Annotated in this window: 97 protein-coding genes and 6 tRNA genes (2 of these 103 running past the window's edge); 74 read left to right on the plus strand and 29 right to left on the minus strand. The window is 64.8% G+C overall.

Going from position 1 to position 115,343, the window contains the following annotated elements; all coding sequences use genetic code 11:
• Both QU663_RS03765 and QU663_RS03770 read right to left on the minus strand, forming a co-directional pair.
• Nucleotides 1-448, minus strand: the 5' portion of a protein-coding gene (locus QU663_RS03765) for a MarC family protein (RefSeq protein WP_021612057.1). Its footprint begins 173 nt before the window's first position; only the first 448 of its 621 coding nucleotides appear in the window; the start codon lies at nt 446-448; its stop codon lies off the left edge, out of view.
• Nucleotides 449-495: 47 nt separating this feature from the next.
• Entirely contained in the window at nt 496-1,194 is a 699-nt protein-coding gene (locus QU663_RS03770) for a YggS family pyridoxal phosphate-dependent enzyme (RefSeq protein ID WP_021612056.1), read from the minus strand.
• A gap of 115 nt (nt 1,195-1,309) precedes the next feature.
• Here QU663_RS03770 and QU663_RS03775 point away from each other — a divergent pair, with 115 nt between their 5' ends.
• The 4 genes from QU663_RS03775 (at nt 1,310) to QU663_RS03790 (ending at nt 3,814) form a co-directional block, all read left to right on the plus strand.
• Nucleotides 1,310-1,699 (plus strand): YccF domain-containing protein, encoded by a 390-nt coding sequence (locus QU663_RS03775; protein ID WP_021612055.1) that lies wholly within the window; start codon nt 1,310-1,312, stop codon nt 1,697-1,699.
• Nucleotides 1,700-1,718: 19 nt separating this feature from the next.
• A complete protein-coding gene (ybaK, locus tag QU663_RS03780) occupies nt 1,719-2,228 on the plus strand; it encodes a Cys-tRNA(Pro) deacylase (RefSeq protein WP_021612054.1) in 510 nt (169 codons plus the stop codon).
• Nucleotides 2,229-2,638: 410 nt separating this feature from the next.
• Complete coding sequence (locus QU663_RS03785; protein WP_034481506.1) at nt 2,639-3,322, plus strand: Pr6Pr family membrane protein; 684 nt, start codon at nt 2,639-2,641, stop codon at nt 3,320-3,322.
• Between the two features lie 27 nt (nt 3,323-3,349).
• A complete protein-coding gene (locus tag QU663_RS03790; RefSeq protein WP_021612051.1) occupies nt 3,350-3,814 on the plus strand; it encodes a VOC family protein in 465 nt (154 codons plus the stop codon).
• 99 nt (nt 3,815-3,913) lie between these two features.
• On the opposite strand, the gene QU663_RS03795 is transcribed toward QU663_RS03790, so the two are convergent.
• Both QU663_RS03795 and QU663_RS03800 read right to left on the minus strand, forming a co-directional pair.
• A complete protein-coding gene (locus QU663_RS03795; protein WP_009055749.1) occupies nt 3,914-4,285 on the minus strand; it encodes a PH domain-containing protein in 372 nt (123 codons plus the stop codon).
• Nucleotides 4,286-4,392: 107 nt separating this feature from the next.
• A complete protein-coding gene (locus QU663_RS03800; protein ID WP_304990685.1) occupies nt 4,393-7,143 on the minus strand; it encodes an RNA helicase in 2,751 nt (916 codons plus the stop codon).
• 250 nt (nt 7,144-7,393) lie between these two features.
• On the opposite strand from QU663_RS03800, the gene QU663_RS03805 reads away from it, so the two are divergent.
• The 4 genes from QU663_RS03805 to QU663_RS03820 all read left to right on the plus strand — a co-directional run bounded on the left by QU663_RS03805 (nt 7,394) and on the right by QU663_RS03820 (nt 12,105).
• The gene (locus tag QU663_RS03805; protein ID WP_021610982.1) at nt 7,394-8,878 is read left to right on the plus strand and encodes a sodium:alanine symporter family protein; all 1,485 of its coding nucleotides are present in this window, start codon (nt 7,394-7,396) and stop codon (nt 8,876-8,878) included.
• 116 nt (nt 8,879-8,994) lie between these two features.
• Nucleotides 8,995-9,762, plus strand: coding sequence for a fumarylacetoacetate hydrolase family protein (locus tag QU663_RS03810; RefSeq protein WP_021610983.1), 768 nt, complete (start codon nt 8,995-8,997; stop codon nt 9,760-9,762).
• A gap of 103 nt (nt 9,763-9,865) precedes the next feature.
• The gene (locus QU663_RS03815; RefSeq protein ID WP_021610984.1) at nt 9,866-11,311 is read left to right on the plus strand and encodes a cytosine permease; all 1,446 of its coding nucleotides are present in this window, start codon (nt 9,866-9,868) and stop codon (nt 11,309-11,311) included.
• On the plus strand, nt 11,308-12,105 hold the full coding sequence (locus QU663_RS03820; RefSeq protein ID WP_021610985.1) for a purine-nucleoside phosphorylase: 798 nt from the start codon (nt 11,308-11,310) through the stop codon (nt 12,103-12,105). The genes QU663_RS03815 and QU663_RS03820 overlap by 4 nt, the downstream gene beginning before the upstream one ends.
• Before the next feature lie 86 nt (nt 12,106-12,191).
• Here the strand turns inward: QU663_RS03820 and QU663_RS03825 are convergent, their stop codons facing one another.
• A complete protein-coding gene (locus QU663_RS03825; RefSeq protein WP_034480392.1) occupies nt 12,192-13,364 on the minus strand; it encodes a MalY/PatB family protein in 1,173 nt (390 codons plus the stop codon).
• 143 nt (nt 13,365-13,507) lie between these two features.
• Here QU663_RS03825 and gltX point away from each other — a divergent pair, with 143 nt between their 5' ends.
• From gltX to pulA, 5 genes are all read left to right on the plus strand, one after another.
• Nucleotides 13,508-15,013: a glutamate--tRNA ligase gene (gltX, locus tag QU663_RS03830; protein ID WP_034480384.1), complete on the plus strand. Its 1,506-nt coding sequence runs from the start codon at nt 13,508-13,510 to the stop codon at nt 15,011-15,013.
• A gap of 213 nt (nt 15,014-15,226) precedes the next feature.
• Nucleotides 15,227-15,298, plus strand: a tRNA-Gln gene (locus tag QU663_RS03835).
• 26 nt (nt 15,299-15,324) lie between these two features.
• A tRNA-Glu gene (locus tag QU663_RS03840) sits at nt 15,325-15,397 on the plus strand.
• Nucleotides 15,398-15,418: 21 nt separating this feature from the next.
• Nucleotides 15,419-15,494: transfer RNA gene (locus tag QU663_RS03845), tRNA-Glu, on the plus strand.
• Nucleotides 15,495-15,649: 155 nt separating this feature from the next.
• Nucleotides 15,650-19,726: a pullulanase-type alpha-1,6-glucosidase gene (gene pulA, locus QU663_RS03850; protein ID WP_034480386.1), complete on the plus strand. Its 4,077-nt coding sequence runs from the start codon at nt 15,650-15,652 to the stop codon at nt 19,724-19,726.
• 78 nt (nt 19,727-19,804) lie between these two features.
• On the opposite strand, the gene QU663_RS03855 is transcribed toward pulA, so the two are convergent.
• Nucleotides 19,805-20,542: an IclR family transcriptional regulator gene (locus tag QU663_RS03855; protein WP_009055722.1), complete on the minus strand. Its 738-nt coding sequence runs from the start codon at nt 20,540-20,542 to the stop codon at nt 19,805-19,807.
• A 171-nt stretch (nt 20,543-20,713) separates the two neighbouring features.
• Between QU663_RS03855 and leuC the strand changes: the two genes are divergently transcribed.
• From leuC to QU663_RS03880, 5 genes are all read left to right on the plus strand, one after another.
• Nucleotides 20,714-22,114, plus strand: coding sequence for a 3-isopropylmalate dehydratase large subunit (gene leuC / locus QU663_RS03860; protein WP_021610989.1), 1,401 nt, complete (start codon nt 20,714-20,716; stop codon nt 22,112-22,114).
• Between the two features lie 75 nt (nt 22,115-22,189).
• Nucleotides 22,190-22,822, plus strand: coding sequence for a 3-isopropylmalate dehydratase small subunit (gene leuD, locus QU663_RS03865; RefSeq protein ID WP_021610990.1), 633 nt, complete (start codon nt 22,190-22,192; stop codon nt 22,820-22,822).
• 67 nt (nt 22,823-22,889) lie between these two features.
• Nucleotides 22,890-24,215, plus strand: a complete 1,326-nt coding sequence (gene murA / locus QU663_RS03870) for a UDP-N-acetylglucosamine 1-carboxyvinyltransferase (RefSeq protein WP_021610991.1) — start codon at nt 22,890-22,892, stop codon at nt 24,213-24,215.
• A 4-nt stretch (nt 24,216-24,219) separates the two neighbouring features.
• The gene (locus tag QU663_RS03875) at nt 24,220-25,164 is read left to right on the plus strand and encodes a diacylglycerol kinase family protein (protein ID WP_034480389.1); all 945 of its coding nucleotides are present in this window, start codon (nt 24,220-24,222) and stop codon (nt 25,162-25,164) included.
• A gap of 103 nt (nt 25,165-25,267) precedes the next feature.
• On the plus strand, nt 25,268-26,041 hold the full coding sequence (locus tag QU663_RS03880; protein WP_021610993.1) for a 1-acyl-sn-glycerol-3-phosphate acyltransferase: 774 nt from the start codon (nt 25,268-25,270) through the stop codon (nt 26,039-26,041).
• On the opposite strand, the gene QU663_RS03885 is transcribed toward QU663_RS03880, so the two are convergent.
• Nucleotides 26,038-26,688, minus strand: a complete 651-nt coding sequence (locus QU663_RS03885) for a hypothetical protein (protein WP_304990686.1) — start codon at nt 26,686-26,688, stop codon at nt 26,038-26,040. The genes QU663_RS03880 and QU663_RS03885 overlap by 4 nt on opposite strands.
• Nucleotides 26,689-26,753: 65 nt before the next feature.
• Here QU663_RS03885 and QU663_RS03890 point away from each other — a divergent pair, with 65 nt between their 5' ends.
• The 5 genes from QU663_RS03890 (at nt 26,754) to QU663_RS03910 (ending at nt 31,280) form a co-directional block, all read left to right on the plus strand.
• Complete coding sequence (locus QU663_RS03890) at nt 26,754-27,773, plus strand: NAD(P)H-dependent glycerol-3-phosphate dehydrogenase (RefSeq protein WP_021610681.1); 1,020 nt, start codon at nt 26,754-26,756, stop codon at nt 27,771-27,773.
• A gap of 50 nt (nt 27,774-27,823) precedes the next feature.
• A complete protein-coding gene (locus QU663_RS03895) occupies nt 27,824-28,960 on the plus strand; it encodes a D-alanine--D-alanine ligase family protein (RefSeq protein ID WP_021610682.1) in 1,137 nt (378 codons plus the stop codon).
• Nucleotides 28,961-29,056: 96 nt separating this feature from the next.
• Complete coding sequence (locus tag QU663_RS03900; RefSeq protein WP_021610683.1) at nt 29,057-29,974, plus strand: RimK family alpha-L-glutamate ligase; 918 nt, start codon at nt 29,057-29,059, stop codon at nt 29,972-29,974.
• A 91-nt stretch (nt 29,975-30,065) separates the two neighbouring features.
• Nucleotides 30,066-30,141 (plus strand) — tRNA-His (locus QU663_RS03905).
• An 80-nt stretch (nt 30,142-30,221) separates the two neighbouring features.
• Complete coding sequence (locus QU663_RS03910) at nt 30,222-31,280, plus strand: NAD(P)-dependent alcohol dehydrogenase (RefSeq protein WP_021610684.1); 1,059 nt, start codon at nt 30,222-30,224, stop codon at nt 31,278-31,280.
• A gap of 315 nt (nt 31,281-31,595) precedes the next feature.
• Here the strand turns inward: QU663_RS03910 and QU663_RS03915 are convergent, their stop codons facing one another.
• Complete coding sequence (locus QU663_RS03915; RefSeq protein ID WP_050981214.1) at nt 31,596-32,105, minus strand: GNAT family N-acetyltransferase; 510 nt, start codon at nt 32,103-32,105, stop codon at nt 31,596-31,598.
• Nucleotides 32,106-32,292: 187 nt separating this feature from the next.
• Here QU663_RS03915 and QU663_RS03920 point away from each other — a divergent pair, with 187 nt between their 5' ends.
• A complete protein-coding gene (locus tag QU663_RS03920) occupies nt 32,293-32,454 on the plus strand; it encodes a hypothetical protein (RefSeq protein ID WP_155887116.1) in 162 nt (53 codons plus the stop codon).
• A 124-nt stretch (nt 32,455-32,578) separates the two neighbouring features.
• Here the strand turns inward: QU663_RS03920 and QU663_RS03925 are convergent, their stop codons facing one another.
• From QU663_RS03925 to QU663_RS03950, 6 genes are all read right to left on the minus strand, one after another.
• Nucleotides 32,579-34,132: a recombinase family protein gene (locus QU663_RS03925; RefSeq protein WP_021610686.1), complete on the minus strand. Its 1,554-nt coding sequence runs from the start codon at nt 34,130-34,132 to the stop codon at nt 32,579-32,581.
• A 4-nt stretch (nt 34,133-34,136) separates the two neighbouring features.
• On the minus strand, nt 34,137-35,375 hold the full coding sequence (locus tag QU663_RS03930) for a recombinase family protein (protein ID WP_084437372.1): 1,239 nt from the start codon (nt 35,373-35,375) through the stop codon (nt 34,137-34,139).
• 446 nt (nt 35,376-35,821) lie between these two features.
• A complete protein-coding gene (locus QU663_RS03935) occupies nt 35,822-36,547 on the minus strand; it encodes an IS3 family transposase (RefSeq protein ID WP_304990687.1) in 726 nt (241 codons plus the stop codon).
• Nucleotides 36,548-36,686: 139 nt separating this feature from the next.
• Nucleotides 36,687-36,998: a transposase gene (locus QU663_RS03940; RefSeq protein WP_304990649.1), complete on the minus strand. Its 312-nt coding sequence runs from the start codon at nt 36,996-36,998 to the stop codon at nt 36,687-36,689.
• 48 nt (nt 36,999-37,046) lie between these two features.
• Entirely contained in the window at nt 37,047-37,829 is a 783-nt protein-coding gene (locus QU663_RS03945) for an IS1249 family transposase (protein WP_198010218.1), read from the minus strand.
• A gap of 323 nt (nt 37,830-38,152) precedes the next feature.
• Nucleotides 38,153-38,226: transfer RNA gene (locus QU663_RS03950), tRNA-Gly, on the minus strand.
• A gap of 100 nt (nt 38,227-38,326) precedes the next feature.
• Here QU663_RS03950 and QU663_RS03955 point away from each other — a divergent pair.
• From QU663_RS03955 to QU663_RS03990, 8 genes are all read left to right on the plus strand, one after another.
• Nucleotides 38,327-38,403, plus strand: a tRNA-Pro gene (locus QU663_RS03955).
• Between the two features lie 47 nt (nt 38,404-38,450).
• A complete protein-coding gene (locus QU663_RS03960) occupies nt 38,451-38,732 on the plus strand; it encodes a hypothetical protein (RefSeq protein WP_034481059.1) in 282 nt (93 codons plus the stop codon).
• A 215-nt stretch (nt 38,733-38,947) separates the two neighbouring features.
• The gene (gene tig, locus QU663_RS03965; RefSeq protein WP_021611636.1) at nt 38,948-40,267 is read left to right on the plus strand and encodes a trigger factor; all 1,320 of its coding nucleotides are present in this window, start codon (nt 38,948-38,950) and stop codon (nt 40,265-40,267) included.
• Between the two features lie 214 nt (nt 40,268-40,481).
• Nucleotides 40,482-41,093, plus strand: coding sequence for an ATP-dependent Clp protease proteolytic subunit (locus QU663_RS03970; RefSeq protein WP_009059033.1), 612 nt, complete (start codon nt 40,482-40,484; stop codon nt 41,091-41,093).
• On the plus strand, nt 41,093-41,737 hold the full coding sequence (locus tag QU663_RS03975; RefSeq protein ID WP_009059029.1) for an ATP-dependent Clp protease proteolytic subunit: 645 nt from the start codon (nt 41,093-41,095) through the stop codon (nt 41,735-41,737). The genes QU663_RS03970 and QU663_RS03975 overlap by 1 nt, the downstream gene beginning before the upstream one ends.
• 245 nt (nt 41,738-41,982) lie before the next feature.
• Complete coding sequence (gene clpX / locus QU663_RS03980; RefSeq protein ID WP_009059023.1) at nt 41,983-43,242, plus strand: ATP-dependent Clp protease ATP-binding subunit ClpX; 1,260 nt, start codon at nt 41,983-41,985, stop codon at nt 43,240-43,242.
• A 47-nt stretch (nt 43,243-43,289) separates the two neighbouring features.
• On the plus strand, nt 43,290-43,646 hold the full coding sequence (locus QU663_RS03985; protein WP_021611637.1) for a chorismate mutase: 357 nt from the start codon (nt 43,290-43,292) through the stop codon (nt 43,644-43,646).
• 134 nt (nt 43,647-43,780) lie between these two features.
• Nucleotides 43,781-44,806 (plus strand): LacI family DNA-binding transcriptional regulator, encoded by a 1,026-nt coding sequence (locus QU663_RS03990; RefSeq protein ID WP_021611638.1) that lies wholly within the window; start codon nt 43,781-43,783, stop codon nt 44,804-44,806.
• A gap of 84 nt (nt 44,807-44,890) precedes the next feature.
• On the opposite strand, the gene QU663_RS03995 is transcribed toward QU663_RS03990, so the two are convergent.
• Nucleotides 44,891-47,929 carry a glycoside hydrolase family 2 TIM barrel-domain containing protein gene (locus QU663_RS03995; RefSeq protein ID WP_304990688.1) on the minus strand — a complete coding sequence of 1,013 codons (3,039 nt, stop codon included), beginning with the start codon at nt 47,927-47,929 and terminating at the stop codon, nt 44,891-44,893.
• A gap of 188 nt (nt 47,930-48,117) precedes the next feature.
• Here QU663_RS03995 and QU663_RS04000 point away from each other — a divergent pair, with 188 nt between their 5' ends.
• From QU663_RS04000 to QU663_RS04020, 5 genes are all read left to right on the plus strand, one after another.
• Entirely contained in the window at nt 48,118-49,560 is a 1,443-nt protein-coding gene (locus QU663_RS04000) for a glycoside-pentoside-hexuronide (GPH):cation symporter (RefSeq protein ID WP_021611640.1), read from the plus strand.
• Between the two features lie 307 nt (nt 49,561-49,867).
• Entirely contained in the window at nt 49,868-50,368 is a 501-nt protein-coding gene (locus tag QU663_RS04005) for a hypothetical protein (RefSeq protein ID WP_034481024.1), read from the plus strand.
• 38 nt (nt 50,369-50,406) lie between these two features.
• Nucleotides 50,407-51,441: a peptidoglycan-binding protein gene (locus tag QU663_RS04010; protein ID WP_021611643.1), complete on the plus strand. Its 1,035-nt coding sequence runs from the start codon at nt 50,407-50,409 to the stop codon at nt 51,439-51,441.
• Nucleotides 51,438-52,145 (plus strand): ABC transporter ATP-binding protein, encoded by a 708-nt coding sequence (locus QU663_RS04015; protein WP_021611644.1) that lies wholly within the window; start codon nt 51,438-51,440, stop codon nt 52,143-52,145. Before QU663_RS04010 ends, QU663_RS04015 begins: the two co-directional genes overlap by 4 nt.
• Nucleotides 52,135-53,343 carry an ABC transporter permease gene (locus tag QU663_RS04020; protein ID WP_009057607.1) on the plus strand — a complete coding sequence of 403 codons (1,209 nt, stop codon included), beginning with the start codon at nt 52,135-52,137 and terminating at the stop codon, nt 53,341-53,343. The genes QU663_RS04015 and QU663_RS04020 overlap by 11 nt, the downstream gene beginning before the upstream one ends.
• A 121-nt stretch (nt 53,344-53,464) precedes the next feature.
• Here QU663_RS04020 and QU663_RS04025 read toward each other — a convergent pair whose 3' ends face one another.
• The 5 genes from QU663_RS04025 to valS all read right to left on the minus strand — a co-directional run bounded on the left by QU663_RS04025 (nt 53,465) and on the right by valS (nt 62,123).
• Nucleotides 53,465-55,399: a long-chain fatty acid--CoA ligase gene (locus QU663_RS04025; protein WP_021611645.1), complete on the minus strand. Its 1,935-nt coding sequence runs from the start codon at nt 55,397-55,399 to the stop codon at nt 53,465-53,467.
• Nucleotides 55,400-55,561: 162 nt separating this feature from the next.
• Entirely contained in the window at nt 55,562-56,197 is a 636-nt protein-coding gene (locus QU663_RS04030; RefSeq protein ID WP_021611646.1) for an iron chaperone, read from the minus strand.
• 103 nt (nt 56,198-56,300) lie between these two features.
• Nucleotides 56,301-56,513: a hypothetical protein gene (locus QU663_RS04035; RefSeq protein ID WP_021611647.1), complete on the minus strand. Its 213-nt coding sequence runs from the start codon at nt 56,511-56,513 to the stop codon at nt 56,301-56,303.
• Nucleotides 56,514-56,833: 320 nt separating this feature from the next.
• Entirely contained in the window at nt 56,834-59,206 is a 2,373-nt protein-coding gene (locus QU663_RS04040) for an AAA family ATPase (RefSeq protein WP_084437409.1), read from the minus strand.
• A gap of 202 nt (nt 59,207-59,408) precedes the next feature.
• Nucleotides 59,409-62,123, minus strand: a complete 2,715-nt coding sequence (valS, locus tag QU663_RS04045) for a valine--tRNA ligase (RefSeq protein WP_021611649.1) — start codon at nt 62,121-62,123, stop codon at nt 59,409-59,411.
• A gap of 225 nt (nt 62,124-62,348) precedes the next feature.
• On the opposite strand from valS, the gene QU663_RS04050 reads away from it, so the two are divergent.
• Complete coding sequence (locus tag QU663_RS04050; RefSeq protein WP_021611650.1) at nt 62,349-63,701, plus strand: M20/M25/M40 family metallo-hydrolase; 1,353 nt, start codon at nt 62,349-62,351, stop codon at nt 63,699-63,701.
• 66 nt (nt 63,702-63,767) lie between these two features.
• Here QU663_RS04050 and QU663_RS04055 read toward each other — a convergent pair whose 3' ends face one another.
• The 3 genes from QU663_RS04055 to QU663_RS04065 form a co-directional block, all read right to left on the minus strand.
• Nucleotides 63,768-65,132, minus strand: a complete 1,365-nt coding sequence (locus tag QU663_RS04055) for a Na+/H+ antiporter family protein (RefSeq protein ID WP_021611651.1) — start codon at nt 65,130-65,132, stop codon at nt 63,768-63,770.
• Between the two features lie 75 nt (nt 65,133-65,207).
• Nucleotides 65,208-66,014, minus strand: coding sequence for a pyrroline-5-carboxylate reductase (gene proC, locus QU663_RS04060; RefSeq protein WP_021611652.1), 807 nt, complete (start codon nt 66,012-66,014; stop codon nt 65,208-65,210).
• Nucleotides 66,015-66,177: 163 nt separating this feature from the next.
• Complete coding sequence (locus QU663_RS04065; protein ID WP_021611653.1) at nt 66,178-68,022, minus strand: helicase HerA-like domain-containing protein; 1,845 nt, start codon at nt 68,020-68,022, stop codon at nt 66,178-66,180.
• Nucleotides 68,023-68,228: 206 nt separating this feature from the next.
• Between QU663_RS04065 and QU663_RS04070 the strand changes: the two genes are divergently transcribed.
• The 5 genes from QU663_RS04070 to QU663_RS04090 all read left to right on the plus strand — a co-directional run bounded on the left by QU663_RS04070 (nt 68,229) and on the right by QU663_RS04090 (nt 75,427).
• Nucleotides 68,229-68,966 (plus strand): ComEA family DNA-binding protein, encoded by a 738-nt coding sequence (locus QU663_RS04070; RefSeq protein WP_232210925.1) that lies wholly within the window; start codon nt 68,229-68,231, stop codon nt 68,964-68,966.
• On the plus strand, nt 68,963-70,513 hold the full coding sequence (locus QU663_RS04075; protein WP_021611655.1) for a ComEC/Rec2 family competence protein: 1,551 nt from the start codon (nt 68,963-68,965) through the stop codon (nt 70,511-70,513). The genes QU663_RS04070 and QU663_RS04075 overlap by 4 nt, the downstream gene beginning before the upstream one ends.
• A gap of 197 nt (nt 70,514-70,710) precedes the next feature.
• Nucleotides 70,711-71,688: a DNA polymerase III subunit delta gene (gene holA, locus QU663_RS04080; protein WP_034481029.1), complete on the plus strand. Its 978-nt coding sequence runs from the start codon at nt 70,711-70,713 to the stop codon at nt 71,686-71,688.
• 57 nt (nt 71,689-71,745) lie between these two features.
• Entirely contained in the window at nt 71,746-73,494 is a 1,749-nt protein-coding gene (locus tag QU663_RS04085) for an ABC transporter ATP-binding protein (protein ID WP_021611657.1), read from the plus strand.
• A 1-nt stretch (nt 73,495) separates the two neighbouring features.
• Nucleotides 73,496-75,427: an ABC transporter ATP-binding protein gene (locus QU663_RS04090; protein ID WP_021611658.1), complete on the plus strand. Its 1,932-nt coding sequence runs from the start codon at nt 73,496-73,498 to the stop codon at nt 75,425-75,427.
• Between the two features lie 192 nt (nt 75,428-75,619).
• Here the strand turns inward: QU663_RS04090 and rpsT are convergent, their stop codons facing one another.
• Entirely contained in the window at nt 75,620-75,886 is a 267-nt protein-coding gene (gene rpsT / locus QU663_RS04095) for a 30S ribosomal protein S20 (RefSeq protein WP_021611659.1), read from the minus strand.
• Nucleotides 75,887-76,147: 261 nt separating this feature from the next.
• The gene (locus QU663_RS04100; protein ID WP_021611660.1) at nt 76,148-76,804 is read right to left on the minus strand and encodes a type II toxin-antitoxin system PemK/MazF family toxin; all 657 of its coding nucleotides are present in this window, start codon (nt 76,802-76,804) and stop codon (nt 76,148-76,150) included.
• A gap of 154 nt (nt 76,805-76,958) precedes the next feature.
• Here QU663_RS04100 and QU663_RS04105 point away from each other — a divergent pair, with 154 nt between their 5' ends.
• The 10 genes from QU663_RS04105 (at nt 76,959) to QU663_RS04150 (ending at nt 87,976) form a co-directional block, all read left to right on the plus strand.
• Nucleotides 76,959-77,978 carry a hypothetical protein gene (locus QU663_RS04105; RefSeq protein WP_084437410.1) on the plus strand — a complete coding sequence of 340 codons (1,020 nt, stop codon included), beginning with the start codon at nt 76,959-76,961 and terminating at the stop codon, nt 77,976-77,978.
• A 104-nt stretch (nt 77,979-78,082) separates the two neighbouring features.
• Entirely contained in the window at nt 78,083-79,939 is a 1,857-nt protein-coding gene (gene lepA, locus QU663_RS04110) for a translation elongation factor 4 (protein WP_034481033.1), read from the plus strand.
• 11 nt (nt 79,940-79,950) lie between these two features.
• Entirely contained in the window at nt 79,951-80,775 is an 825-nt protein-coding gene (gene trmB, locus QU663_RS04115) for a tRNA (guanosine(46)-N7)-methyltransferase TrmB (RefSeq protein ID WP_084437412.1), read from the plus strand.
• Nucleotides 80,776-80,784: 9 nt separating this feature from the next.
• A complete protein-coding gene (hemW, locus tag QU663_RS04120) occupies nt 80,785-82,092 on the plus strand; it encodes a radical SAM family heme chaperone HemW (protein WP_021611664.1) in 1,308 nt (435 codons plus the stop codon).
• A 298-nt stretch (nt 82,093-82,390) separates the two neighbouring features.
• On the plus strand, nt 82,391-83,080 hold the full coding sequence (locus QU663_RS04125; protein WP_034481037.1) for a SatD family protein: 690 nt from the start codon (nt 82,391-82,393) through the stop codon (nt 83,078-83,080).
• Nucleotides 83,073-83,906 carry a hypothetical protein gene (locus QU663_RS04130; protein ID WP_021611666.1) on the plus strand — a complete coding sequence of 278 codons (834 nt, stop codon included), beginning with the start codon at nt 83,073-83,075 and terminating at the stop codon, nt 83,904-83,906. Before QU663_RS04125 ends, QU663_RS04130 begins: the two co-directional genes overlap by 8 nt.
• A gap of 25 nt (nt 83,907-83,931) precedes the next feature.
• Nucleotides 83,932-84,834: a DUF3097 family protein gene (locus tag QU663_RS04135; RefSeq protein WP_084437411.1), complete on the plus strand. Its 903-nt coding sequence runs from the start codon at nt 83,932-83,934 to the stop codon at nt 84,832-84,834.
• A gap of 126 nt (nt 84,835-84,960) precedes the next feature.
• Nucleotides 84,961-86,004, plus strand: coding sequence for a heat-inducible transcriptional repressor HrcA (gene hrcA, locus QU663_RS04140; RefSeq protein ID WP_021611669.1), 1,044 nt, complete (start codon nt 84,961-84,963; stop codon nt 86,002-86,004).
• Nucleotides 86,005-86,062: 58 nt separating this feature from the next.
• A complete protein-coding gene (gene dnaJ, locus QU663_RS04145) occupies nt 86,063-87,181 on the plus strand; it encodes a molecular chaperone DnaJ (RefSeq protein WP_021611670.1) in 1,119 nt (372 codons plus the stop codon).
• Between the two features lie 6 nt (nt 87,182-87,187).
• Complete coding sequence (locus QU663_RS04150; protein WP_021611671.1) at nt 87,188-87,976, plus strand: 16S rRNA (uracil(1498)-N(3))-methyltransferase; 789 nt, start codon at nt 87,188-87,190, stop codon at nt 87,974-87,976.
• On the opposite strand, the gene QU663_RS04155 is transcribed toward QU663_RS04150, so the two are convergent.
• Nucleotides 87,973-88,872: an aldose-1-epimerase gene (locus QU663_RS04155; RefSeq protein WP_021611672.1), complete on the minus strand. Its 900-nt coding sequence runs from the start codon at nt 88,870-88,872 to the stop codon at nt 87,973-87,975. The two genes, QU663_RS04150 and QU663_RS04155, sit on opposite strands and share 4 nt — an antisense overlap.
• Nucleotides 88,873-88,990: 118 nt before the next feature.
• On the opposite strand from QU663_RS04155, the gene QU663_RS04160 reads away from it, so the two are divergent.
• From QU663_RS04160 to QU663_RS04180, 5 genes are all read left to right on the plus strand, one after another.
• Nucleotides 88,991-90,322: an aminopeptidase C gene (locus tag QU663_RS04160; protein ID WP_021611673.1), complete on the plus strand. Its 1,332-nt coding sequence runs from the start codon at nt 88,991-88,993 to the stop codon at nt 90,320-90,322.
• Nucleotides 90,323-90,424: 102 nt separating this feature from the next.
• Entirely contained in the window at nt 90,425-91,441 is a 1,017-nt protein-coding gene (add, locus tag QU663_RS04165) for an adenosine deaminase (RefSeq protein ID WP_021611674.1), read from the plus strand.
• 164 nt (nt 91,442-91,605) lie between these two features.
• Complete coding sequence (locus QU663_RS04170; protein ID WP_034481043.1) at nt 91,606-92,382, plus strand: gamma-glutamyl-gamma-aminobutyrate hydrolase family protein; 777 nt, start codon at nt 91,606-91,608, stop codon at nt 92,380-92,382.
• Nucleotides 92,379-93,056, plus strand: a complete 678-nt coding sequence (locus QU663_RS04175; protein WP_021611676.1) for a sugar O-acetyltransferase — start codon at nt 92,379-92,381, stop codon at nt 93,054-93,056. Before QU663_RS04170 ends, QU663_RS04175 begins: the two co-directional genes overlap by 4 nt.
• Nucleotides 93,053-93,691 (plus strand): peptide deformylase, encoded by a 639-nt coding sequence (locus tag QU663_RS04180; protein ID WP_021611677.1) that lies wholly within the window; start codon nt 93,053-93,055, stop codon nt 93,689-93,691. The genes QU663_RS04175 and QU663_RS04180 overlap by 4 nt, the downstream gene beginning before the upstream one ends.
• A gap of 34 nt (nt 93,692-93,725) precedes the next feature.
• Here QU663_RS04180 and pflA read toward each other — a convergent pair whose 3' ends face one another.
• The 3 genes from pflA to pflB form a co-directional block, all read right to left on the minus strand.
• A complete protein-coding gene (pflA, locus tag QU663_RS04185) occupies nt 93,726-94,604 on the minus strand; it encodes a pyruvate formate-lyase-activating protein (RefSeq protein WP_021611678.1) in 879 nt (292 codons plus the stop codon).
• Nucleotides 94,605-94,738: 134 nt separating this feature from the next.
• Nucleotides 94,739-94,990: an autonomous glycyl radical cofactor GrcA2 gene (gene grcA2 / locus QU663_RS04190; protein ID WP_009056454.1), complete on the minus strand. Its 252-nt coding sequence runs from the start codon at nt 94,988-94,990 to the stop codon at nt 94,739-94,741.
• A gap of 123 nt (nt 94,991-95,113) precedes the next feature.
• Nucleotides 95,114-97,219, minus strand: coding sequence for a formate C-acetyltransferase (gene pflB, locus QU663_RS04195; protein WP_021611679.1), 2,106 nt, complete (start codon nt 97,217-97,219; stop codon nt 95,114-95,116).
• A gap of 275 nt (nt 97,220-97,494) precedes the next feature.
• On the opposite strand from pflB, the gene QU663_RS04200 reads away from it, so the two are divergent.
• The 16 genes from QU663_RS04200 to QU663_RS04275 form a co-directional block, all read left to right on the plus strand.
• A complete protein-coding gene (locus QU663_RS04200; protein ID WP_021611681.1) occupies nt 97,495-98,802 on the plus strand; it encodes a homoserine dehydrogenase in 1,308 nt (435 codons plus the stop codon).
• A 1-nt stretch (nt 98,803) separates the two neighbouring features.
• Nucleotides 98,804-99,754 carry a homoserine kinase gene (gene thrB / locus QU663_RS04205; protein WP_034481048.1) on the plus strand — a complete coding sequence of 317 codons (951 nt, stop codon included), beginning with the start codon at nt 98,804-98,806 and terminating at the stop codon, nt 99,752-99,754.
• A gap of 219 nt (nt 99,755-99,973) precedes the next feature.
• Nucleotides 99,974-101,659, plus strand: coding sequence for a transcription termination factor Rho (gene rho / locus QU663_RS04210; protein WP_304990689.1), 1,686 nt, complete (start codon nt 99,974-99,976; stop codon nt 101,657-101,659).
• A gap of 107 nt (nt 101,660-101,766) precedes the next feature.
• A complete protein-coding gene (locus QU663_RS04215) occupies nt 101,767-102,942 on the plus strand; it encodes a DUF5129 domain-containing protein (protein ID WP_021612628.1) in 1,176 nt (391 codons plus the stop codon).
• A gap of 91 nt (nt 102,943-103,033) precedes the next feature.
• Nucleotides 103,034-104,701: a DUF5129 domain-containing protein gene (locus tag QU663_RS04220; protein WP_021612627.1), complete on the plus strand. Its 1,668-nt coding sequence runs from the start codon at nt 103,034-103,036 to the stop codon at nt 104,699-104,701.
• Between the two features lie 51 nt (nt 104,702-104,752).
• Nucleotides 104,753-105,661 (plus strand): DUF5129 domain-containing protein, encoded by a 909-nt coding sequence (locus tag QU663_RS04225; RefSeq protein WP_021612626.1) that lies wholly within the window; start codon nt 104,753-104,755, stop codon nt 105,659-105,661.
• A 640-nt stretch (nt 105,662-106,301) separates the two neighbouring features.
• Entirely contained in the window at nt 106,302-108,221 is a 1,920-nt protein-coding gene (gene tet(W), locus QU663_RS04230; RefSeq protein WP_021612625.1) for a tetracycline resistance ribosomal protection protein Tet(W), read from the plus strand.
• 50 nt (nt 108,222-108,271) lie between these two features.
• The gene (locus tag QU663_RS04235; RefSeq protein ID WP_002586626.1) at nt 108,272-109,039 is read left to right on the plus strand and encodes a class I SAM-dependent methyltransferase; all 768 of its coding nucleotides are present in this window, start codon (nt 108,272-108,274) and stop codon (nt 109,037-109,039) included.
• Between the two features lie 171 nt (nt 109,040-109,210).
• Nucleotides 109,211-109,633, plus strand: a complete 423-nt coding sequence (locus QU663_RS04240) for a sigma-70 family RNA polymerase sigma factor (RefSeq protein WP_002586616.1) — start codon at nt 109,211-109,213, stop codon at nt 109,631-109,633.
• A complete protein-coding gene (locus QU663_RS04245) occupies nt 109,626-109,838 on the plus strand; it encodes a helix-turn-helix domain-containing protein (RefSeq protein ID WP_002586615.1) in 213 nt (70 codons plus the stop codon). The genes QU663_RS04240 and QU663_RS04245 overlap by 8 nt, the downstream gene beginning before the upstream one ends.
• Nucleotides 109,839-110,026: 188 nt before the next feature.
• Nucleotides 110,027-111,262 carry an IS256 family transposase gene (locus tag QU663_RS04250; RefSeq protein WP_101601742.1) on the plus strand — a complete coding sequence of 412 codons (1,236 nt, stop codon included), beginning with the start codon at nt 110,027-110,029 and terminating at the stop codon, nt 111,260-111,262.
• A gap of 579 nt (nt 111,263-111,841) precedes the next feature.
• Nucleotides 111,842-112,240 carry a plasmid mobilization relaxosome protein MobC gene (locus QU663_RS04255; RefSeq protein ID WP_034479871.1) on the plus strand — a complete coding sequence of 133 codons (399 nt, stop codon included), beginning with the start codon at nt 111,842-111,844 and terminating at the stop codon, nt 112,238-112,240.
• Nucleotides 112,212-113,834 (plus strand): relaxase/mobilization nuclease domain-containing protein, encoded by a 1,623-nt coding sequence (locus tag QU663_RS04260; RefSeq protein ID WP_034479909.1) that lies wholly within the window; start codon nt 112,212-112,214, stop codon nt 113,832-113,834. Before QU663_RS04255 ends, QU663_RS04260 begins: the two co-directional genes overlap by 29 nt.
• Before the next feature lie 184 nt (nt 113,835-114,018).
• A complete protein-coding gene (locus QU663_RS04265; protein WP_005927784.1) occupies nt 114,019-114,231 on the plus strand; it encodes a hypothetical protein in 213 nt (70 codons plus the stop codon).
• Nucleotides 114,221-114,970 carry a phage replisome organizer N-terminal domain-containing protein gene (locus QU663_RS04270; RefSeq protein WP_021610547.1) on the plus strand — a complete coding sequence of 250 codons (750 nt, stop codon included), beginning with the start codon at nt 114,221-114,223 and terminating at the stop codon, nt 114,968-114,970. Before QU663_RS04265 ends, QU663_RS04270 begins: the two co-directional genes overlap by 11 nt.
• A protein-coding gene (locus tag QU663_RS04275; protein ID WP_015513106.1) for an ATP-binding protein crosses the window boundary here: on the plus strand, nt 114,967-115,343 show its start. The gene runs 481 nt beyond the window's last position; 377 of the gene's 858 nt are visible here — the first part of the coding sequence; it begins with the start codon at nt 114,967-114,969; its stop codon lies off the right edge, out of view. The genes QU663_RS04270 and QU663_RS04275 overlap by 4 nt, the downstream gene beginning before the upstream one ends.

A 115,343-nucleotide genomic window follows, 5' to 3' on the forward strand; every position in this document is an offset into this window, starting at 1 on the left:
CGAGGACGATGCCGACGTGGAATCCGATGGCCGTGTTGCGGGCAGCCAACGCGATAACGACGCCGATTGAGCCCGGGCCCGCGATGAGAGGCAACGCCATGGGGGAGAAGGACACGTCCGGCTTGGTCGTCGCGTGCTGAGCCTCCTCGTGGGTGGCGCGGCGCTTGTTTTCCAGCATCGAGAAGCCCGAGTGTGCGACGACGAGGCCGCCCGCGATCTGCAGAGAGGGTAGGTCGAAGCCGAAAAAACGCATGATGAGCGAGCCGCTGACAGCGAACACGGTGAGGATGGCGAACACATAGATGCCGGTCTTCCACGCCTGCGAGCGCACAGCGGCCGGGGTGTTGCCGGCGGTGAGTCCTGCGAACGCCGCGAGACCACCGATCGGGTTGGTGATCGGGGCGAGTGCCAGGATCGACGCTGATAGTCCAGCAAGAACGCTCATCATGCTGTCGATCCTAACAGGTGTGATGCGGGCGTGGATGGGCGGTCTTGTCAGAGGCGGCGGGCGCCGAAAACAGCCGTTCCCAGGCGCACGATCGTCGCCCCCTCGGCGATCGCCCACTCCAGGTCGCGGCTCATGCCCATCGACAGCGCCAGGTCCGCCTCTTCGGCGCCCAGGCGCGCGGCGGCCTCGTCCCTGATGGCGCGCAGCTGCGCGTAGGCAGCGCGCACGTCGGCCTCGACGGGGGAGTTCAGGCCAACCGTCATGAAGCCCGCGAGCTGCAGGTGGACCGATGCCTCGACCGCGTCGATCAGTGCGGCGACGTCGGAGGGGGCGCAGCCGTGCTTCGTGGCCTCGCCCGAGACGTTCACCTCGACGAACACGGGGAGCGTGCCGGTTGCGCGCGCGTCGATTTTCGAGGCCAGGGCGGGGGAGTCCAGCGACTCGATCGTGTCCACGCAGGCCAGCGCCTGGTTGATCTTGTTGGACTGCAGGGGGCCGATCAGGTGGATGCGCGCGCCGGGCACCTCGCGGATCGCGTCCACCGTTGCGCGCGCCTCCTGGACGCGGTTGTGGCCCAGCAGGATCGGCAGGCCCGCCTCGCGCAGGGCAGCGGCGGCGGTGCGGCACTCCTCGGGCGTGCGTGTCTTGACCGCCAGCTCCAGGTGCACTGAATCCGTGCGGCCGCACGCGGACATCGCGCGGTCGATGCGGTCGCGGGCAGCGGCGATGGCCTCGGGAATGCTCATGGGTTCATGGTACGCGCGGAGATACTTTCAGGGGCCAATCAGGGGCCACTCAGGGGGATTCGAGACGCGCGGTGTGGCAGACTAGAATGTTCACAGATCAACGAAAGGACACGCAATGCGTACCCTGCTCAACATCATCTGGTTCTTCTTCGGAGGGCTCCCGCTCTTCCTGGGATACCTCCTCGCGGGACTCTTCTCCTGCATCTTCATCGTCACGATCCCCGCGGGCGTGGCCTGCTTCCGCATCGCCGGATACGTGCTGTGGCCCTTCGGTAAGCGCGTCGTCGACCAGCCCAGTGCGGGTGCCGGATCGGCCCTCATGAATATCGTGTGGTTCCTGGTTGCGGGCCTGTGGCTGGCCATCGGTCACGTGACCACCGCCGCCGCGCAGGCCGTCACGATCGTCGGCATCCCGCTGGCCATCGCGAACCTCAAGATGATCCCGATCACCTGCTTCCCCTTCGGCAAGGTTGTCGTCAACGACCCCGCGGCCTCGATCATCTGACGCGTCCTACACTGGGGTCATGGCTCGTAAACACAGCAAGGATCACGGCGGTGGTCCCACCCGCGCCATCGAGGCGCTCACAGCGGCCGGCGTTGCTTATACCGTCCACGAGTACGAGCACGACCCGGCCGCCCGGGCGTTCGGCGAGGAAACCGTCGAAAAGTTAGGCATCGACCCGACCCAAGCGTTTAAGACGCTCATGGTGCGCCTGGAGCCCACCGGCGAGTTCGTCGTCGGCTGCGTGCCCGCCCTGGCTCACCTGTCGATGAAGCTCATCGCCAAGGCCGCCGGGGCCAAGAGCGCCGCCATGGCCGACCCGGCCGTCGCACAGCGCCGCACCGGCTACGTCGTGGGCGGAATCAGTCCGCTCGGGCAGACGACCTCGCACCGGTTGTTCATCGACTCGGCGTGCCTGGACCACGAGACCATGATCGTCTCGGGCGGGCGCCGAGGCCTCAGCGTCGAGCTGAGCCCCCTCGACCTCGTCGAGCTGACGAACGCGGAGGTCACGGACCTCGCCCAGGTCTGACTGGCCTCGTTCCGTACACGTGCCGGTGCTCGAGTGGACGCCGGCCTACGCGGTGTGCATGTGCCCGCGCGGGCAGCCCCGGCCTCGCCCTGTTTCAGTCGTTGTCCCAGGCTCCTGCCTGGTCTTCGTTCCAGCCACCGATACTCCCGCGCCCCCAAAATTTCGCATGCAATTCCCCTGTCTCTCCTTCAGATTTTGAATGAGATCCCTTGAAATCATGCGGTTTCTGAGCTCTCAAGGCAGATCCGAATAATGAATTGCATGCGGAAATGAGGGGGCGTGTGTGCGGAGCCACCGGGTGGGGGAGGAATGCGGGGAGGCCCGTTGGGGCCGCATGACCGGGTCGTGGGATGCTTGCACCCTTACCGTGACTGAGTTTTCCCGCTGTGTCATCATCAAACACGATGACTATGACTGAACTAAGCCGCCGCGGGCGCGCCGCCTACTGGGGGGTTGCCGCCCTCGCCTGGGTGGGCGTCGCCGCCACCCTTATCATTACGGCCTTTGATGGCTACGCTGCGCCGACCTACGTCGAGGAGGGCCTCTTTGCGGGTGCCGCCCACGGTTGGGCGGGCGCGCCCGAGCGCCTCATCAATTGCCTGTCCTACTTCACCGAGCTGTCCAACATCATGGTTGCGATCATCTCGACCCTCGTCGCGCGCCGGGGCCGTGTGGGTGCGTGGGGGAGGGCTACGCACCTGTGCGCGCTCATGATGATCACGGTGACCGCGATCGTCTACGCGACGCTCATCGGCCCCTACGAGGTCCTCTCCGGCTACGCGCTCGTCACCAACCCGCTCCAGCACATTGTTGTCCCCGCCGCCTTCGTGGGCACGGCAGCGCTCGCGGGACCGCGCGGCGGCATCACGTGGGCGACGCTGGGGCGCGCCCTGCTGATCCCGGTCGCGTGGGTGGCGTACACGCTCGTGCGAGGCTCCTTCACGCACCAGTACCCCTACGGCTTCGTGAACGTGTGGCGCATCGGCTATACGCAGGTTGCGATCAACATCGTGGCGATCCTGATCGGCGCCCTGCTTTTCATGGCGCTCTTCGCGGGCGCCGATTGGCTGATCCGCAAGGCGTCCCGGCGCTGACGCATTGGGACGCACTAGAGTAATTCCATGACTACCAATCCCGATCTCGTTCCAGAACTTGCCGTCACCGATTACGAGGCATCGCGCCGTTTTTGGTGCGACCTCGTTGGCTTCTCTCTGAGATACGAGCGTCCCGAAGAAGGATTCGGATACCTCGTTATGGGCAGGGCGCACCTGATGCTCGACCAGATCGACCAGGGTAGGACGTGGGCGACAGGTCCCCTTGAGTTCCCCCTTGGTCGCGGTATCAACTTCGAGGTTCAGGTCGACAATCTGGACGGCACGTTGCAGCGCATCACAGAGGCAGGATGGCCGATCTTCGTCGAACCCGAAGAGAAGTGGTACCGGGCGGGCGATGTAGAGATCGGTGTCCGGCAGTTCCTCATCCAGGACCCCGACGGATACCTTGTGCGGCTCCAGCAGGGAATCGGCGAGAAGCCCACGTCGAAGACGCATGCGGATTGCACGCAGGATGTGCGCAGCAGCGACTGAGAGCGCTGTTTCGCCCTCCCGACGCTGAGAAACCCGCCCGCTCGTCGCAGCTGTGAGCTGTCGCGAAGCGGGCGGGTTCAATATTGAGGGTGACGACTCTCAGTGAGAGTTCAGGACGCAGTTTGCGATGAGCGTGTCGATGCGGCGCACGTCGATGTGTCGGCCCAGGCTGATCTTGATATGGCCTGCGCGGGTCCAGAGCTCGACCTCGGCAGTCATATCGATTGTGCCGGCGTTCTCGGTCGACCACATGTTGATGTTCTTGTAGGGCAGTGAGTAGATTTCGACCTTGCGGCCGGTGATTCCCTGCGCGTCGCGCACGATGAGGCGCTGCGACGTAAAGATTGCAGAGTCTCGCGTTGTTGCGAAAGCCGCGTAGGGCTGCTCGCCGGGAATCAGGATGTTGGAGACGTCCTGGGGAATCGGGACCTCGTTGAAAAATGCCCACTGGGCGACTGTTGCGGCTTCCATGCCATGTCCTTTCTCGATGGTGACATGGTAACCGTGGGTTAGTTGTCATGCAACTGTCCCCGCCCGTCGTGTAGGTGAGCCACTCTGTGACTAGCTGCGCGAGGGACTTACCTCGCCCCGACGGTGATCGTCGCCAGGGCAACCCTTCCAGCCTCGTCCGAGGCCGGCACGTCCACGAGGGCGACGATGCGCCAGTCCATGTCCTCCTCCGGGTCGAACAGGGTCTGCGTGGCCAGCCAGAAGGTGCCGGCCGCAGCCTCATCCACCGCGTCCGCGATCGCCTCGATGCGCGCCACCTGGCCGCGCTCGAAATCGGAAGAAGCCGTAGCGGGAGCCAGCTCCAGTACGTCCTCGCGGGTCGGGGTCTCGTTCAAGGAGCACAGTGACAGGGCGCGCGCCCGCTGGTCGATGCCGATCCACTCGTGCTCCGCCCAGTAGCGCTCGAGCACCGCGTCCCACTCGTCCTCGCCCCACGGTGCAACCAGCGGGGTGCGCGAGGCCTCGTCCAGGCGCGCCAAGGCCTCGACGTTGTCGCGGCTCATCGCCTCCACGCGCTCGAACAGGGCCGAGCGGATCGCCGTGCGGAACGCGTGACGGTTCGCGCTGAACGGAACGGTCCCGTCCTCCCGCGCGCCAAACGCCAGCTCCGTGCCCTCCGTGCCGTCGCCATCGGACGCGGGGAGGGCCTGACCCGTGGACATGGCCTCCCACTCGTCCAGCAGCGAGGAGTCGACCGCGCGGATCAGCGCCGACAGCCAGGCGATAATCGACCGCAGCTCGTCCGTCATCAGCTCGTCCGGCACGATCTGGCGCAGCGCTCGGTACGCGTCCGTCAGGTAGCGCAGCACGATGCCCTCGGAACGACCCACGTCGTAGCGGCCCACGATCCCCGTGAACGTCAGCGCGTTCTCGATCATCTCGCGCACGACCGACTTCGGGGAAATTTCCTGATCCTCGATCCACGGGTTCGCGTGCAGGTACACCGCGAACGCGTCCCCCAGCAGATCAGCCAGCGGGCGCGGCCACGTCACCTCCTCCAGGGCGGCCATGCGCTCGTCGTACTCCATGCCCTGCGCCTTCATCGCAGCCACGGCCTCGGCGCGCGCCGCCTTCTCCTGCGCGAACAGGAGCGGGCGCGGGTCCTCCAGGACCGACTCAATGACCGAGACGACGTCCAGGGCGAACGTCGGGGACTCGGGGTCCAGCAGCTCGAGCGCCGCCAGCGCGAAGGGAGAGAGCGGCTGGTTGAGTGCGAAGTCGTCCGGCAGGTCGGTGGCCGCACGCAGGCGAGGCTCACCCGAGGCCGAGGCCTGCGCTGAAGACACGTGCTCGACGACGCCCGCCTGCTTCATCGACGTGTAGATCTCACCCAGGCGGCGCAGGTGCGGGTTGCGATCCGTGGGCGGATCATCGTTGTTGCGCGCCAGCCACACGAGGTGCTCGCCCGGGTCGCGCCCGGCCGCAGGAGCCCCGGCCAGCACGTTGAGGACCATCGCGTGCGTCATCTCGAAGCGGCTGGTGAGCTGCTCGGGGGCTGCGTCGACGAGGCGCTCGAACGTCGAGCGCGTCCACGAGATCTCGCCCTCGCCCGGGCCCTTGCGCTTCTTCGCCGACTTCTTCGCGGCGCGCTTGGCCTCGCGCGCGTCGCGGGCCGCCTCCTGTGCGGCGCTCAGGCGTGCGCGCTCACGGGCGGCGTCCACCTCGTGCTCGGGGGCCAGGACGCGCACGAAACCGACCGTGTCGAAGCCGGCGCGGCCCGCGCGCCCCGCGATCTGGTGGAACTCGCGCGCGCTCACGTGGCGCATGCGCCGCCCGTCGTACTTCACGAGCGACGTCATCAGCACCGTGCGGATCGGCACGTTGATGCCCACGCCGAGAGTGTCCGTGCCGCACACGATCGGCAGCAGGCCCGCCTGCGTGAGGCGCTCGACGAGGCGCCGGTAGCGCGGCAGCATGCCCGCGTGGTGCACGCCGATGCCCTGCGTGAGCAGAGACTTCAGGGTCTGCCCGAATCCCTTCGTAAAAGACACGCCCGCCAGCTGCGCGGCGATCAACTTCTTCTGCTCGGGGGAAATCAGCGACGAACGGTCAAACGACTGCGCGGTCGCCACCGCGTCGCGCTGGGAGAAATGCACGATGTAGACGGGCCAACGGCCCTCGCCCAGCAGCCGCTCGACCGTATCGGGCAGGCGATCCACGACGTACTCGAACTCGAGGGGCACGGGACGCTCCGCATCGTCGATGAGGGAGACGTCGCGCCCGGTGCGCTCCTTCCACGCGCGCTCGAAACGCGTCGTGTCGCCCAGCGTCGCGCTCATTGCCACCACCTGCGGGGTCCTCAGCTCCAGGAGCGGCACCTGCCACGCCCAGCCGCGCTGACGGTCCCCGTAGAAGTGGAACTCGTCCATGACGATCATGTCCGTGTCCAGCGTCGGCCCCTCACGCAGCGACTGATTCGCCAGAATCTCGGCCGTGCAGCAGATGATGGGCGCGTCGGCGTTGAGAGACACGTCGCCGGTCACCATGCCGACGTTATCCGCGCCGAACAGGGACACCAGGTCAAAGAACTTCTCCGACACCAGGGCCTTGAGCGGCGCCGTGTAGTAGGAGCGGCCTCCGTGTGCCATCGACGTGAAGTGCGCGGCCAGCGCGATCATCGACTTGCCCGACCCCGTGGGGGTCGCCGCGATCACGTGGTTGCCCGCCAGGATCTCCACCAGGGCCTCCTCCTGGTGGGGGTAGAGCGGACGCCCAGTGCCCTGCGCCCAGGAGGTGAAGGCCTCGTACAGGGCGTCGTCATCCCTCAGCTGCCCCGCGTCCTCTAGGTCGTCCAGGATCTGGTTCAAAGTCGCGCTCATGCCCCCATTGTCCCAGAGTGCGCCCACGTCTGCGTCCCCGCACCGCCGCGGCCTTCCCGCCGCTCATGGACGAGGCCGGGGCCGGTCAGGCGCAGACGCGGCCGTGCGCGTGGCGAGACGTCGCCTGCCGGGCGCGCGGCCCTGTGGCAAGATGAACTGGTCCCATACAACGAGCGGGTGCGGCCCGCGACGCGCGCGAGACCCCGCGACCTATCCACGGCCTCGCCCATTGACACCCCGGGAGGTTCCTGTGGAACAGATAGCTGCGATCGAAAAGGACATCGCCGACTGGATCACGATGCACCTGACGATCGTTATCCTGATCGGCGTGGGCCTCTTCCTCACGGGGCGTTCCGTGTTCGTCCAGGTGCGCCTCTTCCCGGAGATGATCCGCACGGTCCTCGGCTCGCGCAAGGGCGCCGACGGCGGCATTTCCTCCTTCCAGGCCTTCGCGATCTCGCTGGCCGCCCGCGTCGGCATCGGCAACGTCTTCGGCGTGGCCGCGGCCCTCCTCATGGGCGGTCCCGGCGCGATCTTCTGGATGTGGGTCGTGGCCCTGGTCGGCATGGCGACCGCGTTCTTCGAGGCGACCCTCGCCCAAATCTTCAAAGTGCGTCACTCCGACGGCTCCTTCCGCGGCGGCCCCGCCTACTACATGAAGCGCGGCATGAAGAACCGCGTCCTGGCCAACGTGTTCGCCGTCATCACCGTCATCACCTGCGGCGTCGTCATCACCTCCGTGCAGTCCAACGCCATTGCGGGCACGCTCACCAGCGCCTTCGGTGAGGCCGCCAAGCAGCCTCTGCCCGGTGCGGGCGGTTTCTCGGCCGCGCAGCTCACCGTCGCAGGCCTGATCTTCGTTTTCTCCGCGATGGTCATCTTCGGCGGCATTCGTACCGTCGCACGCGTCACCGAGTGGATGGCCCCGATCATGGCGACCGTCTACGTCATCATGGTCGCCGTCGTGTGCCTCATGAACATCACGCAGTTCGGCACCGTGCTGGGCCAGATCTTCACCTCCGCCTTCTCTGCGAACGCCACCGTCGGCGGCCTGGGCGGCGGCATCATCGCAGCGATGATCAACGGCACCAAGCGCGGCCTCTTCTCCAACGAGGCCGGCCAGGGTACCGCTCCCAACGCCGCCGCGACCGCGACCGTGTCCCACCCCGTGCGCCAGGGCCTCATCCAGTCCCTCGGCGTCTTCATCGACACCATCGTCGTGTGCACGGCGACCGCCTTCGTCATCCTCATTGCGGGCGAGAAGGTGTGGGGCGGCGCGGACGTGAACCCCTCGAACCTGACGACCCTCGCCGTCGCCAACGAGCTGGGTGCCTGGACTATCGTGCCCATGGCCATCCTGATCTTCGTCCTGGCCTACTCCTCGATCATCGCGGCCTACGTTTACTCCGATACGAACATGTCCTTCGTGTTCGGGGATGCCCGCTGGGCGAGCTGGACCGTGCGCGTCGTCTGCGTGCTCTCTGCGACGATCGGTGCGCTGCTGACCCTGGACGTCGTGTGGAACGCCGTCGATATTGCGATGGCCGTCATGACGATCACGAACCTGGTGGCCCTCGTGTTCCTGTGGCGCTGGGTCATCGGCGCCCTGTTGGACTATCAGCTCCAGCGCAAGGCCGGGGTGGAGGATCCCGTCTTCGTTGGCCGCAACAACCCCCTCCTGCCGCGCGACGTCCCGGGCAACGTCTGGAAGCGCCCCAAGCAGAAGAAGAAGTAATACCTGCCGACCACCTCGCCGGGTGCGCCGGGCACATCTCGTGTCTCGTGCACCCGGCGTCGTGTGTGTCGGCGCTGCTCGGCGCGGCGCACGCGCAGCTGCGTTAGGCTACCGGCATGAGAATCGCACGTTTTTCCGATGGTACGAACCCGGTGTACGGCGCCCTGGAGGAGGGCTCGACGAGGATCGTGGGGCTCAAGGGTGATCCGCTGTTCTCGCCCGTGGAACCCTCCGGCCAAATCTACGAGCTGGACGAGGTGCGCCTGCTCTCCCCGGTGATCCCGCGGTCCAAGGTCGTGGGCATCGGTGACAACTACTCGGACACCCCGATCCCGGCGGATGAGCGCCCTGAGCCGCCGATCTTCCTCAAGGCCAATACCTCGGTCGTGGGTCCCGACGATCCGATCGCGATCCCCGCATGGTCGAACAAGGTTGCCTTCGAGGGCGAGCTCGCGGTCGTCATCAAGTCCCTGGCGAAGGACGTGAGCGTGGAGGACGCGCCGCAGGTGATCCTCGGCTACACGATCGCCAACGACGCGACCGCGCGCGACGCGATGACGGGCGGCCCCTGGTCGCGCGGCAAGTCTTTCGACTCGGCGTGCCCGCTGGGTCCGTGGATCACGGTTGATCCGACGCTTGACGTCACGAACCTGGCGATTCGCTCCTACCTGAACGGGGAGAAGGCTCAGGACAGCTCGACCGCGAACATGATCTGGAACCCGTTCGAGCTGGTCTCCTACGTGTCTCGCCAGATGACGCTGCTGCCCGGCGACGTGATCGCCACGGGTGCGCCCGCGGGCGCCGGCCTCGTCGATGTGGGGGATCGCGTGGAGATCGAGATTGAGGGGATCGGGCGCCTGACGAATCCCGTCGTGCGAGCCTAATCGTGTGACCTGTGTGATAGGATTACGTCGTTCTGACAATATCTCCGTCGCATAGGAGCACACCGTGAGCGAACCCCAGTCATCGGGCGCTCTGGCCGTCGAAATGGCCGGCCTGGACGTCATCCCCGAATCCGATCGCAAGGGGAAACCCTCTGACCTGTTCATGCCGTGGTTCGCGGCGAATATTTCAGTCCTGGGTATCTCGTGGGGCTCGTGGATCCTCGGATTCGGCCTCTCCCTCGCCCAGGCGATCGTCGTGTCCGTCGTGGGCGTGACCCTGTCCTTCCTGGTCTGCGGCCTCATCGCGATCGCCGGCAAGCGCGGCTCCGCCCCGACGCTGGTCCTGTCGCGCGCGGCCTTCGGCTTCAACGGCAACCGCGTGTCGGCGGCGATCTCGTGGATCCTGACGGTGGGCTGGGAGACCTTTCTAGCGATCATGGCCGTCCAGGCCACGGCCACCGTCATGGGGGCGCTCGGCTTCACGAACCACGTCGTCGCACAGATCATCGCGCTGATCCTCGTCGTCGTCCTGGCGGCGGGTTCGGGCATCCTCGGTTTCGAGGCGATCATGAAGGTGCAGACGTGGATCACCTGGGCCACCGCGGCTCTGACGATCGTCTACCTGGTGTTGGTCGCACCGACGATCGACTTCGCGGTCCTTTCCTCGCGTCCCTCGGCGCCCCTGACCGCGGTGCTCGGTGCGGGTTGCATGCTCCTCGTGGGCTTCGGCTTCGGCTGGATTAACGCGGCCGCCGACTACTCGCGCTACCTGCCGCGCGCCGCCTCGACGCGGGGCGTGGTCGGCTGGACGACGGTGGGCGCGGCGCTGCCCACGGTCATCCTCGTCTTCTTCGGTATCCTCCTGGTCGGCTCGGCCGATGAGTCCCTCTCCGAGGCGATCGGTAATGACCCGATCGGTGCGCTCACCACGCTGCTGCCCACCTGGTTCCTTATCCCCTTCGCGCTGGTTGCGATCCTGGGTCTCATCGGCGGCATCGTCATGGATATCTACTCCTCGGGCCTGTCGCTGCTGGCTACGGGCGTGCCCGTCTCGCGCCCGGTCGCCACCGCGATTGACGGCACGATCATGACGGTCGGCACGATTGTTGTCGTGTTTTTCGCGGACTCCTTCCTGACCCCCTTCACGGCGTTCCTCACGACCCTCGGCGTCGTCATCGCCGCGTGGGGTGGCGTCATGCTCGCGGACATCGCGCTGCGTCGCAAGGACTACGACGAGCCCTCCCTCTTTACCCCCTCGGGCCGCTACGGCTCGGTGAACTGGGGTGCGGTCGCCTCCCTGATCGTCGGCTCGCTGGTGGGCTGGGGCCTGGTCGTGAACGCGAATGCCTCGTGGCTGTCCTGGCAGGGTTACCTCCTCGGCCCCCTGGGGGGTCGCGAGGGTGACTGGGCGGGCGCCAACATCGGCATCCTCCTGGCGATGGTCGTCGGCTTCGTCGGCTACTGGGTGACCAGCGCGGGGCGCGTGCGCGCGCAGGAGAAGCTGGCTTCGCGTACGTACGCGCAGGGCGCGGACGAGGGCGAGCGGTGAGCGTCGACCCGCGCTTCCCCCAGGCTCTCCTCGACGACGAGGCCGTGGCCGGTGCCCGGGTCCTCACCTCTCTTGCGGGGCGCCCGGATGCGCTCGTCGTGCTTGGTTCGGGTCTGGCTGGCGCCCTTGACGAGGCCTGGGGCGCGCCTGTGGGCGCGGTTCCCCTGGGTGATATCCCCGGTGTTGTCGCGCCTGTCGCGGATGGTCACGGCCGCGAGCTACGCGCCTATGAGACGAACGGGGGAGTGGTCCTCGTGGCCACAGGCCGCACGCACCTCTACGAGGGGTTGGGTGCCCGCCCCGTGACGGCCCTGTCTCGCGCCGGCGTTGCCGCCGGGATCAGCCGTGCGGTTCTCACGAACGCGAACGGCTGCCTGAAGCCCTGGAACCTGGGCGACGTCATGGCGATCACCGACCACGTGAACCTCAGCGGCGCCTCGCCCTTCGATGGTCCGCTGTTCCTGGACGTGTCGGCCGTGTGGGATGCCCAGATGACGGGGGCTCTGCGCGGGGTCTGCCAGCGCGAGGGGACTTACGCGATCCTGCGCGGCCCCGAGTATCAGACGATGGCGGAGACCCGCATCCTCGCGGGCCTGGGCGTGGACTGCGTGGGAATGTCGACCGTCATGGAGGCGATCACCCTGCACGCGCTGGGCGTGCGCGTTGCCGGCATGTCGGTCGTCTCCGACCTGTCGTTCGCCGACGCCCCGACGGATCCGAGCGCCGTCGTCGAGGCGGCCTCGGCGGCTCGCCAGACCGTGGTCGCTGGCATCGAGGCGGCCCTGGGCACCTGAACGCAGAATCAGACGCACACGAGGCCGTGGCCGGGAGGTGGATGTCCACCGCTGCCGGCCACGGCCTCGTCTCGTGCGAGAAACGATCAGAGCAGGCCGAGCACCCCCTCCACGATCCGCGACGCCACGTCGGGTGCACACGCCAGGTTGATGCGCGCCCACGAGGCGTAGTCGGCGCCCAGGGTGCGGCCCTCGTTGGCGGCGATGCGAGCGCGCTCGCGCAGCGTCGCGGCGGGGGAGAGGGGGCCCAGGTCCACGCCCTCGAAGCCCCACCAGGTCAGGTACGTTCCCTCGGGGCGCACGAAGTCGATGGGAGTGTCGGCCAGGGCGCGCTCCACCAGGTCGACGTTCGAGCGGATCAGATCTTTGACCTCGCGCTGCCAGGCCTCGCCCCGCTCGTAGGCGGCGATCGCGCCGAGCGTGCCGATGACGTTGGCGTCGTGGCGCACGTCGGCGGCAAACACGTCCCAACGCTCGCGCAGAGCCTCGTCGGGCAGGATCACCTGCGCGGAGGGAAGCCCTGCGATGTTCCACCCCTTCGACGCCGCGGTCGCCGTCACCGTGTGGGAGGCAAACGAGGGGCCGAGGCTCGCGTAGGAGACGAACGGGACTTGCTCATCCAGCACCAGGGAGGAGTGGATTTCGTCGGAGAACACGAGGGCGTCGTAGTCGGAGACCACGTCGTGCAGGGCGCGCAGCTCGTCCTCACGCAGGACGCGGCCGACCGGGTTCCACGGGTTGCACAGGATGACCAGGCCCGCCCCGGCCTCGAGCCCTGCGCGAATCCCCTCCAGGTCGAGCGCCCACCCGCGCCCGAGCGCGCGCGTGCCGCGCAGGGAAGGAACCTCGATGACGGGATGATCGAACTTGCCCGGAATCGTCAGGAAAGGCATATAGGCGGGCGTCGGGACGATGATCGGGACACCCGGGCGCACCAGGTGATCGATCGTCGCCTCAAGCGCGGGCAACACCGACGCAACCAGGCGAACCTGCGAGGCGTCCACGTCCCAGCCGAAGCGACGCTTCTGGAACTCCGCGGTCGCGCCCGCGATGCGCGGCTCCAGCCAGGTCGGCTGGTAGCCGAGCAGGCCATCATCGATCGCGCCCTTCATCGCGTCGGCCACCTCTGGGGCCGTGGCGAAGTCCATTTCCGCCACCCACGCTCCGATCGTCGGCTCGCCGCTCGCGGTCGTGATGCCCGTCCATTTCAGGGAGCCGGTGCGGTAGAGGTGGGAGTCGGAAAAGAGTCGAACGGACACGGTGTCCTCCATCGAGTAGCGGCGGATGCGGCCAGGCCGATCCCTGTCATGCGTCCAGCGTATTCGCGTGCCCGGCGCGCGTCGCAGCGCGCCCACCCATCAAGCAAATGCAACAGCCACCCCTGGAGTAGGATGGGAGAATCATGAGTGAAACAACTGCCACCGGTGCCGACGTTCGCGTCCGCTTCTGCCCCTCGCCCACAGGAACCCCTCACGTCGGCATGGTCCGCACGTGCCTGTTCAACTGGGCCTACGCCCGCCACACGGGAGGAACCTTCGTCTTCCGCATCGAAGACACGGATGCCGCCCGCGACTCCCAGGAATCCTTCGACCAGATCATCGAGTCCCTGCAGTGGCTGGGCCTCGACTGGGACGAGGGCGTCGGTAAGGGCGGCCCGCACGGCCCCTACCGCCAGAGCGAGCGCATGGACATCTACCGCGACGTGGCCGCGCGCCTGCTAGAGGCCGGCTACGCCTACGAGTCCTACTCGACCCCCGAGGAAATCGAGGAGCGCCACCGCGCCAAGGGCGAGGACCCCAAGCTCGGCTACGACGGCTTCGACCGTGACCTGACGGAGGAGCAGATCGCCGCCTTCCGCGCCGAAGGCCGCCAGCCCGTCCTGCGCCTGCGTATGCCCGACGAGGACATCACCTTCACGGACCTGATCCGCGGCGAGATCACCTTCAAGGCCGGCTCCGTCCCGGATTACGTCATCGTGCGCGCCAACGGTCACCCGCTCTACACGCTGGTGAACCCGATCGACGACGCGCTCATGGAGATTACCCACGTCCTGCGCGGCGAGGACCTGCTCTCCTCGACGCCGCGCCAGATTGTCCTGTACCGCGCGCTTGAAGCGATCGGCGTTGCCAAGTTCATGCCGCGCTTCGGTCACCTGCCCTACGTCATGGGTGAGGGTAACAAGAAGCTCTCGAAGCGCGACCCCGAGTCGAACCTGCTGCTGCATAAGGCCGCCGGCATGATCCCCGAGGGCCTCAACAACTATCTGGCCCTCCTGGGCTGGTCGATCGCGCCGGACCGCGACATCTTCTCTATGGAGGAGATGGCGAGTGCTTTCGATATCTCGGACGTGAACCCGAACCCGGCGCGCTTCGACCAGAAGAAGGCCGTTGCCATTAACGCCGAGCACATTCGCCTGCTGGATGGCGAGGACTTCCGCGGCCGCCTGGTGCCCTTCCTGCACCGCGATGAGCTGGTGTCGGCCGACTCCTTCGAGGCGCTGACCGATCGCGAGCGTGAGATCCTCACCGAGGCCGCCCCGCTCGTCCAGACACGCATCCAGGTTCTCGGCGAGGCCTCGGGCATGCTCGGCTTCCTCTTTGTCTCCGACGACGCCCTGGAAACGGACGAGAAGGCCGTCTCCAAGCTCAAAGACAACGCCGTCGACGTCCTGGACGCCGCCATTGAGACCGTCGAGGGCCTCACCGAGTTCACGACCGCCTCCCTTGAGGAGTCGCTGCGAGCGCGCATCGTCGACGAGATGGGCGTCAAGCCCCGCCTGGCCTTCGGCCCGCTGCGCGTCGCGGTGACCGGCCGCCAGGTCTCGCCTCCGCTGTTCGAGTCCATGGAGATCCTGGGCCGCGAGTCCTCGCTGGCCCGCCTGCGCGCCCTGCGCGCTTCCCTGGCCTGATCGCCGCGCTCAGCCCCGGCCTCGTCGCCCTCATTCGGGCCGAGGTCGGGGCTTCGTCGTGGGAGCGCGCCTCAAGCGGTCGTTCGGGTGCGTCGGGAGCCCACTCTTCATACGTGATGGGTGCCACGGTCTTTCGATTTGGCAGGCGAGGCGCTCTCCGCTAAAGTTATCTCCTGTCGCCAGCGACGTGAGAACGAAGCGGGTGATACCCAATGGGGTATGGTGTAATTGGCAACACAGCTGATTCTGGTTCAGCCATTCTAGGTTCGAGTCCTGGTACCCCAGCGATCTGAGACGCGAGTTTCAGTCAGGCCCCCATCGTCTAGCGGCCTAGGACGACGCCCTCTCACGGCGTTAACACCGGTTCAAATCCGGTTGGGGGTACGGATTCATCAGTGAATCAAGGCCCCCATCGTCTAGCGGCCTAGGACGACGCCCTCTCACGGCGTTAACACCGGTTCAAATCCGGTTGGGGGTACCACAAACCTCGTCACCGATTTGGTGGTGAGGTTTTTTGTTTGCCTCAGCTCCGCGCTTTCGCTTGTCCTTTGCAGAAAACTTTCCTGACCCTTACACAGTGTCTAACCTATGAATCAGCCCCGATAAGAGGGGACCGTTTTGACGAGGGAGTCTTCCGTGACATACCGACACAACAGGACGCTACTGCGTCGCGCCCTGGGCGTGGGCACTGCGCTAGCGCTGATGGGGGGTGCGCTCCCAGCCGCCTGGGCGGAACCGGCCGAGGAGGCGACAAACCACGATGCGGGAGCGCAGGGAGCTGACGCCGCGGGCGCTGGAGCCGGCGACAACGTACTGGTGACAATCCCCGGTAACCATAATAAGGTCATGGGTTGCGACGCCGACTGGGCACCCGAGTGCGAGAAAGCCGCGCTGACTCGCGACGCCACCGGCGTCTACACCGCCACCTTCACCCTTCCCGCCGGCGATTACGAGTACAAGGTTGCCGAAGGCGGCTCGTGGGACACCTCCTACGGCCAGGGGGGAGCGCCTGGGGGAGCGAACATCGCCTACTCCCTGAAGCAAGAAACCGCCGTCACCTTCTACTACAACCGGGCGACGCACCGCGTGTGGAATACGGCCACCGACCAGATGGTGACCCTGCCCGGGTCGGAGCAACAGGCCCTGGGCTGCTCGGACAACTGGAAGCCCGACTGCCTAGCCCCGCTCATGGAGCCCACGGGCAACGGCACCTACACCTATCAGACGGCGGCCCTCCCGGAGGGCTCCTACGAGCTCAAGGTTGCCATCGGCGGATCCTGGGATGAGAATTACGGGCAGGACGGTGCCGCCGGTGGCGCCAACTACCAGTTTGCAACGAAAGCGAACAAGCTCGTGACCTTCACCTACGATTCTGCGACCCACAAGCTCGACATCGCGGCCGCCGACGCGCCCGTGGCGGGCTCGGGCGAGCAGCGCGCCTACTGGGTGAACGCGACGACGCTGGCGTGGCCGACCTCGCTTCTGCCACAGGGCGTCACCCGCGCACAGGTCATGGACGGATCCGCCGCCCTGTCCTACGAGCTCGTGACCGCCCCGGAGGGCGGCGCCGGCCTGACCGATGGAACGGTGAGTGGCGGCACCATCACGCCCCTGAGCGTCGCCGGTGACCTCCCCTCCGAGGTCACGCTGGCTCACCCGAACCTCAACGGCTACATCGCGCTGACGGCTCCCCTCGACCAGGCCGGGGCGCGTGAGGCCCTCACCGGCCAGGTCGCGGTCGCGCAGAAGTCGGGTGAGACGATCAACGCCTTCACCGGTGTCCAGATCGCCCCGGCCCTGGACGCCATCTACGCCGCCAAGGCAGCCCAGGCCTCGTACGGCGTGGGATGGAACGACGCCGGCAAGCCGACCTTCGCCCTGTGGGCCCCCACCGCCAAGGACGTCACCCTGCTCTCGTGGAACACTCGAACCCCGCGCGGTGCCGACAATGAGATCGCAGGCGACCCCGTGCGCACCCCCGCCACGCGCGGCGAGGACGGGCGCTGGAGCGTGGACAACGCGGCGGGCACCATCAACGAGGGTGCCCAGTACCTGTGGGAGGTGCGCGTCTACGTGCCCGCCACCGGAGCCGTCGAAACGAACCAGGTCACCGACCCCTACTCGGTGGGCCTGACCGTCAACTCCACGCGCTCCGTGGCCGTCAACATGGACAACCCCTCGATCGCGCCCTCTGTGTGGAAGAACACCAAGGCGCCCGTCATCGACGATGACGCCGAGCGCTCCATCTACGAGCTGCACGTGCGCGACTTCTCCGCCGCGGACAAGTCCGTGCCCGAGTACATGCGCGGCACCTACATGGCCTTCACGCAGTACCAGTCCAACGGCATGCGCCACCTGAGCGAGCTGGCAAGCGCCGGCATGAACACGGTGCACCTGCTGCCCACCTTCGACATCGCCACCATCCCCGAGAGGCGCTCCGAGCAGAAGACACCCGCCATCCCGGCCAACGCCGGACCGGCCTCCGAGGAACAGCAGGCGGCCGTGGCCGCCGTCGCCGACGAGGACGCCTACAACTGGGGCTACGACCCGCTGCACTGGATGGCCCCCGAAGGCTCCTACGCCACCGCCTCCCACCAAAACGGTGGCGCCCGCGTGCGCGAATTCCGCTCCATGGTGGGCGGCCTGCACCACATCGGCATGCAGGTCGTGCTCGACCAGGTCTACAACCACACGCCCGCCGCCGGCCAGGACGCCCACTCGGTCCTCGACCGTGTCGTGCCCGGCTACTACCAGCGCCTCAACGCCTCGGGAGGCGTGGAGACCTCGACGTGCTGCTCGAACGTGGCCACCGAGAACGCGATGAGCGAACGCCTCATGATCGACTCGATGATCCACTGGGCGAAGTACTACCACGTCGACGGCTTCCGCTTCGACCTGATGGGGCACCACCCCGCCGATGAGATGAAGCGCGCCAAGGAGGCCCTCTCGCAGCTCACCCTCGAGAAGGACGGCGTGGACGGCTCGCGCCTGTACATCTACGGCGAGGGCTGGAACTTCGGTGAGGTCGCCAACAACGCGCTGTTCACCCAGGCCACGCAGGGCCAGCTCGACGGCACCGGCATCGGCGCCTTCAACGACCGCCTGCGCGACGCGGTCCACGGCGGCGGCCCCTTCGACGATGACCACCGCGTCATGCAGGGCTTCGGCTCCGGCGCCTTCTCCGACTTCAACGGCCTCGACACCCGCTCAGAGACGGAGCGCCGCGCGGACTACCTGCATCGCGTGGACCTCGTGAAGCTAGGCCTGGCGGGCAACCTGAAGGATTACACGCTGACCACCTACGACGGACACACGCTGACGGGTGCGCAGCTGGACTACAACGGCCAGGGAGCGGGTTTTGCCTCCCAGCCCGCGGAGAACGTCAACTACGTGGACGCCCACGACAACGAGACGCTCTTCGACCTGGTGACCTACAAGATGCCGGCGAGCGCGCCGATGGACCACCGCGTGCGCATGTCGCTCATCAGCCAGGCCTCGGTGACCCTCGCGCAGTCGCCCGCGTTCTGGGCCTCGGGTACGGAGATGCTGCGCTCGAAGTCCCTGGACCGCGACTCCTTCAACTCGGGCGATCACTTCAACGCGATCGACTGGACGATGAAGGACAACGGCTTCGGTCGAGGCCTGCCCGTGAAGTCGAAGAACGGCGCGGCGTGGGATCACATGCGTCCGCTCCTGGAGAACCCCGATCTGAAGCCGACGCCGGAGCAGATCGACGCCTCCTCGGAGATCGCGATGGACTTCCTGCGCGTGCGTTCCTCCTCGCGCCTGTTCACGTTGGGCAGCGCGGACCTGATCCGCTCGAAGGTGAGCTTCCCGAACTCGGGTGAGGGGGCCGTCGATGGCACCATCATGATGCTCATCAACGACGAGGCCGGGGAAGGCACGGACGTCGACCCGCAGCTCGACGGGGCCCTCGTCGTGTTCAACGCGACGGATCAGCCGCTCAAGCAGCGTGTCGAGGGTCTGGCTGGCCGCGTGTTCATGCTGCACGAGGCGCAGGCAACGGGTGCTGACGCGGTCGTCAAGGATGCGTCCTTCGACGCCCAGACCGGCGTCGTCGAGGTTCCCGCCCGCACGGTCGCTGTCTTCACCCAGCGCGCTGGCGATCGCGTGACCCCGGGCCCGATCCCGAGCGACGGTACGTGGGTGCGCGCCGCCGATGGCCGCTGGTGGCTGCGATACCCGGACGGCACCTACCCGGCGAACGAGCGCATCGAGCTGGGAGGCGCGACCTACGCCTTCGACGCATCCGGCTGGATGAAGACCGGCTGGGACAACGAAGAGGGCGAGTGGCGCTACTACGCCCCCTCGGGCGCGATGGTGACCGGATGGCTCTCCACCGGCGGCTCCTGGTACTACCTGGATCCGCAGTCGGGAGTCATGGCGATCGGCTGGCTCGACGATAACGGCACCTGGTACTACCTCAGTGGCAGCGGCGCGATGGCTACCGGCTGGCAGCACCTGGGCTCGAACTGGTACTACCTGCACGCCAATGGCGCGATGGCCACCGGCTGGCTGAACCTGGGAGGCACCTGGTACTTCCTGACGGGCAGCGGCGAGATGGCTGTCGGCTGGGTCAAGGAGGGGCAGTCCTGGTACTTCTGCCACCCCTCGGGCGCGATGGCGACGGGCCGCATCACATTCGGTGGCACGACCTACAACTTCGATGCTTCCGGGCGCCTGATTCCCTGACGGGAGGGCGCGAAGACGGGGAGGGCCGGGACGAGTGATCGTCCCGGCCCTCCCCGTCTGGTATGTTTCGCGTGAGGCTCAGAGCTCTGCGGCGTCCTCAACGGTGGCCAGGAACTCAGAGAGGCGGTTGGCGGCGGCCATGACGGAGGGGCCGTGTTGGCGTCCGGGCTGACGGCCCATGCGCTCGATGGGGCCGGAGATCGACAGAGCGGCCAGGACGCGACCGGAGGGGCCGCGCACGGGCGCGGACACGGAGGCGACGCCGGGTTCGCGTTCGCCGACGGACTGGGCCCAGCCGCGGCGGCGGACCTCGGAGAGCATCGTCGCGTTGAAGGAAGCGCCGTACAGACCGCGGTGCAGGCGGTCGGGTTCCTCCCAGGCGAGCAGGACCTGGGCGGCGGAGCCGGCGCTCATGGAGAGCGTGGCGCCCACAGGGATGGAGTCGCGCAGACCCATCTCGCGTTCGGAGGCGGCGACGCACACGCGGTAGTCCCCCTGGCGGCGGAAGAGCTGGGAGGATTCCTTCGTGTGGTCGCGCAGGGCCTGGAGGACGGGCATGGAGGCTTGGAGCAGGCGGTCTTCGCCGGCCGCGGAGGAGAGCTCCTGCAGGCGGGGGCCCAGGATGAAACGTCCCTGCATGTCGCGCGCGACCATGCGGTGATATTCGAGGGCCACCGCGAGACGGTGGGCGGTCGGACGCGCGAGGCCGGTGCTGGTGACGAGTTGTGCGAGCGTGGCCGGTCCCGCCTCGAGAGCGCTGAGGACCAGCGCTGCCTTGTCGAGGACGCCAACGCCACTGGATGTTTGCTCTTCCATACAACTATTTAATATCTCAGCTTTTGAGATGGCAAACTGTCGGATAGTGAAACACATCAAAGGAGCGTCCGAGACGTGAGATCAGCAGGTCACTGTGAGATGAAGGCGTTTCCATTAAGTGACGAAACATGACGACACCGTGTCTCCACAGCGGGGACCAGAGGAGGATCAATGAGCGGAACGATGGCGGAAAAGGTGTGGCGCGACCACATCGTCTCCAAGGGTGAAAACGGTGCCCCCGACCTGCTGTACATCGACCTCCACCTGGTGCACGAGGTCACGAGCCCCCAGGCCTTCGAGGGCCTGCGCCTGGCCGGCCGCCAGGTGCGCCGCCCCGACCTGACGATCGCGACCGAGGACCACAACACGCCCACGGTCAACATTGACCAGCCGATCGCGGACATCACGAGCCGCACCCAGATCGACACCCTGCGCAAGAATGCCGAGGAGTTCGGTATTCGCTTGCACTCCTTGGGCGACGCCGACCAGGGCATCGTCCACGTCGTCGGCCCCCAGCTGGGCCTCACCCAGCCCGGCATGACCATCGTGTGCGGCGACTCCCACACCTCCACGCACGGTGCCTTCGGCGCGCTGGCCTTCGGCATCGGCACCAGCCAGGTCGAGCACGTCCTTGCCACCCAGACCCTGCCGATGGCGCCCTTCAAGACGATGGCGATCACCGTCAACGGCTCCCTGCCCCAGGGCTCGACCGCAAAGGACATCATCCTCGCCGTTATCGCCAAGATCGGCACCGGCGGCGGCCAGGGATACGTCCTCGAATACCGCGGCCAGGCGATCCGGGAGCTCTCCATGGAGGGACGCATGACGATCTGCAACATGTCGATCGAGGCGGGTGCCCGCGCCGGCATGATCGCCCCCGACCAGACCACTTTCGACTACATCAAGGGTCGCCCTCACGCCCCCGAGGGCGAGGACTGGGACCGCGCCGTCGAATACTGGTCCTCCCTGGCCTCCGACGAGGATGCCGTCTTCGACGCCGAGGTCGTCCTCGAGGCCGCCGACATCGAACCCTTCGTGACCTGGGGGACGAACCCCGGCCAGGGCGTGCCCCTGTCGGCCACCGTCCCCGACCCCGAGGACTTCACCGACGAGACCGCCCGCGCGGCCGCCGAGCGCGCCCTGGAGTACATGGACCTCAAGGCCGGCACCCCGATGCGCGAGATCGCCGTCAACACCGTCTTCATCGGTAGCTGCACGAACGGGCGTATCGAAGACCTGCGCGCCGCCGCTGCCGTCGTCAAGGGACGCCGCAAGGCCGAGGGAGTGCGCGTCATGGTCGTGCCCGGCTCCGCCCGCGTGCGCCTCCAGGCCGAGGCCGAAGGCCTCGACACGATCTTCACCGATTTCGGCGCCGAATGGCGCAACGCCGGCTGCTCCATGTGCCTGGGCATGAACCCCGACACGATGAACGCGGGGGACCGCTCCGCCTCCACCTCGAACCGCAACTTCGAAGGCCGCCAGGGCAAGGGCAGCCGCACGCACCTGGTGTCCCCGCTCGTCGCGGCCGCCACCGCCGTGCGAGGGACCCTGTCCTCCCCGGCCGACCTCTGAGGCCCGCCCTCCCGCCACCCGACAGCGGGGGAGGGCCACGGCCTCGTCCCCCACGGAAGAAAAGACTGACGCACCATGGAAAAGTTCATCACCCACACCGGCACCGGCGTCCCGCTGCGCCGCTCCAACGTCGACACCGACCAGATCATCCCCGCCGTCTACCTCAAGCGCGTGACACGCACCGGCTTCGAGGACGCCCTCTTCGCCGCCTGGCGTGGCGACCCCGACTTCGTCCTCAACCAGGAGGCCTACAAGAACGGCTCCGTCCTGGTCGCCGGCCCCGACTTTGGCACCGGCTCCTCGCGCGAGCACGCCGTGTGGGCCCTCAAGGACTACGGCTTCCGCGTCGTGCTGGCCCCCAAGTTCGCCGACATCTTCCGCGGAAACTCCGGCAAGCAAGGCCTGGTCACCGGCATCATCTCCCAGGAGGACTGCGAGTCCCTGTGGAAGCTCCTCGAGGCCGAGCCCGGCACCCAGGTCACCGTGTCCCTCGAAGACAAGACGTGGCGGGCCGGCGCCCTGTCCGGCACCTTCCAGATCGACGACTACGTGCGTTGGACCCTCATGGAGGGCCTCGACGACATCGCCCTGACCCTGCGCCACGAGGAGGAGATCGAGGCCTACGAGGCCGCGCGCCCGTCCTTCAAGCCGCGCACCCTCCCGGCGAAATTCCTCCCCAAAGAAGACGTCGTGTCCGCCCGCGACTGAACGACTTCGCACACTGGCCCCTACCTAGCTAGAGTAGGGGCCAGTTACGTCTTAGTGAGGAGCGCTCATGTCATCCATCCTGCAAGTCGAGGGCGGTCACCCGCTGCGCGGCGAGATCACCGTTCGCGGTGCCAAGAACTTCGTGCCCAAGGCCATGGTCGCCTCGCTGCTCGCCGATACCCCTTCGGAGCTGTACAACGTTCCGCTCATCCGCGACACCGATGTCGTCTCGGACCTGCTGAGCCTGCACGGCGTTCAGATCGACTTCGATCAGGACCGCGGCACGCTGCGCATGGACCCCTCCAACGTCAAGGTCGCCTCGCGCTCCGACATCGACACGCTCGCGGGCGCCTCGCGCATCCCGATCCTCTTCTGCGGCCCTCTCCTGCACCAGCTGGGCGAGGCCTTCATTCCCGAGCTTGGCGGCTGCGCGATTGGCGGGCGTCCCATCGACTTCCACCTGGAGACGTTGCGCAAGTTCGGCGCGATCGTCGATAAGCAGCCCGACGGCGTGCACATCAAGCGTCCCGACACGGGTCTGCACGGCGCGATCATCGAGCTGCCCTTCCCGTCGGTGGGCGCCACCGAGCAGACCCTGCTCACCGCCGTTCGCAACGAGGGCATCACGACCTTGAAGGGCGCGGCCATCGAGCCGGAGATCCTCGACCTCATCAACGTCTTGCAGAAGATGGGCGCGATCATTTCCGTGGACACGGACCGCACGATCCGCATCGAGGGCGTGGCGAAGCTGACCGGCTACCGCCACACGGCGCTGCCGGACCGCATCGAGGCAGCCTCCTGGGCGGCCGCCGCGCTGGCAACCCGCGGCGACATCTACGTGCGCGGCGCTCACCAGCCCGACATGACGACCTTCCTGAATACCTTCCGCAAGGTGGGCGGCGCCTTCGATATCGACGCCGACGGCATCCGTTTCTACCACCCGGGTGAGCCGCTGCACTCGATCGCCCTGGAGACGGCCGTGCACCCGGGCTTCATGACGGACTGGCAGCAGCCCCTCGTCGTGGCGCTCACCCAGGCCGAGGGCCTGTCCATCGTGCACGAGACCGTGTACGAGAATCGCTTCGGCTTCACCGAGGCGCTGCGCAAGATGGGTGCGAACATCCAGGTCTACCGCGAGTGCCTGGGCGGGACGCCCTGCCGCTTCGGCCAGAAGAACTACTACCATTCGGCGGTCATCTCGGGCCCGACCCCGCTGCACAGCGCCGATATCGAGGTCCCGGATCTGCGCGGTGGCTTCTCGCACCTGATCGCGGCGCTGGCCGCCACGGGTACCTCCACCGTGTCGGGCATCGACGTGATCTCGCGCGGTTACGAGCACTTCACGCGCAAGCTCCATCAGCTGGACGCGCGCGTGCGCTACCTGGACGCCTGACGTCATGGCCGCATCGGGTGCGCGACGGGCCATGCTGTTGCTGGTCTCGTCGATGTCGGCGGGCGGGCGCAGCGTGCGCCTGGGGCCGCGCATCGTGCGTATCCTGCGCGGGGGCGGCTGGGAGGTCGCCGTTCGCCTGACGACGCCGGGCGACGATCCGGCAGCGATCGCGGGTGGGGTCGCCGCCGGCTCGATCGTGGCGGCCCTGGGCGGGGACGGGTACCTGAGCGCCGTCGCGCGCGGCTGCCACGAGTCCGACGCCCTTTTCGTTCCCATGCCCGGCGGACGCGGCAACGACCTGTGCCGAGCGCTCGGGATGGGCACGGACCCGTTGGTACGCGCGCGGCGCCTGGCGCCCCTCGGTCTTTCTTCCGACGAGGCCGGGGCCTCGTCCTCGGATTCGCTGGCCTCTCGGGTGCGTCCCCTGGATGGCATGTGGGTACGTTCGCGTGACGGGGTTCGCCTGGCTCTCGGCATCGTGTCGATCGGCTTGGACGCGCGAGCTAATATCCTGGCCAACGAGTCCTCGCTGACGTCGGGTCCGTTGGCATACGGCTACGGCGCCTTCGCGGCCCTGGCTTCGCACGAGCCCGCCGAGATCGTGGCGACCGTGGACGGTCGCGAGCGCAACATGAGCGGGTGGATCGCGTCGGTGTCCAACTCCGGGCGTTTCGGCGGCGGCATCACCCTGGTGGAGTCCTCGGATATGAGCGACGGCGTCCTCGAGGTGTGTCACGTGGGCCCCCTGTCGGTTGCGCGAGCCCTCCCGGTGCTGGCCAAGGTGGTGGCCGGACGCGCCAAGAATCACCCGGCGATTGAGGTGGAGAGCGCCCGCGTCGTGTCCTTCGCTGCCCCCGCGGGGATGGTCGCGATGGCGGACGGGGATCGGATCGCCTCGATTCCTTTCACCGTGGATGTCGCCCCGGGCGTCGTCTCCGTGCTCGTCTGAGGCAGCGGGAGTCGGCGCACCGTGTGTGAGCTGCGCTCGGTTGCTCTGTAAGGTAGGGGTGGGGTTTTGCGCCGCGGGGGAGTGGTCCCCGTAGAATGGAGTCATGAGTGCTGTCTCCGGCTTTTACGCTTTCGCCAAGGGTGTCCTGACGCCCATCATGACCCCCTGGATTAAGTTCACCGTGAGCGGTGAAGAGAATCTCCCCGCCGAGGGCGGCTACCTCCTGGTGCCCAACCACCTCTCGAACGTCGACCCGCTGTGCCTGTGCTGGTACTTCATGAAGCGCGATACCGCTGTGCGTTTCCTGGCAAAGAAGTCGATGTTTTCCGTGCCGGTGTTCGGCTGGATCATCAAGGGCATGGGCCTGATCCCCGTCAACCGCGACTCCAACCCCTCGGCCGTCCTGGCACCCACCCGTGAGGCGCTGAAGGCCGGTGAGGTCGTCGGCATTTTCCCCGAAGGCACGCTCACGCGCGACCCCGACCAGTGGCCCATGGAGTTCAAGTCCGGTGCCGCCCGCCTGGCCCTCGACACGGGCGTGCCCGTGATCCCCGTGTCGCAGTGGGGCCCGCAGGAGATCATGGCCCCCTACAACGCCAAGGGAATGGACATGCGCCCTGGTCGACGCGTCTCCTACCACTTCGGCGAGCCCGTCGACCTGTCGGATCTGATGAGCCCGGCGGGCTCGCAGGACCACGACGCCGTCAACGAGGCGACGCGGCGCATCAGTGACGCCGTGCGCGCGGGCGTGGGTAAGCTGCGCGGGCTGCCCGTGCCGGAGAAGGTGTGGGATCCCGCCACGCAGGCAGGCCCCTGGTGGGAGGAAGAGCAGGCCAAGCGCGCCAAGAAGGCGAAGAAGGCCCGCAAGAAGGGCTAATTGCGGATATCGATGACCATGCGCGAGGGATTGGACAAGAATCCGATCTGGAACTGGCGCTCGGCGGGTGCCCCGATGACGACGTGCGTGTTGTCCTCGAAGGTCCCGTCCGAGACGATGTCGAGGTCGCCCGCGCGTGTGTGTTCCCCGGCCGGGTAGCTGCCCTTTGATGAGGTGGCGGTCATCGGCGTCCCGTCGAGGATGAGCTCCAGGACCGCCGCCCCCGCAACCTCGATGGGCAGGCCCCGTCCCTGCTCCAGCGCCTGGTCGCTCCACTGCGCCAGGCGGACGCCCGGGGAGCCCTCACCATCGAACTCCAGCACGACTCGGGTGAAGACTTCGTGCGAGGAGGCACGGATCGCGGTGAGGACCAGTGCCTTGTCCGGGTTGTCAGTGCGCGTAGGCGGCAGCATCGAGACCGAGGACATCCAGTTGTCCGCGTTGATCGGCCTCGTCGCATCCAGGCCCGGCTCGTCGTTTCTGGGCGTCCCCTGGCCCGACTGCGCGCCCTCGGCGGCGGGGGAGTGGCTTGCCTCCGACGAGGCCGGGGCGGGCTCGGTCGGCCCGGCCGTCGGAGCGGAGGGCGAGCAGGCGGCGAGCGCGAGGACGGCGAGGGCGGCGGCAGGCAGCGCGCGGTGGTGAGACAAAGCCCCTCCTTGGAGTGTGACGGTTTTCCCATCCTAGTAGACTGGGGGTTGACAGGGAGGTCTCGATGAGTATGACAACAGCAGCGGTCCTGGGAACGGGAGCGTGGGGAACGACGTTCGCTCAGGTGCTCGCCGACGCGGGCGTGGACGTGACGATGTGGGGGCGCAACACTGACACGATCGCGTTCATCAACGGGCATGAGAACCCGACGTACTTGCCGGGTATCACCCTCTCCGAGCGCATCGAGGCGACCACGGACATAGCCCGCGCCGTTTCTGGCAAGCAGCTGGTGGTCGTCGCCGTGCCGGTCAAGGCGGTGCGCGCCACCCTGGAGGCCGCCCGTGCCTCCTTCGCCCCGAACGCTGCTCTGCTGTCCCTGGCCAAGGGCCTGGAACTGGGCACCCTCAAGCGCGTGGATCAGATCATCGCCGACTCCTCGGGTGTGCCCGGCAGCCGCATCGCCGTCCTGTCCGGCCCCAATCTCTCCCGTGAGATCGCCGACCGTCAGCCCACGGCGACGGTCGTCGCCTCCTCGGATGTGGAGCTCGCCAAGGAGATCGCGAAGGCCTGCCACAATTCCTATTTCCGTCCCTATGTCTCCTCCGACGTCGTGGGCACCGAGATGGCGGGCGCCACCAAGAACGTCATCGCGGTCGCGATTGGCGCCGCCGAGGGAATGGGGTTGGGCATCAACACGCGTTCGACCCTCATCACACGCGGCCTGGCGGAAATGACGCGGCTGGGAACGGCGCTCGGCGCTGACCCCGCGACGTTCGCGGGTCTGTCGGGCATTGGTGACCTGGTCGCCACCTGCTCCTCGCGACTGTCGCGCAACTTCTCGCTGGGCCACCGCCTGGGTTCGGGCATGAGCCTGGCCGAGGCCATGGCGCTGTCCCCGGGCGTCGTCGAGGGCGTCGCCTCCGCCGCGCCCATCCTGCAGGTCGCCGCCTCCGTCGGCGTCGACATGCCGATCACGGGCGCCGTCGTCGAGGTCGTCGAGGGGCGCGCGAGCATCGAGGACATGGGTCGTATGCTGCTCGCCCGCCCGCAAAAGATGGACGGCTGGAAGATCGAGCTGGTTTAAACGCCGTGCAGGCGGGCGGGAAAAGCCTCCCGCGCGGTAGTCTTGAACCTATGACTGCTATTTCTCGTCCTCGCGTCCTCATCGTCTTTGGCGGGCGCTCCTCCGAGCATGAGATCTCGTGCTCGACGGCCGCCGGCATCCTGACCGCTATCGATCGCACGAAGTGGGACGTGATCCCGCTGGGAATCACGCGCGACGGCCAGTGGGTGCACGTCGCCGACGACCCCTCGGCGCTGGCATTCAAGGACGGAAAGGGACAGTCCGTCACCGCCGGATCGACTCGCGTCGCCCTGACCCCGGGCGAGGGCAACCTCGTCGAACTCACCTACGACGGCGACCCGGACGCCCCGGACTCGCGCGTCATCGGCGTGGAAGACCTCGGCCACGTCGACATCGTCTTCCCGCTCCTGCACGGCCCCTACGGCGAGGACGGCACCATCCAGGGCCTCTTCGAGATGGCTGGTGTGCGCTACGTCGGCTGCGGCGTGACCTCCTCGGCCGTGTCCATGGACAAGCACCTGACCAAGACCGTCCTGGCCGCCGCCGGCATCGACGTGGGACAGTGGGAACTGGTGACCGCCCGCCAGTGGGACGCCGACGCCGCCGCCTGCATGGACCGCATCGAACGACTCGGCTTCCCCGTCTTCGTCAAGCCCTGCCGCGCCGGATCCTCCGTCGGCATCTCGCGCGTCACCTGCCGCGAGGACCTGCCTGTGGCCATCAAGGAGGCCACGAACCACGACCCGCGCGTCATCGTCGAGGCCTCCATCTCGGGCCGCGAGGTCGAGTGTGGTGTGCTGGGTTCGCGCGCCGACTGGCGCAGTGGCACCGCGCCCCTGGGCGAGATCGTCGTCCCCGAGGGCGAGTTCTACGACTACGAGCACAAGTATGTGGACGACGTCGTCGGCCTGTCCTGCCCGGCCGACGTCACCCCCGAATACTCCGAGCGCATTCGCGAGACCGCCTGGCGCGCCTTCGACGCCCTCGAATGCGAGGGCCTGGCGCGCGTCGACTTCTTCCTCGACGAGGCCACCGACACCGTCATCATCAACGAAGTCAACACGATGCCCGGCTTCACCCCGATCTCGATGTACCCGCAGATGTGGGCGGCCGCGGGCCTGTCCTACCCGGACCTGCTCAGCGAGCTCCTCACCGAAGCGTCGCAGCGCCCCCTGGGCCTGCGCTAAAGGCGTGGCCGCGCCAGGGCACAACTGAGCGAGCGCCGCGGCCCAGCCCCGACCTCGTTACCTCCCACGACACCGATACGACACTCAAGGACACACATGACGACCCCACCCAAAGTCACCCTGGTGACCTGCTCGTCCATGCCCCACCTGTTTCCCGGCGAAGAGGGCCTGCTCGATGAGCTGGCGTCGCGCGGTTGCGACCCCCAGATCAAGGTGTGGAACGACCCCGACGTTGACTGGTCCGACGTCGGCATGGTCGTCGTTCGCTCCGTCTCCGACTACGCGCAGGAACGCCCGGCGTTCCTGGAATGGACCCGCCAGCTGCGGCGCGTCCAAAACTCCGCCGACGTTCTCGACTGGAACACGGACAAGCACTACCTGAGGGAGCTGGCCGCCCTGGGTATGCCGACGATTCCCACCAGCTGGCTGGAACCCGAGCAGAATCTGTCCAAGCATCAGATTCACACGCGCTTCCCGGCCTTCGGTGAGTTCGTCGTCAAGCCCGCCGTGTCCTCCGGCGTGCGCGATATCGGCCGCTACACGACTGTGGACATCCACCAGCGCCAAGCCGCCATGCGCCAGGTGCAGGGGCTGCTCGGCGATGGTCGTTCCGTCATGATCCAGCGCTACGTTGAGGAAATCGACCTGCACGGCGAGATTTCGCTCGTGTTTTTCAATGGCCTGGTCTCCCACGCCGTTGAGAAGCGCTCGGCCCTGCACCCCGCCTCCGTCACCAATCCGGAGATGCACGAGGCCGTGGTGACCGCCGAGGCCGCCGACTCCGTCGCGTGGCAGTGGGGCGAGGAAATCCGCCGAGTCCTGCACGACTACGTGCGAGCCCGCCTGGGCCACGACGAGCAGTTCCTGTTTAACCGCGTGGACCTGGTTCCCGACGGCAAGGGATCCTTCCTGGTCATGGAGGTCTCCCTCGTGGACGCCGACCTGTACCTGGGTGCCACCCCCGGCGCACTGGGTAACTTCGCGGACGCGATCTCCGCTCGCGCCCACTGGTGATGCACGCCACCGCCGTGAGGGCAGTGCTCGAGTTTCCAAGCTCGGGTGGGTAGTGCTAAGCTCTATCCGTTGCCTTCACGGCGACGCGATGGTGGCTGTAGTTCAGTTGGTAGAGCACCTGGTTGTGGTCCAGGACGTCGCGGGTTCGAGTCCCGTCAGCCACCCCACCGCCCCGGCGCTTGCGCGTCGGGGTTTTTTGTAAGAGTATGCTAGTGGCGGACCCGATTGACCGGACAAAGGAGTTCTCATGCCTAGCGTAATCGCCTACGGTTGCGACGACGCCGCCACCCAGTTCCACCCCCTCCAGATCGACATCCGCGAGCCCGGCGAGGGCGACATCTACTTCGACGTCGCCTACGCGGGCATTTGCCACTCCGACATCCACTCCGCCCGCGGCGAGTGGGGGCCCGTGTCCTACCCGCTCGTGCCCGGCCACGAGTTCGTCGGCACAGTCGCCAAGGTCGGCCCCGGTGTCACTAAGTTCAAGGTGGGGGACCGCGTGGGCGTGGGTTGCTTGGTCGGATCCTGCGGCTCCTGCGAGATGTGCGAGTCCGGCTACGAGCAGTGGTGCACCTCGACGCCGGGTACCCTGTGGACCTACCGCGCCGACGCCGAGGGCAACCCGACGACCGGCGGCTACTCGCGGGGCTTCACGGTGCGCGAGGACTTCGCCCTGCACATCCCGGAGGAGCTGGACTTCGCTGCCTGCGCACCCCTCCTGTGCGCCGGCATCACCACCTACTCCCCGCTCAAGCACTACAACGTGGGACCCGGCTCGCGCGTGGCTATCCTCGGCATGGGCGGCCTCGGACACGTGGGCGTGCAGATCGCCAAGGCCATGGGCGCGGACGTCTCCGTCATCTCCCACGGCCGCTCCAAGGAAGCCGACGCCCGCCGCTTCGGCGCCGACCACTTCTACGCCACCAGCGAGGAGGGGACTCTCGAATCCCTGCGTGCCTCCTTCGACCTGATCCTGTGCACCGTGTCCGCCGACGGCCTCGACTACGCCGGATACATGGCCGCCCTGCGCCCCTACGGCGTCTTCGTCGACGTGGGCCTGCCCACCGAGCCTGTCTCCCTGCCGCTGCGCGCCTTCGTCAACGGCGGCAAGTCCTTCGCCGGCTCCCAGATCGGCGGCATCGCCGAAACTCAGGAGATGCTGGACTTCTGCGCCGAGCACGGCGTCATCCCGCAGGTCGAGATGATCACCGGCGAGGAGATTACGCAGGCTTACGACAACGTCGTCGCCTCGCGCGTGCGCTACCGCTACGTCATCGACACCTCCACGTTCCCCGAGACCGCGTGAGCGTGAGCAGGTAACAGGAAAGCCCCGGGCCGAGCGGCCCGGGGCTTTCCTGGCAGTGGACCAAAGGGGATCACTGCGGATACAAAAGCTGTGGTGGGTGCATTTTGAGGCGCGGTGGGTGCAAGGTTGTACAGAGTGGGTGCATCCCTAGGCGCGGGTGGGTGCATGTCGTTGCGTGAAAACGATCAAGCCCCGGAGCGATCGCGAGCTTCGGCACCATCACGGGGGTCACGCCTTGTCCGAGGCGTCGTCGTCGGGAACGCCAGCACAGCGGGTGCCGCCAGAGAACGAGCCACCGGTGCGTGCTTCTTGGCGTCAGAGGTCCAGGAAGAGGTTGATGTCGCCCGGGTCCGGGGTGTCGTCCAAGTCGGGGGCGTGGGTGAAGCCCAAGCGTGTGGCCACTGCGATCGAGGGGGTGTTGTCCTGCTTGGTGAGGACCCGAATCCGGTGCCCTGACCAGCGTGGGCGCGCGGCCTCGATGAGTGCGCGGCAGGCTTCGGTAACCAGACCTGATCCCTGGAACTCAGGTCGGATGCGGTAGGCGAGGTTGAGGACGCGCTCGTCACGGAACGTGCGCGCGGCCAGCCCCACGTAGCCGACGTAGGCGTCCGATTCGAGCATACGGGCCGTGCAGTAGCCAATACCGTCCGTCTCCCAGTCGCGCAGCCAGTCCTCGAGCCGTTCACGCGCCTCGTCAATACTGCGGTCGGGACCAGAAGGGTTAAAGAGGTTGACCTCGGGCATACGGCTCAGTGCATACAGCTCCTCGAGGTCGGTGAGCTGCACGGGCCTCAGTGAGAGCCTCGAAGTGTTGACAGCGTCCATATCCACCTCCATGTCACTGTTGCTGCTGGGGCCACGTGGTGTCATGTTGCGGAGCAACCGATGGTGGCCCCCCACCATTCTCACACGTGTCTCCCCGGTGGTGCCTGCGTTAGGTTTTAATGATACATGAGCGACTGTTGTTCAGGGGCTCAACGAACCTTGCGTGACATCGGTGAAGCGAGGACTCATGAGCGATGAAGAATCCGGATTGCCGACTCCAAGTGAACCCAATGTTGAGGAATTCGCCATCAAGGACTATCGGACTGATGAGTATTCAGAGGTGCGAACACTCGAAGAAGCGATCGAACTACGGAGTGCCAAGGCATGCTTCCGAGATGTGACTGAGTGAGAATTCGCTGCCAACTCTCCGTCGGGTATGAAAGAAATCGGGGTTCCTGAGCTCTTGGTCGGGCCGACGTAGCTGTCGGATGGAGATGATCGCCAATAGCTTGTGGAGCCACTCACCACAGCGGTCAAATGCTCGTGCCGTCGTTGAACGTGATGGTGATTGTTCCGTCGGGGTGGATGGTGGCGTGGTCGACGAGGGCTCGCCAGGCCTCGGGGGTATAGGTGATTGCGGGGTTCTTGCTGCGGTACTGGTGGAATGCGGTGATGGCCGCGCGCTTGGCTTCAAGTTCGTGCAGCTGCCTTTCGAGGGACTCGATTGCGCTGAGGTGGACTTGGTAGTCGGCTTCGAGCCGAGCCTGTTGGGCCTCGAACGCGCCAGGGTCGAAGCCAGCGTGTGCTGCGGCTTGAATGAGCTGGTTGATACGGCCTGCCACGCTGTCACGTGCGGCGACCGCCTGTGCGAGCTTGTCCTCAAGATCACGCGAGTTACCAAGCTGAGCGAGAGCAGCCTCAAGTACCTCTGGGCTTGGAGATGGCGCGAATTGCCCTATTGCCTGCTCAAACGTGGTAATTATTTCATCGTCTGTGATGTGCCTGGAGGTGCAGGGGGTCTCATTTGTTTTGTCGTATCTCCGGTTACATCTCCACACTCGCTTTTCATACTTGCTTCCTGCGTGCCAAGTCTTAGACCCGTACCATCCCCCGCAGCACCCGCACTGGATTCGGGAAGCAAATGGATGCGCGAAAGATCGTGGCCGGGTTGAACGTAGCTCAATTTCTCGTTGGACTTGGTCCCATACGGCTGGGGCAATGATGGCCTCATGGTTACCGGTCACGTAGTACTGCGGGATCTCTCCTTCGTTGCGTTTAGTGGTTTTCGTCAGGAAGTCCACGGTGAAGGTTTTCTGCAGCAGCGCGTCGCCCTTGTATTTTTCATTGCGCAGGATCGAGTTGATGGTGGACACGTTCCAGGTCTTCTTCCCCAAGGGCGTAGGGATACCATCTTCGGTCAGGTGTGCGGCAATGGTTTTGGGTGAGTGCCCTGCCAGGTATTCCCGGTAGATGCGTCGCACGATCCTGGCCTGGTCTTCATCAACAGCCAGGCCCCCGTCGTCGCCTTTCTTGTAGCCCAGCAGGGAGGCGTAGGGCACCATGACCTTGCCTTCCGCAAAACGCCTGCGGTGTCCCCAGGTGACGTTCTCAGAGATGGAGCGGGATTCTTCCTGGGCAAGGCTACTCATGATGGTGATGAGTAGTTCGCCTTTCGAGTCCAGGGTCCAGATGTTTTCTTTCTCGAAGTAGACCTCCACTCCGGCTTCTTTGAGGGCCCGCACGCTGGTGAGCGAGTCGACGGTGTTGCGGGCAAACCTGGACACGCTCTTGGTCACGATCAGATCGATACGGCCAGCCAAAGCGTCGGTGATCATGGTTTGGAAGCCCTGCCGGTGCTTCGTTGAGGTTCCCGAAATCCCCTCATCGGCATACATGCCAACAAACTCCCAATCGGCCCGGCCTTGGATGTAGTCGGTGTAGTAGTCGATTTGTGCCTGGTAGGAGGATTGTTGTTCTTCCAGGTCCGTGGATACTCGCGCGTAGGCCGCGACCTTACGCCGGGAGCGCACCGTCGTAGGAGTGAGCGTCTTGGCGGGCCGTGCCGGGATGGTGGTGACGGTGGCCATGGGGTTACTCCTTTCCTGCCATCACGGGCTCAGCGGTGTGCGCGCCTCGTTTCATCACAGTGACTTTCCCGCTGGGGTAGACGGTGACCTGCTCGAGACGCTCAAGGACTTGCTGGTCATCCCACTCGCCTAATCCCAGGTGGGCGGTGATAGCGCTCTTGAGCTGGGCTTCCCTGATCTGAGGTGCCCGGCAAGGGTTGCCTTGCCCCCTCGTGGCGGTTTCGCACCACCAGTACTTGTAGGAGATGTGCTTGCGGGTTTTGGTGCGCCGGTGGAAACGCCGCCCGCACTGGCTGCACACCACCCGATGAGTGAGCGCACACGTCCCGCCACTAGGGGTCAGGGCTCTGCCACCGGATTGGCGTCTGCGGGCGAGCTCGTCTTGGACCCGCCTCCAGGTGGCCTCGTCGATGATGGGAGGGTTTGCTCCCTGAACCCAGTACTTGGGTAGTGCCCCGTCGTTGACGACGAGCTTTCCTCCAGGACCGTCGGTGTAGGTGGCTTGCAGCATTTCGTTTCCCACGTAGCGGGGGTTTTCCAGCCAGGTGCGGATCACCGAGCCGAGGAAGTTTCCTCCTTCTCGTGCGCGCAGCCCCTCAGCGTTGAGGCGGTCGGCAATAGCCTCGGGGCTCACCCCGGCCAGGTACTCGTCAAAGACGCGGCGCACAACCTGGGCCTCATCGTCGTTGATGTGCAGGCTCCCGCCTACCCAGGTGTATCCGTAGATGCGGTGGGAGTTGGTGACACCGGTCTTGTACCGGTTGCGGATCGCCCACTTCACGTTCTGTGACAGGGAGCGGGATTCTTCCTGGGCGAAAGAAGCTAACAGGGTGAGCATGAGCTCACCTTCCGCGCTGGAGGTGTCGATGTTTTCTCTCTCGAACCGCACCGCCACCCCCAGGGCTGCAAGCTCGCGCACGCATGAGAGCAGGTCGACGGTGTTGCGTGCCAGGCGGGAGATGGACTTGACCAGCAGGATCTGGAAGTCGCCGGCTCTGGCGTGGTCCATCATGTCAGCGAACCCGGGCCTTTTTCTGGTGGTGCCGGAGATTCCTTGGTCGGTGTAGATCCCGGCGAACTGCCAGGCAGGGTTAGCGTGGATGAGCTTGGAGTAGGCCGAGACCTGAGCAGCAAGGGATCCTGCTTGGGTCTCCGACATGGTTGAGACCCGGCAGTAGGCGGCCACGCGGATGCGGCTGGTGGGTGTGCGTCGTGGTGTAATGGTCTTCAAGTCTGGGCTCATCTGCTGCTCCTTTCTGCCCGCGTGGGTCTCGCCGGTGGTGTTCTGGTGTGTGACATGAACGCTCTACACGCCGGGTTTATCAAGTCCTGGCGCGGGTAAACACCACCCTGGTCTCATCCCAAGAAGCGGCGAGCTGGCGGTGAATGGCGCGTACCTGACTGGCGGTGAGCAGCCCTCGGGAGGCAAGGGCATCAAGGAAGTCCAGGTCTGCTGCCGTCTGGGTTTCTGCCCGCCAGTACGCGCCCGTGGTGCGGCTGGTCATGGGCGACCACCCCGGGTTCCGAAACGGGTGCGGATGTAGCAGGCGTGCGTGCAGTACTTGCGGTGCTTGTTGCCATACGCCTCGAAGGTCGCCCCGCAGCCGGCACAGGTGTGGGTGGTGATGGCGCGCCGCTCAAGCATCATCGGGTGGGTGTGGGGTTGTGCGCAAGTTGTTGACGGTTTGTTTATGCGGCTTTTGTCCAGGCCGCTTGGTGTAGTTCGTATTCGATGGGGGATTTGCCGCCGAGGCTGGTGTGGATGCGGCGGCGGTTGTAGAAGTCTTCGATCCAGGTGGCGACCCCGGTGTAGACCTGGTCGCGGGTGGTGAAGGTACGCCGGTAGTAGTACTCGGTTTTGAGGGTGGCCCAAAAGGATTCGGCCATGGCGTTATCCCAGCACACTCCGGCCCGCCCCATCGACACTCTTCCTTTCACGGCGCGCATGTAGGCTGCCAGCTTCTCGGAGGTGAACTGTGTTCCCCGATCAGCGTGGAGCACGACCCCAGTGGGGAAGCCGCCACGGGTGGTGGCGGCCATGTCGAGCGCGGTGATGACCAGGTCGGTGCTTTGCTGCTCACCCATGGCGTATCCCAGGACTCTACGCGAGTGCGCATCACGCACGGCGCACAGGTAGACCCAGCCTTGGGCGCACCGCAGGTAGGTCAAATCCGTGATCCACACCCGGTCCAGGGCGCCTTGATCCCACTGGCGGGCGCAGTGATCCTCATGGGCCACAGGTCCGCGCCCGCCGCGCTTGGCCGGGCGTGGGTGCGTGTTCAGGCCTGTCAGGCCCTGGCGGCGCATCGACGCGGCGACCGCACGCACCCCCACATCCACGCCCGCGCGCGCCAGAGCATGGCGGATGCGAGGAGCCCCATAGGTGCCACCCGACACCTCGTGTTCCCAGGCCACCGCCTCATCCAAACGCCGACGCGCCGATGCGCGCTTGCCCGCTGGGGTGCACGGTTTTTCCACGCGTAATAGCCCGCGCGCGTGACCCCTAGAACGCTGGCCATCAAGGTAATCGAGTAGGAAGCCTTCTGCGCGTCCATCAGTTCAAAGCGCTGGTGTTTTGGTGCCGAGACGCGAAGAAGGCGCTGGCTTTTCCCAAGAACTCGTTCTCCTTCTCCAGCTCGCGCACCCTCCGGCGCAATGCCGTGATCTCAGCTTCCAGCTCGCGTGGATCTGGACGACCCTCACGCACGGCTTGACGCCGCTCGCGCTCGAGTTTGACCCACCGGCCCACCACCGATTCACCCAGCCCTAAATCCCGGGCCACAGACGCGATCGAAGACCCCGTATCCAACACCAGGCTCGCAACATCACGACGATACTCCGGCGTAAAACGACGACGAGTTCCCATAACAGGCACCTCACTCTCCGCAGGCACACACACCCGCTTAACGAAGTGTCAACAACACAAGCCTAACCCCAAGGTGGGGTCCAGGTAGGTGAACAAGAGCCCCTGGGAGATGAGCTTGTTAAGGCTGTTACGAGCCCGAACGAGACGTTCGTGGGTGTATTCCCACCCTCCGTCAGGTCTGCGTGTTTTCTCCTCCAGGAAGCCCTTCCAGCGCGTGCACCAGGCCTGGTAGGCGCCTATCCATTCCTGGGCTCCATCGATGTCTTGCACGTGCGTGAGCTGGCGCCCCAGAGCGTACAAGCTACGCGAGGCCTCCAGTTTGGGGCGCGTTGTGGTGGCTTGGCGAATACGGCAATACGCGTGGAAGGTACAGCGCTGGACGCGCGTGGCGGGCCAGACCTTCTTGCACGCCCTCGCGAACCCGCTGCCCCCGTCGGTGACGACCAGGGCCGGGGGCGCGATCCGGCTCATGAGCGCGCTCCAGGCCCGAGAATTCTCACTCCTAGCCGCGTACCAGCCCAGCACGCAATCGGGTGTTTGGGCGATGAGGACCACGGCGTTTGGGCCCAGGTGGATGCCGTCGACGAAGATGACCTCATGAACCTCATCGATGATCGGGCAGAAAGGCCATAACTGCCACAACGGCTCACAACGCCTACGAAACGAGCGGCCCCCACCAGGCAAATCCACCTGACGACGTCGACCCAGCAGCCAGGCCAAGAACTCATCAAGATGCTTGGCCGTGGAGTCTATTTCGTTCAGCGTCGTGATTTTGCAGGGTTTACACCGCCAGCGCTGACGACCTGTTGACGTCTTACCGTGACGGATCATGGGGCGGCCACACACAGGGCATGATGCAGTATTCACAGGAACGAGGCAAGCACGACCAACTAAAATCGTGACTTTCCCGCGCGACAAAGCCGAAAAGTCACCCTGCTAGCAACACGATTTGTCCATCCTCATAGTTGGTCCCAACCAACTAAAACATCGACTTTCCCGCACCAGAAAGCCCAAAAGTTACCCTTCCAGCAACACGCAGTGTCCTATAACCCGATTTTTCCGCACCATCACGCAGAAAAGCCAGTACAAGACCAACACGTTTTGTCCTTTAACGCCAAAGCCCCGGGCCGAGCGGCCCGGGGCTTTCCTGGCGGTGGAGCGGATGACGGGAATCGAACCCGCGTGATCTGCTTGGAAGGCAGAGGCTCTACCATTGAGCTACATCCGCGTACCCCCGGAGGGGACGTGGATGATCCTAGCGGTTATTGTCTACGTGCGCGACATTTATCCGCCCCTCCCGTATGATGGTGCATCGGACACGAGTCCTTCGGGGTGTAGCGCAGCTTGGTAGCGCATCTGCTTTGGGAGCAGAGGGTCGCAGGTTCAAATCCTGTCACCCCGACCAGCCGCGGCACCGCTGTCGCGTCCGCCAACGTGAACGGGGGAGTGGCCGTGCCGTCCTATCGCACCATCCTGACGGCCACCACCATGGCACCCGGGCACCTCCCCGAGGACGTCGAAGCAGCGGCCCGCTCCGTGACGCGACTCGAATCCTGGGACATCGCCATCGCCTCCGGCCAGCCACGCGTCACCGCCCGCTTCACCGCCGTCGACGACGCTGACGCGCGAGCGACTCACGCCTTGATCACCGACGCCGTCAGGGGCGTCGCCGAGGTGCCCCGCTCGCGTCTTGCCGCCGTCGTGCGCGGGCGCTCCCACTACCTCGCCCCCTGAGTGCGCGCCTCCGACCGGGGTACCCAGGCCTCGTCGTTGAGCCGAGGAACAGGGGAAACGTGTGTCATTGCGCACGCGATAAGGCCGTGAGGGGCCCCATACGCGCATTTGGGGCGCCGAAGAAAGACATCGGGCAAAGCGTGGCGTAGACTAAGCGAGTTGTTATGCGCCCGAAATGGGCGTTCCCCTATTCGTAGACTACGGAGCGTGCGCACGTGAAGAGCACCGTTGAAAACCTCGAGCCCACCAAGGTTCGCCTGACCGTTGAGGTTCCCTACGAGGAACTGAAGTCCGACATGGACAAGGCGTACAAGGAGATCGCCGGACAGGTTAACATCCCCGGCTTCCGTAAGGGCCACGTTCCTCCGCGCATCATCGACCAGCGTTTCGGTCGCGCCGCCGTCATCGAGCAGGTCGTCAACGAGGTCCTGCCCGGCCACTACTCCGACGCCATCAACCAGAACGACCTGCGCCCCATGGCTCAGCCCGAGATTGACGTCACCGAGATCCCGAACGTGACCGGCCCCCAGGGCGGCCAGCTCATCTTCACCGCCGAGGTCGCGGTCGTTCCCCCGTTCGAGCTGCCCGAGATCGACGAGTCCATCGTCGTTGAGGTCGAGCCCACCGAGGTCACCGACGAGGACGTGCAGAAGGAACTCGACGACCTGCGCGGCCGCTTCGCGACCCTGAAGACCATCAACCGCAAGGCCAAGACCGGCGACTTCGCGACCATCGACCTGGTCGCCACGATCGACGGCGAGCAGGTTGACTCCGCCTCCGACGTCTCCTACGAGATCGGCTCCGGCTCCATGCTCGACGGCCAGGACACCGCGCTGCGCGGCACCAAGGCCGGCGACGAGGTCACCTTCACGTCCAAGCTCAAGGGCGGCGATCACGAGGGTGAAGAGGCCGAGGTGACCATCACCGTCAAGGCGATGAAGGCTCGCGAGCTGCCCAAGGCCGACGACGACTTCGCCCAGATGGTGTCCGAGTTCGACACCCTGGAGGAGCTGACCGAGGACCTCAAGAAGCAGGCCGCTCAGTCCAAGGAGTCCCAGCAGGCCCTTGCTGCGCGCGACGCCCTCATCGATGTCCTCCTCGACAAGGTCGAGATCGTCCTGCCCGAGTCCGCGGTCGACCACCAGGTCGAGCACCGCGTCGGCGAGGACGCCAAGCCCAAGGCGAAGAAGGAGGCCCGCGAGGCCGTCGAGAAGGAGATGCGCACCGAGCTGCTCTCCGAGGCCCTGGCCAAGAAGTTCGACGTTCAGGTCTCCCAGCAGGAGCTCATCGACTACGCGATCCAGATGTCGCAGAACTTCGGCATTGACATCAACCAGCTGTTCTCCTCCTCCCAGCAGATGGCGAACGTCGTGGCCGACCTGGGCCGCTCGAAGGCTCTCATCGAGACCCTCAAGGTCGTCTCAGTCAAGGACACGAACGGCGCCGACGTCGACCTGTCCAAGTTCTTTGGCGCCGATCCGGCCACCGAAGAGGGCGCGGAGATCATCACCGAGTCTGCCGACGCGCAGGAGTGACCCGCTACGGGTGATCCCGCGCGCGAGTGACTAACTCGTGGGTTGAGGGGGCGAGGCTTCGGCCTCGTCCCCTCACCGCATGTACTCAGTGCACGTGCCTCGCTCATGTGCCGACAGCGAAACGGCGGCCCGGCGCGCGCGCCGGGGGGCGCGCAGCGGGTACGGTTGACACCAATGGGGCCGACTGGGCCCGCGAACAGACGAGGAGGTACGCGTGAGCGTGCACAATACCGGGGTTGCCGGCGAAGGCTCGCAGCTGGGACTGGGCGACTCGGTCTACCAGCGCCTGCTCAAGGAGCGCATCATTTGGCTGGGCGGCGAGGTTCGCGATGACAATGCGAACGCGATCTGCGCGCAGCTGCTGCTGCTCGCGGCAGAGGACCCGGACCGCGACATCTACCTGTACATCAACTCGCCCGGCGGCTCGGTGACGGCCGGCATGGCCATCTACGACACGATGCAGTACATCAAGCCGGACGTCGTCACGGTTGGCATGGGCCTGGCCGCGTCGATGGGCCAGTTCCTGCTCACTGCGGGCGCGCCCGGTAAGCGCTACATCACGCCCCACACCCGCGTCCTGCTGCACCAGCCCCTGGGTGGCGCTGGCGGCTCCGCGACGGAGATTCGCATCAACGCGGACCTGATCTTGGGCATGAAGAAGGAACTCGCAGCCATCACCGCGTCTCGAACGGGTAAGACCGTTGAGCAGGTGGAGGCCGACGGCGATCGTGACCACTGGTTCACGGCGCAGGAGGCCCTCGAGTACGGCTTCGTCGACCGCGTGATCGACAGCCCGCAGGAGATCGGAACGCGAGGAGAGAACTGATGAGCACCCAGCCCTACTTTGAGGCGGTCGCACGCCAGATGCCCCAGGCTCGCTACGTGCTGCCCGATTTCGAGGAGCGCACGGCCTACGGTTTCCGTCGCCAGAACCCCTACACGAAGCTGTTCGAGGACCGCATCGTGTTCCTGGGCGTGCAGGTGGATGACGCCAGCGCAGACGACGTCATGGCGCAGCTGCTGGTCCTGGAGTCCCAGGATCCCGATTCGCTGATCACCATGTACATCAACTCGCCCGGCGGCTCCTTCACGGCGCTGACCGCGATCTACGACACGATGCAGTACATCAAGCCGCAGATTCAGACGGTCTGCCTGGGTCAGGCCGCCTCGGCCGCGGCCGTGCTGCTGGCTGCTGGCTCGCCCGGCAAGCGCCTGGCGCTGCCCAACGCGCGCGTCCTCATTCACCAGCCGGCGATGGAGGGCATGCAGGGGCAGGCCTCGGACATCCAGATCGTCGCAGACGAGATCGACCGCATGCGCGCATGGCTCGAGGACACCCTCTCGAAGCACTCGGGCAAGCCGGTGGAGCAGGTGCGCCGCGACATCGAGCGCGACAAGATCCTCACCGCCCCGCAGGCCGCCGAGTACGGCTTGATCGACCAGGTCCTGGAGTCCCGCAAGGCTCTGTGACTTGTGAGATAGTGACGAGGCCGTGGCTTCCCCGTGCCGGTGAGCGCGGGGGCGCTGCGGCCTCGTCATATACGCGCGCGAGCGTCGATGCGAGGCGGACCGGTGCCCTTTGTGGTGATGTGTGAACATTTCATAACAATGAGCGCGCCTGCGTGGAAAATGTCCCCTTGTGCATTAGGTTATTTTCTAGTAAGTGCGACAGCGTCTCCGACCGAACGGAAAACGCTCAATCAAGTGGAGGTCTCGTGGCTCGTCTGACTGATGGCGCGGAACTGCTCAAGTGCTCCTTCTGCGGGAAGAGCCAGAAGCAGGTGCGTAAGCTCATCGGTGGCTCCGGCGCATATATCTGCGACGAGTGCATCGAGCTGTGTAACGAGATTATCGAGGAAGAGCTCGGCGCACAGCAGGCCTCGACCTCGTCGACGCCCCTGCCTAAGCCTCGTGAAATCAACGAATTCCTCAATACGTGGGTGATCGGCCAGGATCGTGCTAAGCGCGCTCTGTCCGTGGCCGTGTATAACCACTACAAGCGCGTGCGCTCGCGCGAGGCGGGCAACGCCGAGGACATGCTGGGCACGAAGTCCAACATTTTGCTGCTGGGTCCCACGGGCACGGGCAAGACCCACCTGGCGCGTTGCCTGGCCCGCCTCCTCGATGTGCCTTTCGCGATCGTGGACGCCACCGCGCTGACGGAGGCCGGCTACGTGGGCGAGGACGTGGAGAATATTCTCTTGCGCCTCATCCAGGAGGCCGACGGCGACATCAAGAAGGCCGAGAAGGGCATCATCTACGTCGACGAGATCGACAAGATTGGCCGAAAGGCTGAGAACGCTTCGATCACGCGCGACGTGTCCGGCGAGGGTGTCCAGCAGGCGCTCCTGAAGATCATCGAGGGCACGGTCGCCTCCGTGCCCCCCACGGGCGGGCGCAAGCACCCCCACCAGCAGTTCCTGGAGATTGACACTTCCGGCATCCTCTTCATCGCGGCCGGCGCGTTTGCGGGCATCGAGGATATTGTCAAGGGGCGCCTGGGGCGTCGCTCCACGGGCTTCGGTTCGGAGCTGAAGAGCACCTCGGAGATGGGCGACCTGTACGAGGCCGTGTCCGCCGAGGACCTGCACAAGTTCGGCATGATTCCTGAGTTTATCGGCCGCCTGCCCATCCTGACCTCCACGAAGGAGCTGACGGAGGAGGACCTGGTGCGCGTCCTCACCGAGCCGTCGAACTCTCTGGTACGCCAGTACCAGCACCTCTTCGAGCTGGACGGCATGGACCTGGAGTTCACCCACGAGGCGCTCCTGGCCATCGCCGCGCGTGCCAACGAACGCAAGACCGGAGCGCGTGGCCTGTCCTCGATCATGGAGCAGACTCTGTCCGACCTCATGTTTGACCTGCCCAGCCGCGACGACGTTGCCCGCGTGGTCGTCACCCGCGACCTGGTGGAGGGCGTGGGCGAGGCCGAGTTGTACCCCGAACGTTCCTCGGAAGGCAAGCGCAGCGCCTGAGTCCTCTCGATAGACTGGGGGCAGTCGATACGCAGTAGGAGGATTGTATGCAGGATCGTGACGAGGCCGTGTTGGCAGCTTCGGCCGACAGGGGAGTCAGCGGCATTCCCGCCGAGCTGGCGGAGGCGCGCGCAACAATCGACAACATCGACGCCGCCCTCGTCCACATTCTCGCCGAGCGTTTCCGTTGCACGCAGCGCGTCGGCCACATCAAGGCGCGCCTGGACCTGCCTCCCGCAGACCCAGCCCGCGAGGCCCGCCAGGTCGAGCGCCTGCGCACGCTGGCCGCCTCCTCCGGCCTCGACCCCGATTTCGCGGAGAAGTTCCTGGGCTTCATGGTCCGTGAGGTCATCCGCCACCACGAGGACATCAAGGCCGAGTACGACGAGGGTTCGCGCCTCTAAGTGCGGGCGGGCAAACCCCGCCCCGACCTCGTTCATCGACACGCCCCGGTCGGTGCAGCGCTCATTCGCGTTCGCGAGGCTCGCATCGGTTAGACTGTCACGAGTTGGTTCAAGGGTGTTTGGGGATAGGATCGATGGTTAATCTTGGCGATATCGCGAAGGCGACGGGCTTTTCGAAGGCGACCGTGTCTCGTGTCTTATCTGGTGACCCCAGCTTCACCGCGAAAGAATCAACCCGCCACCGCGTGATCCAGGTTGCCAACGAGCTCGGCTACGCGCTGCGCACATCCCGCTCCAGCATCCCCCTGACCATCGCCGTGCTCGAAAACTTCGACCCGTCCAACGGGCCCCAAGACTCCTACTTTTCCGACGTGCGCGAGGCGCTGCGCGAACGAGCAGCCGAGAACATGATGTCTCTGACGTTCTTCCCGGACGTGCGCGCCCTGGTCGAGGCCGGGCAAGACTACTCCGGCTTCGTGTCCCTTGGCCCCGCGCCCCTGACGCGGGACAACCTGGAGGCGCTGCACGAGGCGCTGCCCCACGGCGTGTTCATCGACATCAATCCTGCTCCCACGCTCTTCCACTCCGTGCGCCCCGACCTGCAACAGACCGTCCTCGACGCAATCTACGCGCTGCGCGAGAGCGGCCGGGAGCGCATCGCGTTCATCGGTGGCGACGGGCACGTGATGGGCAGCCACGTGTTCGGCCAGGACCCGCGTACCGTCGCCTTTGACGAGTGGGCGCGCCTGCTGGCCATGCCCATCGAGGGTCTTGTCCGCGCCTCCGGTCCCTTCTCTGTGGACAACGGCCGACGCCAGGTCGACGAGCTGGTTGAGTCCCTGGGCGAGGACCTGCCCGACGCGATCCTGGTCGCCGCAGACTCCCTCGCCGTGGGCGTCCTCCAGGCGCTATCTGCGCGAGCGATCCGCGTGCCCGATCAGGTCGCCGTCGTCTCCATCGATAACCTCGAGGTGTGCCAGTACACGGCTCCGCCGCTGAGCTCCTACGCGATAAAACGTTCCGAGCTGGCCGAGACGGCCCTCATGCTGCTGTCCGACTCGATCGTGGGGCGCTTCACGCACAAGCATCACGTGCTTCTGTCGACTCAGCTGGTTGCGCGCCAGAGTTTCGTGCCCGCTACGGCCGAACCCGAGTCCTGAGCGCCGGGCGGAACTCACGTCAAGGACCAATAGGCAGCCGGCGGCGGCGCGGTGGACATTCACCGCGCCGCCACCGGTTTCATCTCAGATGAGCGAGAGCGTCACGTCGAGGACCTGCGTGTCACTCGCGTCGACATGGAACTCATCGTGGACCGGTGAGCCCCACGAGTCGTCGCCGCCGACCCCCATCTGAGCGGTGAGGAGGCGCAGGTAGGTCGCTGCGCGCTGCTCAGGTGCGGGCATCTCCCACCAGTGCCCGGCCTGCTCGATCTGGGCCGAGGAGTAGGGCAGGAGCGAGACGCCCAGCTCGCCGCGCGCCTCGATGCGCAGGCCGTGGCCCTCAGCGTCCCTCACCTCGCACCAGCGCGTACCTGGGTGGTAGCCGCACTCCTGCGGTACCGCGTAGGGCGCGAGTCCCTGCACCGCGGTGTCCTCCCACACGCCGAGATTCGCCCCGTCCAGGCGATCCGCGTACGCCTCAACGGGGCCGAGGCCGTAGAAGCGCAGGTGGTCAATCGAGGACGGCAGTGCCCACTCCACGCCGAAGCAGGGCATCGTCGGGAGTCCCTGTGCGCCCGGGTAGGTCGCGGTCAAGCGGATCGTGCCGTCGGCGCGCAGCCCGTAGCAGACCGGAACGATCACGTCCTCCAAGCCCGCGAGCTTGTGCTCGTAGGTCACGACAACGCCGCCGGGTCCCTCCTCGACGCTGGTGTCCACGCAGCGCGCGTAGGCACCCGCCGTCGTCCAGCACGCGCGATCGAATCCGTGGCCGCACCCACGGTCGTTGTCCGTGAGCGGACGGAAGGTGGTCAGGCGCGGCGGGCGCAACACCATGGCCGTCTGGCCGCGCTTCCACTGGACGATGCCGCCCGCCGTGCGAGACAGCAGCGCCTCGTTGTCGCCCTCGCGCATGCCGATGTTCCAGCGTCCCACCGTGAAGGAGGCCCCGCCCGCAGGCGCGGTGTCGGCCACCTCGGGACGCGAGTGGATCGTCTGCCCGACGGACACGACGTGTCCGGCCTCGCACCAGGGCGTATCGGAGGCCGGGACGAGCGCGGCCTCCAAAACGATCTCGCGCTGCGTGTCAGCCAGCAGATCGCCCGGCCAACCCACGGCCACGGCGCTCTCCTCGCCAGGGACAGCCACGGCCTCATACGTCTCCTCCCACGCGACCTCGCCGTCAGCGAGGACCCGGGCGCGGATGCGCAGATCGGAGGCAGGGGCGGGCAGCGCCACCGCGGACACCGCGATCCCATCCGAGCTCGGGGTGAGCGTCACGGGGGAGTAGAGGGCCTTGACGGCCTGCGCCTGGGGCTTAGGCGTACGATCCGCAAACAGGATGCCGTCGCAGGAGAACTCCCAGTCGCACGGGCGGTCGGCGAAGTCGCCGCCGTAGGCCAGGAACTCCCCATCCGACGCGGCCGTGGCCTCGTGGTACAGGGCCTGATCGACGAGGTCCCAAATGAAACCGCCACCATATTCGGGGTAGCTCTCCAACGCCGTGTAGAGCTGAAGACCACCCACTGAATTACCCATCGAGTGCATGTACTCGCACGACAGGTAGGGCTTCTTGGGAGCAGAGCGCAGGTACTCCTCAATCGCGTCGGGCAGCGCGTACATGCGCGACTCGATATCGGAGGCGTCGTCGAACTCGCGATCCCAGGTCACGCCTTCGTAGTGGACCGGGCGCGCCGGATCCAGCTCGCGCGAGCGGCGGTACATCGAGCGGAACACCTCACCGCCATACGATTCGTTGCCCAGCGACCAGATCAGCACGCTCGCGTGGTTTCGATCCTGGAGCACCATCGACTCCACGCGATCCACGCACGCGTCCTCCCACTCCATCTTCGAACCCGGAATCGCCGTCTCGGGCGTCGGAATGTCGCCTGGCGTGCACCACGAGCCGTGGGTCTCCAGGTTCGCCTCGTCGATGACGTACAGCCCAAACTCGTCGCACAGATCCAGGAAACGCGTGTCGTTGGGGTAGTGGCTTGTACGAATCGCGTTGATGTTGAGCTGCTTGCACAGCTTAACGTCCGTTATCATGTCCTCCAGCGACACCGTGCGGCCCGTGCGCGGATCGAACTCGTGACGGTTGGCTCCGCGGAAGATCAGGCGGCGCCCGTTGAGCATGAAGACGCCATCGACAATCTCGAAGCGACGGAATCCCACGCGCTGGCTCACGCGCTCCACGCTCACCCCGTCGGGGCCGCGCAGCTCGAGGGTCAGCGTGTACAGAGCCGGCGACTCCGCACTCCACGGGGACACATCCGCCAGGTCGGCAGTCAGCTCCAGGCGCTCCGCGCTCGCGGGTCCCTCGGTGCGCCATGCGACCTTCCCGTCCGGGTCCGTCAGCTCGGCGGCCACGGTCAGGCCCTCGCAGGCGCCCGCGATGGTGGCCGCGACGCTCAGGTCGCCCGAGCCGCTCGCGTGGTCGTAGTCGGCGCCCACCTCGAGGTTCTCCACGTGGGCTGTGGGCAGCGCCACCAGGCAGACCGAGCGGAACAGGCCGTGGAATCGCCAGGAGTCCTGGCCCTCCAGCCAGGAGGCGCTGGAGTGCTCGTAGCACACGACGACGATGTCGTGCTGCTCCCGGTCGTCGGCCAGGGCACCCGTGATGTCGAACTCGCTGGCCGTGTAGCCGTCCTCGCAGTAGCCGACGAACGTACCGTCCACCCAGATGTAGAGGGCCGTCGCGAAGCCGTCGAAGCGCACTCGCACGCTGCCGCGCGCGTCCAGGGTTTGCGCCACGGCCTCGTCCAGTGTGAAGGAACGACGGTAGACAGCGACGCGGCAGTCCGCGGGAGCAGCGGGGGCCTGCGGGTCCTCGTGCCCATCCCAGGGCATCTGGATGTTGACGTAAGCCGGGGGCCACAGTCCCTCGGTTTCAAGCGTGGAGGGGACGGGCACTGCATGCACGTGCCCCTGAGTGAACGCACTGGTGGGGTTCTCCAGCGACACGCACTTGCCCGAGGTCAGTGCCACCTCCCAGATTCCGTCGAGGCTCTGGCGGGGCGCTGTGGAGCGGTGCGAGGAGCGGGCGCTCAGTCGATTGACAGCGAAGGCCTGCGGATCGTGGAGCCAGGCCGGGTTGGGCGTGTGGATAAGAGCGGTGCGGGACATGGAGACCTCCGAATGTGCGACGTTGCGTATGGAGCGAACTTGCTCTGCAATCAGGGTAACCGGTTGTTTCGATGAACGCAACTAGGTAACCGATAAACTGTCTGTAATCAAAAACACCGTTGCGGTATTCGGGTAAATACGTTAACTTAAAGGTGTCCAACTAAGAGTTGCTTCGAAGGAGAGGGACCATGTCGCACGAACAGGGTGCACACAAGAGCTGGGTATCGCGCATCTGCTATGCGATCGGCAATCTGGGACAGGCTGCGTACTACAACGCGCTGTCGACATTCTTTGTCACCTACTACGCGGCGCAGACACTGTTCCGCGACTACGAGGCCGAAGAAGCCACGGCGATGATCGGCATCATCACGGCACTCGTCTTCATTATTCGTATCGTCGAGATCTTCATTGACCCGCTGCTGGGTAACCTGGTGGATAACACGACCACGCGCTGGGGCCGCTTCAAGCCCTGGCAGGTGATCGGCGGTGTCGGCTCATCGATCCTGCTCTTCGCGATCTTCACCGGACTTTTTGGCCTGGTCAACGCCAACAAGGGTGTTTTCATCGTCGTCTTCATCATCGTCTTCGTGGTGCTCGACGTCCTGTACTCGCTGCGCGACATCTCCTACTGGGGCATGATCCCCGCCCTGTCCTCCTCCTCGGAAGAGCGAAGCGTCTATACCGCCCTGGGTACCTTCACCGGCTCGATCGGCTACAACGGTGTCACCGCCATCGTCGTCCCCGTGGTCGCATTCTTCGGCAGCGTGGCCGGCGCCGGGTCTGAGAGCCAGGCAGGCTGGACCGGTTTCGGCGCGGTCGTTGGAATCCTCGGTATCGTCACCTGCCTGGCCGTCGCATTTGGTACCCGCGAGGAGGAAAGCGTCCTGCGCAATCCGGGAGACAAGTCCAGCCCCCTCCAGGCGTTCCAGGCGATCGGTCGCAACGACCAGCTGCTGTGGGTGTCCCTGTCCTACGTCCTGTACTCAATCGCAAACGTCGCGACCACAGGCTTCATGATCTACCTCTTCAAGTTCGTGCTGCGCCTGCCCGACAGCTACTCGATCGTCGGCATCATCGCCTTCGTCGTCGGCCTGATTGTCACGCCCCTGTACCCGGCGATTAACCGCCGCGTGCCGCGCCGCTACCTTTACCTCGGCGGCATGGTGCTCATGGCTATCGCCTACATCTTGTTCATCCTCTTCTCCACGCACCTCACGATCGTTTTCATCGCCCTGGTTCTCTTCTACCTGCCCGCCACCTGCATCCAGATGACCGCGATCCTGACAATCACGGACTCTGTCGAGTACGGCCAGCTCAAGACCGGCAAGCGCAACGAAGCCGTGACCCTGTCTGTCCGACCCATGCTGGACAAGATCGCCGGCGCCCTGTCCAACTCCATCGTCGGTTTTGTCGCCATCGCGGCCGCCATGACCAACGACGTCGATCCCGACCTGCTGACCACCGCGAACATCGAGACCTTCAAGACCGCGGCCTTCTACGCGCCCCTCGGCGTCATCGTCCTGGCCTTCCTGGTCTTCGCCTTCAAGGTCAGCCTAACGGAGAAGAAGCACGGCGAGATCGTCGAGAACCTCAAGCAGAACATGAGTCGCGCCGACATTACGGAGGGCTAAGCTCTCGCGGTCCTGACGAGAGGCTTGTTGGGTGAGGAAAGGGGGGGCGGGGGACGCGCGGGCGTTCCCCGCCCCCCCCTTGTGTCAAGGATCGACGAGGCCGGAGCTGGCCTCGCTCTCACCATGCCCCACGCGAGGCTCAGCCTTGTGCGTACACGGCCGCCACGGCCTCGTACCGGTGTTCCCAGGGTTGTCTGATGAAATTCTGCGCGCGCTCCCCGATAGTTTTCAGGTAGCTTTCAGGATAGAGGGCTGTAATCTATCTCGGAAGTGAGACCCACACCCTAAAATTCTTCAAGGAGTTTCAATGAAGACTCGCACGCAGACGCGCGTCCTTGCAGTCATCGCTCTCACCCTGGCGGCGGCCCTGAGCGCCTGCGGATCGCAGACGCAGAACTCGTCCTCTTCGACCAACGGCGGCAATTCAAGCTCCGCATCCTCCCGTGGCGGCTCCGGCTCGGGAAATGGGGCGGCATCCAACGACCCCAACCTCGTGTTCGCCCAGTGCATGCGTGAGAAGGGCTTCGACGTGCCCGACACGGGCCTGACCCCCGACCAGCTCAAGGACAACTCCGACGCCTTCAACAACGCCCTCAACGAATGCATGGCGAAGGTTTCCAACCTCACCGGCGAGGACGACCTGACGAATGACCCGGCGGGACGCGAAGCGCTGATCAAGGGCGCGGAATGCCTGCGCGGCCTCGGCTACGACGTGAAGGACCCCGAGCCGGGCAAGGGCGTGAACCTGCAGGACATCCCTCAGGACGCGATCAACAAGTGCTTCGGCAACCCCGGAGGCGCCAAGTGAGTCGACCGCGAACCCCACGCCTCGCGGCATCACTCGCGATGCTGGTCCTCGCCGGAATGACGCTGTCGGCCTGCTCGGGCACGAATGCGGCTTCCGACGCGCCCCAGTCTTTCGACGGGGCCACCGCGACGGTCGAGCGCGGAGACCTGGTGGGGGAGACCACCGTCCAGGGAACCCTCCAGTACGCCGACTCCTACACGCTCAAGAGCGCCTTCGACGGCGTCGTCACCGCCCTGCCCACGCCCGGCACGACCCTCACGCAGGGATCGCACATCTACACGGTGGCCGGCAACAACACCTACCTGCTCCACGGGGCGACCCCCGCGTGGAGGACCTTCGAGGAAGGCATGAGCGACGGCGAGGACGTCACCCAGCTGGAGAGCGCGCTCTCCGAGCTCGGCTACTTCGAGGCCACCCCGAACGCCCACTTCGACTGGAACACGATCGCCGCGATCAAGCGCTGGCAGAAAGCCCTGACGCTGCCGCAAAACGGCACGCTGCCGCTGGGAACCGTGCTCTTCGCCCCCGAAGACATGCGCATCGGCGCGCTCAAGTCCCGCGTGGGCGACACGGCGACCACCGAGACGGAGCTCTTCACGGCCTCGTCCTCGCGTCAGATCATCTCCGCGAACCTCAAGCTCTCCGACCAGGCCCTGGGCGTCGTCGGAAACTCCGTGACCATTCGCCTGCCCGGATCCGCCGCATCGACGACCGGCACGATCACGGCCGTCGAACCCCCCAGGGATAAGCCTGGCGACGAGGGCTCCAAGGAGACGACCAAGGAGCGTATCGTCCCGATCACCGTGACCCCGGACGACACGTCGGCCCTCGACGGCACCCAGGAGGCCTCCGTGTCTCTCGGGCTCACCTCCCAGACGCGCAAGGACGTCCTCTCCGTGCCCCTGGGTGCGCTCGTCGCGCTGACCTCCGAGCAGTTCGGTGTCGAGGTCGTTGACGAGGCCGGCACCGTGACCCGGGTCCCGGTCACCGTCGGCATGTTCGCGGGCGACCGCGTCGAAGTGAGTGGCGACGACATCGCCGAAGGCCAGCGTGTGGTGGTGCCCAACCGATGAGCCATATCCTGGAATTGACCGACGTGCACCGGTCCTTTGGCTCACCCCCCGTGCACGCCTGCAACGGAGTATCCCTGAGCGTCGATGAGGGCGAGTTCGTCGCCATCGTCGGCCCCTCGGGCTCCGGGAAATCGACCCTGCTGAACCTCATCGGAACGCTGGATCGACCCACCTCGGGGAGCGTGTGCATTGGCGGAACCGACGTGTCCTCGCTGCGCGACACCGAGCTGTCGGGCGTGCGCTCCTCCCTCATCGGCTTCGTCTTCCAGCAGTTCCACCTCACGGCCGGCGTGTCGGCCCTGGACAACGTGGCCGACGGGCTGCTCTACCGGGGTGTGCCCCGGGCCAAGCGCCGCGAGGCCGCGCGTGAGGCGCTGACCCGAGTGGGCCTCGGGCATCGCATCGACCACAAGCCCCACCAGATGTCGGGAGGCGAACGTCAGAGGGTCGCCATCGCGCGCGCCATCATCGGCCACCCGGCCCTGCTGCTCGCGGACGAACCGACCGGCAACCTGGATTCGCGCTCCGGCGCCTCCATCGTCGCCCTGCTGCGCGAGCTCAACGAGGCCGGCACCACCATTATCGTGATCACCCACGACAACGAGCTGGCGGCGTCACTGCCGCGCCAGATCGCCATCCGTGACGGCGAAATCGTGTCCGATTCGGGACGCCCGGGAGGCGTAGGAGGTAGCAATGACGAGTAGCACCCGCGCTCGCGCGCACCGCTCGAGCCTGCGCGCCTCCGACGTGGCGCGCCTGGGCCTGACCGGCCTGCGCTCGCGCCCGATGCGCGCCGTCCTGTCGGCCCTGGGCATCGCGATTGGCATCGCCGCGATGGTCGGCGTCGTCGGAGTGTCCGCCTCCTCCCAGGCTCAGCTCCAAGAGCAGCTGCGGGCCCTGGGCACCAACATGCTGACGGCTCGAAGCGGCGCCGACCTGAGCGGCACCGACCTGATCCTGCCCGAGGACTCCGTGGGGCGGACCCTCATGATCCCGGGCGTCACCTCGGCGGCCTCCACGTCGACTCTGTCGGGCGTGTCCGTCTACCGCTCGCGCCTGTCGGACCCGAACGCGACGGGCGGCATCATCACGATGGCCGCGGACACGAACCTGCTGGAGGTCGTCTCCGGGCAGATGAAGCACGGCGTGTGGCTCAACGACGCGACCGCCCGCTACCCGGGCGTCGTGCTGGGCTCGAAGGCCGCACAGCTGCTCGGCGTCGTCGAGCCGGGCACACAGGTGTGGCTGGGAGGCCGCTCCTTCACAGTCTTGGGTGTCATGGAGCACGCGCCCCTGGCCGAGGAGCTCGACAACACGGCGCTCATCGGCATCCCCGCTGCCGCCTCCCTCTTCGACGCGGGTAAGACACCCACGACGATCTACGAGCGCAGCGCCGAGGACCAGGTGGAGAACGTGCGGGCCCTTCTCGGGCCGACCCTGGCGCCACAGGGCGCTACGGGCCTGAAGGTGTCGCGCCCCTCGGACGCGCTGGCCGCGCAAAACGCCGCCGATCAGACGTTCACGACGCTGCTTGCCGGCGTCGGCTCGATTGCCCTGCTGGTGGGTGGCATCGGCGTGGCCAACACGATGATCATCTCGGTGTTGGAGCGCCGCAAGGAGATTGGCCTGCGCCGGTCGCTGGGCGCGAAGCGAGGACACATTAGCGTCCAGTTCCTGGCCGAGGCCCTCATCCTGTCCTTCCTCGGGGGCGTCGCCGGATGCCTCATCGGAGGGGGCGTCACGTGGGGCATGTGCATCGCCTACGGGTGGCCGCCCACCCTGCACTGGTGGGTGATCGCCGCCGGTCTGGGCGCGACTCTCCTCATCGGCGCCGTCGCCGGGCTCTACCCCGCGATCCGTGCGGCGCGCACGCCTCCGACGGCGGCCCTCGCCTCGCAGTAAGTTGCCGGGCACGCACGAGGCCGTGGCCATCTCAGCAATCCGGTACCGATCGGGGGAGCGCGAGCTGGCCACGGCCTCGTTCATGTGAGCGTCGGTCGCGCGTGCGTTAGTTGTGCGTGCGTCAGCTTTGTACGGGGCCGCCGTAGATCTCGTCGATGACGGGGGCGAAGCGGCGCGTGGCCTCGGCCCTCTTGACCTTCAGGGAGGGGGTGAGCAGGCCGTTCGCCTCCGTGAAGTCGGTGGTGAGGACCTTGATCTTGCGGATCGATTCGGCGCGCGAGACGTGTTCGTTCGCCGAAGCCACCGCCTTTTCCAGGGAGGCGAGGACCTCGACGTTCGTGGCCGCCTCTGCGACGCTCATCGGGGGCAGGGAGTGGGCGGCGAGCCAGTCGGGGAGCATCTCCGCGTCCAGCGTGATGAGCGCGGCGACGAAAGGCCGCTGGTCGCCGACGACCAGGACTTGGGAGATGAGCGGGTGGGAGCGCATCGGGTTTTCGAGGGCGGCGGGGGCGACGTTCTTGCCGCCCGCCGTCACGATGATTTCCTTCGCGCGGCCCGTGATGGACACGTAGCCGTCGCGGTCCAGGGACCCCAGGTCGCCCGTGCGGAACCAGCCGTCGTCGGTGAAGCAGGCGGCTGTGGCCTCGGGGTTGTTGTGGTAGCGCTGGAAGACGCTGGGGCCCTTGAGGAGGATTTCGCCCTCGTCGCTGATCTTGAAGGACATGGGCGGCAGGGCCGGGCCCACGGTGCCGATCTTGGACAGGCGGGGCGTGTTGACGGAGACCGGGCCGACCGTCTCGGTCAGACCGTAGCCCTCCAGGACGGGGATGCCGACGCCGCGGTAGAAGTGCGCGAGCCAGGGGGCCAGGGGTGCGCCGCCCGAGACGATGTAGTCCGCGTTGCCGCCCACCAGGCGGATGATCTGCTGGTAGACGAGCTTGTCGGCGAGGGCGTGCTGGGCTTTCAGGGACGCGGTCGGGCCGTCGTTGGTGTCCAGGGCCTGGGAGTAGGCGATCGCGACCTTGGCCGCCCAGCGGAAGATCTTGCGCTTGGGGCCGGACGCCTTCGTATCCGCCGAGTTGTAGATCTTCTCCAGGACGCGCGGGACGACCAGGAGGTAGCTCGGCTTGAAAGACGCCAGGTCGTTGAGCAGGTTCTTGATGTTGGGCGCGTGGCCGAGGACGCCGTTGCCGCTGATCTGGAAGACCTGCAGGAAGCGGGCGAACACGTGGGCGAGGGGCAGGAACAGAAGCAGGCGCGAGTTCTTGCCCGCCGCGATTTCCGGCATCCACGCGTGGGCGTTGAGGCACAGGTTCGTGAAGTTCTCGTGGCTCAGGACCGTACCCTTGGGCGTGCCCGTCGTGCCCGACGTGTAGACGATGGTGGCGATGTCGTCTGTCGTGAGGGCTTCGGAGCGGGCGAGGACGCGCTCGCGAGGGGTGGCCGAGCCGTCCGCGATGAGGGTTTCGATGGCCTCCGAATCCAGGGAGAGGACATGCGTGTTGTCCCGGTTTTCGCGCTCGGCGGCGGCGCGCACGATCTCCGCCATGGACACGGTCTCGGTGATGATGAGGTGGACGTCCGCGTCGACGAGGACGTGGGCGACCTGGTCGATGGAGCTGGTTTCGTAGATGGGCACGGGGACGAGGCCGGCCGCCCAGCACGCGAAGTCAAGGAGCGTCCACTCGTAGCGGGTGCGGCTCATGATCGCGACCCTGTCGCCGGGTTCGAGGCCCCGCGCGATGAGGCCGGCGGCGAGCGCGTGGACCTCGTCGTAGAACTCGCGCGCCGTGATGGAGCGCCACGTGTCGCCGATGCCGATCTTGCGCAGGATGAGGGGGCGGGTGGCGCCGCGCTGCACGCGTTCTTTGAGCAGGTGGGGGATCGTCGTGTGCTCGTCGATGCGCACCAGGACGGGGGCGTGCCACTCGAGGGCTTCGGTGGCGGGGGCGGCCTCCTGTGAGTCGGCGGTCGCGTCGGTTGTAACGTCGGTGGTCGTCTGCGCCTGAGTCGTCTCGTCGTCGGTGGACGAGGCTGGGGTTTCTTCGGCGGTCATGTCTGCTCCCTGGTCGCTAGGCGGTGAGCGCTGCGGGACGGGGCCAGCGGCGCAGCTGTTGCTCCCCCTATCCTACGCTCCCGTAGGGTGGGGGAGAGGGGCTGTCTTTAGGGGTGGCTGCCTGTGTCCGCTGTGGCCGGGCGGAGCAAACCTGTGGAGGTGCTAGTCCAGGCCGAGCTCGGCCTTCACCTCGTCGAGCGTGTAGACGTCGTCGGGGTGTTCCTCGTAATCGCGAACAGGCTGCTTGATGAGAGCATCAAACTCTTCGAGAGTGTGCGCGCTTTCTGGATGTGCGAGGTAGTGCTCGAGCGCAGGCAGGATGGTGGCGCGGAGCCATTCGTCGTCGTCTTCGGTGCGCTCGCGGACGGTGGGCGGCTGTGCGCCGACTGCGACGGCCTCGGCGGCCGCGAGTTCGTGGTCCTTGGGGCGCCAGAAGGATGTGATGTCTTGCTTTTCCGCGAGCTGATGCTGGATGAACGCGTCCAGGAGTTCGTAGTCGAAGGGCTTGTCCCACGGCTGGCGGGCGAGCATTGTGCTGAAGTCCGTGCCGCGCTCGCGCATGACCTGCTCGAAGCGGATCATGGTGGCGCGCTCGGGTGCAATCGCCATGTGCTTGGACGCGGCGGAGAACCCGATGATGTATGTCCCGTGGTGGGTGAACATCGGCTGGTTCCACTCGATGCGCAGCTCCAGTTCAGGATAGGTGAGCCCTACCCACACCAGAACGTCCACCATCCGCTCACGGTTGTCGTCGTCGGGGATGGTCTCGAGGTACTCGTCAAGCGGTGAAATAGCCATACCGTCACCCTAACAACGCCCGCACACATCTGCGGCACGCGTAGTGATGGAAGACTAGGCATTGAGCGCTTCATCACCGCCTGATGTCCTCCTTCTCGGCGAGCTAATGCTGAGTGAAGACGTCAAGAAATGCGTAGTCGAAGGACATATTCCAGAGCTGTCGCGCAAACATTGTGCCGAAGTCCGTGCCTCGCTCACGCATGACGGAATCGAAGCGGATCATAGTGGCGCGCTCGGGGGCCATTGCCATGTGCTTGGAGATGGCCGAGAACCCGATGATGTACGTGTTGTGGTGGTAAACATCGACTGGTTCCACGCGATGCGCAGCTCCAGTTCCGGGTAGTGCTCAGCTCCAGTTCAACACCTGCACCATCCGCACACGATTGTCGCCGTTCGGGATGGTCGCGAGAAACTCGTCGAGCGTTGACATAGCCATACCGTCTTCCTAACAACGCCCATGCACCTCTGCGGTACGCGTGGTGATGGAAGCCTTGGCATTGGCCGCAGGACCGCCACCTGATGTGCGAAAGGGGGCCGCCCGTGGAACACCACGAGCGGCCGCAAGTAGAGCTGCCAAACGAGGGGGACATGAGTCAGAAACGTCGAAGCTGTGAATGGCTAATGTGCTAACTCAGATCAATCCACCAGGGCTTTGTCCCCCTCCTGCCCTTCCTCCCACAAGTCGCTGATCTGTCCTCCTGATGGAAGGCCCATCATCATCAAAAAATGTCCGTGGTGAGCACCATGATCAATGTGTTTGCTGAAAATCTCTTCGAATTTCATGAGCTCTTGTCGAGTCGGCATTGTAGAGCATGCGAAATTCGCATAGGAACCGTGGGAACCTTCATTGAAGCGATTCATGCATTCTTCTACCATTGGACCGTAAGATCGACCGAGTTCGGTAATTGAAGACTTTGGTGATTTCTCTTTTTTGTGGAAATTTGTACTTCCTAGAGTGATAAAATAGCTGTCGAGAATTCTGCGCATGGTATTTGCAATTAGTCGATAACGAGGAATGGTCTCGTTAGGCTCATGATTGCGACATGAGGTAGCAGCATCATGAATTTCATTCCAAAGAAGCTGGTATTCAGTGCTAATTTCTTTCGGGTTGCGAACTCTGTGAATAGAGTTCGGCGTCCCTCTCTCAATGCTCTTCGTGATTCTATAAAAGGCGAGATCGTTTGGTGGTTGATCCTGGTTGTATCCTGAACGAATCTCAAAGGATGTGTTTGTGTAAAATCCGATGTTGTGTGTCAGAATGATGATCTGTGTTACTTTGCTAGAAAGTAGCTGTTGAAGTTCCTGCTTCTTTGGGTTTCTGAGGGCGCGCAGGAGCCTGCGTATAAGTGTCGAAATGAAGTTAAATGTGGAGTCGTCAGTTGAGGCTATGGGGTCGTCAATAATAAGAGAAATTGGTGTTGAGTCGTTAGGTTGTTTCGCGTGAGGGTTGATGCAATGAATAAAGTATAGAAATGATAAGATTGTTTTTTCTCCCTCTGAAAGTGTGGAGAATGGTGAGGGTGTGTAGGAGCTTGGGTTGTCGCGCACTGGCCGCTCAATGGTGTAGTGCTTTTTGCTGTTAGGCGCTTGGCCAAGCCTAAAGCTGATAAATCCTAGGTCGCAAAGGGTGGAATTGATTTTATCTCTCACTGCAGCTTGATCGCCAAGTTGATCGCTAATTTCTCGTAGCTCTTGCTCTTTAGTTTGTATTTCACTCTTGGTCTTTGTTATTTTCATTGAGATGTTAGATAGTGCGCTTTGTGTTCCCTTTGGTCTCTTTATGTAGTACTCTTTAATGATCTCTTGATTGTCTTGGTGGAGCCGGGCAAAGAAAAGGTGTGTGATGTTCTGTTTTGCCTGGTGAGTGTTTGAGCATTCTTCGTTGTTTTTGATTGTGCGTTTGTAGATAATGGAAAGAGCCTTATCTAGTTTCTGTATGTCGATGTATTCGAAGTCTTTTGGTGGTTTGAAGTCGCTATTCCGTTGCTTTTCTTGAATTAGTCGCCAGGTTTCTCGCAATGTTGAAACTTGTTTATCAATTGTAGATATGGCATCTCTGATGTTGTTTTCTGAGTGTAAGATAGAATCTGTGATGAGTGAGCTAATTTCTTTTAGTGTAGTTGCAGACTGTCTTACAATCTCCTTTAATGTTTCTAGCTCTTGAAAGCTGTCTGAAGCAGATTTGTTAAACAAAGTGGCGATTTGTTCCAACAGTCTGTCATCGATGTCCTGTTGGCAGTATGGGCACGTGTGGTTATCTATGTCTTCTTGCTTGATGAGGTCTAGTCCTTCTTTGATCCATGGAAGTAGGTTGTATTGACTCGCAAAAGGAAATAGTGATGAGCTGGATTCTATGTCTATAGACTTTTCTAAAGCGCGTTTTATGTCGGTATCTTTTAGTTGTTGCATAGTGCTTGTGAAATCGGGAAGTTGAATTTTGCTCAGCTGGTTGTTGCTGATTGTCTGATATCTGTTGTCGAGTGAAGCTAGGGATTCTTCAATCTCACTTTCCTCGCGTTCTCTCTGTAGGCGTTCAACGAGTTTGTGAACATCTCTTTTGAGTCCGCTTAGGAGTTCGTTTGAAGCTGCATACGGTTCCCATGCTTTCTTGAGCTTCGATTTTAAGGCTTTACGATCTTCATCTGCTTGTTTTTGCTGCTTGCTCTGGGTCTTCCTTAGCGTCTGCAGAAGATTGTTGAGATCGGCCAATTTTTTCAGTGTTTCTTTTCTTTTTTTCTGGAGTTCCGTATTCTCGCTGCCTATTGTGAAGGTGATGCCGGGTATTTCACCTTGTATACCGGTTGGTTCTAAATAGAAAATTTCTGATAGGTAGTCACGGTTGTAAATGTGAGTGGCTTGATTGTCGCTGTTGAGTCTTCCTAGCTCTCGGGTTAGTGTTGTTTTTCCAGCTCCGTTTGGTCCGAATATGAAATTGATCTTTTTCAGGCCTGTTAGCTTGGCATCAGGAGCGAAGCAAGGTGTTCCGCTCAGGTCTACTTCGGTGATCATGTGCCCTCCTTTGGGTTGTGTCTTGACAGTTGTAGCCTAACGGCGGAGAGTGTGGTCGGCGCGTGTTATGCACTTGTCTGACAAGTACAAGGCAAAGTGTGGTGGGTCTCAGTGTTCGCGCTGAGTGGCGCGATTGCGAAATAGGTATGCAAAGGGGCCGCCCGTGGTGTTCCACGGGCGGCCCCCAAGGCCAGCTTAAAGGTCAGGCCTTCTTGCGCTTCGCAGGAGCCTCGCCTAGCTCGAAGGACTCGACAACGGCCTCGGTGGCCTCGGTGTCGTCGGAGGCGGCCACGGTCAGGGCGCCCACGGCCTTCGACGCGGCCTCCAGGTCGCCCTTCACCGACTCCAGGGCCTCCACCTGAGCCTGCGGGGCGCGCACCGTCACCGCCAGGAACGGAGTACGCGGCGACACCTTCGCCTCAGACTTCACGCGACGCAGCGCGATCAGAGCAGACGACGCGGCCTCCAGCACCGAGGGATCGCCCTCGACGCCAGCCAGGTCCGTCACAACAGGCCACGGGGCGGTGTGCACGCTTCCCTCGCGGTACCAGCTCCACACCTCCTCCGTCACATACGGCAGGTAGGGGGCCAACAGGCGCACCACGTTATCAATAACGATCGCCAGAGCCGCACGGGCAGACGCGGCCGAAGCCTCGTCCCACGCGCCATCACGGTTGTAAGCCCGCTCCTTGACCAGCTCCAGGTAGTCGTCGCAGAACGTCCAGAAGAACGACTCCGTCACCTCGAGCGCGCGAGAGTGCTCGTAGGACGCCAGGGCAGCCGAGGCCTCGTCAATGACGGAGGCCAGCGCCGCCAGCACCGAACGATCCAGCGGCACCGTCACCAGCGCCGGATCCAGATCAATCGCCGCGCCCTCGCCGCCCATCGTCAGGGCAAACTTCGAGGCGTTGAGCACCTTGATCGCCAGGCGGCGACCAATCTTCATCTGCTGCTCGTCGAACGCCGCATCCAGGCCCAGGCGAGCCGACGCCGCCCAGTAACGCACGGCATCCGACCCATACTTCTCCAGAATGCCCATCGGGGTCACGACGTTGCCCTTGGACTTGGACATCTTCTTGTGGTCCGAATCCAGGATCCAGCCCGACAGGCCCGCGTGCTTCCACGGCAGCGCGCCGAACTCCAGGTCCGCGCGCACCACGGTCGAGAACAGCCACGTGCGAATGATGTCCTGGCCCTGCGGGCGCAAATCCATCGGGTACGTGCGAGCGAACAGGTCCTCGTCATCCAGCCAGCCACAGGCCAGCTGCGGAGACAGCGAGGACGTCGCCCACGTGTCCATGATGTCCAGCTCGCCCACGAAGCCGCCGGCCACGCCGCGCTGATCCTCCGCGAACCCCTCCGGCACGTCCGTCGACGGATCGACCGGCAGAGCAGCCTCAGAGGGGGTGATGATGTCGTCGTAGTTGACCTGGCCGTCCGCGTCCACGCGGTACCACAGCGGGAACGGCACGCCGAAGAAGCGCTGACGGGACACCAGCCAGTCGCCCTTCAAGCCCTTCACCCAGTTCTCGTAGCGCACGCGCATGAAGTCGGGGTGGAACTCCAGCTCGCGGCCGCGGCCGATGAGCTCCTCGTTCAGATCCGTGCCCGAGGCCGGGTTCGTCCACGCGCGGCCACCGTTACGGATGTACCACTGGCGCGAGGTGACGATCTCGAGGGGCTTGTCGCCCTTCTCGAAGAAGTTGGTCTGACGCATCGTCTTGGTCGGCTCGCCCTTCAGCTCGCCCGACTCGCGCAGGGCAGCCACCACGGCCTCGCGCGCGGAGAACGTCGTCTTACCGGTGATCTGCTCGAAAGCCGCGCGGCCCGCATCGGTCGTGATCCACTCGGGGGTCTCGGTGATGATGCGGCCGTCCTTGCGCAGGATCGCGCGCAGCGGCAGCTCCAGGTCACGCCACCAGTCAATGTCGGTCGTGTCGCCGAAGGTACAGCACATGGCGATACCCGCGCCCTTGTCCATCTCCGCCTCGGGGTGGGGCAGGATCGGCACCTCGACGCCGTACACGGGCGAGGCGACCGTCGTGCCGAACAGCGGCTTGTAACGATCGTCGTCCGGGTGAGCGATCAGGGCGACGCAGGCGGCCAGCAGCTCGGGGCGCGTCGTCTCGATGCACACGTCCACGCCGTCCTCGACGGGCGCGCCCGCGGCGGCAGCCTTCGCGGCGGCCTGCGCGTCGGTGATGTGGAAGGCCAGGCGGTGGTAGAAGCCCGGGTACTCGCGGCTCTCCAGCTCAGCCTGGGCGACCGCCGTCTGGAAGGTGACGTCCCACAGGCCCGGGGCCTCGGCCTGGTAGGCCTCGCCGCGCGCCAGGTTGCGCAGGAACGCGGCCTGGGCGACCTTGCGCGCACGCGCGCCGATCGTCTGATAGTTCTGCTTCCAGTCCACGCTCAGACCCAGGTAGCGCCACAGCGCCTCAAACTGAGCCTCGTCCTCGACGGTGAGGCGCTCGCACAGCTCCACGAAGTTCTTACGGGAAATCGGCAACTGGTCGCGAGCCTTGATCGACTTGCCGTCGCCGCCCACGTGCGGGGGCTCGAAATCGGGGTCGTAGGGCAGGGTCGCGTCCACGCGCACGCCGAAGTAGTTCTGCACGCGGCGCTCGGTGGGCAATCCGTTGTCGTCCCACCCCATCGGGTAGAACACGGACTTGCCCATCATGCGCTGGTAGCGGGCCACGACGTCGGTGTGCGTGTAGGAGAAAACATGGCCGATGTGCAGGGAGCCGGATACCGTCGGCGGGGGAGTGTCGATCGAGTACACCTGCTCGCGCGTCGCGGTGCGGTCAAAAGCGTAGGTGCCCTGGCTTTCCCAGGCCTCACCCCACTTGGCTTCGAGGCCTTCGGGAGCGGCGCGGTCGGGCACGCGAGGCGCCTGCGCACGGGTGTTCATGGCCATAATTGAGTTGTCTCCATCCGAGTCGTGGACTGTTTGCCCCACTAGCGTACTTTTGTGCGGGTGCGCCGGTCCAACGCAGCGCCGACGCAGCGGGTGCGGGTTGCTCACACGGGCCGTTACAAAAGCTCCTCTCGTGGCGCGGTCGGGTGAAGTGAAGCGCGCGGGGATACCGTGGTGTCAGGCAGGGGAGCCGGGACGAGGCCTCCTCGGGAAAGGGGATCAACCGTGAGCACGCAATCGCTGGGCGAGCAGACCGTGGACCTGTTGGGGCGCCTGGTGCGCCTGGGCTGCGTCAACGACCTGACCGCCGATTCGGGCGGAGAGGAGCGAGCCGCCGACCTCCTTGAGGACTTCTTCGCCGACCTGCCCGTGTCTATCGAACGGATCACCCCGCACCCTGGGCGCACCACCCTCGTAGTCACGGTGGAGGGCGCGGACCTCGGCTGCGCCGGCACGCCCCTGACCCTCATGGGGCACACGGACGTCGTGCCCGTCGACGAGGCCAAGTGGACACGCGATCCCTTCGGCGCGCAGATCGAGGACGGCGTCATGTGGGGGCGCGGCACAGTCGACATGCTCCACCTGACCGCCGCGATGGCCGTCGTCACCCGCGAAGTCGCTCGCCGCGCCCAGGACGGTAATCCTCCCGCTCGCCCCTTGGTGTTCGTGGCCGCCGCAGACGAAGAAGCACGAGGAGGGCTCGGCGTGCCGTGGATCGGTGAACACCGGCCGGACGCCTTCCCCTGGGAGGCGGCTCTGTCCGAAATGGGAGGGGCGCACATTCGCGGGCGCCGCGGAGGTGACAGCGTCGTCGTGGTCGTCGGCGAAAAGGGCGCAGCCCAGCGCCGCCTGCACATCCGGGGCGATGCCGGCCACGGCTCGGTTCCGCTGGGCCGCATGAGCGCCGTCGAGCGGCTCGCCCAGGTGAGCGCGGCGCTGTCCTCCGCTCGCTGGCCCGCCGCCACGGACGAGGTCTGGGCCTCCTTCGTGCGCGCCTTCGAGTTCGATGAAACGACCGAAATCAGCCTCATCAACGGCACCTACGAGGGCAACTACGCTGAGTTCGCCGACCTGGCAGCCTTCGCGCACGCCATCTCCCACGTGACCGTCGCCCAGACCGTGGCCCGCTCGGGCGGGCCCATCAACGTCATGCCCTCCCACGCCACCCTCGAGCTGGACATCCGCACGCTGCCCGGCATCGACGACGATGACGTGGACGCCGCCATCGCGGCGGCCCTCGGCGACCTCGCCGAGCACGTGACTATCGAGCGCCTCCTCAGCGAGCCCGCCACGGCCTCGTCGATCGACACCGGCTTGTACCGAGCGATCGAAGCGGCGCTGAGTCGGCGCTACCCGGGCGTGCGCGTCGTCCCCGTCCTCATGCCCGGTGGGACCGACCTGCGTGCGGCCCGCAGGCGTGGAGGCATCGGATACGGGTTCGGGGCCTACGACAGCGGCGCCAGCCTGGGCCAGGTGTACTCCCAGCTACACGCCCACGACGAACACATCGCCCTTGCGGACGTGCGCGCGACCGCCGAGGTCCTCCACGAGGTCACGACCACCTACCTGGGCGCATAACGAGGCCGGGGCCAGGTCACGTGAACAGTGAACCCAGCCCCGGCCTCGTCAATGAGAGCGACGGTATTACAGGACCATCGCCGCGATCCAACCACCGATCAACAGCGGAATGTTGTAGTGGATGAACTCGGGGATGACCGTGTCCCGCATGTGGTCGTGCTGACCATCCACGTTCAGACCGGCTGTCGGGCCAAGCGTCGAGTCGGAAGCGGGAGAACCGGCGTCGCCCAGCGCGCCCGCCGTGCCGATGATCGCGACCGTGGCGACGGGGGAGAAGCCCAGCGTCACGCACAGGGGCACGTAGATCGCGGAGATGATCGGCAGGGTCGAGAAGGACGAGCCGATGCCCATCGTGATGACCAGGCCCACCAGGAGCATGATGACGGCGGCCAGCGCCTTGGAGCCGTTGAACATCGCGGAAGTCTGCTGGACGAGGGGCTCAATCTGGCCCGACGCCTTCAGAACCGCGGCGTAGCCCTGCGCGGTGATCATGATGAGGCCGATGAGGCTCATCATCTTCATGCCGCCACTGAACACGTCGTCGGCCTGCTGCCACGGCACGACGCGCATGGCGAGCATGAGGCACAGGCCCACGAGGGCACCCACGAGCAGCGGGTCGGCCTCGGAATCCATCTTGGTCAGGACAGCCTGGATGACGAAGCATGCGACGAGGGCCACGACGGCCGCCCAGACCTTGACCATGTTGATCGGCTTGTCATCGCCCGTGCTGAACTCCGTCTCACGCTGCTCGTACTCGCGCGGCTTGCGGTAGGAGACGAGCAGGGCGATGGCACAGCCCACGGCCATCGAGGCGGCGGGGATCGCCATGGCGGTCATCGGGTTGACGACACCCTCGACAGCCAGGCCCGCGTCCTCAATATTCTTGTAGAGAATGTCGTGCAGGAAGATACGACCAAAGCCAATCGGCACAAACATGTAGGTGGTGACGATGCCGAAGGTGATCGCACAGGCGACCAGGCGGCGGTCCATCTTCAGCTCGTTCATGACACCGATGAGCGGGGGCACCAGCAGCGGAATGAACGCGATGTGAATCGGGATGAGGTTCTGGCTCATCACGCCCATGACGAGGACTCCACCGAGGATGCCCCACTTCGCGGAGCGAGCCACGCGCGCCGAGTTAGAGTCGTCAGCGTTGCGCAGCTTAGCGATGATCCAGTTCGCCAGCAGGCGCGGCAGGCCCGAGTGGGCCACCGACATCGCGAACGCGCCGAGCAGGGCGTAGGACAGGGCGATCTTAGCGCCGCCGGCGAGGCCGTCCTGGAAGGCGACCATCGTGCCGGATATACCCATTCCGGCCACCAGGCCGCCCACCAGCGAGGCGACGAAAAGAGAGATGACGACGTGCACGCGAGCGATGCTGAGGGCCAGCATGACAATCACGGAGAGCACGACTGCGTTGAAAAGCAACATGAGCGTTCCTGTGTTGAGGGTGCGCGAAAGCGCCAAATAAGGGGGAGATAAGCCGCGTCGCGGCAGGGGGTAGTGTCAGCCGAGATGGGAATCGGCGTGGATGGAGGCGTCGACGGCACCTACCAGTGCACTCGACAAACCACCTTCCTCGGCGGCCAGCAATCCTGCGATCGTGGTGCCGCCGGGGCTCGTCACCCGGTCAATGAGTTGCGCGGGGATCGTGCCCGCCTCGCGCTCGGCGAGGAGCAGCGCGGCCGACCCCGCCATCGCCTGCGCCGCGATCTCGACGGCGCTGTCCTTGGGCAGCCCGTACTTGAGGCCCGCGCGGGCGAAAGAATCAATGATCTGGAAATACCAGGCCGGGGAGCACGAAGCCAGGGCCTGGAACACAGGGAAATAGTCCTCGTCGATGAGGACGGTACGCCCAACCGAGTTCATGAGGTCGCGCACGGCGTTGACCTGATCGTCGGTGGTGCGGGTGGCCGTCAGGGCCGTCATGGACTGCCTGACGGTGGCCGCCACGTTCGGCATCACGCGAATGAGGGGAATGCCCGAGCCGAAATCCTGCGTAATCTGGTCGAGGGTACGCCCGGCGGCCAGGGACACGACGCACGCGTCGGGGCGTGAGACCACGCTGGGGGCTATCTCCTTGATGACCGCGCGCTGATCCTTGGGCTTGACGGCCAGGATGACGATGTCGGCCTGGCGGGCCAAGGACACGTTCGAGGACGCGGCGGTCGCGCCCAGCTCGTCGGCCAAGTCGCAAGCCTTGTCGGGCGTGCGGTTGGAGAAGATCAGCGTCGCGGGATCGACACCGGACGCAACGGCACCGCGAGCGATGGCCTGGGCCATGGCTCCCGTCCCGATAAATCCGATGCGCATGAGGGGCTCCCCGCGTGTGGTGGTTACTTGCCACGCAGCCTACCCGCATTTTGCCTGCACTTGGTACAGTGGTCGCACTGTGAGACGAGGCCGGGGCGAAGACACCTGAAACGGCGACCTTGGCCCCGGCCTCGTGAAGGGGAAAACGGCGAGAACGCGCGCCTCAGCGCTTGCGCGTCCCGAAGATGGAACGGGTGATCTCGCGTCCGGCGGTGCGCAGTACCGACCCGAGGGCGTTTTCGACCTGGCGTGCGCGACGCTCGGCGGCGCGCTGGCGCGCGGCCTCCTCGCGTTCCGCCTGCTTGTCGGCCTGGCGGCGCAGTCTCTCCATTTCCTTCTGGCGGGCGGCCTCTTCCTTGGCGGCGGCCTTCTCCGCTTCCTTCGCTGCCTTCTCAGCCGCCTTCTCGGCCTCCTTGCGGGCCTTCTCCTCCTCCTTGGCGGCTGCTTCCTGGGCGGCTGCTTCCTCGCGGGCGGCCTGGGCCTCCTCCGCGCGACGCGCCAGCTTCTCCTCGGCGGAGTCCGGGTTCACGGCGTCACGGTAGCGTCCCATGATGGCGCTGGACTGGTTGACGCGGGCGATCGTGTCGGCGGAGGCGGGGCCCATGACGGAGGCGGGCGCCCAGATGCCGACGGGGGTGACCGGCGTCGGGTTACCCTTCGGGTCCAGCACCGTCACCACGGCCTCGCCCGTGCCCAGCGTCGTGAGGACCTCGTCCAGCTCGAGGCTGGTTGTCGGGAAGGTCTGCACGGTCGCCTTCAGCTTCTTGAAGTCGTCGGGCGTGGAGGCGCGCAGGCCGTGCTGGATGCGCGAGCCCAGCTGTGCCAGCACGTCGGAGGGGATGTCCTTGGGGGTCTGCGTCACGAAGACGACGCCCACGCCCTTGGAGCGGATCAGGCGCACGGTCTGGACGACCTGGCGCTCGAACTCCTTGGTGGCGTCCGCGAAGAGCAGGTGGGCCTCGTCGAAGAAGAACACGAGCTTGGGGTGAGGCGCGTCGCCGACCTCGGGCAGGGTCGCGAAGAGGTTCGCCAGCAGGAACATGATGACCGCGCTGACCAGGGCCGGGTGCGAGGAGATATCGCCGACGCCCAGCAGGGAGATGATGCCCCGGCCCGTTGAGTCGGAGCGCATCAGGTCGGCGGTGTCGAAGCCGGGGGCCCCGAAGAACTGGCCGCCGCCCTGGGATTCGAGGGCGGTCAGGGCGCGCAGGATAACGCCGGCGGTGGCCTTGGAGACGCCGCCGATGGTGGCCAGCTCCTCCTTGCCTTCATCCGACGTCAGGAAGGAGATGACGGAGCGCAGGTCCGGCAGGTCCACGAGCTCCAGGCCCTGGCGGTCCGCCCACGCGAAGATGAGCTGCAGGGCCTGCTCCTGGGTTGTGTTCAGAGACAGGGCGCGGGCCAGGAGGATCGGGCCGAAGTCGGAGACCTCGGCGCGCACGGGCACGCCCGGGAACTGCGAGTCCGCCCCGCCCAGGCTCAGCAGCTCGATCGGGAACGACGAGGACGCCCACTCCTGACCGTTGGCGGCCGTGCGGGCCAGGAGCTTCTCGGAGCTCGCGCCGGCCTCTCCCAGGCCCGTGAGGTCACCCTTGACGTCGCACAGGAGCACGGAGGAGCCCGCCGCCGACAGCCCCTCGGCCAGGAGCTGCAGGGTGCGGGTCTTGCCCGTGCCCGTCGCTCCCGCGACCAGGAGGTGGCGGTTGAACATGGGCACCGGCATCGCCGCGCTGACGCCGGGCACGCGCGCGCCGCCGTCGATCAGCGTACCGATCGTGATGGCCGGGACATCCCACGAGTAGGCGGCCAGAATCTGGGTGGCGAAAGCGGACAGGTCGGAGCTGGGGGACGAGGCCGGGGTGGCGGGAGCCGCGGCTGCGGAGCCGGCGGCTTCGAGCTGGAGACGCAAGGCTTCGGCCTTCGCGCGTGCGGCTTCGGCTTCGGCGGCCTTCGCTGCCGCCTCTGCTGCGGCGAGCTGCGCCTTGAGGTCCTCGATGTTCTCACTCATGGTGGTGTCTTTCGGGGCTGGGGCGCATCGCGCCCGGGGCTTCGTCGTTACTGGAACAGTATCCCTTGGGACGCCTGTCTCACGCTCGTTCAAGGAGGTCATCGCGCTGTGGCGCCCATCCACAGGCCCACTGGCCGCGTCGCGGTTATCCACAGGGGCACGAATCCGGCGCGACACCGGCGGCGCAGCAGGCATAGCGTCGACGAATGAACCCTCCACGATGGCTCGCGCGCCGCAGGATGGCGGCCCTGACCAAGGCCGTCTACGACAGCGCGCTGCAAGAAGACGAACCACCCGAACCCACCGCCCTGCGCCTCTTACCCGGAGGTGCCACCGCGGCCGCCCTCCTTATCGTCCTCGTCCTCCTCGCCTGCATCGGCGTGTGGCGCCACGCGACGGCCGCCGAACACGCAGCCGAGCGGGAGGCCGAGCAATCCGCTCAGCAGGAAGCCGACACGCAGGAGCAGGGGCCCCAAACCCCCACCAGCCGAGGTGCCAACGCGCCGACCAACACCCCCGCCACCGACCAGGTCATCGTCTACGTCTCGGGGGCAGTCACGACCCCCGGAGTCCTCACCCTGCCCGCCTCCTCCCGCGTCGTCGACGCCATCACCGCCGCCGGTGGAGCACGCGAGGACGCCAACCTCGACACGATCAACCTCGCGCGCCCACTCGTCGACGGAGAACACATCCACGTCGGACTCATCGGGGAACCCGAGACAACCACAGCGCCAGGCGAGGCCCCCACGCAGGCATGCGTGCGCCTCGACACCGCCACCGCCACCGACCTGCAAACACTGCCCGGAATCGGCCCTGCCCTGGCCGCCCGCATCATCGACTACCGCACAACCCACCCCCACATCTCCTCCGTCGACGCGCTCGACGAGGTGCCTGGCATCGGCCCCAGCCTCATCGAAAAAATACGACCCGGAGTGTGCCCATGACCGACACCCGCGCCCCACGCATGGTCGACCTCCGCCTCATGCCCACAGCGATCGCCGCCTGGGCCGCCAGCTGGTGGGCTACCGCCCACCCCGTCCCCTGGCCGCTCATTGCCGCCTGTGCGCTCGCGGCCACCGCATGCGCCGCCTCCTACGCGTGGACACACAGGCACTCCCGACCTCCCCGGCACGCCCTCACCCCACCCCGATCCCTCCGCCTGGCCTCCGCCCTCCTCCTGGCCGCCACCGCCTGCGCGCTCGCTGTCTCGTCGGAGGCGGGCCGCTCCTACCTGGCTGATCCGGCTCGCACGGGCTCCGGGCCCATCCACGCGAAGGTACTCCTGATGCGCGACCCCGCCCCGGCCTCGTCGGGCTTTTCAACGAGGCGCCGAGCACGCGTCACGATCCTCGCAGTCTCAGTGGGACAGCGGTGGCTGACCTCCGGCGCCACCGCCCTGGTCAGCGCTCCCTCATGGCGGGACGCCGCCCGCGGCGACGTGTACGAGCTCGAGGGGAGCCTGGACACCACATTCGCCGCAGAGGCACCATCCGTGGGGGCGATCCGAGCCCGCAGCGCCCGACTCGTCGAGCGCCCCGGCGGACTCGACGCCTGGAGACGCGACACGCACCGGGCCTTCACGGACGCGTGCCAGACCCTGCCCCGTGACGCGCGCGGACTCGTCCCAGGAATGTCCATCGGCGACGACCGACTGATGCCCTCCGACCTCGACGACGCCATGACAGCCACCTCCCTGACACACCTGACGGCCGTGTCCGGCTCCCACATCGTCATCATCCTGGCCACTCTCAACCTCCTCCTGCCCGCGCGCAAGCCCCTGCGCGTCGGAGCTACGATCCTCGTCCTGGGCACCATCGTCGTGCTCGTCGGCCCCGAAGCATCCGTGCTCCGATCCGTCTGCGTCGCCTCGATCGCCGCCCTAGGCCTGGTACTCGGACGCGAAGGACAAGCCATCGCAGCACTGTGCGCGGTCGTCACCGCGACACTCCTCATCGACCCATGGGCCTCCCGATCCTACGGATTCGCGCTGTCCGCGCTCGCGGCCCTGGCCGTCGTAGGCCCCTCCGCCGCTCTCGCACGAGGGGTCAAGCGGCGTGTCAGGGGCGACACGCGGGTCGGGAAAGCCCTGCGCCGCCTGGCCGAACTGGTGTGCGTGCCCGCCCTGGCCGAGCTGTTCACCGCGCCCCTCATCGTCTCCCTGTCCGGCACCGTCCCCGTGTGGGGGATTGGCGCCAACGTCGCCGCCGAGCCCGCGGTGCCCGTGGCTACGCTCGCGGGCCTGTCGGGTGCTCTCCTCGCGCCGATCAGCCCTCCCATGTCGAGCGCCTGTGCGCGCGTCGCCTCCTGGGCGACCGGCTGGATTGCTGGAGCCGCACGATTCTTCGCCGGGATGCCCGGAGCGGGGCTTCGGGTGCCCGGCGGGGGAGCGACACTCCTGAGCATCTACGGGTGCGCGGGACTTGGATGGGTGGCGTGGCGGGCGTGGAAACGCTGGGTGTTGCCCCGCACGGACGAGGCCCGGGACCCGTGAGCGGCTCGCGGGGTTGGGGTATCTCGGCGGGGTATCGCCCCGAGTGCCCCGGCTTCTCAACGCGGTGCCAACGCGCATGGGGCAAGAGGTGGTGACACCTGCCACGACTTGCGTCCACCCAGGGCAAAGGCGGACGCAGATGAGCGCCCGCGGTGGCAGACTTAGGGAGTTACCATCGCGTCGAAAGGCAGGAAGACGTGGCAGCACGCGGATCTCGACCGGCGGCACCAGCCCAGATCACGCTGGCCCCCATCGTGTTGATCAAGGGGCCCGAGGGGCTCCTCGTCGACCGTGCCCTCGACCGGCTGCGCGCCCTGGCCTACCAGGCTGACCCGAACCTGGAACGCACGGACATCAACGCCGCCACCTACCAGGCGGGGCAGATCGACGTCATCGCCTCACCCTCCCTGTTCGGCGAATCCCGCATGGTCATCATCCGGGACCTGGAGACCATGAGCGACGCGCTCGCCGCCGACCTGATCGCCTACGCGGCCGCCCCCGCGCCCGACGTATGGATGTTCCTGGCCCACCCCGGCGGCAACGCCCGCGGCAAGAAAGTCACCGACGCGATCGCGAAGGCCAAGTGGCCGGTGATCCCCGCCGACCCGCTGAAGAACGACCGCGACAAGCTGGCGCTCATCGCCTCCGACGTGCGGGCCGCCCGTCGGCAGATGGACACCGAGGCGCAGCAAGCCCTCGTCGACGCGCTCGGCAACGACCCCCGTGCCATGGCGGGCGCCCTGTCTCAGCTGCTCTCCGACGTGAGCGGGCGCATCACACTCGAGGACGTGCGCCGCTACCAGGCGGGTCGCGTCGAGGCCACCGGCTACGACGTGGCCGACGCCGCTGTTGCCGGCAACTCCGCGAAAGCCCTGACCCTCGCCCGGCACGCCTTCGCGACCGGCATCGCCCCGCAGGTGCTCGTCGCAGCCCTGGCGATGAAGTTCCGCGCCATGGCGAAGGTATCCATCGGCGGGGCCGCCTCCGCTCTCAAGATGGCGCCCTGGCAGGTCGATCGGGCCCGGCGCGAGCTGCGCGGATGGTCCGACGCCTCCCTGGCCGGCGCATTCGGCGCCATCGCGACCGCCGACGCCGAAACGAAGGGTGCTTCGCGCGACCCCGAGCGCGCCATCGAAAAAGCCATTATCACCATCTGCAGGCTGCGCGGGCGCTGAGAGCTGCTCCGGCCTCGTCGATGAAGCGACCGAAACCCGAAGGAACAGAGGAGATACATGAAAACGATTCGAACCTTGCTGGGCCGACTGCGGGAGTTCAAGAAACCCGCGATCCTGACCCCGCTGTTCATCATCGGGGAGGTCATCCTCGAGTGCCTGATCCCGCTGACCATGGTCTCGCTGGTGGATGCACTCGACGGCGACACGTTGACCCCCGTCCTTCGCCTGGGCGCGATCCTCATTGGCCTGGCCTTCGCGTCGCTGACCTGCGGAATTCTGTCCGCTCGCTTCGCGGCGACCGCCTCGGTGGGCTTGGCGAAGAACCTGCGACAGGACCTCTTCTTTAAGGTGCAGGACTTTTCCTTCGCCGACATCGACCGCTTCTCCACGTCCTCGCTGGTCACCCGCATGACGACGGACGTCACGAACGTCCAAAACGCCTTCGGTATGCTCATTCGTATCGCGGTGCGCGTGCCGCTCATGATCATCTTCTCCATCGTCATGGCGTTCCGTATTAACGTCCAGATGGCCCTCATCTTCCTTGGGATGGTGCCGGTTCTCGCCCTCATCCTGGCGGCCATTGTGCTCATCGCTTTCCCGATATTCCGCCGCATCTTCAAGAAGTACGACGCCCTGAACAACTCGGTGCAGGAGAACGTCGCCGCGATCCGCGTGGTCAAGTCCTTCGTCACCGAGGAATACGAGACTACCAAGTTCCGCCACGCCTCCGCCGACGTGCGCAAGGACTTCACGAACGCCGAGAAGCTCATCGCGCTCAACAGCCCTGTCATGATGTTCTTCATCTTCGCCGCGATCATTGCCGTCGACTACGTGGGCGCCTCGATCATCGTGAACTCGGGTGCGACAGAGCTGACGAAGGGCGGCCTGACCGCCCTCATCACCTACGGCATCCAGATCCTCGCGCACATGCTCATGCTTGCCTTCATCTTCGTCATGGCGACGATGGCCGCCGAATCCGCGCACCGCATCGCCGAGGTCCTCACTCACGACCCGTCGCTGACCTCCCCGGCGAACGGGGTCACGGACGTCGCGGATGGCTCCGTCGTCTTCGAAGGTGTGTCCTTCAAGTACTCCGAGAGCGCCGAAGAAAACGCGCTATCCGACATCAACCTGCGCGTTGAATCCGGGCAAACGCTCGGTATCGTCGGCGGCACGGGCTCCTCCAAGACCTCGCTCATCCAGCTGATCTGCCGCCTGTACGATGTCTCCGAGGGTTCCGTGAAGGTCGGCGGGCGCGACGTGCGCGACTACGACCTGACCGCCCTGCGTGACGCCGTCTCCGTCGTCCTGCAGAAGAACGTGCTCTTCTCTGGCACTATCAAGGACAACATGCGCTGGGGCAACCCGGACGCGACCGACGAACAGATCGTCCGCGCCTGCAAGCTCGCGCAGGCCGACGAGTTCATCCAGCAGCTGCCCGGCGGCTACGACTACGTCATCTCCCGCGGCGGCACCAACGTCTCCGGCGGCCAGAAGCAGCGCCTGTGCATCGCACGCGCGCTGCTGAAGAACCCCACGATCCTCATCCTGGACGACTCCACCTCCGCCGTGGACACGAAGACTGATTCCCTCATTCGTCACGCCTTCGAGAGCGAGATCCCGGGTACGACGACGATCATCATCGCCCAACGCCTGTCCTCGGTGAGCCACGCCGACCAGATCATCGTGCTGGACGATGGCCGCATCAAGGAACGCGGCACCCACGACGAGCTGATGGCGGCGGGCGGGGAGTACCGCGAGATCTACGAGTCCCAGAACGCCGCGAGCGAAAGCGAGGTGGCCTGACATGGCACGCGAGCGCAACTCCCGGATCGACGATGGTGAGAAGCTCGAAGGCATCGATCGTCCCTTCGGTCGTCTCCTGCGATACGTCTTCCGCCACTACCCGGTGCGTATCAGCCTGACGGTCGTGTGCATCATTACGTCCGCCGTGGCCTCGGCGGTCGGTTCGATCTTCATGCAGCAGATCGTCGACAACGTCGTGACCCCGGGCCTCGAGATCGGCTTCGATGCGGTGCGAGGCACCCTCGTGCGCCTCGTCGTCACGATGGGCATTATTTTCAGCGCAGGCGTCATCGGTAGCTTCATCTACACCCGTGCCATGGCGATCGTGACCCAAGGGACGCTCAAGCACATGCGAGACGACATGTTCGACTCCATGGAGCGCCTGCCCTTGCGTTTCTTCGACACGCATCCGCACGGCGCGATCATGTCGACCTTCACGAACGACACGGACGCGATCCGCCAGCTGATCGGTCAATCGATCCCGACGCTCATCCAGTCGGGCCTGACCATCGTCGTGCTCATCGCCACGATGCTCTACTACTCCGTGTGGCTCTTCCTCGTCGTCCTCGTGGTGGGCGCCCTCATGGCGTTCCTGACGGGCAAGCTCGGTGGCCTCTCGGGCCGCTTCATGAAGGCCCAGCAGGCGGCCTTGGCGGACGAAGAGGGCTTCATCGAAGAGATGATGGATGGCCAGAAGGTCATCCAGGTTTTCAACCACGAGCGCGACGCCAAGGACGAGTTCGTTGAGTACAACCAGAAGCTCTTCGACTCCTCGCAGAAAGCCAATATCTACGGCAACGTCCTGATGCCCGCCCTGGGCAACATCGGCAACATCATGTACGTCGTCATCGCGATTGTCGGCGGCGTCATGATCCTCGAACAGACGCCGAATATTCACCTTATCGGCATCGACGTCATCACGGTCGGCATTGTCGTGTCCTTCCTGGGTATGGTCCGTAACTTCTCGCAGACGATCGGACAGATGTCGATGCAGGTGCCCATGATCGCGCTCGGCATGGCGGGGGCGGGGCGCGTGTTCGCCCTCATCGACCAGGAGCCCGAGGAAGACCACGGATACGTGACACTCGTGAGGGCCCGAGAGCTGCCCGACGGCAGCCTCGAGTCGACCGAGGAACGTACCGGAATCTGGGCTTGGCGTCACCCCCACCAGGCGGACGGCACCGTCACGTACACGCGCCTGCGCGGCGAGCTCGTCATGGAGGGCGTGGACTTCTCCTACGACGGTGAGAAGCAGATCCTGCACGACATCTCCCTGTGGGCCAAGCCCGGCCAGAAGATCGCTTTCGTGGGCGCGACGGGCGCCGGCAAGACAACGATCACGAACCTGATCAACCGCTTCTACGACATCGCCGACGGCAAGATCCGCTACGACGGCATCAATATCAACAAGATCCGCAAGTCGGACCTGCGTCGCTCCCTCGGCGTGGTTCTGCAGGACGTCAAGCTGTTTACGGGCTCGGTCATGGAGAACATCCGCTACGGCCGACTGGACGCCACGGACGAGCAGTGCATTGAGGCCGCGAAGCTGGCCAACGCGGACTCCTTCATCCGACGTCTGCCCGACGGCTACGACACGATGCTCACGGGTAACGGCTCCAACCTGTCCCAGGGGCAGGCCCAGCTCCTGTCGATTGCCCGCGCCGCCGTGGCCGATCCGCCGGCGATGATCCTGGATGAAGCGACGTCTTCGATCGACACACGCACCGAGGCGCTCGTGCAGGCGGGCATGGACAACCTGATGGAGGGACGCACAGTCTTCGTGATCGCCCACCGCCTCTCGACGGTGCGTAACTCGGACGCGATCATGGTCCTGGAGCAGGGGCGCATCATTGAGCGCGGCAGCCACGACGACTTGATCGCTCAGAAGGGCGTGTACTACCAGCTCTACACGGGCGCCTTCGAGCTCGACTAGAGTTCGCGAAGCTCCTTCGCTCAGCCCCGGCCTCGTCCTGCACGAGGCTGGGGCTTCGTCGTGCGTGCCCGTGTTCTTGGGCCGGGGTGCTGTGGGCAGTGGTCGGCCATCTATGCAAGGTGACCGCGGGGTATACGACAGCGGGCCGCCCCGAAGGGCGACCCGCTATGCGTCAAACGAAAGCGTCCGCGATCAGTCAGCGATCGAGGCGACGCGACGAGCAAGCTTGGACTTGCGGTTCGCGGCCTGGTTCTTGTGGATGACGCCCTTGGAGACGGCGACGTCCAGCTTGCGCGAGGCAACGCGCAGGGCGGCCAGAGCCTTGTCCTTGTCGCCGGCCTCGACGGCCTCACGGGTGTGACGGACCAGGGTCTTCAGCTCGGACTTCACGGACTGGTTGCGAACGCGGCGCTTCTCGTTGGTGAGGATGCGCTTCTTCTGGGACTTAATGTTTGCCACAGTCGGATTTCTCCTTGATGTATGTCTGACAGGGTCGGTGAGGGCTGTGTCAAGACCGGGACTTAGGCGTGGGGACACCCGCAAACGGTCCTAACCAGACCCCCTGCCCGACCAGGCCGGGAGTCCAACGACCAAGCATACCAGCAGCGGGGCCCCGCGTCATGCCCCGATGCCCGCCAATGCCTCGTAAGGTCGGTCACGTGGGTGCGGTCGCCGGGGCGTGAGCGTCCGTCGCGCCCGTCGCGTTGTCGTTGTGGCGCGTTAGCCGCCGTGGGTGCGCTGGTGCTCCTCGAGCGCGTCGACGATGCGTTGCCAGGTGACCTCCGGCAGGATCGAGCCTTCGCGGCGCACGTCGGTGGCCTTGACCCACAGGGCGCGATCGAGGCGCACCTCGGAGGGGCGGCCCTTCGGGTCCCACGCGCCCGATCCGATGTCGAACCAGTAGCGTCCGGCAGCGGCCTCCTCGGCGGCGTCGCGTGAATGGTCCTTGCTGGTCAGCTGCAGGAGGTAGACGCCCTCACCCTGGGCGCCGATGACGACGGCGGGGCGGTCCTTGCCGACGGACGCGTCCTCCTGGTAGGGCACCCATGTCCACACGACCTCGCCAGGGTCGGCGTCGCCGTCCATGATCGGCTGGTACGAGGCGTGGGCGAGCGCGTCGGCGATGCTGGCTTCGCGGATGGAGGTGCGGGGGCGCTTCGAGGTCGCCGGATCCTGATGCTGCGGGGAGCCCTGCGGGCGCGAACGGTCGGAGGGCTTGTGGGTGTGGGTTGGCGCGGTCGTGGTCGGACGAGGCCGTGGGGCGTTCTCCTGGCGCGTGGCGGTCGCGTCCGTGGTCGAGGGGTCGGCGCTCGACGAGCTCAGGGTCGAGATGAACTCTGCGAGAGCGCGCACAACTCCGGTGACGAATGAATTCATGGCACCAGCATACGTGAGCCGAATCGAACAGCAGTTATCCACAGGTCCGTCGAAGACGTGAGTTATCCACAGGGTCCGTTCGGGCGCGTGACAGTCGGTGCGTTTAGGTGTCACTCTGGATCTGTTCGAGGAACAACTTCCTACTGAAAGACAGGTGACAACGATGTCGACCGCAACGATTCATGGAATGACCGTCTCTCTGGACGCCTTCGGGCTCCCGAGCGATGCCCCGGCACCAGAGGAGGACATGCAGGCCCGAGCCTGCCTGGGGGCGGCACTTCGTAGCGCCCAATCAGGGAAGCTGGAGTGCGCCCTCGATCACGCGCGCGACGCCTTCGATAACGAGGGGGCCTCGATCGAGTTGCGCCTCGAGGCCGCCAAGCTCTGCATCGACTGGCACGCCGCCCTGGGCGCCTACGGGCAGTGCCGCAAGGTGGCGGCCGACGCGGCTCGCCTCGGTGCGTGCTACCTCGAGCGCGACCATCCGCTCATTCTCATGCTGCGTAACTCCGAGGCCTACTGGCTGGCCGTCTTGGGGTGTGAAGACATGGCCGCGCGCAAGTTCTCCGCTCTGGTGGCCGACGTCAAAAGCTGCCCGAATCTGGATCCTCAGCTGGCATTCGCGATCCGCAACAACTCCGCCATGCCGTGGAAGAGCACTGGCAAGTGGGCGAAAGCCGCGCGCGTGTACCGCGAGCTCCTGGCCGACATGGAACCTCAGTGCGAGGCTGAGGACATGACGGTGCTGACGGTGCGCGACAACCTCGCCGAGGTCTTGTCGGCGGACCGCCAGTATGAGGAGGCTCTTCGCCTGTATGAGATCAACATGGAGGCGCTGCTGCGCATCACCGATCGCGGCGATTGGAGGGTGTTGCGGCTGCGCAACGAGATCGCGCGCAACACCTGGATGGGCGGGGACCGTGAGGCGGGGGAGGACCTGTGGACGGTCCTTGCCGAGGACTGCCGCAGGTACCTCGGGGACCGTGACGAGTTCACGGCCCGCATTCGAACGATCCTGCTGATGCTGGCCACCCTGCGTGGAGACGAGGAGAAAGCCATGTCGATCGCCCGCAAGCTCCAGGCCGACCATCCCGACGATTGGGACGAGTGCGACATGAGCGAGGCTGTGGCGTTGCTCGCCGAGGCTGGCATCACCGGGGAGGATTTCCGCTAGCGGTGTGAGGCTGGGCTCCTGTGCGCGACCTCCCGCCCCATAAGTCGCACAACAGGGCACGTCAATGGGACGATAAAGAGGTTAACGACTTCACGGAGGTACACGTGCCCATCCCCACGCCCGCGCAGCAGGCGCAGATCCGCCCGTCCCACACCCCGCAGGCGCAGATCCGTAACTTCTGCATCATCGCTCACATCGATCACGGGAAGTCGACGCTCGCGGACCGTATGCTCCAGCTGACCGGCGTCGTCGAGGCACGCGAGATGCGCGACCAGTATCTCGATCGTATGGACATCGAACGCGAGCGCGGCATCACGATCAAGAGCCAGGCGGTGCGTATGCCGTGGGCGTACGGTGACGTGCCCTACGCCCTCAACATGATCGACACGCCCGGACACGTGGACTTCACCTACGAGGTGTCCCGCTCCCTGGCCGCCTGCGAGGGCGCGGTCCTCCTGATCGACGCCGCGCAGGGCATCGAGGCTCAGACGCTCGCGAACCTGTACCTGGCCCTCGAGAACGACCTGGCGATCATCCCAGTGCTCAACAAGATTGACTTGCCCGGCGCCCAGCCCGAGAAGTATGCGCACGAGGTCGCCCAGCTGATCGGCTGCGACGAGGACGAGGTCCTGAAGGTCTCGGGTAAGACCGGCGAGGGTGTTGAGGAGCTCCTCGACCGAATCGTCGAGGTCGTTCCCGCCCCCGAGGGCGCCCCCGATGCGCCGACGCGAGCCATGATCTTCGACTCCGTCTACGACACCTACCGCGGTGTGGTGACATACGTCCGCGTGGTCGACGGCGTGCTGTCGACCCGTCAGCGCGTGCGCATGATGTCCACGGGCGCCACGCACGAGCTCCTCGAGCTGGGCGTCATCTCGCCCGAGCCCAAGCCCGAGGAGGGGATTGGCGCCGGAGAGGTGGGCTACCTGATCACGGGCGTGAAGGACGTGCGTCAGTCCCGCGTGGGCGACACTGTCACCAGCCAGGTGCGCGGCGCGACGGAGGCGCTCGCCGGATACCGCGATCCCAACCCGATGGTCTTCTCGGGTATCTACCCGGTGGATGGCTCGGACTTCCCGGACCTGCGAGACGCGCTGGAACGCCTCCAGCTCAACGACGCGGCCCTGACCTTCGAGCCGGAGTCCTCGGCGGCCTTGGGCTTTGGGTTCCGCTGCGGCTTCCTGGGGCTGCTGCACCTGGAGATCATCCGAGAGCGACTGGAGCGCGAGTTCAACCTGGACCTGATCGCGACCGCCCCGAACGTCGTCTACCGCGTCGTGACGGAGGACGGCACCGAGGTACGCGTCGACAACCCCAGCGAGTTCCCCGAGGGAAAGATCGCTGAGGTGCGTGAACCGATCGTGAACGCGACGATCCTGACGCCCACGGAGTTCACGGGCACGATCATGGAGCTGTGCCAGGATCGACGCGGCTCGATGCAGGGCATGGACTACCTGAGCGAGGATCGCGTCGAGCTGCACTACCAGCTGCCCCTGGCCGAGATCGTCTTTGACTTCTTCGATCAGCTCAAGTCGCGCACGCGCGGCTACGCCTCCCTGGACTACCAGGAAAGCGGCGAGCAGAGCGCGGACCTGGTCAAGGTCGACATTCTGCTCAACGGCGACCGCGTGGACGCGTTCAGCGCGATCGTGCACCGCGACGGCGCCTACGCCTACGGTCAGCGCATGACCAAGCGCCTGAAGGAACTCATTCCTCGCCAGCAGTTCGAGATCCCGGTCCAGGCCGCGGTCGGCGCGCGCGTCATCGCCCGCGAGACCATCAAGGCGCTGCGTAAGGACATGCTCGCCAAGTGCTACGGCGGCGACATCAGCCGTAAGCGCAAGCTGCTGGAGAAACAGAAGGAAGGCAAGAAGCGTATGAAGTCGATCGGCCGCGTGGACGTGCCGCAGGAGGCGTTCATCGCCGCTCTGACGTCCGACGTGCCGACGGGCAAGAAGTGATCGTGGATCAGATGAACGAGGCCGTGGAGGGACACGCTCCCGTCGGCCAGTGCGCGGCTCGTCCGGGCGAGGCCCCCGAGGGCACGGTTTTCATGAGCCGCACGAAGTCTTTCACGCGCCGAACGCGCGAGCTGCCCGCGAATCTGGCTCGCACGTGGGAGGCGCACGCCCACCGTTACGTGGTCGAGCCGCGTCGCGGCGTCGGCTACACGACGGTCGCGCAGGATTTCACGCTGGATCTGGCCGAGCTCTTCGGGCGCCGTGTCCCCGTCACCCTCGAGATCGGGTCGGGCACGGGTGAGCAGATCGTCGCGGCGGCCTCGGCGCACCCCGAGCGCAACTTCCTGGCCCTCGAGGTGTGGGTTCCGGGCATCGCGAAGCTGATCTCCAAGGCCGTCGAGGCCGACGTGGACAATATTCGCGTCATCGAGGCGGACGCTGCACAGGCGCTGCCCATTATGCTCGGGGAGGCATGTCTCGACGAGGTGTGGACCTTCTTCCCGGATCCGTGGCGCAAGGCCCGCCATCGCAAGCGCCGCCTCGTCTCGGACGCGTTTGCTCTCGAGGTTGCGCGCCTCCTGCGCGATGGGGGCGTCTGGCGCCTGGCGACGGACTGGGATGACTACGCCTGGCAGATGCGCGACGTCGTGGAGGCGTGTGAGCTTTTCGAGAACCCGCACGCGGGGGAGCGCCCGGACCCGGCGGATCCCCAGCCCGCGCGTGGCGGCTTCGCCCCGCGCTACGACGGGCGCGTCGTCACCCACTTCGAGACGCGCGGTATTGACGCGGGTCGCCATGCCCACGACATCGTCGGGGTGCGCCGCCCGCGCGGCTGACGGGCACGCATGAGTCCCGCTCAACCCGACGGAACACGGTGGCCGGAGAACGGCTCGCTGGACCCCGGCCTCGTTGAGGCAGAGCGGGGGCGTCCCCTGTCCCTGTATGTCCACGTGCCGTTTTGCCGCGTGCGCTGCGGCTACTGTGACTTCAACACGTACACGGTGGGCTTTGGGCCGGGGGCGCAGGTCGGTGACTACGCGCCGTCGGTGCTGTCGGAAGCCTCGCTCGCCGCCCGTGTGATGGCGGAGGCGGGATTGCCCGCCCGCGCGGCCGAAACCGTGTTTTTCGGTGGCGGGACGCCGACGATGCTGGATGCGGCGGAGCTGAGTGAGATTCTGGCGGGGCTGCGCGAGCGTATCGGGATTGCAGCCGGCGCCGAGGTAACCCTGGAGGCGAATCCCGACACGGTCACGCGAGGCGATCTGCGCGTGCTGGCCGATGCGGGTTTTACGCGCGTGTCCTTCGGTATGCAGTCCGCGGTCCCGGCTATCTTGGCGACCCTGGATCGCACCCATGTGCCCGAGCGTGTGCCTCTCGTGATCGAGTGGGCGAAGGACGCGGGGCTGAGCACGTCCGTCGACCTCATTTACGGGACGCCGGGGGAGAGCCTTGAGGATTGGGAGACCTCGGTGCGCGCGGCCCTGTCCTACGACCCCGATCACATCAGCGCCTACGCGTTGGTCGTGGAGGAGGGGACCAAGATGGGCGCGCAGGTAGCGCGGGGCGAGCTGCCGAGCCCCGACCCCGATGATGAGGCGACGAAATACGAGCTTGCTGACGCGCTCCTGGGCGGGGCGGGGTATGCCTGGTATGAGATTTCGAATTTCGCCCGCGTGAGTGCGTCGGATTGTGCCTCTGGGCGCGCCTCGACGACGTTTGAGTACGCGTCGCGGCATAACCTGGCGTACTGGCGTGACTGGGATTGGTGGGGTTTCGGTCCGGGCGCGCACTCGCACGTGGGGCGGATGCGCTGGTGGAACGTGAAGAATCCGGGCGCCTATGCCGGTCGCCTGCACGCGGGTGTCTCGCCGGCGGCCGCGGGGGAGATTCTGGGCGAGGAGGAGCGCGAGCTTGAGCGCGTCATGCTGGGGTTGCGCACGTCGGAGGGCGTCGAGCTCGATGGGTTGCCGGGCGCCGCGTCGGGGTACGAGGCCGGGGCTGGCTGTGCGAGCATGCCCGCGGGTGGGCGCGTCGCGTCGCTCATCGCGGACGGACTGATCGATGGAGCTGCCGCGCTGCGTGGGCGGGCCTGCTTGACGTTGCGTGGGCGCTTGCTGGCGGACTATGTGACGCGTGAATTGATGGGCTACTGAGGGCGCGCGGCCCGTGTGAGGCATAATCCACACTATTTGGTCAATATTCATAATTGTCCAGACAAATAACAAACTTGCTTGTATTTACGCCAAAACAAGCAAGTCTGTGGTTACCGATACTCGCCATTTGTCAGATGGGGCACGTCGGTGATGTGACAAGCTTGTGGAAGCTCTCGATAATGTTGACATCCTGGTTGAAGTATGTTTGCCTAGAGGTGTCATGTGAAGCCGAGCTATCAATAGGCCCCCTCCGCAAAGGCGCTTGTTGAGGTTCAGATACAAGGAAAAGTGTGGGACTGTGACTCTGCGATACGCTGTCATTGCTGACATCGTGGGCTCTCGTACGTTGACCAATCGTGCAGAGGCTCAGGGAATCTTTGAAGCAGCCCTCGAGAGGGCGGCGGAGGGGCTGGCCCTCCTCGAAGCTCCCTATCCGACGGTGGGCGATGAGTTCCAAGCGGTTGCGTACTCGCTCGAAGATGCGTTGCTCTTCACCTTGCGTGCCCAGCTCCTGCTTCCGCCCCAGCTTCAGCTTCGCTTTGGTATCGGCGCCGGACGTATTGAGGAGTTCTCCTCCGGCGTGCATCGCCAGGCTCCCTCGCGCCCGCGGGCGGGGGAGGGTGCTTCCCTCCAGGACGGATCGGCGTGGTGGGCGGCGCGCTCCGCGATCAACCGTGCACACGACGTCCAAGACTCCTCGAACCCCTTCATTCGCACCTGGTTTGTGGCTCATGCCTCCGTCGAAAGCTACATGTCCTCGAGCTGCCAGACCAGTGTCAATGCGCTGCTGAGCCTGCGCGACCACGCGATCCTCAAGCTGTCGGCCCGTCATCGCCGCATCACCGCCTCGCTGCTGCTGGGCAAGACGCAGGTGGAAATCGCCCGCGTTGAGAAGCTCTCACAGCAGGCCATTTCCGACTTCGCTCGCGGTACGGGAGCGGGGCTTATCCAGTCGTCTCTCCTCATCGCGGAGGCCGCCCGTGCATGAAACGCTACTCCTGGGCATCGCTGCCTCGGAGCTCACCGTCCTCCTGACGTCCGACCCTCGACGGTGGTCGCGCCGCCTCATCGTCTTTCTGACGCTGATCACCGCGGTCGCGTGCTACTCGTGGTTTGCCTTGGGCGTGAGCCTGGTCGCCATCGCCATCGCGACGGTGCTCGCCATCGTCTGGTTCGGATGGGACCTGGCTGACGGATCCGCCCGCTCGGTGCTCGCGCGCTGGGCGCTCGCGACGCTCGGCTTCCTGACACTCATGAGCCTGAACGCGGATAACTTTCCTCACCTGTCGCTGCGCAGCGGGCGCCCGATCGACCTCATCATCGCGGTGCTCTTCCTGGCGACCGGCCCCGTCAATCACCTGATCACGGCCATCCTCATGTGTGCCCGCGGGCGCGCGAAGGAGCCGGTCCCCGGATGGATCAACGCGCCCGTGCTGCCGGCGATGCCCAGTGTTCAGGACGCGGCGATACAGGAGGACGCGGAGGAATCGGCGGGCGATGAGGAAGCTCCGCTGACCCCGAGCTCCCTGCCGATCGTCGCTGCGCAGGACAACCCGGGTGACGATAAGGGGCCCGCGCTGCGCGGCGGGCGCTGGATCGGCCCCCTTGAGCGCCTTCTGATCATCGTCCTCGCGGGAGCGGACGCGCAGGTTGCGATCGCCGCCGTCGTTGCCGCCAAGGGTGTTATTCGCTTCCCGGAAATCTCCCAGGACTCCTCGGGTGAGAAGGCCGAAGAGTTCCTGATTGGGTCGGTCTCCTCCTGGATCCTCGCCGCGCTCGTGGCGATGTTCATTCGCGTCACTCTCCAGCCGTGAGCGCCTCGCCGCTAGAGTATGCCGGGTGAGAACAACAGACCCCTACGGGCATGACATCTTCGCCCACGACCCGCACCGCGACGGACCGGGAGCGCGTCGCCCCCGATCGGTGGCTGTTCATGTCGAGATCGGCATGGTCCTCGAAGACGTGGGATCGGGCTGGGTCGGTGCGGTCACACGCGTCGAAAAGTCCGGCGGTGTCTACCTGGTCGAGCTCGAAGATCGGCGCGGGGTGCGTCGCTCCTTCCCCCTCGGTCCCGGCTTCTGGCTCGACGGGCGCCCCATCGAGGCCCTTCCTCCCAAGCCGAAGCCAGCCCAGGCCTCGCCCGGGGTGCAGCTGAGCGCCTCGGGTCGCCGGATCACCAATTCGGGGTCCTTCGCGCCAGCCTCCAGCGCCCCCACGGTCGCCAAACGCTCGCGAATCTGGGTGGAGGGGCGCCACGATGCCGAGCTCGTCCAGCACGTGTGGGGCGAGGATCTGGCCGCGGCCGGCATCGCCGTCCAGCTGCTCGAGGGCGTGGACAATCTCGAGGATGTCCTTGAGGTCTTCGGTCCCACCGACACCGCCCGCGCGGGTGTGCTTGTCGACCACATGGTGCCCGGTTCGAAAGAATCGCGTATCGCCGAGGCCGTCTCGGCGCGCTGGCCGGGCGCTGTCCTGGTACTCGGGCACCCCTTCGTCGACATCTGGCAGGCCGTCAAGCCCGAGCGCGTGGGCCTGCGCGCCTGGCCCGACGTGCCGCGCGGCATTGATATCAAGCATGGCACGCTGGACGCACTCGGCTGGCCGCACGCCGACCAGCGCGATATTGCGATGGGGTGGAAGCGAATCCTGTCCACCGTGCGCACCTATCGCGACCTGGAGCCCGCCCTGCTCGGCCGCGTCGAGGAGCTCATCGACTTCGTGACGGTGCCCTGGGCGCAGTGACGCGCATGCGTGCCGTGAGGTTCGCAATGAGCGCACGCTCGGTGCCCCGTCCGGGTCGCCGCCGCTCGCGCGCGGGGGGTAGCATTGGCACTCAGAAAGAGAGAGTGCCAGGACGGAGGGAGTGACATGGCACGCAACAGCGCGCAAAGCCGCAGGCTCGACGTCCTGCGGGCCATCGTCACCCAGTACGTGGCCACCCGCGAACCAGTCGGCTCCAAAGCCATCGCAGCTGGGGGACTGGGCGTCTCCTCCGCGACGATCCGCAACGACATGGCGGTCCTGGAGGAAGCGGGCCTCATCTACCAGCCGCACACCTCCGCTGGCCGGGTCCCGACCGACCGCGGCTACCGCGTCTTCGTCGACCGCCTTGCCCAGCTCAAGCCCATGAGCGCCCCGGAACGCCAGGCCCTGGAGGCCTTCCTCTCCGAGTCCGTCGACATCGACGACGTCGTGGAACGCTCCGTCCGCCTCCTCGCGCAGGTCACCCACCAGGTCGCCCTCGTGCAGTACCCGGGTTCGCGCGTGCGCACCCTCAAACACCTCGAGGTCCTCGCCATCGCGCCGGGGCGCATCCTCACCGTCGTCATCACGACGGACGGCGAGGTGGGGGAGCGGACTCTCACCCTCGACACGCCCCTCGACGACGCCCAGCTGCTCGCCGTGCGCGACCATCTGCGCACCCACTGTGACGCCGCCACCTCGCAGACCGCGCGCTCCTGCGTGGACGCTGCCACGGCCTCGTCCAGGCCCGAACTCGCGGCGGCCGTCGTCGCGGTCGGCTCCGCGCTCACCGAGGTGCTCACCGGCGCGGGAGAGGCAAAGATCGTCGTCGCCGGAGCCGCCAACCTGGCGCGCGGCGCCCTCGACTTCCGTGACATCGCCCCCGTCCTGGACGCGCTCGAAGAGCAGGTCGTCCTCATGCGCCTCTTCTCCGAGGCAGACCCCGACGAAGACCTGCACGTGAGCATCGGCGCGGAAAATCCGCACGACGCCCTGGCCGAGGCCGCCGTCGTCACGGGCACCTACCGGGCCGGCGCGGACGAGAGCGGCGGCTCCGCCCACCTGGGCATCGTGGGCCCCATGAGGATGGACTACGCGCGCACCATGAGCTCCGTGCGAGCCGTCGCCGCCTACCTGTCCCGGTACCTGGCCCGAGAGGCAAACAACTGACCATGCGTACCGCAGACCAGAGCCCAATGAACGCCCCCCACGAGAAGGAACAGCAAGCGTGAGAGACTACTACGAGGTCCTCGGCGTCGCTCGAGACGCCAGCCAGGACGAGATCAAGAAGGCGTACCGCAAGCTGGCGCGTAAGCTCCACCCCGACTACGCGGGTGCTGACTCGGAGGAAGCCTTCAAGGAGCTGTCGGTCGCCTACGAGACCCTGTCCGACCCCGAGAAGCGCCAGATGTACGACATCGGCGGCCCCGACGCCTTGCACGGCGGCGGCGCGGGTGGGGGCGCCCCCTTCACGGGCTTCTCCGACATCTTCGAGGCCATGTTCACCGGTGGCTTCGGCGCCTCCTCGCAGGGCCCGGCCTCGCGCGTGCGACGCGGCAAAGACCAGCAGGTCACCGTCGACATCACCCTCGAGGACGCAGCATTCGGCGCCGCAAAGGAAGTCTCCTTCAAGACGCACGTTCTGTGCGACACCTGCCACGGCGCGATGTGCCAGCCGGGCACCTCCCCCGAGCAGTGCACGACCTGCCACGGTTCCGGTTTCGTCACGCAGATCCAGAACTCGCTCTTTGGGCGCATGCAAACCCAGGCTCCCTGCCCCACGTGTCAGGGGTTCGGCTCCACGATCGCCCAGCCCTGCACGGAGTGCTCCGGCGCGGGACGCATTCCCACGCGCCGCACCCTCAACATCAACATTCCGGCCGGCGCCAGCGAGGGCACGCAGATCCGCGTGAGTGGCGAGGCGGAGGTCGGCATGGGCGGCGGCCCGAACGGCGACCTGTACCTGCTGATCCGCGAGAAGAAGCACCCTGTCTTCGACCGTCGCGGGGACGACCTGCACACGTGGATCACGATCCCGATGACGACCGCCGCCCTGGGCACCGAGTTCGAGCTGGACACGCTGGACGGCAAGAAGACGGTGACGATCAACGCCGGAACGCAGCCCAACGACGACATCGTCTTGGAGGGGCTCGGCGTCGGGCACCTGCAGCGCTCGGGTCGCGGCGCGATGCACGTGCACGTGGATGTGGAGATCCCCAAGAAGCTGGACGAGACCTCGCGCAGCCTCCTCGAGCAGCTGGCCAAGGCGCGCGGCGAAGTCCGCGTCGAGCCGCACCGTCAGCAGCCGACGTTCTTCGACAAGCTGCGCGACACTTTCATGGGCTGAGCGGCCATGACGCTCCCCGTTTTTCTCGGTGACGACCTCACTCCCGCGCCCTCGTCCCTGTCGGTGGGGGAGCGGGCGGCCCTGTCCGGCTCGGAGGGGCGCCACGCAGCCTCCGTGCGTCGCATCGGCGCCGGGGAATGGGTGGACGTCGTCGACGGAGCAGGCCTGCGTCTGCGCTGCGAGGTGAGCGGCGCGGACAAGTCCTCGCTCTCGCTTATCGTGCGCGAGGTGGTCCAGGAAGAGTCGACGCGCCCGCAGATCGTGCTCGTCCAGGCGCTCGCCAAGGGTGGGCGTGACGAGGCCGCCGTGGAAATCTGCACCGAGATCGGTATCGACCGGGTCATTCCCTGGGCCTCCCGGCGTGCGATCGTCCAGTGGAAGGGGCCCAAGGCCGAGAAGGGTCGCGTCAAGTGGGAGGGCGTCGCGCGAGCCGCCGCGAAGCAGTCGCGCCGCGCCTTCGTCCCGGCCGTGGAGGACGTCAAGGACAGTCGTGAGTTGGCCTCCTGGGTGCGCGCCCTCACGGACGAGGCCGGGGTGGCCTTCGTGTGTCACGAGGAGGCCACGGTCTCGCTCGGGGCCGCGCTCGCCCACGTCCAGGACTCGTGCGCCGATGGGACGCTCCCCGCGCGGATCGCACTCATCGTGGGGCCCGAGGGCGGAATCGACGCCGAGGAGAAGGCGCAGCTCGTGGACGCCGGTGCCCGCGTGATCGGCTTGGGGGCCAACGTGCTGCGCTCCTCGACGGCCGGCGCGGTCGCCCTGACGCTCATCCGCGCCGCGGCTGGGAAATACTAGCCCTGCGCGGCGCGGATGGATGCGCTCAGCGTGTGGGTCTGTCCCGCGCCCAGCGCGACGACGTCCGTGCCGGAGTTGAAGGCGTTGGGCGGGCAGCTCATCGGCTCGACGGCCACGCCCACGCGGCCGATGTTGTCGGCCGTGTAGACCTGCAGCCAGCGCGCATCGGACGAGAGCGAGACCCCCACGCCGGAGTCGGGGTCGCGCAGCGTCACAGTCCAGGTCCCCGGCGGCAGCCCCGCGAAACAGTGATCCAACCCGGCCTCGCCGATTCGTGCCGGGGAGCGGAAATCCAGGCCGAAGCCCGCCACGTCGTGCGCGGCCACCGGGATCATGCTCGCGTCCGCCTCGTAGATGATCGATGCTGGGTTGGTGAGCTCGAGGTCGTCCGCGCGGATGCCGTCGATGGCCAGGTACGGGTGGAACCCGACGCCGAGGGGAGCCGTGCCCTGCCCGACGTTCGTCGCGGACAGCTCAACGGCGAGGCCCGCCCGCGCGTCCAGGCTGTAACGCGCGGACGCGAGAAGCGTCCACGGATAGGAATAGCGAGCCGCGATGAGCGTGCTGAGCTGCACGCAGGACGCGTCGGCACGGTCGACCTGCCAGTCCTGGAAGGCCACGAAACCGTGCAGGGACGTCCCGAAGGCCGGCTCGTCGACGGGCAGGTCGTAGCTCGTCCCCTCCCACGAGTAGGCGCCGCCGGCCACGCGGTTCGGCCAGGGCATGAGGACCTTTCCCAAGTATGCGGGAGGGCACTCGTCCACGCGGTGGGGGACGATCACCTTGTGGCCCCGATACGTCAGGCCGGCCAGACCCGCGCCGACCGTGACAATCCGCGCCTCGTAGCCGCCGTCGCGCAGCACCACTTCGCGCCCCGACGCGCCGTACCTGACCATGGATGCTCCTTTGCGTTGTCTCATTATCGCCATTCTAATCGGGGCCGGCTCGTCCGTGTCACGCGGCCGGGCGTATCCTTATAGAGAATGACTCTCGATTGAAAGGAAGCTCAGCCGCATGGCACACGAGATCACAGACGAGCTGGTCGAACGCCTCCACGCCTACACGGACACCGCCCGCACGGTCGCACGCAACGCCGTCTCCCACGCCGGTGTCGAACCCGTCGCCTTCGACCGCGCCAAGGTCGTCGCCACCCCCACCGTCGTCTCCCACAAGGTGGATGACTGGAAGGTCACCTCGCAGAAGAAGTCCGGACGTTGCTGGCTCTTCTCCTCCCTCAACCTCCTGCGCTCCACGACCCGCACACACCTGGGCGTCAAGGACTTCGAGTTCTCGCAGAACTACGTCCTCTTCTGGGACAAGTTCGAGCGTGCCAACTTCTTCCTCACCGACGTCATCGCCACCGCCTCGACGGAGGACCTCGACGGCCGCCTCCTGCAGTTCCTGCTCGGCGACGTGCTCTCCGACGGTGGCCAGTGGGACATGGCCGTGTCCCTCTACCTCAAGCACGGCCTCGTTCCCAAGACCGCGATGCCCGAAACCGAGTCCTCCAGCCATACCGCCCCGATGAACGCGCGCCTCAAGGTCGTCCTGCGCCGCACCGCCCTGGAGCTGCGCGCGCTCGTGGCCGCCGGAGCGTCCGAGGGCGAGATCGACGAGGTCAAGGAGGCGGCCCTGGCCGACGTGTGGCGTATCCTCGTCATCTGCCTGGGAGAGCCGCCGGTCTCGTTTGAGTGGGAATGGCGCGACGATGCGGGCGAGTTCCACCGCGACGGCGTGCTCACCCCGCGCGAGTTCTACCAGCGCTACGTGGACGTGGACCTGACCCAGTACGTGTGCCTCGTCGATGACCCGCGCGCCGAGCACCCCAAGGGGCACACCCTCACCGTCGACCACATGGGAAACGTCGTGGGCGGGCGCCCGATCCTCTACGTCAACGCCCCCGTCGAGCAGATCCGTACCATCACCGCTTCCATCCTGGCTTCGGGCCGCGCCGTGTGGTTCGGCGCCGACTGCGGCAAACAGTCCGACCGCGCCTCCGGCCTGTTCGTCGACGGCCTCTACGACTACGACAACCTGTTCGGCGTGGACTTTTCCACCTCGAAGGAGCAGCGCGTGAATACCGGCGAGTCCGCGATGAACCACGCGATGCTCTTCACCGGCGTCGACATTGACGAGGCAGGGCAGGCGCGCCGCTTCCGCGTGGAGAACTCCTGGGGCGAAGAGCCCGGCGAGAAGGGATTCTTCACCATGGACGCCGCCTGGTTCGACGCCAACGTCTTCGAGGTCGCCGTCCACGTGGACGACCTGCCCGAGGAGCTGCGCGCCGTCATCGCCGAGGAGCCGACGCACCTGCCGGCATGGGACCCGATGGGCGCACTGGCCTGAGCGAGTCGCGTTCAGGCGCTCACGCGTGAAACACTCCGTGTGGGGTGGGTGACGTGGGACAATAGTTCTGCGACACCCACCCCACGTCCGTCAGGAGGATCCATGAGCACCGACGTCACCCGCGAGTTCGCGTTTGGCCTGCCCAAGGCCGAGCTACACCTGCACCTGGAGGGCACCCTCGAGCCCGACCTGAAGCTGGCCCTGGCACGCAAGAACGGCGTGGATATTGGCCAGGCCACCGTCGAAGAAGTGCAGGCCACCTACCGCTTCAACGACCTGACCTCCTTCCTGGCCGTCTACTATCCCGCGATGGACGTCCTGCAGGACGAGGACGACTTCTACGCGCTGGCGGCCGCCTACTTCCGGCGTGCGCGCGCCAACGGCGTCGTGCGAGCCGAGTGCTTCTTCGACCCCCAAGCACACACCAGCCGCGGCATCGAGATCGACACCGTCATCCGCGGCTACCACCGCGCCGTCGTCGAAGCGCGCGAGACCGGTCTGTCCGCCGACCTCATCCTCTGTTTCCTGCGTGACATGAGCGCCGAGTCAGCGCTCGAGACCCTCCAGTCGGCCCTGCCCTACAAGCACATGTTCATCGGCGTGGGGCTGGACTCCGACGAGCGAGACAACCCGCCCACCAAGTTCGCCCGGGTCTTCGAGCTGGCGCGCGAGGCCGGCCTGCACGTGACGATGCACTGCGACATCGACCAGGTCGGCTCCATCAACAACATCCGCGCGGCGCTCACCGAGCTGGGCGCGCAGCGCCTGGACCACGGCACGAACATCGTGGAGGACCCTTCCCTGGTCGCCTACGCGCGAGACCACGGCATCGGCCTGACCTCCTGCCCCCTGTCCAACTCCTTCGTCACGAAGGAGATGAAGGGCAAAGAGATCATCGAACTGACCGCCGCCGGCGTGAAGGTCAGCATCAACTCCGACGACCCGGCCTACTTCGGAGGCTACGTCGGCGACAACTACCTGGCGCTCGCGCAGCGCTTCGACCTTGGCCGCGCGGACCTGGAGCGCATCGCCCGCAACTCCATCGACATTGCCTGGATCCCGGACGAACAGAAGAAGGCGATGCGCGCGCGCATCGACAGCTTCGTCGCACAGCACTGACCCTGCGGGAGCGCGAGGCCGGGGCTCGGGGAGACCCGCCCCGGCCTCGTCCGTCGAGGAAAGCACCTGACGGACACGTGCCACCCGGTGGACCGTTCCGTCACAATTGGCCACCCCGTGAACGCGCCGCGCGCTCGGCGCCCAGTGCTGACATGATAGGGACCATGACGAACCACACGAAGCCGACGTTGTTGATTTCCAACGTCCTGCCGGCACGGCCGGGGGACGAGGCATACAACAACATCTGCATGCGCCTGTGGGATCGTCTGCTTGAGGCCGCGCTGCCCACCTGGAACGTCATCCGCGAATACGCGCAGGAAGACGGAGCCGAGGGCGCCACGCTGCGCGCCAGCGCCGCCGACGCGATCATCATCATGGGCGGCGAAGACGTCCACCCCGCCCACTACGGAGCCTCCCAGGGCTACAAGCGTGAGGGGCGTCACTGGTACCGCGCCGACCTCGGACAGCTCGCCCTCGTCGACTACGCTGCCCGAACCGGCACACCGCTGCTGGGCATTTGCCGCGGTATGCAGATCATCAACACCGCGTTCGGCGGCACCCTCGAACAGGACATCGCCGACGGCACCCACTCCAACCCCACGATCCTCTCCGATCACCGATTCGTGCGCCACAGCGCGCGCGTCGACGCCGACAGCCACCTCGAGCGCGCCCTGGCGCCCGTCCTCACCGACTCCGAGCTAGTTATTTCGTCGGCGCACCACCAGCGCGTCGCACGCCTTGGCGACACCCTGCGCGTGAGCGCCTACGCCCCCGACGGAACCGTCGAGGCCATCGAATCTCCCGACGCCCCGATCATCGGCGTGCAGTGGCACCCCGAGGACCCCGCCGCCGACATCGCCCAGCTGCATTGCCTGCTCGGCCACCTCGATGCGCGCCGCGTCCCCCGACTCGAGAAGGCGTCCACTACCCTGGTCGCATGACCATCGCACCGGGAACAAACTTCGAGGACCCTCGATTCCGCGACGACTCGCGCACGCCCGCGCAGCGCATGCGCGACGGCGACTATTACATCGCCGACGACGAGCTCTGCGCACTCACGAAGCGCGCGGTACGCCTCCTGAGCCTCTACGAACAGGCGCACCCCACCGACCCGGACATCGCCCGCTACCTGCTCGCCCAGGTCCTCGGCGAGGTGGGGGAGGACATCGACATTCGCCCGCCCCTGCGCGTCGACTACGGGCACAACATCACCATCGGTGACGGATCCTGGATCAACTACGGCCTGACTGTTCTCGATGTAGCCCCGGTCGTCATCGGTGCCGACGTCCTCATCGGCCCCAACTGCTCGCTCTACACCGCGATCCACCCGATCGAGCCCGGGCCTCGTCGCGCCAAGTGGGAGTCCGCCGCCCCGATCACCCTCGAAGATAACGTGTGGCTGGGCGGCTCCGTCGTCGTCTGCCCGGGCGTCACCATCGGCGAAAACTCGATCATCGGAGCCGGGGCCGTCGTCACCCGCTCCGTTCCCGCCAACTCCATCGCCGTGGGCAACCCCGCCCGCGTCATCAAGGAACTCGACCCGAACGCCCCGCGCGCGCTCCAGGCCGCCCGAGTCGGCGTCGTCGATGAGCGAACCACGGGGAAACAAGCATGAGCGTCCTGCCGATCTGCATCACGGGCGAGCCAGTCCTGCACAGGATCGCCGACCCCGTCGAACGTTTCGATTCCTCCCTGACCGACCTCGTCGCCGACATGATCGACACCATGCACGAGGCCCCCGGCGTGGGGCTGGCCGCCCCCCAGGTCGGCGTCGGGCTCCAGCTTTTCGTCTGGTCGTACCGGGGAGGCGGGCCCTTCGACAGGCGCTACCGTGACGCCCTCGCCCTGGACCGCGCCCCCACCCTCGGCTTCAACGACGCGATGAGCGGCGTCGTCGTCAACCCCACGCTTGACCTCGTCTGGGACGAGGCCGGTGCGGGCGCGATCCTCCCCGCCCAGCCAGACATCGCCGACGAGGCCGAGGGCTGCCTGTCGGTCCCCGGCGTGACCTATCCGCTGCGCCGCGCGCTCGGCGCCATCCTGCGCGGCTACGACGCGAATGGGCGCCCGATCACGGTGGCCGCGCGTGGCTGGCTCGCGCGCATCTTCCAGCACGAATACGACCACCTCCGAGGAACCCTCTACGTCGACCGCCTGGAGGAGCCCTACGGGCAGATGGCCGCGGAGCTCGCGCACTCCAAGGGCTGGGGACGCCCCGGATACACGTGGACCCCGGGGGAGCGAACCTAAGCCGCCCCCGCCGGGGCCGGGCACGCGGTGTGTCTCAGTGGACCTCGAAACCCAGCGAGCGGAAGTACTCGCGCACATCCTCCGTTGCCTCGGGCGTGGGAGCCTTCGTATCCTCAAGCTGATACTCCAGGCCGAGGGAATGCCACTTGTCCTTACCCAGCTGGTGGAAGGGAAGAACCTCGATACGGTCGATGACATCCTTCCAGCGGGTGACAATCTCACCGACCTTGCGGATGTTCTCGGGGTCGTCCGTCAGGCCCGGAACCAGGACAAAACGAATCCAGATGCGTGTGTCCCCGCCTCGAGCCGCGATGCGGTCGCCGAACGCAATTGTGGGTGCCAGCTCACGGCCGGTCGCCTTCTTGTAAGTCTCCTCGTCGCCGCTCTTGACGTCCAGAAGCACCAGATCGATCGCGTCGAGCATCTCGTCGTCGCAGTTCGCGCCCAGGTAGCCGGAGGTGTCGATGCACGTGTGCACGCCCATCTCCTTGGCACCCAGCAGGATGCGCTTGGCGAAGTGGGGCTGCATGAGGACTTCGCCGCCGGACAGCGTGATGCCGCCCTTCGTCGTTCGGAAAATACGACGATAGCGGGCGATGCGGGAGAGCAGCTCCGTGTCGGACACGGGAGCGCCGTCTTTCATGAGGAACGTATCAGGGTTGTGGCAGTAGAGGCAGCGCAGCGGACAACCGTTGAGGAACACGGTCATGCGCGTGCCGGGGCCGTCGACGGCGGTCACCAGCTCCCAGGAATGAATGGAACCGAGCGTGCCCTCTCGCATGCGTCGCAAGCGTTCGGAACGCTCCAGGTCCGTGATCTCCTCAAGGCCCTCGACGCCCGCGCCGACGGTACGGGATTGGGGAGCCTGGAAGTCCTGCTCGCGGAACGTGGGAATGGCGAGGGGCTGCGTCATGATTCCTTCTTCGAGGTAGTACGGGCGCGGCGATGGCGCGAACGAGGCCGGGGCGTGCGCGATTGCGGGCGCAACCGGCGGGCATAGCAGTGGGGCGCCGGGCGTGCGCCCAACGCCCCACTACCGTCGACCGATCAGGCCGAGTGGTGGAAGGTGCGGGACAGGACGTCCAGCTGCTGCTCACGGGTGAGCTTGACGAAGTTCACGGCGTAGCCGGAAACGCGAACGGTCAGGTTCGGGTACTTCTCGGGGTGCTCCATCGCGTCCTTCAGCGTGGACTCCTCGAGAACGTTGATGTTCGCGTGGTACAGGCCATCCTTGTCGCCGCGCTCCTCGCGGGCGGCCTTCATGTCAGCGAGACGCTCTTCGTAGGTCTTGGTTGCCATAACATTTCTCCTTAATTGTGAGACTCCGGCGGTGCCGGCTGGGCGGGCCGGGTCGCGGCCTCACCCACGGGTTGGGTGGCGGGGATCAACAAGGGATGCGAGTTGATCCCCGCCAATGGTGGATCAGTAGCCCTTGGTTCCGTCGTAGGCGCAGGAATCGTCGGGGACGAAGCCGGCGTCGAGGATACCGACCAGGTTCTGGATCTGCTCTTCCTTGGAGCGGCCCAGGCCCTGCGGGGTGATCGTGTTCGTCAGCGAGATGCCGTCGAGCGCGTCGTTGTAGTCCAGCTTGCCGACCGACAGCATGGAGGCGACCATGCCGTGCGTGTCGATGCCGTTCTCGGGGTTCGCGCCGGGGGCGAAGGGGGTGCCCTTCTCGTGGCCCGACGGGAAGGAACCGGTGGCCTTGCCGTAGACGACGTTGGAGGTGATCGTCAGGACCGACTGGGTCGGGATCGCGTCGCGGTACATGGGGAGCGCGCGGATCTTGTCCATGACGGTGTGGACGACGGTCGCGGCGATGTCGTCGGCGCGGTCATCGTCGTTGCCGTAGGTCGGGAAGTCGCCCTCGGTGCGGTAGTCGACGACCAGGCCGGTCTCGTCGCGGATCGGGTAGACCTTCGCGTACTTGATGGCGGCCAGCGAATCGGCGACGATGGACAGGCCGGCGATGCCGCAGCCCATGGTGCGAACGATCTCGGCGTCGTGCAGCGCCATCTCGATGGCCTCGTAAGCGTAGCGATCGTGGCAGTAGTGGATGATGTTGAGGGCCTCGACGTAGGTGCCAACGACCCAGTCCAGCATCTCCTCGTAGCGCTTCCACACGTCGTCGAAGTCGAGGGGGCCGTCGCCCTGGACGGGTTCGTAGCCCTCCATGACCTGCTTGCCGCTCATCTCGTCGCGGCCGCCGTTGATGGCGTAGAGCAGGGCCTTGGCGGCGTTCACGCGGGCGCCGAAGAACTGCATCTGCTTGCCGACGCGCATGGGGGACACGCAGCACGCGATGGCGGCGTCGTCGCCCCAGTGGGCGCGGATCTGCGGATCGGACTCGTACTGAATCGACGAGGTCTCGATCGAGATACGGGCGCAGAACTCCTTGTAGCCGCGGGGCAGGTTCTCGTCCCAGAAGATGGTGATGTTCGGCTCGGGGGCCGGGCCGAGGTTCACCAGAGTCTGGAGCAGACGGAACGAGGTCTTGGTGACCAGCGTGCGGCCGTCGTCGCCGAAGCCGGCGTCGGACCAGGTTGCCCAGTAGGGATCGCCCGAGAAGATCTGGTCGTAGGCGATGGTGCGCAGGAATCGGGTGATGCGCAGCTTGATGACCAGGGCGTCGATGATCTCCTGCGCGCCCGACTCATCGAGCGTGCCGTTCTTCAGGTCGCGCTCGAAGTAGCAGTCGAAGAAGCCGGAGAGGCGGCCGATCGACATGGCGGCGCCGTCCTGAGACTTCACGGAGGCCAGGTAGCCGAAGTAGGTCCACTGCACGGCCTCGTGCGCGTTGGTGGCCGGGCCGGAGATGTCGTAGCCGTAGGAGGCGGCCAGGTTCTTCAGCTTCTTCAGGGCCTTGATCTGCTCGGAGTGCTCCTCGCGGTAGCGCGCCCAGTGCTCGGAGAAGGGCTGGTCGGCGTAGCGATCCTTGTCCTTCTGCTTCTCGGCGATGAGGTGATCAACACCGTAGAGGGCCACGCGGCGGTAGTCACCGATGATGCGGCCACGGCCGTAGGCATCCGGCAGGCCGGTGATGATGTGGGAGGAGCGGGCGGCGCGAATACGCGGGGTGTAGATGTCGAAGACCGCGTCGTTGTGGGTCTTGCGGTACTGGGTGAAGATCTTCTTCACCTCGGGGTTGTATTCCTTGCCGGCCTCGTGGATGGCGGTCTCGACCATGCGCCAGCCGCCGTTGGGCATCATTGCGCGCTTGAGCGGAGCGTCGGTCTGGAGGCCGACGATCACGTTGTCGTCCTCGCAGATGTAACCGGGCTTGAAGGCGTCGATGTCGGCCGGGGTGTCGGTGTCAACGTCGAGGATGCGCACCTTGCGCTCTTCGGAGAGGTACTTTTCCTCGAGGGTGTTCCAGACCCGCATGGTCTTTTCAGTGGGGCCAGCCAGGAACGAGGCGTCGCCCTCATACGGGGTGTAGTTCAGCTGGATGAAGTCGCGGACGTCGATCTCATCGCACCAGTTACCCTTGACAAAACCTTCCCAGGCTTTCTGGTCTGCTGTCGTCATTCTTCCTCTTCTCGGATTTTCCGTTTCCCTGTGGGGACGGTCGTTGGGAGCATCGCTCCGTCAGTGCGCCGGATTCCGGCGCTTGGGTCTATTGTCCTACGGTCGATGGCGACCAGACAACCTGTTTCGCCCATCGATCTATGTTCTGTGTCTCAGGGGTGTGAGTCGAAAGTCTCTCGCGCTGCAATTATAGGACGAAGGTCCCCGTTAGGGAAGGGGGGCCTTTGACCACCTACACTGGTACCAGTGCCCGTTTCACGAAGGAGATAATCCCTATGTCCGCACCCCGTCCGGTCCTCGCAGTTGGCGTTCTTGGCGCTGGAACCGTCGGTAGCCAGGTCATTCGCATCCTGCAGTCCAGCCGCGAGGATTTCGCCGCCCGCTCCGGTGCACAGATGGAGGTCCGCCGAGTCCTTGTCCGCAATGTGGATGCCCCGCGCGACTCCCCGATCGACCGCGAGCTGCTGACGACCGACCCCGCCGAGGCCATTGACGGGATGGACCTCGTCGTCGAGTTGATCGGCGGCATCGAGCCGGCGCGCACGTTCGTGTTGCGCGCCCTCACCCAGGGCATCTCGGTCGTGACGGGCAACAAGGCCCTGCTCGCCGCGCACGGCCCGGAGCTGTACGAGGCTGCCGCCTCCAACGACGCCGACCTCTACTACGAGGCTGCCGTCGCCGGCGCCGTGCCCGTCGTGTACGGCCTGCGCGAGTCCCTCGCGGGTGACCGCGTGACGACGGTGATGGGCATTGTCAACGGTACGACGAACTTCATCCTGGATGCGATGAGCTCCAAGGGACTGAGCTACGAGGGCGCCCTTAAGCAGGCGCAGGACCTGGGTTTTGCCGAGGCCGATCCGACGGCCGACGTCGAGGGACTGGACGCCGCCGCCAAGTGTTCCATCCTGGCCTCGCTCGCCTTCCACACCCGCGTGGGAATCGACGACGTCGCGGTCGAGGGCATCTCCAACATCACCAAGGAGGACATGGAAGAGGCCGCTCGCGTGGGCCACACCATCAAGCTCCTGGCCATTGCCGAGCGCCGCATCGGCGAGGATGGCCGCGAGGGCGTCGCGATGCGCGTCCACCCCGCCCAGGTGCCCTCGGATCACCCGCTGGCGTCCGTCGACGGCGCCTTCAACGCCATCCTCGTCGAGGGTGAGAATGCCGGGCGCCTCATGTTCTACGGGCAGGGAGCGGGCGGCGCCCCCACGGCCTCGGCCGTCCTGTCCGACCTCGTGGCCGCCGCGCACCACCGCGCCTTCGGCGGGCACGCGCCGCGCGAATCCGTCTACGCGCACCTGCCGATCCTCGACCCCGGCTCGACCCACACGCGCTACCAGATCCGTCTCCAGGTGGAAGACCGCCTGGGCGTCCTGTCCGACGTCGCCGGCATCTTCGCCCGCCACGGAGTGTCGATTCAGTCCGTGCATCAGCGCAACGATCAGGTGCCCGGCGCCTGCGTCATCGTCGTGACCAGCCACCGGGCTCGCGAGGCAGACCTGCGTGCCGTTGCCCGTGCACTCGCCGTCTCCGACGCGGTGCGCGAGGTGACCTCCACGATCCGCGTTGAGGGTGAGTGACGTGCGCGTTCATGACGATTTCGTCGCCGTCAAGGTTCCCGCGACGAGCGCGAACCTTGGCCCCGGCTTCGACTGCATGGGACTGGCCCTCGACCTGTGGGACGAGGTCTCCGTTCACGCCACGACGGGCCCGACCTGCGTCGTTGTCGAGGGCGAGGGCGCCGGCGACGTGGAGCAGGGCGAGGACAACCTCGTCGTGCGCGCCTTGCGCCTGGCGCTGGACCGAGCAGGCGCGCCCCAGGTGGGGGTGCGCATGCGCTGCACGAACCGCATCCCTCATTCGCGAGGCCTGGGCTCCTCCGCCAGCGCGATCGTCGCGGGCGTGACGCTCGCCCGCGCGCTCATCGGCGATGCCGACGTGCTCGGACGCCAGGAGATTCTCGAGATCGGCTCGCAGATGGAAGGCCACCCCGACAACGTCGCGCCCGCCGTCTTCGGTGGTGCAACGGTCGCCTGGATGAACGAGGAGACCGAGGAGGTTGGTGCGCTGCGGTTGAGCCCGCCCGAAGGCATCGAACCGGTCGTCTTCATTCCCGACTTCGAGCTGCGCACGGCCACGGCCCGTGCCGCCCTGCCGCGCACTGTTGCTCACGTGGACGCGCGCTTTAACGTTGCCCGCGCCGCCTCGCTTGCGGCCCTCCTGTCGGGACAGGCCCGGGCCAGCGGGGGAGCGGACCTGCATACGCTGCTCATGGAGGCCACCCGCGACCGCCTCCACCAGGAGCAGCGACGCGGCGCCATGGAGCCCTCCCTCGCGCTGGTCGATTGGCTGCGCGGCGCGGGATACGCGGCCGTCGTCTCGGGCGCCGGCCCCACTGTCATGTCGCTCGAGCCCGTGGGCGCGGACATCCGCCACGAAGCCGCGCGTTCCGGGTGGCGCGTCCTGCCGCTCGGCGTCGCTGCGTCGGGTGTGCAGATCACCCGCGGCTCCCTCGCGAAGGTCGAGTTCTGAACAGCCTGCGAGCTGTGAGTTTCTGCGCAAGCACCGCCAGTCGCGCCGTCTGATCGGCAGCGGGCTGGTGGTCTTGCTATATTTTCCCCAGGTCCGAGTCGACTGCTCGCCTCCGACCGTTGCGATGCGCCTTCCATGCGCATCTCCCTTATCAAGCTTTTTCGTGTGCTTGAGCAATTCACCCGCCCGATATGGGCGCATTCCAGTAAGGATCCCTTCGTGAGCAACGAAACCCCCGCCGAGATGACGACCGCGTCGCTGTCGGCGATGAAGCTGCCCGAGCTCAAGGCTCTAGCCGCATCCCGCGGTCTCAAGGGCATTTCCCAGCTTCGTAAGCCCCAGCTGATCGAGCTCCTGAGCAACGACGCCAGCGCTCCGACCACGCCTGCCGCCGCTCCCCGCGACGAGGCCCCGGCCTCGTCCCAGGAAGGCCCCACTGCCCCCGCGCCCGAGGCCGCTCCTTCGGAAGCGTCGGCCGCCGAGGCCCCCCGCCGTTCGCGCCGCCGCCGCGCGGTCAGCCAGGGCGCCGTCGAGCCCGCGCGCGTGACGCTCGATCTACCTCTGCCGGCCGCCGAGCGCACCGAGCCCACGCCCGAGCCCGACACGACCGTCGTCGAGACCGTCTTGAACATCGAGCTGCCCGACGGAGACGACCCCGAAGGTCGCCGCTCCCGCCGCGACCGCGGACGCCGCTCCCGCCGCGACCGCGAGGGCCGCGAACGCGAGGGCCGCGAGGGCCGCGACCGCGAGAGCCGCCCCGCGCGCGGCGGCGAGGACAACCTCGCGCCGATCGCCGGCATCCTCGACATTCAGGAGAACCACGCCTTCGTGCGCACCTCCGGCTACCTGCCCGGCCCGAATGATGTCTACGTGACGCTCGGCAACGTGCGCCGCTGGGGCCTGCGTGCCGGTGACGCCGTGGCCGGCGCCGTGCGCCTGCCCCGCGAGGGCGAGCGTCAGCGCCAGAAGTACAACGCCCTCGTGCGCGTGGACTCGGTCAACGGCATGACGGTCGAGCAGGCGCAGGCGCGCCGCGAGTTCGGCAAGCTGACCCCCGTCTACCCCTCCGAGCAGCTGCGCATGGAGACCTCGCCCAAGGCCTTCACACCCCGAGTGATCGACCTGGTCGCCCCCGTGGGCAAGGGGCAGCGCGGCCTCATCGTTTCCCCGCCCAAGGCCGGTAAGACGATGGTCATTCAGCAGATGGCCAAGGCCATCGAGCTGAACAACCCGGAGGTGCACCTCATGGTCGTCCTGGTGGACGAGCGCCCCGAAGAGGTCACCGACATGCGTTCGATCGTGAAGGGTGAGGTCATCGCCTCCACCTTCGACCGCCCCGCATCGGACCACACGACCGTCGCCGAGCTCGCGATCGAGCGCGCCAAGCGCCTCGTCGAACTGGGCCAGGATGTCGTCGTCCTCCTCGACTCGCTCACGCGTCTGTCGCGCGCCTACAACCTGGCCGCACCCGCCTCGGGCCGCATCCTCTCCGGTGGTGTGGACGCGTCCGCGCTGTACCCGCCCAAGAAGTTCTTCGGCGCCGCCCGCAACATCTCCGAGGGCGGCTCGCTGACGATCATCGCTTCCGCGCTGGTGGAGACGGGCTCGAAGATGGACGAGGTCATCTTCGAAGAGTTCAAGGGCACCGGCAACATGGAGCTGCGCCTGTCGCGTCAGCTCGCCGAGCGCCGCATCTTCCCCGCGATCGACCTCAACGCGTCGGGCACCCGTCGCGAGGAGCTGCTCTTCAAGCCCGAGGAGCTGCGCATTATGTGGAGGCTCCGCCGCGTCCTGGGGACCCTCGATCAGCAGCAGGGCCTCGAGCTGGTCCTCGACAAGCTCAAGGAAACCCAGTCCAACGCTGAGTTCCTCATGCTCATCCAGAAGACGACGCCCTCCGAGTGATCGGCGGGTGAGAACGGGGCGAGTGGCGAGAGCCGCTCGCCCCGCTTTCTTTTCGGTGCACGCCTACATACCGGACAACTGATGAGGGCCTGTGTCAGACTTGGGGCATGGTGAACGCGACACCGAATGTGGTCAATGCGCAGGCGACACAGGAAGCCTCGCGCCGGTCCTGGAGTACTGTGCGCGGATTTCTGCGCCTCGTTCTTGGTCTCCTTCTCGTACTGCCGGCCCCCCTTCAGCTGGGAATCGCCTTCTATGATCGGGCCTTTCATGGGGTCGGGGATGGGCTGAGCTGGCCGAATTGGACCGGCTGGGTCATGGCGCTGTGCGGAATCGGCGTGCTGTGGCGCGGCGCCGGTCTACGGCGCTCGGGGCGTCAGAAAATGGTGGAGATCGCCGAGAAATGGGCGGCCTTGGAGGGCCAGCGGGCAGAGGTTGAGCGCGTGTTTTCCACGCTCGTCGGTGCCGGGCACTACGAGATTGGACTGACGGCACGTCACAAGTGTGCCCGAGCCGAACGCGACAGGGTTGGTGCACGGATCGCCGAGCATAAGTCGCCGGATTTCTTCGCGTCGCTGAGCGAGGCGTCGGGCGGCGCGGAGTATGAGATCCTCGCGCGGATGGAACGCCTGGCGGACGCGGATACCGCGATCATGGCGGCGCGCGACTTTTTCGCCTGTGCGCCCGGCTGGTGCGACGTGTGGAAGACTGAGATCGGCCCGATCATCGAAGACCTGGACATACTCGACGACGTCGCAGACACCCTCGAAAGTGTCAACACGGAGCCGGGTATTCTGGCGGAGATTGAGGCCTTCAGGGAGCAGGTGGGAGACCGCAAGGACGCGGTGAGAGACCTCGGGACACGCCTTGAGGGCGGGCAGATCGCTCCCGATCAGGCCCTTGAAGAACTCGACCGGATGACCAACGAGGCGCGAGCGCGCACCGCCGAGCTCATCGAAGCGACTCTCGCCACCGATGCCTCGTCGCGCGGACGGCAACGCTACACGCGATGGAAGAACGCGGGCATCAGGCTCACCGCGGCGAACGCGGAGTACGACGCAGCCTATTGGAGCCAGGACGCGGACACTGACATCGAGTACAACCCGGCGGCCACGATCCGACTAACTGCAAACTCCGCAGGCGTTGACCTGGAAGGACTGCCAGCTCCGGCAACCGGTGTCCTGACGGCTGGTGGCTCGTCCGTCTACCTGCTGCCCATGTATCTCGATCAATATCTGAGCGACGACGTGGACGAGGCAGGCGGCGGCTCCTCATCGGACTGAGCGAGAGACAGGGGCCGCTCGTCCCGTCTTCCTGTCTCGAAACCAACTGCGCCGCCAAGCATGATCCTGACCGTCGTGTCAGAGTGAATGTATGACATCTTCTACGAACGATGCAACGAACACCGGTCCTGAGGGGCGCGCCTCCCGGATCACGAGCCTCAGCGCGCGCGGTCTTCTGCGCGTCGTGGTGGGGGCGCTCCTGCTCCTGGTGACGCCTGCGTGGTTCGCAGTGTCGTACTACGAATACAGTAAGCCGACGGCGCAGGCGTCCAACCTGATCGCGCCCGTCGTGGAAATTCAGGACGAGACCCATAGCTTTCAGAGCGTCGACGGCCGCCCCCTGAGCGTTGTCCTCGAGGGGATCGGCTTCCTGCGGCCCACCCACCTCGTCGTCCTGTCCACCGACAACTTGACCGACGACAACTTGGACGAGGCAACACTCAAGTACGCACGCGCGAAACACCCGGAGTGGATTGCGCGCAATGGCTACAAATGGGCCGACGGCTATTTCATTCTCGCGGTCTCTCCCACGCACCGACAGGTTGGCACCTACTTCGGTGAGGACATCGCCCCGGTCCTGTCGATCCAGGAGAGCATTCAGAATGCGGCGAAGGACGATTTCCGCAACGGGCGTTGGAGCCAGGGAGTGGTTGCCGCGGTCACTGAGGCGGCAGCTGTTATGCCCAATGCGGAGGGCATGAGCCTTGAGAATCACGTGCAGTGGCCCGGATGGAAGGGATGGGTTGCTACCCTCGGCGGAATCGGGATTCTCGCGCGCGGGCAGAGCCTGCGGCGCAAGGCTCAGCGAAACGCGCAGAAGGTTGCTGACGAATGGGAAGCTCTGGAGCGTCGCCGCGGTGATGTCGAGCGCGCATTTGTGGCGCTGCTCGATGCTGGTCACTACACGACGGGGTTGTCCGCGCGCTACGAGTGTGCGCGAGCCGAATACGAGCGGGTGCGTGCCCGAATCGCCGAGGCGCAAACGACGAGCCCTCTCGGAATGCTGAGTGCGCGAGCCTCGGACGAGACGGATCTGATTCTTGAGGACCTGCGTGCGTTGGCGGACGCAGACCACGCAATCTTGGCTGCGGGCGACTTTTTCGCATTGGCGCCCGGCTGGCGCACCGTGTGGGACAACGAAGTTGGCCCGGTCTTCGAAGATCTGCTGGCTGTCGACAACGTCGGGGTGAAGGTACGTAACCGCGTCAAGAATCCGCAGGTGCACGGAGCAACGACCTCGCTGTTCGATTGGACCAACGCGCAACGCGAGCTGCTCATCGACCTCGGAGATCGCCTCGAACGCGCGGAACTAACCCCGGTTCAGGCTCTCGAAGAACTCGACCGGATCGCGAACGAGTGCCGCTCACGCCTGGCCGACGTGGTGACAACGGCGCTGGCGGCCGACACGACGGCGGAAGGCAGGCAACGTTACGCCAGGTGGCAGAGCCCGCCGTCTGAAGTTGTGGATGCAAGCGAGATGTTCTACCACGGCTCGTACCTCAGCAAGGGAGAGACTTACGAATATAACCCCGCTTCGACGATTCGACTGACCGCGAACTCTGCCGGAGTCAATCTGGGCGCATACCAGGCCAACACATCGGGTTATTTTGAGGACTACAACAGCTACATTTACGTGCGACCGCTGTACTTCGATGATTACGTGACCTATGACACCAGTACCTCGTCGAGTACATCCAGCGCAGATTACGGTTCGTCCTCGGGTGGCTTCTCAGGATCAGGCTCGTCCTCGTCCTTCTGAGACGTGGAGCGATACCCGGCAATTGAGTGCTATCCGTGCTAGAGTGGAGCCATGACATCGCTAGCCGTCGACGCGCTCAATCAAGGCCCCGAACGCCCGAACACATCGTGGCGCAGCCTGCGTGGTGTCCTGCGCATCGTGGCCGGCCTGCTCCTGTTCCTCGTGACTCCCGCGTGGTTTGCCGTGACGTCCGCCGTCGATGTCCCGCAGAGTCTCGTGTGGCCCACCTGGTATGCGTGGGCCACCTCGTTCATGGGGATCGTCGTCTGGGCGCGGGGCTGGATGTTGCGACGCCTGGCGCGCGACAACATACAGCGTGCGGCCGAGGAATGGGAAGGGCTTGAGAAGCGTCACCTCGAGGTCGAGCGCGCCTTCTGCCCACTCCTTGGGGCCGGGCGCTACGACCGAGGCCTGAGCGCGCGCCTCGAGGCCGCTCGGGCCGAGCGCGACAGTCTGCGCGCTCGTATCGCTGCGGAGGCTTCGATTCCGTTCCTCGCTTCGATGAGCGCCGCGACGGCTCGGGAAACGGAGACGATCGTGGGGGATTTCCACGGCCTGATGGACGCGCACGTCGCGTTGATGGCCGCGTGCGATCTCTTCGCGCTGGCTCCTGCCTGGCGCGCGGTGTGGGACAACGAGCTGGGTCCGGTGTACGAGGACCTGACCGTCGTCGAGACCCTCACGGAGAGCGTCCAACGGCGAAGCCGCGAGCCGTCGGTCCTGAGCATGGCGGCGTCCCTCACGGCGTGGCTCAACGAGCAGCGCCTGGCCGCGAACGACCTGGGGGCGAGTCTTGAGCGTGCGCAGATGGATCCCGCCGAGGCGTTGACGCAGCTCGACCGGATCGCCGATGAGGCCAGGGTGCGCCTGGTGCGCCTCATCGAGACGGCTCTCGGCGCCGACACGTCCATGATTGGGAAGAAGCGTTACAAGCGCTGGAGGAATGCTCATGTACGGTAAGGAAGCAAGCAACCGAAAACAAGAGATAGACCGCCAGCACTACACTATTCCGAACCAAAGACCAAAAGATAAGCATTGTGGGAAAATCTAAACTTTTGGATTTTCCTACAATGCCAACTACGGCGGAATCCCTCCCACTCCTTATATCTTTCTGTATACATTGAATTTGTATTTAGTAAAATGCAGACAACACCACGGATCGGCTTTTGGTTGGACAATTCCAACCAAACACCACAGCAGACAGCAGAAAACATTCTGAACGCTAGGAAGCCGGTATGATTGTTACATATAAGGGGAAGAAAAATTTCTTTTAGGTACTTGCTTTCCTAAAACTGATGTGATACAATGATTTAATCCAGAAAAGGAGTAAAAAATATGCGGCAAGGTATTCTTAAATAAAACTATAATCAAATAGTGGGAACAAAGGATTATGATAGCTCCTTTTGTAGGGGCTTAGTTTTTTGTACCCAATTTAAGAATACTTTTGCCTTATCAATTTTGACATATCCCCAAAAACAGCAATCACAAACAGGTGTATGCTGTATATGTGTATGTCCGCAACTTATAATCCCCAGTGGTAAAAGTATTTTACTGCTGGGGATTTTTATGCCCTTTGGGGCTGTAAAGGGAGGACAATCACATGAAAATAATCAATATTGGAATTCTTGCCCATGTAGACGCTGGAAAGACGACCTTGACGGAGAGCCTGCTATATGCCAGCGGAGCCATTTCAGAACCGGGGAGCGTCGAAAAAGGGACAACGAGGACGGACACCATGTTTTTGGAGCGGCAGCGTGGGATTACCATTCAAGCGGCAGTCACTTCCTTCCAGTGGCACAGATGTAAAGTTAACATTGTGGATACGCCCGGCCACATGGATTTTTTGGCGGAGGTGTACCGCTCTTTGGCTGTTTTAGATGGGGCCATCTTGGTGATCTCCGCTAAAGATGGCGTGCAGGCCCAGACCCGTATTCTGTTCCATGCCCTGCGGAAAATGAACATTCCCACCGTTATCTTTATCAACAAGATCGACCAGGCTGGCGTTGATTTGCAGAGCGTGGTTCAGTCTGTTCGGGATAAGCTCTCCGCCGATATTATCATCAAGCAGACGGTGTCGCTGTCCCCGGAAATAGTCCTGGAGGAAAATACCGACATAGAAGCATGGGATGCGGTCATCGAAAATAACGATGAATTATTGGAAAAGTATATCGCAGGAGAACCAATCAGCCGGGAAAAACTTGCGCGGGAGGAACAGCAGCGGGTTCAAGACGCCTCCCTGTTCCCAGTCTATCATGGCAGCGCCAAAAATGGCCTTGGCATTCAACCGTTGATGGATGCGGTGACAGGGCTGTTCCAACCGATTGGGGAACAGGGGGGCGCCGCCCTATGCGGCAGCGTTTTCAAGGTTGAGTACACCGATTGCGGCCAGCGGCGTGTCTATCTACGGTTATACAGCGGAACGCTGCGCCTGCGGGATACGGTGGCCCTGGCCGGGAGAGAAAAGCTGAAAATCACAGAGATGCGTATTCCATCCAAAGGGGAAATTGTTCGGACAGACACCGCTTATCAGGGTGAAATTGTTATCCTTCCCAGCGACAGCGTGAGGTTAAACGATGTATTAGGGGACCAAACCCGGCTCCCTCGTAAAAGGTGGCGCGAGGACCCCCTCCCCATGCTGCGGACGACGATTGCGCCGAAAACGGCAGCGCAAAGAGAACGGCTGCTGGACGCTCTTACGCAACTTGCGGATACTGACCCGCTTTTGCGTTGCGAAGTGAATTCCATCACCCATGAGATCATTCTTTCTTTTTTGGGCCGGGTGCAGTTGGAGGTTGTTTCCGCTTTGCTGTCGGAAAAATACAAGCTTGAAACAGTGGTAAAGGAACCCTCCGTCATTTATATGGAGCGGCCGCTCAAAGCAGCCAGCCACACCATCCATATCGAGGTGCCGCCCAACCCGTTTTGGGCATCCATAGGACTGTCTGTTACACCACTCTCGCTTGGCTCCGGTGTACAATACGAGAGCCGGGTTTCGCTGGGATACTTGAACCAGAGTTTTCAAAACGCTGTCAGGGATGGTATCCGTTACGGGCTGGAGCAGGGCTTGTTCGGCTGGAACGTAACGGACTGTAAGATTTGCTTTGAATACGGGCTTTATTACAGTCCGGTCAGCACGCCGGCGGACTTCCGCTCATTGGCCCCGATTGTATTGGAACAGGCATTGAAGGAATCGGGGACGCAGCTGCTGGAACCTTATCTCTCCTTCATCCTCTATGCGCCCCAGGAATACCTTTCCAGGGCTTATCATGATGCACCGAAATACTGTGCCACCATCGAAACGGCCCAGGTAAAAAAGGATGAAGTTGTCTTTACTGGCGAGATTCCCGCCCGCTGTATACAGGCATACCGTACTGATCTGGCCTTTTACACCAACGGGCGGAGCGTATGCCTTACAGAGCTGAAAGGATATCAGGCCGCTGTCGGTCAGCCGGTCATCCAGCCCCGCCGTCCAAACAGCCGCCTGGACAAGGTGCGCCATATGTTTCAGAAGGTAATGTAAAGATACATAATCGTCAAGACGGCAACAATCAGAAGTTATGGAGGGTAACAATGGAATATAGTAAGGAAGATTTAATGGAAGCAAAAAAGCAAATTTGGGGAGTGGGAGAGAACATGGGAACAGAGGAAAGTAAAAAAATCTGGGAGGAGAACGCACAATTTTGGGATAATGCAATGGGTGACGAATCTAATGAATTTCACAGAGAGGTAGTGCGTCCCAAAGTAACGGAACTTCTATCTCCTAATCCTGCGGATTACATTTTGGATATTGCGTGTGGCAATGGAAATTATTCTTCGTATCTTGCACAAAGAGGCGCTTCGGTTGTCGCTTTTGATTACAGCAAAAAAATGATAGAATTGGCTAAAAGACGGCAATCACAATATGCAAAACAAATTGAATTTTGTGTGGCGGATGCGACCGATAGAAAAAGTATATTAGAATTAAAAAGAAATCGAGCCTTTACGAAAGCAGTTTCTAATATGGCAATTATGGATATTACGGATATTGAACCACTTCTTATGGCTGTTTATGAACTGTTGCAGGAAAGCGGAATTTTTGTCTTTGCAACGCAACACCCTTGTTTTGTCACGTTGACTGAAAAATATATGACACCGCACAGTTACTATGATATAGCGATTGAAGGGCAACCGAAAGAGCAGATTTATTATCATCGTTCCATACAAGATATTTTTAACCTTTGTTTTAGAGCTGGATTTGTCATTGATGGATTTTATGAAGAATGTTTTAAAACCAACAAAGAAATTCCTATGGTAATGATAGTAAGGCTTAAGAAGGTAAAACGTGATAGCTTAAAATAAATTCAAGTTTGTCGGGTAAATAGCAAACCCAGCCGAGCCAGTCAACGGTCAAGATGAACGGCGCATATGCGCAGCCGTTGACAGCCCCGCCCGCCTTTGCTGGTAGGCAATCAAGGGGCGACAGCAAGAAGTGCCACCGCCCCGCACTATTATTCAGAAAGGGGAATTTCCATGACCGACCAGATAGCCTATCAAGAATATATCCAGCGCAGGTACAACGCCTTTTGCAAGACTGTTATCCGCTGTGCCGCCTTGGACAAGATTTTGAAGCTTAAACGGCAATGGGAACGGCAAGTTTCCCTTGACTATCTGATGAACGAGAAGTTTGTCCAGTTTGCCGCGTCGGAGCCGGACGAGGAATACCCATTTACCGTCTGCGGTCAGACCGTCCTGCTCTGCAACGCCGCCCTTGCCGACGCGATCTCTGTTTTGCCGGAGCAGACGCGGGAAGAAATCCTGCGCTATTACTTTCTGCGCCAGCCGCAGCGCGTGATCGGCGCGTGTATTGGCCGGTCACGCAGCACAGCGGGGCGGCATATCCAGCTTGCCTTGCAGCGGCTACGCGAAGAAATGGGGGTGAGCCGGTATGAGTAGACTTCTCCCCTATGAAACAATCCTCAAAGCCCGTGAGGGCGACCCAGAAGCCGTGAACGCTGTCCTGCTCCACTACGCCGGATATATCCGCTATTTCTCAAAAGTGAACGGGCAGGTCAACGCCGAGGTGGAGGACTATGTAAAGCAGCGGTTAATTGACTGTCAATTCAAGTTCCGGCTTGACGAACCACCGGACAAGTCATAAAAACTGAATACCAGCCGCCACCGACGCGGCCAGCGAAAGCAGTAAGTCTTGAAAAAGATTTACTGCAGTAGCGTCCCGCATAGTGGTGTAACCGTGGGTGGTCGGCCCGTTTGATATGGGTGCGGTCACCGTGTGATCCTTCGAGAAAGCTCTCTACTTCTGACTCGAAACGATTTGGAGGCACAACGATGACCGCTCCTCATATTATCGACCCTGCTGGCCTGCTTGGCGAGGCGTTATCCCAGGCGTCCCCAGATTTGATGCGTTCCCTGCTCCAGCACGTGATCAACGCGTTGCTCTCAGCGGACGCTGACACCGTGTGCGGGGCCCAGTGGGGCCAACAAGACCCGCAGCGTCACACCCAGCGCAATGGGTATCGCTACCGGCCCCTGGATACCAGGGTCGGCACCATTGACGTGGCGATCCCCAAGCTACGCTCAGGCACCTACTTTCCAGAGTGGCTGTTGCAGCGCCGCAAACGCTCCGAAAACGCCTTGATCACAGTGGTTGCTGACTGCTACTTAGCGGGAGTATCCACACGCCGCATGGACAAGCTCGTCAAAACCCTGGGGATCACAGGACTATCGAAGTCCCAGGTCTCACGTATGGCAGCCGACCTGGACGAACACGTGGACGAGTTCCGCCATCGCCCCCTCGACGACGCTGGGCCTTTCACGTTCGTCGCCGCTGACGCACTGACCATGAAGGTGCGCGAAGGAGGACGCGTCGTCTCGTGCGCGGTCCTGGTTGCCACCGGAGTCAACAATGACGGACACCGAGAAGTACTGGGGGTGCGCGTATCCACCAGCGAGACCGGCCCGGCGTGGAACGAGTTCTTCGCCGACCTGGTCGCCCGAGGCCTCACCGGCGTGCGCCTGGTGACCAGTGACGCCCATCTGGGCCTGGTCGAAGCCATCGCAGCGAACCTACCCGGAGCCACCTGGCAACGATGCCGCACCCACTACGCCGCGAATCTCATGTCCATCACCCCCAAAGCGCTATGGCCCGCCGTCAAAGCGATGCTGCACTCGGTGTACGACCAACCCGACGCCGCCTCAGTCAACGCTCAATACGACCGACTCTTGGACTACGTGCACGACAAGCTCCCCGCTGTGTGTGATCACCTCGATCAAGCCAGGGCAGACGTCCTCGCCTTCGCGTCCTTCCCCACCGGGGTATGGACCCAGATCTGGTCCAACAACCCCAATGAGCGCCTCAACCGCGAAATCCGCCGACGCACCGACTCCGTGGGGATCTTCCCCAACCGCCAGGCCATCATCCGCCTGGTCGGAGCCGTCCTAGCCGAACAAAACGACGAATGGGCCGAAGGCAGACGCTACCTCAGCCTCGACATCCTCACCAAATCACGACTCACACCCCAACCCACCCAACAGGAGGAACCCCCACTCCAACTCAGCGCATAACCCACTCCGAAGGACACAAAACGATTACACCACTCCACAGGACTTGACCTTTACTGCTTTTTTTGTTGTCCGGCTCCGCTCCCGGCCATTTTGCCCCCTGCCGGTTGTAGTAGTAAGCGAGGAGGGAATTTTTCTGCCCTGGTGTTTGGCATTTGGAGCATTTACCCGTAGTAGAGGGCAAAGAGAAAGGATTTCTCCAACACCGGGTAGAAACCACTGCGTCCGGTGTCATTTTAGCGAAAGCGGGCAGGAATGCCCTTTACAGGATTAGTAGTAGCAGAAAAAGAGAAACAAACTTTTGTGGTTGCAGTTTTCCAAAAAAGTGGCGGACGGAAGTGAGAGAAAGTTTGCAGTCACGGAGAGCAAGATTCTACCGCAGTACCAAAATTCGCTTTTCGCTCATTTTGCCCCTGCGGGAATCTTGTTGGGGAGTGCCTTCCCCAAACCCTGCTTATGCGGCTTGCGCCGCTTAAAAATCCCTCAAAATATTTTTTCGGATTTTTCAAAAACAGTTCCGCTTCACACCCCGTTTTTCTCCTATTAGTGAGAGGACACCACGCACAGAAAGGAGGTTTTACCATGCGAAAACGATACAACACGCCGCACCGCAGCCGGGTAGTCAAGACACGCATGACCGAGGAAGAATACGCCGAGTTTGCGGAAAGGCTTTCTGCCTGCAACATGAGCCAAGCCGAGTTTATCCGGCAAGCCATAACCGGGGCAGCCATACGCCCCATCATAACCGTTTCCCCCGTCAACGACGAGCTGCTTGCCGCTGTCGGGAAGCTGACCGCCGAATACGGCAGGATCGGCGGCAACTTAAACCAGATAGCCCGGACGCTGAACGAGTGGCACAGCCCCTACCCGCAGCTTGCCGGGGAGGTACGGGCGGCGGTTTCCGACCTTGCTGCCCTAAAGTTTGAAGTCTTGCAGAAAGTGGGTGACGCTGTTGGCAACATTCAAACATATCAGCTCTAAAAATGCCGACTATGGTGCAGCGGAAGCCTACCTCACATTTGAGCATGACGAGTTTACCATGAAGCCCACCCTTGATGAAAACGGGCGGCTGATACCGAGGGAGGATTACCGCATTTCTTCCCTTAACTGCGGGGGCGAGGATTTCGCTGTTGCCTGTATGCGAGCCAATCTCCGCTATGAGAAAAACCAAAAACGGGAAGATGTGAAAAGCCACCACTATATCATCAGCTTTGACCCACGGGACGGGACAGACAACGGCTTGACCGTAGACCGGGCGCAAGCATTGGGCGAGGAATTTTGTGCCGAGCATTTCCCCGGACACCAAGCCCTTGTATGCACCCACCCGGACGGGCATAACCACAGCGGCAATATCCATGTGCATATCGTCCTCAACTCCCTGCGGATTTATGAAGTCCCGCTTCTGCCCTACATGGACAGACCAGCCGACACACGGGAGGGCTGCAAGCACCGCTGCACCAATGCCGCTATGGAATATTTCAAGAGTGAAGTCATGGAGATGTGCCACCGGGAGGGGCTTTACCAAATCGACCTTTTGAACGGCAGCAAGGAACGGATAACGGAACGGGAATACTGGGCGGCAAAGAAAGGGCAGCTTGCCCTTGATAAAGAGAACGCTGCCAGAGAAGCCGCAGGACAGCCGACCAAGCCCACCAAGTTTGAAACGGACAAGGCGAAGCTGCGCCGGACGATACGGCAGGCACTTTCCCAAGCTACCAGCTTTGACGAGTTTTCTTCCCTTTTGCTGCGGGAGGGCGTGACCGTCAAGGAGAGCCGGGGGCGGCTTTCCTACCTCACGCCGGACAGGACAAAGCCTATCACAGCCCGGAAGCTGGGGGACGATTTTGACAAGGCTGCTGTCCTTGCCCTGCTCACGCAGAACGCCCACAGAGCCGCCGAACAGACCACAGACATACCCGAATACCCACACACCCAAAAGGAACGCTTGCGGGAGGAAAAAGCCGCAAAAACCACCCCGGCAGACAACACCTTGCAGCGCATGGTTGACCGGGAAGCCAAGCGAGCCGAGGGCAAGGGCGTGGGCTATGACCGCTGGGCGGCAAAGCACAACCTAAAGCAAATGGCAGCTACCGTTACCGCCTATCAGCAGTATGGCTTTTCTTCCCCGGAGGAACTGGACGAAGCCTGTTCTGCCGCTTATGCCGCCATGCAGGAAAGCCTTACAGAGCTGAAGCAGGTGGAAAAGACGCTGAACGGGAAAAAGGAGCTGCAACGGCAGGTGCTTGCCTATTCCAAGACCCGCCCTGTCCGGGACGGGCTGAAACAGCAGAAAAACGCCAAAGCAAAAGCAGCCTACCGTCAGAAGCACGAAAGCGACTTTATCATAGCAGACGCAGCCGCCCGTTATTTCAGGGAGAACGGCATTTCCAAGCTGCCGAGCTATAAAGCCCTGCAAGCAGAGATTGAAAGCCTTATCCAAGAGAAAAACAGCGGCTACAACGATTACCGGGCAAAACGGGAGGAATACCGCCGCTTACAGACTGTCAAGGGCGATATCGACCAGATTTTACGCCGGGAACGCAAGCCTGTGAAAAGGCAGGAACAGGAGCGATAAAAACCACCCCAAAATGTACCCGAACCCATACAGAACAAGGGGGCTGCCCCGTACCCTATCCGCAATACCAAAGGATTTTTTAACGGGCTTACAGGGCAGAAAAACCCCGAAAATGATACCGAGATGATACAGAATTACCGCCGATACCGCCACACCAGCGGAAACGGCAGAAAGGAGCGCACCCATGCCAAGAATGAGCAAGAAACGGCGGCTGGAATGGTCTTTTTTCCTGCGGCAAGTAAAAGTCGGAAATACCACCTGCGACCGTATCACATACAACGACCTCTGCCGGGGCTGTACCCATAGCTGCAAGCAGAGCTTCCGGGCGGTTATCATACTCTGCCCCCGCTACTACTCCAAACGCCGGAAAAAGGAGGACAGGGACAATGGCAGATAACCGCAAGTATTACTACCTCAAGCTGAAAGAGAACTTTTTTGACAGCGACTCCATTGTGCTGCTGGAAGATATGAAAGACGGAATTTTATATTCCAATATCCTCTTGAAGCTGTACTTAAAATCGCTGAAAAACGGCGGGAAGTTGCAGCTTGACGAGCATATCCCCTACACAGCACAGATGATAGCGACACTGACCCGCCACCAGATAGGGACGGTTGAGAGGGCTTTAGAGATTTTCCGGCAGTTGGGGCTTGTGGAGCAGCTTGACAGCGGGGCTTTCTATATGACCGACATTGAACTGATGATAGGACAGTCCTCTACCGAAGCCGAAAGGAAACGGGCTGCAAGGCTGGAAAACAAGGCACTTTTACCGTCCCGGACAAAAGGCGGACATTTGTCCGACATTCGTCCACCAGAGATAGAGATAGAGTTAGAGAAAGAGATAAAGATAGAAAAAGAGAGAGAGGGAGAAACGGGACACCCCGCCCCCGCCGCTTATGGCAGATACAACAATGTGATACTGACCGATACAGAGCTTTCCGGGTTGAAAACAGAGCTGCCCGACAAGTGGGAGTATTATATTGACCGGCTTTCCTGCCATATCGCTTCCACCGGGAAGCAGTACCACAGCCATGCAGCCACCATTTACAAGTGGGCGCAGGAGGACGCTGCCAAAGGCAAGGCTGCCCCGAAACAGGGCATACCCGATTATTCATGCAAGGAGGGCGAGAGCTTATGAGAAACGGGATTGAAGCTATGATTACGGACATTACAGCCACTACCGCCGAAGCGGAGGACTACACAGGCGAGGACGGGCTTTTATACTGCGGCAAGTGCCATACGCCCAAAGAAGCCTATTTTTCAAAAGAAACCGCCCAATGGTTAGGGCATGACCGACACCCGACAGAGTGCGACTGCCAGCGGGCAGCCCGTGAAAAACGGGAAGCCGCTGAAAGCCGACAGAAGCACCTTGAAACAGTGGAGGACTTGAAACGCCGGGGCTTTACCGACCCTGCTATGCGGAACTGGACATTTGAGCATGACAACGGCAGAAACCCGCAGACCGCAACCGCCCGTTTTTATGTGGAGAGCTGGGAAACCATGCAGGCTGA

Origin of the sequence: Schaalia sp. HMT-172, assembly GCF_030644365.1 — a bacterium.
Lineage (GTDB): Bacteria > Actinomycetota > Actinomycetes > Actinomycetales > Actinomycetaceae > Pauljensenia.

Bases quoted from the DNA above. Each gene is read 5' to 3' on its own strand.
- QU663_RS03770 (WP_021612056.1), bottom strand. From the start codon at position 1,194: ATGAGCATTCCCGAGGCCATCGCCGCTGCCCGCGACCGCATCGACCGC.
- QU663_RS03775 (WP_021612055.1), top strand. From the start codon at position 1,310: ATGCGTACCCTGCTCAACATCATCTGGTTCTTCTTCGGAGGGCTCCCG.
- ybaK (WP_021612054.1), top strand. From the start codon at position 1,719: ATGGCTCGTAAACACAGCAAGGATCACGGCGGTGGTCCCACCCGCGCC.
- QU663_RS03785 (WP_034481506.1), top strand. From the start codon at position 2,639: ATGACTGAACTAAGCCGCCGCGGGCGCGCCGCCTACTGGGGGGTTGCC.
- QU663_RS03790 (WP_021612051.1), top strand. From the start codon at position 3,350: ATGACTACCAATCCCGATCTCGTTCCAGAACTTGCCGTCACCGATTAC.
- QU663_RS03795 (WP_009055749.1), bottom strand. From the start codon at position 4,285: ATGGAAGCCGCAACAGTCGCCCAGTGGGCATTTTTCAACGAGGTCCCG.
- QU663_RS03800 (WP_304990685.1), bottom strand. From the start codon at position 7,143: ATGAGCGCGACTTTGAACCAGATCCTGGACGACCTAGAGGACGCGGGG.
- QU663_RS03810 (WP_021610983.1), top strand. From the start codon at position 8,995: ATGAGAATCGCACGTTTTTCCGATGGTACGAACCCGGTGTACGGCGCC.
- QU663_RS03815 (WP_021610984.1), top strand. From the start codon at position 9,866: ATGGCCGGCCTGGACGTCATCCCCGAATCCGATCGCAAGGGGAAACCC.
- gltX (WP_034480384.1), top strand. From the start codon at position 13,508: ATGAGTGAAACAACTGCCACCGGTGCCGACGTTCGCGTCCGCTTCTGC.
- QU663_RS03855 (WP_009055722.1), bottom strand. From the start codon at position 20,542: ATGGAAGAGCAAACATCCAGTGGCGTTGGCGTCCTCGACAAGGCAGCG.
- leuC (WP_021610989.1), top strand. From the start codon at position 20,714: ATGAGCGGAACGATGGCGGAAAAGGTGTGGCGCGACCACATCGTCTCC.
- leuD (WP_021610990.1), top strand. From the start codon at position 22,190: ATGGAAAAGTTCATCACCCACACCGGCACCGGCGTCCCGCTGCGCCGC.
- murA (WP_021610991.1), top strand. From the start codon at position 22,890: ATGTCATCCATCCTGCAAGTCGAGGGCGGTCACCCGCTGCGCGGCGAG.
- QU663_RS03875 (WP_034480389.1), top strand. From the start codon at position 24,220: ATGGCCGCATCGGGTGCGCGACGGGCCATGCTGTTGCTGGTCTCGTCG.
- QU663_RS03880 (WP_021610993.1), top strand. From the start codon at position 25,268: ATGAGTGCTGTCTCCGGCTTTTACGCTTTCGCCAAGGGTGTCCTGACG.
- QU663_RS03890 (WP_021610681.1), top strand. From the start codon at position 26,754: ATGAGTATGACAACAGCAGCGGTCCTGGGAACGGGAGCGTGGGGAACG.
- QU663_RS03895 (WP_021610682.1), top strand. From the start codon at position 27,824: ATGACTGCTATTTCTCGTCCTCGCGTCCTCATCGTCTTTGGCGGGCGC.
- QU663_RS03900 (WP_021610683.1), top strand. From the start codon at position 29,057: ATGACGACCCCACCCAAAGTCACCCTGGTGACCTGCTCGTCCATGCCC.
- QU663_RS03910 (WP_021610684.1), top strand. From the start codon at position 30,222: ATGCCTAGCGTAATCGCCTACGGTTGCGACGACGCCGCCACCCAGTTC.
- QU663_RS03915 (WP_050981214.1), bottom strand. From the start codon at position 32,105: ATGGACGCTGTCAACACTTCGAGGCTCTCACTGAGGCCCGTGCAGCTC.
- QU663_RS03920 (WP_155887116.1), top strand. From the start codon at position 32,293: ATGAGCGATGAAGAATCCGGATTGCCGACTCCAAGTGAACCCAATGTT.
- QU663_RS03925 (WP_021610686.1), bottom strand. From the start codon at position 34,132: ATGGCCACCGTCACCACCATCCCGGCACGGCCCGCCAAGACGCTCACT.
- QU663_RS03930 (WP_084437372.1), bottom strand. From the start codon at position 35,375: ATGAGCCCAGACTTGAAGACCATTACACCACGACGCACACCCACCAGC.
- QU663_RS03940 (WP_304990649.1), bottom strand. From the start codon at position 36,998: ATGGGAACTCGTCGTCGTTTTACGCCGGAGTATCGTCGTGATGTTGCG.
- QU663_RS03945 (WP_198010218.1), bottom strand. From the start codon at position 37,829: ATGATCCGTCACGGTAAGACGTCAACAGGTCGTCAGCGCTGGCGGTGT.
- QU663_RS03975 (WP_009059029.1), top strand. From the start codon at position 41,093: ATGAGCACCCAGCCCTACTTTGAGGCGGTCGCACGCCAGATGCCCCAG.
- QU663_RS03985 (WP_021611637.1), top strand. From the start codon at position 43,290: ATGCAGGATCGTGACGAGGCCGTGTTGGCAGCTTCGGCCGACAGGGGA.
- QU663_RS03990 (WP_021611638.1), top strand. From the start codon at position 43,781: ATGGTTAATCTTGGCGATATCGCGAAGGCGACGGGCTTTTCGAAGGCG.
- QU663_RS03995 (WP_304990688.1), bottom strand. From the start codon at position 47,929: ATGTCCCGCACCGCTCTTATCCACACGCCCAACCCGGCCTGGCTCCAC.
- QU663_RS04000 (WP_021611640.1), top strand. From the start codon at position 48,118: ATGTCGCACGAACAGGGTGCACACAAGAGCTGGGTATCGCGCATCTGC.
- QU663_RS04005 (WP_034481024.1), top strand. From the start codon at position 49,868: ATGAAGACTCGCACGCAGACGCGCGTCCTTGCAGTCATCGCTCTCACC.
- QU663_RS04010 (WP_021611643.1), top strand. From the start codon at position 50,407: ATGCTGGTCCTCGCCGGAATGACGCTGTCGGCCTGCTCGGGCACGAAT.
- QU663_RS04015 (WP_021611644.1), top strand. From the start codon at position 51,438: ATGAGCCATATCCTGGAATTGACCGACGTGCACCGGTCCTTTGGCTCA.
- QU663_RS04020 (WP_009057607.1), top strand. From the start codon at position 52,135: ATGACGAGTAGCACCCGCGCTCGCGCGCACCGCTCGAGCCTGCGCGCC.
- QU663_RS04025 (WP_021611645.1), bottom strand. From the start codon at position 55,399: ATGACCGCCGAAGAAACCCCAGCCTCGTCCACCGACGACGAGACGACT.
- QU663_RS04030 (WP_021611646.1), bottom strand. From the start codon at position 56,197: ATGGCTATTTCACCGCTTGACGAGTACCTCGAGACCATCCCCGACGAC.
- QU663_RS04040 (WP_084437409.1), bottom strand. From the start codon at position 59,206: ATGATCACCGAAGTAGACCTGAGCGGAACACCTTGCTTCGCTCCTGAT.
- valS (WP_021611649.1), bottom strand. From the start codon at position 62,123: ATGGCCATGAACACCCGTGCGCAGGCGCCTCGCGTGCCCGACCGCGCC.
- QU663_RS04055 (WP_021611651.1), bottom strand. From the start codon at position 65,132: ATGTTGCTTTTCAACGCAGTCGTGCTCTCCGTGATTGTCATGCTGGCC.
- proC (WP_021611652.1), bottom strand. From the start codon at position 66,014: ATGCGCATCGGATTTATCGGGACGGGAGCCATGGCCCAGGCCATCGCT.
- QU663_RS04065 (WP_021611653.1), bottom strand. From the start codon at position 68,022: ATGAGTGAGAACATCGAGGACCTCAAGGCGCAGCTCGCCGCAGCAGAG.
- QU663_RS04070 (WP_232210925.1), top strand. From the start codon at position 68,229: ATGAACCCTCCACGATGGCTCGCGCGCCGCAGGATGGCGGCCCTGACC.
- QU663_RS04075 (WP_021611655.1), top strand. From the start codon at position 68,963: ATGACCGACACCCGCGCCCCACGCATGGTCGACCTCCGCCTCATGCCC.
- QU663_RS04085 (WP_021611657.1), top strand. From the start codon at position 71,746: ATGAAAACGATTCGAACCTTGCTGGGCCGACTGCGGGAGTTCAAGAAA.
- QU663_RS04090 (WP_021611658.1), top strand. From the start codon at position 73,496: ATGGCACGCGAGCGCAACTCCCGGATCGACGATGGTGAGAAGCTCGAA.
- QU663_RS04100 (WP_021611660.1), bottom strand. From the start codon at position 76,804: ATGAATTCATTCGTCACCGGAGTTGTGCGCGCTCTCGCAGAGTTCATC.
- trmB (WP_084437412.1), top strand. From the start codon at position 79,951: ATGAACGAGGCCGTGGAGGGACACGCTCCCGTCGGCCAGTGCGCGGCT.
- hemW (WP_021611664.1), top strand. From the start codon at position 80,785: ATGAGTCCCGCTCAACCCGACGGAACACGGTGGCCGGAGAACGGCTCG.
- hrcA (WP_021611669.1), top strand. From the start codon at position 84,961: ATGGCACGCAACAGCGCGCAAAGCCGCAGGCTCGACGTCCTGCGGGCC.
- QU663_RS04150 (WP_021611671.1), top strand. From the start codon at position 87,188: ATGACGCTCCCCGTTTTTCTCGGTGACGACCTCACTCCCGCGCCCTCG.
- QU663_RS04155 (WP_021611672.1), bottom strand. From the start codon at position 88,872: ATGGTCAGGTACGGCGCGTCGGGGCGCGAAGTGGTGCTGCGCGACGGC.
- QU663_RS04160 (WP_021611673.1), top strand. From the start codon at position 88,991: ATGGCACACGAGATCACAGACGAGCTGGTCGAACGCCTCCACGCCTAC.
- add (WP_021611674.1), top strand. From the start codon at position 90,425: ATGAGCACCGACGTCACCCGCGAGTTCGCGTTTGGCCTGCCCAAGGCC.
- QU663_RS04170 (WP_034481043.1), top strand. From the start codon at position 91,606: ATGACGAACCACACGAAGCCGACGTTGTTGATTTCCAACGTCCTGCCG.
- QU663_RS04175 (WP_021611676.1), top strand. From the start codon at position 92,379: ATGACCATCGCACCGGGAACAAACTTCGAGGACCCTCGATTCCGCGAC.
- QU663_RS04180 (WP_021611677.1), top strand. From the start codon at position 93,053: ATGAGCGTCCTGCCGATCTGCATCACGGGCGAGCCAGTCCTGCACAGG.
- pflA (WP_021611678.1), bottom strand. From the start codon at position 94,604: ATGACGCAGCCCCTCGCCATTCCCACGTTCCGCGAGCAGGACTTCCAG.
- grcA2 (WP_009056454.1), bottom strand. From the start codon at position 94,990: ATGGCAACCAAGACCTACGAAGAGCGTCTCGCTGACATGAAGGCCGCC.
- pflB (WP_021611679.1), bottom strand. From the start codon at position 97,219: ATGACGACAGCAGACCAGAAAGCCTGGGAAGGTTTTGTCAAGGGTAAC.
- QU663_RS04200 (WP_021611681.1), top strand. From the start codon at position 97,495: ATGTCCGCACCCCGTCCGGTCCTCGCAGTTGGCGTTCTTGGCGCTGGA.
- QU663_RS04215 (WP_021612628.1), top strand. From the start codon at position 101,767: ATGGTGAACGCGACACCGAATGTGGTCAATGCGCAGGCGACACAGGAA.
- QU663_RS04220 (WP_021612627.1), top strand. From the start codon at position 103,034: ATGACATCTTCTACGAACGATGCAACGAACACCGGTCCTGAGGGGCGC.
- QU663_RS04225 (WP_021612626.1), top strand. From the start codon at position 104,753: ATGACATCGCTAGCCGTCGACGCGCTCAATCAAGGCCCCGAACGCCCG.
- QU663_RS04235 (WP_002586626.1), top strand. From the start codon at position 108,272: ATGGAATATAGTAAGGAAGATTTAATGGAAGCAAAAAAGCAAATTTGG.
- QU663_RS04240 (WP_002586616.1), top strand. From the start codon at position 109,211: ATGACCGACCAGATAGCCTATCAAGAATATATCCAGCGCAGGTACAAC.
- QU663_RS04245 (WP_002586615.1), top strand. From the start codon at position 109,626: ATGAGTAGACTTCTCCCCTATGAAACAATCCTCAAAGCCCGTGAGGGC.
- QU663_RS04250 (WP_101601742.1), top strand. From the start codon at position 110,027: ATGACCGCTCCTCATATTATCGACCCTGCTGGCCTGCTTGGCGAGGCG.
- QU663_RS04255 (WP_034479871.1), top strand. From the start codon at position 111,842: ATGCGAAAACGATACAACACGCCGCACCGCAGCCGGGTAGTCAAGACA.
- QU663_RS04265 (WP_005927784.1), top strand. From the start codon at position 114,019: ATGCCAAGAATGAGCAAGAAACGGCGGCTGGAATGGTCTTTTTTCCTG.
- QU663_RS04270 (WP_021610547.1), top strand. From the start codon at position 114,221: ATGGCAGATAACCGCAAGTATTACTACCTCAAGCTGAAAGAGAACTTT.